The sequence below is a fragment of the Aequorivita sinensis genome, from assembly GCF_006346335.1.
GTDB lineage: Bacteria > Bacteroidota > Bacteroidia > Flavobacteriales > Flavobacteriaceae > Aequorivita > Aequorivita sinensis.
In genome coordinates this window covers 1-115,343 of the sequence record NZ_VDMC01000003.1, presented here as the reverse complement: position 1 = coordinate 115,343, position 115,343 = coordinate 1, and the positions used below count along the sequence as shown (strand labels likewise).

109 protein-coding genes, 1 tRNA gene and 1 pseudogene (1 of these 111 running past the window's edge) are annotated in these 115,343 nt (G+C 34.3%); 52 read left to right on the top strand and 59 right to left on the bottom strand.

What is annotated here, in order from left to right:
• The 7 genes in view from FHP04_RS06240 to miaA are tightly spaced (at most 46 nt apart) and all read left to right on the top strand, a layout consistent with a single transcriptional unit that may run on beyond the window.
• Positions 1-591 carry the 3' portion of a Gfo/Idh/MocA family protein gene (locus FHP04_RS06240; protein WP_139855142.1) on the top strand. It extends 378 nt beyond the left edge of the window, so the window shows 591 of its 969 coding nt (coding positions 379-969); its start codon lies beyond the left edge, outside the window; it ends in the stop codon at positions 589-591.
• Positions 592-634: 43 nt separating this feature from the next.
• Positions 635-1,525, top strand: coding sequence for a 3-hydroxybutyryl-CoA dehydrogenase (locus tag FHP04_RS06235; protein ID WP_139855141.1), 891 nt, complete (start codon positions 635-637; stop codon positions 1,523-1,525).
• A gap of 46 nt (positions 1,526-1,571) precedes the next feature.
• Positions 1,572-2,810: a DUF1015 domain-containing protein gene (locus tag FHP04_RS06230; RefSeq protein WP_139855140.1), complete on the top strand. Its 1,239-nt coding sequence runs from the start codon at positions 1,572-1,574 to the stop codon at positions 2,808-2,810.
• A gap of 44 nt (positions 2,811-2,854) precedes the next feature.
• Positions 2,855-3,508 carry a YggS family pyridoxal phosphate-dependent enzyme gene (locus FHP04_RS06225; protein ID WP_139855139.1) on the top strand — a complete coding sequence of 218 codons (654 nt, stop codon included), beginning with the start codon at positions 2,855-2,857 and terminating at the stop codon, positions 3,506-3,508.
• A 35-nt stretch (positions 3,509-3,543) separates the two neighbouring features.
• Entirely contained in the window at positions 3,544-4,926 is a 1,383-nt protein-coding gene (locus tag FHP04_RS06220) for an exonuclease domain-containing protein (RefSeq protein WP_139855138.1), read from the top strand.
• Positions 4,927-4,958: 32 nt separating this feature from the next.
• Entirely contained in the window at positions 4,959-5,813 is an 855-nt protein-coding gene (locus FHP04_RS06215; RefSeq protein ID WP_139855137.1) for an ion transporter, read from the top strand.
• Positions 5,782-6,717: a tRNA (adenosine(37)-N6)-dimethylallyltransferase MiaA gene (miaA, locus tag FHP04_RS06210; RefSeq protein WP_139855136.1), complete on the top strand. Its 936-nt coding sequence runs from the start codon at positions 5,782-5,784 to the stop codon at positions 6,715-6,717. Before FHP04_RS06215 ends, miaA begins: the two co-directional genes overlap by 32 nt.
• Before the next feature lie 37 nt (positions 6,718-6,754).
• Here the strand turns inward: miaA and FHP04_RS06205 are convergent, their stop codons facing one another.
• The 18 genes from FHP04_RS06205 to FHP04_RS06120 all read right to left on the bottom strand — a co-directional run bounded on the left by FHP04_RS06205 (position 6,755) and on the right by FHP04_RS06120 (position 28,437).
• Positions 6,755-7,471 carry a response regulator transcription factor gene (locus FHP04_RS06205; RefSeq protein ID WP_139855135.1) on the bottom strand — a complete coding sequence of 239 codons (717 nt, stop codon included), beginning with the start codon at positions 7,469-7,471 and terminating at the stop codon, positions 6,755-6,757.
• A 4-nt stretch (positions 7,472-7,475) separates the two neighbouring features.
• Positions 7,476-8,999 carry a sensor histidine kinase gene (locus FHP04_RS06200; RefSeq protein ID WP_246051399.1) on the bottom strand — a complete coding sequence of 508 codons (1,524 nt, stop codon included), beginning with the start codon at positions 8,997-8,999 and terminating at the stop codon, positions 7,476-7,478.
• A 121-nt stretch (positions 9,000-9,120) separates the two neighbouring features.
• Positions 9,121-9,696 (bottom strand): dephospho-CoA kinase, encoded by a 576-nt coding sequence (gene coaE / locus FHP04_RS06195; RefSeq protein WP_139855133.1) that lies wholly within the window; start codon positions 9,694-9,696, stop codon positions 9,121-9,123.
• 13 nt (positions 9,697-9,709) lie between these two features.
• Complete coding sequence (locus FHP04_RS06190) at positions 9,710-10,660, bottom strand: CdaR family protein (protein WP_139855132.1); 951 nt, start codon at positions 10,658-10,660, stop codon at positions 9,710-9,712.
• Between the two features lie 25 nt (positions 10,661-10,685).
• Entirely contained in the window at positions 10,686-11,687 is a 1,002-nt protein-coding gene (locus tag FHP04_RS06185) for a glycosyltransferase (RefSeq protein WP_139855131.1), read from the bottom strand.
• 75 nt (positions 11,688-11,762) lie between these two features.
• Positions 11,763-16,418 carry a GEVED domain-containing protein gene (locus FHP04_RS06180; RefSeq protein WP_139855130.1) on the bottom strand — a complete coding sequence of 1,552 codons (4,656 nt, stop codon included), beginning with the start codon at positions 16,416-16,418 and terminating at the stop codon, positions 11,763-11,765.
• Between the two features lie 149 nt (positions 16,419-16,567).
• The gene (locus tag FHP04_RS06175) at positions 16,568-17,386 is read right to left on the bottom strand and encodes an enoyl-ACP reductase FabI (RefSeq protein ID WP_139855129.1); all 819 of its coding nucleotides are present in this window, start codon (positions 17,384-17,386) and stop codon (positions 16,568-16,570) included.
• Between the two features lie 81 nt (positions 17,387-17,467).
• The gene (gene recN, locus FHP04_RS06170) at positions 17,468-19,120 is read right to left on the bottom strand and encodes a DNA repair protein RecN (protein ID WP_139855128.1); all 1,653 of its coding nucleotides are present in this window, start codon (positions 19,118-19,120) and stop codon (positions 17,468-17,470) included.
• A 104-nt stretch (positions 19,121-19,224) separates the two neighbouring features.
• Entirely contained in the window at positions 19,225-20,115 is an 891-nt protein-coding gene (gene porD / locus FHP04_RS06165; RefSeq protein ID WP_139855127.1) for a type IX secretion system protein PorD, read from the bottom strand.
• A complete protein-coding gene (gene coaBC / locus FHP04_RS06160) occupies positions 20,108-21,334 on the bottom strand; it encodes a bifunctional phosphopantothenoylcysteine decarboxylase/phosphopantothenate--cysteine ligase CoaBC (protein WP_139855126.1) in 1,227 nt (408 codons plus the stop codon). Before coaBC ends, porD begins: the two co-directional genes overlap by 8 nt.
• Positions 21,335-21,411: 77 nt before the next feature.
• Positions 21,412-21,741, bottom strand: a complete 330-nt coding sequence (locus tag FHP04_RS06155; RefSeq protein WP_139855125.1) for a DNA-directed RNA polymerase subunit omega — start codon at positions 21,739-21,741, stop codon at positions 21,412-21,414.
• 10 nt (positions 21,742-21,751) lie between these two features.
• Positions 21,752-22,561, bottom strand: a complete 810-nt coding sequence (locus FHP04_RS06150; RefSeq protein WP_139855124.1) for an outer membrane protein assembly factor BamD — start codon at positions 22,559-22,561, stop codon at positions 21,752-21,754.
• Between the two features lie 138 nt (positions 22,562-22,699).
• Positions 22,700-23,575: a 4-hydroxy-tetrahydrodipicolinate synthase gene (gene dapA / locus FHP04_RS06145; RefSeq protein ID WP_139855123.1), complete on the bottom strand. Its 876-nt coding sequence runs from the start codon at positions 23,573-23,575 to the stop codon at positions 22,700-22,702.
• 37 nt (positions 23,576-23,612) lie between these two features.
• Positions 23,613-24,152 carry a DUF6913 domain-containing protein gene (locus tag FHP04_RS06140; protein ID WP_158319121.1) on the bottom strand — a complete coding sequence of 180 codons (540 nt, stop codon included), beginning with the start codon at positions 24,150-24,152 and terminating at the stop codon, positions 23,613-23,615.
• Between the two features lie 111 nt (positions 24,153-24,263).
• On the bottom strand, positions 24,264-26,261 hold the full coding sequence (ligA, locus tag FHP04_RS06135; RefSeq protein ID WP_139855121.1) for an NAD-dependent DNA ligase LigA: 1,998 nt from the start codon (positions 26,259-26,261) through the stop codon (positions 24,264-24,266).
• A 129-nt stretch (positions 26,262-26,390) separates the two neighbouring features.
• A complete protein-coding gene (locus FHP04_RS06130) occupies positions 26,391-26,981 on the bottom strand; it encodes an LOG family protein (protein WP_139855120.1) in 591 nt (196 codons plus the stop codon).
• Between the two features lie 62 nt (positions 26,982-27,043).
• Entirely contained in the window at positions 27,044-27,901 is an 858-nt protein-coding gene (gene prmC / locus FHP04_RS06125; protein ID WP_139855119.1) for a peptide chain release factor N(5)-glutamine methyltransferase, read from the bottom strand.
• A gap of 50 nt (positions 27,902-27,951) precedes the next feature.
• Positions 27,952-28,437, bottom strand: a complete 486-nt coding sequence (locus FHP04_RS06120) for a GNAT family N-acetyltransferase (protein ID WP_139855118.1) — start codon at positions 28,435-28,437, stop codon at positions 27,952-27,954.
• Between the two features lie 28 nt (positions 28,438-28,465).
• Here FHP04_RS06120 and ribD point away from each other — a divergent pair, with 28 nt between their 5' ends.
• From ribD to FHP04_RS06085, 7 genes and pseudogenes are all read left to right on the top strand, one after another.
• Complete coding sequence (ribD, locus tag FHP04_RS06115; RefSeq protein ID WP_179951774.1) at positions 28,466-29,515, top strand: bifunctional diaminohydroxyphosphoribosylaminopyrimidine deaminase/5-amino-6-(5-phosphoribosylamino)uracil reductase RibD; 1,050 nt, start codon at positions 28,466-28,468, stop codon at positions 29,513-29,515.
• Entirely contained in the window at positions 29,512-30,384 is an 873-nt protein-coding gene (locus FHP04_RS06110; RefSeq protein ID WP_139855117.1) for a DMT family transporter, read from the top strand. Before ribD ends, FHP04_RS06110 begins: the two co-directional genes overlap by 4 nt.
• A gap of 22 nt (positions 30,385-30,406) precedes the next feature.
• Positions 30,407-31,033, top strand: coding sequence for an IMPACT family protein (locus FHP04_RS06105; protein WP_139855116.1), 627 nt, complete (start codon positions 30,407-30,409; stop codon positions 31,031-31,033).
• 696 nt (positions 31,034-31,729) lie between these two features.
• Positions 31,730-33,157: a chromosomal replication initiator protein DnaA gene (dnaA, locus tag FHP04_RS06100; protein ID WP_139855115.1), complete on the top strand. Its 1,428-nt coding sequence runs from the start codon at positions 31,730-31,732 to the stop codon at positions 33,155-33,157.
• An 88-nt stretch (positions 33,158-33,245) separates the two neighbouring features.
• Positions 33,246-33,680 (top strand): low molecular weight protein-tyrosine-phosphatase, encoded by a 435-nt coding sequence (locus tag FHP04_RS06095; RefSeq protein WP_139855288.1) that lies wholly within the window; start codon positions 33,246-33,248, stop codon positions 33,678-33,680.
• Positions 33,681-33,775: 95 nt separating this feature from the next.
• A pseudogene (locus FHP04_RS14825) lies at positions 33,776-33,877 on the top strand (hypothetical protein); the annotation flags it as partial.
• 8 nt (positions 33,878-33,885) lie between these two features.
• Positions 33,886-34,599: an SAM-dependent methyltransferase gene (locus tag FHP04_RS06085; protein ID WP_139855113.1), complete on the top strand. Its 714-nt coding sequence runs from the start codon at positions 33,886-33,888 to the stop codon at positions 34,597-34,599.
• Between the two features lie 7 nt (positions 34,600-34,606).
• On the opposite strand, the gene FHP04_RS06080 is transcribed toward FHP04_RS06085, so the two are convergent.
• The 4 genes from FHP04_RS06080 to dapF form a co-directional block, all read right to left on the bottom strand.
• Positions 34,607-35,257, bottom strand: coding sequence for a peptidoglycan-binding protein LysM (locus tag FHP04_RS06080; protein WP_139855112.1), 651 nt, complete (start codon positions 35,255-35,257; stop codon positions 34,607-34,609).
• 160 nt (positions 35,258-35,417) lie between these two features.
• Positions 35,418-36,461, bottom strand: coding sequence for an endolytic transglycosylase MltG (mltG, locus tag FHP04_RS06075; RefSeq protein ID WP_139855111.1), 1,044 nt, complete (start codon positions 36,459-36,461; stop codon positions 35,418-35,420).
• A gap of 86 nt (positions 36,462-36,547) precedes the next feature.
• Positions 36,548-37,075, bottom strand: coding sequence for a GNAT family N-acetyltransferase (locus FHP04_RS06070; protein WP_139855110.1), 528 nt, complete (start codon positions 37,073-37,075; stop codon positions 36,548-36,550).
• Entirely contained in the window at positions 37,072-37,845 is a 774-nt protein-coding gene (gene dapF / locus FHP04_RS06065; protein ID WP_139855109.1) for a diaminopimelate epimerase, read from the bottom strand. Before dapF ends, FHP04_RS06070 begins: the two co-directional genes overlap by 4 nt.
• 260 nt (positions 37,846-38,105) lie before the next feature.
• Here dapF and FHP04_RS06060 point away from each other — a divergent pair, with 260 nt between their 5' ends.
• From FHP04_RS06060 to FHP04_RS06005, 12 genes are all read left to right on the top strand, one after another.
• Complete coding sequence (locus FHP04_RS06060; protein WP_139855108.1) at positions 38,106-39,494, top strand: trypsin-like peptidase domain-containing protein; 1,389 nt, start codon at positions 38,106-38,108, stop codon at positions 39,492-39,494.
• Positions 39,495-39,715: 221 nt separating this feature from the next.
• Positions 39,716-41,164 carry a glyceraldehyde-3-phosphate dehydrogenase gene (locus FHP04_RS06055; RefSeq protein WP_139855107.1) on the top strand — a complete coding sequence of 483 codons (1,449 nt, stop codon included), beginning with the start codon at positions 39,716-39,718 and terminating at the stop codon, positions 41,162-41,164.
• A gap of 174 nt (positions 41,165-41,338) precedes the next feature.
• On the top strand, positions 41,339-42,493 hold the full coding sequence (locus tag FHP04_RS06050) for a DUF748 domain-containing protein (RefSeq protein ID WP_139855106.1): 1,155 nt from the start codon (positions 41,339-41,341) through the stop codon (positions 42,491-42,493).
• A 63-nt stretch (positions 42,494-42,556) separates the two neighbouring features.
• Positions 42,557-43,231 carry a tRNA (guanosine(37)-N1)-methyltransferase TrmD gene (trmD, locus tag FHP04_RS06045; protein WP_139855105.1) on the top strand — a complete coding sequence of 225 codons (675 nt, stop codon included), beginning with the start codon at positions 42,557-42,559 and terminating at the stop codon, positions 43,229-43,231.
• A gap of 103 nt (positions 43,232-43,334) precedes the next feature.
• Positions 43,335-43,907, top strand: a complete 573-nt coding sequence (locus tag FHP04_RS06040) for a cob(I)yrinic acid a,c-diamide adenosyltransferase (protein ID WP_139855104.1) — start codon at positions 43,335-43,337, stop codon at positions 43,905-43,907.
• Between the two features lie 195 nt (positions 43,908-44,102).
• Positions 44,103-44,324: a DUF2795 domain-containing protein gene (locus tag FHP04_RS06035; RefSeq protein WP_014782927.1), complete on the top strand. Its 222-nt coding sequence runs from the start codon at positions 44,103-44,105 to the stop codon at positions 44,322-44,324.
• A gap of 237 nt (positions 44,325-44,561) precedes the next feature.
• Positions 44,562-47,921 carry a preprotein translocase subunit SecA gene (secA, locus tag FHP04_RS06030; protein ID WP_139855103.1) on the top strand — a complete coding sequence of 1,120 codons (3,360 nt, stop codon included), beginning with the start codon at positions 44,562-44,564 and terminating at the stop codon, positions 47,919-47,921.
• A gap of 105 nt (positions 47,922-48,026) precedes the next feature.
• Complete coding sequence (locus FHP04_RS06025; RefSeq protein WP_139855102.1) at positions 48,027-48,503, top strand: DUF4199 domain-containing protein; 477 nt, start codon at positions 48,027-48,029, stop codon at positions 48,501-48,503.
• Positions 48,504-48,592: 89 nt separating this feature from the next.
• Positions 48,593-50,095 carry a helix-turn-helix domain-containing protein gene (locus FHP04_RS06020; RefSeq protein WP_158319120.1) on the top strand — a complete coding sequence of 501 codons (1,503 nt, stop codon included), beginning with the start codon at positions 48,593-48,595 and terminating at the stop codon, positions 50,093-50,095.
• Positions 50,092-51,222 carry a tetratricopeptide repeat protein gene (locus FHP04_RS06015; protein WP_139855100.1) on the top strand — a complete coding sequence of 377 codons (1,131 nt, stop codon included), beginning with the start codon at positions 50,092-50,094 and terminating at the stop codon, positions 51,220-51,222. Before FHP04_RS06020 ends, FHP04_RS06015 begins: the two co-directional genes overlap by 4 nt.
• Before the next feature lie 165 nt (positions 51,223-51,387).
• Complete coding sequence (locus FHP04_RS06010; protein ID WP_139855099.1) at positions 51,388-52,680, top strand: T9SS type A sorting domain-containing protein; 1,293 nt, start codon at positions 51,388-51,390, stop codon at positions 52,678-52,680.
• 389 nt (positions 52,681-53,069) lie between these two features.
• Entirely contained in the window at positions 53,070-53,603 is a 534-nt protein-coding gene (locus tag FHP04_RS06005) for a DUF2383 domain-containing protein (RefSeq protein WP_139855098.1), read from the top strand.
• A 51-nt stretch (positions 53,604-53,654) separates the two neighbouring features.
• On the opposite strand, the gene FHP04_RS06000 is transcribed toward FHP04_RS06005, so the two are convergent.
• Positions 53,655-54,083, bottom strand: coding sequence for an organic hydroperoxide resistance protein (locus FHP04_RS06000; RefSeq protein WP_139855097.1), 429 nt, complete (start codon positions 54,081-54,083; stop codon positions 53,655-53,657).
• 93 nt (positions 54,084-54,176) lie between these two features.
• Here FHP04_RS06000 and meaB point away from each other — a divergent pair, with 93 nt between their 5' ends.
• Positions 54,177-55,256 carry a methylmalonyl Co-A mutase-associated GTPase MeaB gene (meaB, locus tag FHP04_RS05995; protein WP_139855096.1) on the top strand — a complete coding sequence of 360 codons (1,080 nt, stop codon included), beginning with the start codon at positions 54,177-54,179 and terminating at the stop codon, positions 55,254-55,256.
• Between the two features lie 2 nt (positions 55,257-55,258).
• On the opposite strand, the gene FHP04_RS05990 is transcribed toward meaB, so the two are convergent.
• Positions 55,259-56,200 carry an NAD-dependent epimerase/dehydratase family protein gene (locus tag FHP04_RS05990; RefSeq protein ID WP_139855095.1) on the bottom strand — a complete coding sequence of 314 codons (942 nt, stop codon included), beginning with the start codon at positions 56,198-56,200 and terminating at the stop codon, positions 55,259-55,261.
• A 266-nt stretch (positions 56,201-56,466) separates the two neighbouring features.
• On the opposite strand from FHP04_RS05990, the gene FHP04_RS05985 reads away from it, so the two are divergent.
• From FHP04_RS05985 to FHP04_RS05975, 3 genes are read left to right on the top strand one after another with little or no spacing between them, the layout of a single operon-like run.
• Entirely contained in the window at positions 56,467-57,177 is a 711-nt protein-coding gene (locus FHP04_RS05985) for a glycosyltransferase family 2 protein (protein ID WP_139855094.1), read from the top strand.
• Complete coding sequence (locus FHP04_RS05980) at positions 57,174-57,806, top strand: lipid-A-disaccharide synthase N-terminal domain-containing protein (RefSeq protein WP_139855093.1); 633 nt, start codon at positions 57,174-57,176, stop codon at positions 57,804-57,806. The genes FHP04_RS05985 and FHP04_RS05980 overlap by 4 nt, the downstream gene beginning before the upstream one ends.
• The gene (locus FHP04_RS05975) at positions 57,796-59,442 is read left to right on the top strand and encodes an ArnT family glycosyltransferase (RefSeq protein WP_139855092.1); all 1,647 of its coding nucleotides are present in this window, start codon (positions 57,796-57,798) and stop codon (positions 59,440-59,442) included. Before FHP04_RS05980 ends, FHP04_RS05975 begins: the two co-directional genes overlap by 11 nt.
• A gap of 107 nt (positions 59,443-59,549) precedes the next feature.
• Here the strand turns inward: FHP04_RS05975 and FHP04_RS05970 are convergent, their stop codons facing one another.
• From FHP04_RS05970 to FHP04_RS05960, 3 genes are all read right to left on the bottom strand, one after another.
• Positions 59,550-60,116, bottom strand: a complete 567-nt coding sequence (locus FHP04_RS05970) for a phosphatase PAP2 family protein (protein WP_139855091.1) — start codon at positions 60,114-60,116, stop codon at positions 59,550-59,552.
• A 93-nt stretch (positions 60,117-60,209) separates the two neighbouring features.
• The gene (locus tag FHP04_RS05965; protein WP_139855090.1) at positions 60,210-60,440 is read right to left on the bottom strand and encodes a hypothetical protein; all 231 of its coding nucleotides are present in this window, start codon (positions 60,438-60,440) and stop codon (positions 60,210-60,212) included.
• A gap of 68 nt (positions 60,441-60,508) precedes the next feature.
• Entirely contained in the window at positions 60,509-61,888 is a 1,380-nt protein-coding gene (locus FHP04_RS05960) for an MATE family efflux transporter (RefSeq protein ID WP_139855089.1), read from the bottom strand.
• Between the two features lie 99 nt (positions 61,889-61,987).
• Here FHP04_RS05960 and FHP04_RS05955 point away from each other — a divergent pair, with 99 nt between their 5' ends.
• The 7 genes from FHP04_RS05955 (at position 61,988) to FHP04_RS05925 (ending at position 68,664) form a co-directional block, all read left to right on the top strand.
• Positions 61,988-63,826: an ABC transporter ATP-binding protein gene (locus FHP04_RS05955; protein WP_139855088.1), complete on the top strand. Its 1,839-nt coding sequence runs from the start codon at positions 61,988-61,990 to the stop codon at positions 63,824-63,826.
• 126 nt (positions 63,827-63,952) lie between these two features.
• Complete coding sequence (locus tag FHP04_RS05950) at positions 63,953-65,113, top strand: DUF3095 family protein (protein ID WP_139855087.1); 1,161 nt, start codon at positions 63,953-63,955, stop codon at positions 65,111-65,113.
• A 30-nt stretch (positions 65,114-65,143) separates the two neighbouring features.
• Entirely contained in the window at positions 65,144-65,542 is a 399-nt protein-coding gene (locus FHP04_RS05945) for a hypothetical protein (RefSeq protein WP_139855086.1), read from the top strand.
• Between the two features lie 93 nt (positions 65,543-65,635).
• Positions 65,636-66,091, top strand: a complete 456-nt coding sequence (locus tag FHP04_RS05940) for a DUF1801 domain-containing protein (protein ID WP_139855085.1) — start codon at positions 65,636-65,638, stop codon at positions 66,089-66,091.
• Between the two features lie 72 nt (positions 66,092-66,163).
• Positions 66,164-66,904 (top strand): AAA family ATPase, encoded by a 741-nt coding sequence (locus FHP04_RS05935; RefSeq protein ID WP_139855084.1) that lies wholly within the window; start codon positions 66,164-66,166, stop codon positions 66,902-66,904.
• 59 nt (positions 66,905-66,963) lie between these two features.
• The gene (rlmF, locus tag FHP04_RS05930; protein WP_139855083.1) at positions 66,964-67,809 is read left to right on the top strand and encodes a 23S rRNA (adenine(1618)-N(6))-methyltransferase RlmF; all 846 of its coding nucleotides are present in this window, start codon (positions 66,964-66,966) and stop codon (positions 67,807-67,809) included.
• 27 nt (positions 67,810-67,836) lie between these two features.
• The gene (locus tag FHP04_RS05925) at positions 67,837-68,664 is read left to right on the top strand and encodes a DUF1853 family protein (protein WP_139855082.1); all 828 of its coding nucleotides are present in this window, start codon (positions 67,837-67,839) and stop codon (positions 68,662-68,664) included.
• A 35-nt stretch (positions 68,665-68,699) separates the two neighbouring features.
• Here the strand turns inward: FHP04_RS05925 and FHP04_RS05920 are convergent, their stop codons facing one another.
• The 9 genes from FHP04_RS05920 to FHP04_RS05880 form a co-directional block, all read right to left on the bottom strand.
• A complete protein-coding gene (locus FHP04_RS05920) occupies positions 68,700-70,091 on the bottom strand; it encodes a M20/M25/M40 family metallo-hydrolase (protein ID WP_139855081.1) in 1,392 nt (463 codons plus the stop codon).
• A gap of 18 nt (positions 70,092-70,109) precedes the next feature.
• Positions 70,110-70,988, bottom strand: a complete 879-nt coding sequence (locus FHP04_RS05915; RefSeq protein WP_139855080.1) for a PPK2 family polyphosphate kinase — start codon at positions 70,986-70,988, stop codon at positions 70,110-70,112.
• 71 nt (positions 70,989-71,059) lie between these two features.
• Positions 71,060-72,223 (bottom strand): sigma-54-dependent transcriptional regulator, encoded by a 1,164-nt coding sequence (locus FHP04_RS05910; protein ID WP_139855079.1) that lies wholly within the window; start codon positions 72,221-72,223, stop codon positions 71,060-71,062.
• A gap of 2 nt (positions 72,224-72,225) precedes the next feature.
• Entirely contained in the window at positions 72,226-73,146 is a 921-nt protein-coding gene (locus FHP04_RS05905; RefSeq protein ID WP_139855078.1) for a DUF6268 family outer membrane beta-barrel protein, read from the bottom strand.
• 7 nt (positions 73,147-73,153) lie between these two features.
• A complete protein-coding gene (locus FHP04_RS05900) occupies positions 73,154-74,077 on the bottom strand; it encodes a mechanosensitive ion channel family protein (protein WP_139855077.1) in 924 nt (307 codons plus the stop codon).
• 5 nt (positions 74,078-74,082) lie between these two features.
• Complete coding sequence (locus FHP04_RS05895; RefSeq protein WP_139855076.1) at positions 74,083-75,390, bottom strand: ABC transporter permease; 1,308 nt, start codon at positions 75,388-75,390, stop codon at positions 74,083-74,085.
• The gene (locus FHP04_RS05890; protein ID WP_139855075.1) at positions 75,391-76,323 is read right to left on the bottom strand and encodes an ABC transporter ATP-binding protein; all 933 of its coding nucleotides are present in this window, start codon (positions 76,321-76,323) and stop codon (positions 75,391-75,393) included.
• Positions 76,324-76,598: 275 nt separating this feature from the next.
• Positions 76,599-77,714, bottom strand: a complete 1,116-nt coding sequence (dnaJ, locus tag FHP04_RS05885) for a molecular chaperone DnaJ (protein ID WP_139855074.1) — start codon at positions 77,712-77,714, stop codon at positions 76,599-76,601.
• 1 nt (position 77,715) lies between these two features.
• Positions 77,716-78,264, bottom strand: coding sequence for a nucleotide exchange factor GrpE (locus FHP04_RS05880; RefSeq protein ID WP_139855073.1), 549 nt, complete (start codon positions 78,262-78,264; stop codon positions 77,716-77,718).
• Between the two features lie 154 nt (positions 78,265-78,418).
• On the opposite strand from FHP04_RS05880, the gene FHP04_RS05875 reads away from it, so the two are divergent.
• Positions 78,419-79,072, top strand: coding sequence for a YceI family protein (locus FHP04_RS05875; protein ID WP_139855072.1), 654 nt, complete (start codon positions 78,419-78,421; stop codon positions 79,070-79,072).
• A 59-nt stretch (positions 79,073-79,131) separates the two neighbouring features.
• On the opposite strand, the gene FHP04_RS05870 is transcribed toward FHP04_RS05875, so the two are convergent.
• From FHP04_RS05870 to FHP04_RS05860, 3 genes are all read right to left on the bottom strand, one after another.
• A complete protein-coding gene (locus FHP04_RS05870) occupies positions 79,132-80,046 on the bottom strand; it encodes a TIGR01777 family oxidoreductase (protein ID WP_139855071.1) in 915 nt (304 codons plus the stop codon).
• A 145-nt stretch (positions 80,047-80,191) separates the two neighbouring features.
• Entirely contained in the window at positions 80,192-80,866 is a 675-nt protein-coding gene (gene mnmD / locus FHP04_RS05865) for a tRNA (5-methylaminomethyl-2-thiouridine)(34)-methyltransferase MnmD (RefSeq protein ID WP_139855070.1), read from the bottom strand.
• A gap of 4 nt (positions 80,867-80,870) precedes the next feature.
• Complete coding sequence (locus FHP04_RS05860; protein WP_139855069.1) at positions 80,871-81,386, bottom strand: DUF4920 domain-containing protein; 516 nt, start codon at positions 81,384-81,386, stop codon at positions 80,871-80,873.
• Positions 81,387-81,496: 110 nt separating this feature from the next.
• On the opposite strand from FHP04_RS05860, the gene FHP04_RS05855 reads away from it, so the two are divergent.
• Positions 81,497-82,567, top strand: coding sequence for a branched-chain amino acid aminotransferase (locus tag FHP04_RS05855; protein ID WP_139855068.1), 1,071 nt, complete (start codon positions 81,497-81,499; stop codon positions 82,565-82,567).
• 100 nt (positions 82,568-82,667) lie between these two features.
• Here FHP04_RS05855 and FHP04_RS05850 read toward each other — a convergent pair whose 3' ends face one another.
• A complete protein-coding gene (locus FHP04_RS05850; protein ID WP_139855067.1) occupies positions 82,668-83,054 on the bottom strand; it encodes a pyrophosphohydrolase domain-containing protein in 387 nt (128 codons plus the stop codon).
• A gap of 142 nt (positions 83,055-83,196) precedes the next feature.
• Between FHP04_RS05850 and FHP04_RS05845 the strand changes: the two genes are divergently transcribed.
• Positions 83,197-83,385 carry a hypothetical protein gene (locus FHP04_RS05845; RefSeq protein WP_139855066.1) on the top strand — a complete coding sequence of 63 codons (189 nt, stop codon included), beginning with the start codon at positions 83,197-83,199 and terminating at the stop codon, positions 83,383-83,385.
• A gap of 77 nt (positions 83,386-83,462) precedes the next feature.
• Here the strand turns inward: FHP04_RS05845 and FHP04_RS05840 are convergent, their stop codons facing one another.
• The gene (locus tag FHP04_RS05840; protein ID WP_139855065.1) at positions 83,463-85,502 is read right to left on the bottom strand and encodes a dipeptidyl-peptidase 3 family protein; all 2,040 of its coding nucleotides are present in this window, start codon (positions 85,500-85,502) and stop codon (positions 83,463-83,465) included.
• A gap of 152 nt (positions 85,503-85,654) precedes the next feature.
• Here FHP04_RS05840 and FHP04_RS05835 point away from each other — a divergent pair, with 152 nt between their 5' ends.
• Both FHP04_RS05835 and crcB read left to right on the top strand, forming a co-directional pair.
• A complete protein-coding gene (locus tag FHP04_RS05835; RefSeq protein WP_139855064.1) occupies positions 85,655-86,713 on the top strand; it encodes an SRPBCC family protein in 1,059 nt (352 codons plus the stop codon).
• 1 nt (position 86,714) lies between these two features.
• The gene (gene crcB, locus FHP04_RS05830; protein WP_139855063.1) at positions 86,715-87,086 is read left to right on the top strand and encodes a fluoride efflux transporter CrcB; all 372 of its coding nucleotides are present in this window, start codon (positions 86,715-86,717) and stop codon (positions 87,084-87,086) included.
• Here the strand turns inward: crcB and FHP04_RS05825 are convergent.
• The 3 genes from FHP04_RS05825 to FHP04_RS05815 form a co-directional block, all read right to left on the bottom strand.
• Entirely contained in the window at positions 87,083-87,688 is a 606-nt protein-coding gene (locus tag FHP04_RS05825; RefSeq protein WP_139855062.1) for a DUF1684 domain-containing protein, read from the bottom strand. The genes crcB and FHP04_RS05825 overlap by 4 nt on opposite strands.
• Before the next feature lie 285 nt (positions 87,689-87,973).
• On the bottom strand, positions 87,974-88,171 hold the full coding sequence (locus FHP04_RS05820) for a DUF1328 domain-containing protein (RefSeq protein WP_139855061.1): 198 nt from the start codon (positions 88,169-88,171) through the stop codon (positions 87,974-87,976).
• A gap of 94 nt (positions 88,172-88,265) precedes the next feature.
• Positions 88,266-88,709, bottom strand: a complete 444-nt coding sequence (locus FHP04_RS05815) for an Lrp/AsnC family transcriptional regulator (protein WP_139855060.1) — start codon at positions 88,707-88,709, stop codon at positions 88,266-88,268.
• Between the two features lie 117 nt (positions 88,710-88,826).
• Between FHP04_RS05815 and FHP04_RS05810 the strand changes: the two genes are divergently transcribed.
• Positions 88,827-89,222, top strand: coding sequence for a hypothetical protein (locus FHP04_RS05810; RefSeq protein WP_139855059.1), 396 nt, complete (start codon positions 88,827-88,829; stop codon positions 89,220-89,222).
• 79 nt (positions 89,223-89,301) lie between these two features.
• Entirely contained in the window at positions 89,302-89,907 is a 606-nt protein-coding gene (locus FHP04_RS05805; protein WP_139855058.1) for a hypothetical protein, read from the top strand.
• 78 nt (positions 89,908-89,985) lie between these two features.
• On the opposite strand, the gene FHP04_RS05800 is transcribed toward FHP04_RS05805, so the two are convergent.
• Complete coding sequence (locus FHP04_RS05800) at positions 89,986-93,411, bottom strand: methylmalonyl-CoA mutase family protein (protein ID WP_139855057.1); 3,426 nt, start codon at positions 93,409-93,411, stop codon at positions 89,986-89,988.
• A gap of 155 nt (positions 93,412-93,566) precedes the next feature.
• On the opposite strand from FHP04_RS05800, the gene FHP04_RS05795 reads away from it, so the two are divergent.
• The 4 genes from FHP04_RS05795 (at position 93,567) to FHP04_RS05780 (ending at position 96,693) form a co-directional block, all read left to right on the top strand.
• Complete coding sequence (locus FHP04_RS05795) at positions 93,567-94,502, top strand: T9SS type A sorting domain-containing protein (RefSeq protein ID WP_139855056.1); 936 nt, start codon at positions 93,567-93,569, stop codon at positions 94,500-94,502.
• A gap of 164 nt (positions 94,503-94,666) precedes the next feature.
• Positions 94,667-95,590: a T9SS type A sorting domain-containing protein gene (locus FHP04_RS05790; RefSeq protein WP_139855055.1), complete on the top strand. Its 924-nt coding sequence runs from the start codon at positions 94,667-94,669 to the stop codon at positions 95,588-95,590.
• A gap of 88 nt (positions 95,591-95,678) precedes the next feature.
• A complete protein-coding gene (locus FHP04_RS05785) occupies positions 95,679-96,392 on the top strand; it encodes a DUF4197 domain-containing protein (RefSeq protein WP_139855054.1) in 714 nt (237 codons plus the stop codon).
• Between the two features lie 121 nt (positions 96,393-96,513).
• The gene (locus FHP04_RS05780; RefSeq protein ID WP_139855053.1) at positions 96,514-96,693 is read left to right on the top strand and encodes a Lacal_2735 family protein; all 180 of its coding nucleotides are present in this window, start codon (positions 96,514-96,516) and stop codon (positions 96,691-96,693) included.
• A 12-nt stretch (positions 96,694-96,705) separates the two neighbouring features.
• On the opposite strand, the gene FHP04_RS05775 is transcribed toward FHP04_RS05780, so the two are convergent.
• From FHP04_RS05775 to FHP04_RS05715, 13 genes are all read right to left on the bottom strand, one after another.
• Positions 96,706-97,485: an ABC transporter substrate-binding protein gene (locus FHP04_RS05775; RefSeq protein WP_139855052.1), complete on the bottom strand. Its 780-nt coding sequence runs from the start codon at positions 97,483-97,485 to the stop codon at positions 96,706-96,708.
• A complete protein-coding gene (gene pyrF / locus FHP04_RS05770) occupies positions 97,472-98,293 on the bottom strand; it encodes an orotidine-5'-phosphate decarboxylase (protein WP_139855051.1) in 822 nt (273 codons plus the stop codon). The genes FHP04_RS05775 and pyrF overlap by 14 nt, the downstream gene beginning before the upstream one ends.
• A 128-nt stretch (positions 98,294-98,421) precedes the next feature.
• Positions 98,422-99,498, bottom strand: coding sequence for a peptide chain release factor 1 (prfA, locus tag FHP04_RS05765; protein WP_139855050.1), 1,077 nt, complete (start codon positions 99,496-99,498; stop codon positions 98,422-98,424).
• A 124-nt stretch (positions 99,499-99,622) separates the two neighbouring features.
• The gene (locus FHP04_RS05760) at positions 99,623-100,627 is read right to left on the bottom strand and encodes a DUF3078 domain-containing protein (protein ID WP_139855049.1); all 1,005 of its coding nucleotides are present in this window, start codon (positions 100,625-100,627) and stop codon (positions 99,623-99,625) included.
• A gap of 10 nt (positions 100,628-100,637) precedes the next feature.
• Positions 100,638-101,816 carry an AIR synthase related protein gene (locus tag FHP04_RS05755; protein WP_139855048.1) on the bottom strand — a complete coding sequence of 393 codons (1,179 nt, stop codon included), beginning with the start codon at positions 101,814-101,816 and terminating at the stop codon, positions 100,638-100,640.
• Positions 101,817-101,892: 76 nt separating this feature from the next.
• Positions 101,893-103,407, bottom strand: coding sequence for a carboxypeptidase regulatory-like domain-containing protein (locus FHP04_RS05750; RefSeq protein WP_139855047.1), 1,515 nt, complete (start codon positions 103,405-103,407; stop codon positions 101,893-101,895).
• A 30-nt stretch (positions 103,408-103,437) separates the two neighbouring features.
• Positions 103,438-104,883, bottom strand: a complete 1,446-nt coding sequence (locus FHP04_RS05745) for a CsgG/HfaB family protein (protein ID WP_139855046.1) — start codon at positions 104,881-104,883, stop codon at positions 103,438-103,440.
• A 7-nt stretch (positions 104,884-104,890) separates the two neighbouring features.
• Positions 104,891-105,253, bottom strand: coding sequence for a curli assembly protein CsgF (locus FHP04_RS05740; protein ID WP_246051398.1), 363 nt, complete (start codon positions 105,251-105,253; stop codon positions 104,891-104,893).
• Positions 105,254-105,376: 123 nt separating this feature from the next.
• Positions 105,377-106,168: a CsgE family curli-type amyloid fiber assembly protein gene (locus tag FHP04_RS05735; RefSeq protein WP_139855044.1), complete on the bottom strand. Its 792-nt coding sequence runs from the start codon at positions 106,166-106,168 to the stop codon at positions 105,377-105,379.
• Positions 106,169-106,172: 4 nt separating this feature from the next.
• Positions 106,173-106,685, bottom strand: a complete 513-nt coding sequence (locus FHP04_RS05730; protein WP_139855043.1) for a hypothetical protein — start codon at positions 106,683-106,685, stop codon at positions 106,173-106,175.
• Between the two features lie 187 nt (positions 106,686-106,872).
• Positions 106,873-108,150, bottom strand: coding sequence for a hypothetical protein (locus FHP04_RS05725; RefSeq protein ID WP_139855042.1), 1,278 nt, complete (start codon positions 108,148-108,150; stop codon positions 106,873-106,875).
• A 632-nt stretch (positions 108,151-108,782) separates the two neighbouring features.
• Complete coding sequence (locus FHP04_RS05720) at positions 108,783-110,969, bottom strand: glutamine synthetase III family protein (RefSeq protein WP_139855041.1); 2,187 nt, start codon at positions 110,967-110,969, stop codon at positions 108,783-108,785.
• 139 nt (positions 110,970-111,108) lie between these two features.
• Entirely contained in the window at positions 111,109-112,062 is a 954-nt protein-coding gene (locus FHP04_RS05715) for a calcium/sodium antiporter (protein WP_139855040.1), read from the bottom strand.
• Positions 112,063-112,213: 151 nt separating this feature from the next.
• Between FHP04_RS05715 and FHP04_RS05710 the strand changes: the two genes are divergently transcribed.
• The 3 genes from FHP04_RS05710 (at position 112,214) to FHP04_RS14705 (ending at position 114,501) form a co-directional block, all read left to right on the top strand.
• A complete protein-coding gene (locus tag FHP04_RS05710; RefSeq protein ID WP_139855039.1) occupies positions 112,214-112,570 on the top strand; it encodes a BlaI/MecI/CopY family transcriptional regulator in 357 nt (118 codons plus the stop codon).
• A gap of 1 nt (position 112,571) precedes the next feature.
• Positions 112,572-114,287 (top strand): M56 family metallopeptidase, encoded by a 1,716-nt coding sequence (locus FHP04_RS05705; RefSeq protein WP_139855038.1) that lies wholly within the window; start codon positions 112,572-112,574, stop codon positions 114,285-114,287.
• A 61-nt stretch (positions 114,288-114,348) separates the two neighbouring features.
• Positions 114,349-114,501 carry an SsrA-binding protein gene (locus tag FHP04_RS14705; protein WP_139855037.1) on the top strand — a complete coding sequence of 51 codons (153 nt, stop codon included), beginning with the start codon at positions 114,349-114,351 and terminating at the stop codon, positions 114,499-114,501.
• Here the strand turns inward: FHP04_RS14705 and FHP04_RS05695 are convergent.
• The gene (locus tag FHP04_RS05695) at positions 114,498-115,010 is read right to left on the bottom strand and encodes an adenine phosphoribosyltransferase (protein ID WP_139855036.1); all 513 of its coding nucleotides are present in this window, start codon (positions 115,008-115,010) and stop codon (positions 114,498-114,500) included. The genes FHP04_RS14705 and FHP04_RS05695 overlap by 4 nt on opposite strands.
• 73 nt (positions 115,011-115,083) lie before the next feature.
• Here FHP04_RS05695 and FHP04_RS05690 point away from each other — a divergent pair.
• A tRNA-Arg gene (locus FHP04_RS05690) sits at positions 115,084-115,157 on the top strand.
• Positions 115,158-115,343: the final 186 nt, after the last annotated feature.

Sequence of the window (115,343 nt, the reverse complement as noted above, 5' to 3'; positions counted from 1 at the left end):
CAAGCTATAAAAGACAACATCCACAACCCGATGTTTATTGAATCGCACAGACTGTCAGAATTTAACCCTCGCGGAACCGACGTTTCTGTAGTTTTAGACTTAATGATTCACGACATAGACGCTATTTTAAGTGTAGTAAAAAGCCCTGTTAAAACGGTAAGTGCGAGTGGAGTTTCGGTAATTAGCGAAACACCAGATATTGCAAATGCAAGAATTGAGTTTGAAAACGGTTGTGTAGCAAATTTAACAGCCAGTAGAATTTCACTCAAAAAAATGCGTAAAGCGCGATTCTTTCAGCGTGATGCATATATTTCTGTAGATTTCTTAGAAAAGAAATGTGAAGTGGTGAAAATGAAAGAAGCAGCTACAAAACCTGATGATTACGCAATGATATTGACTAATGCAGAAGGCGTAAAAAAGCAGATTTATTTTGAAAACCCTCAGGTTGAAGAAAACAATGCTATTTTAGATGAACTTGAAAGTTTTTACGATGCTATTAAAGCAGATAGAACACCTGAAGTTTCTTTAAAACAAGGTACTGAAGCATTGCGAGTAGCAATGTTGATTATAGAGAATTTCAAAAAAGTATAGATAACATAAATTGATACACGAATTATAAATTCAAGATTTTAAAATGAAAAATATAGCAGTAATAGGTGCAGGAACAATGGGTAATGGTATCGCTCACACCTTCGCACAATTCGATTACAAAGTAAACCTAATTGATATTTCACAAGAATCTCTTGATAGGGGAATAGCAACTATCACCAAAAACTTGGATAGAATGGTTGCAAAAGATAAAATTTCAGAAGAGGACAAATCACGTACGCTTAACAACATTACAACTTTTACTGATTTAGAAAAAGGTGTAAAAGCAACAGACTTGGTTGTAGAGGCTGCTACAGAAAATGTAGATTTAAAACTTAAGATTTTCCGCGATTTAGAGAATTTTTGCGACGAGAATACCATACTAGCAAGTAACACATCTTCAATCTCAATCACTCAGATTGCTGCAGTAACTAAAAGACCTGAAAAAGTAATTGGTATGCACTTTATGAATCCAGTGCCGATTATGAAGTTGGTTGAAATCATTAAAGGATACAGCACTAGCCAAGAAACCTACAAGGTTATTGAAGACCTTTCTAAAAAATTAAACAAAGTTCCTGTTGAAGTTAACGATTATCCAGGCTTTGTGGCAAACCGTATTTTAATGCCAATGATTAATGAAGCCATCGAAACGCTTTATAATGGTGTTGCAGGCGTTAAGGAAATAGATACAGTTATGATGCTAGGAATGGCGCACCCAATGGGGCCTTTAGCTTTGGCCGATTTTATTGGTCTTGATGTTTGCCTTTCAATCTTAAACGTGATGTACGACGGATTTAAAAACCCGAAATACGCGCCTTGTCCATTATTGGTGAATATGGTTATGGCTGGAAAGCTAGGAGCTAAAAGCGGAGAAGGATTTTACGACTATAGCGAAAATAGAAAAGCAGAAGTTGTTGCTGCCATGTTTTCAAAATAGCATTAAAGCGATCTGCTAATTACAATCATTCATTGAATTTTAATAAATGGCCAAAATTATTCCCTTCAAAGCTGTTCGCCCAACACGGGACAAAGTGAGTTTACTCGCCGCACGCTCGTATGAAAGCTATACAGCTTTGCAGGTAGAGTCGCGATTACGAGATAATCCATTTTCGTTTTTACATATTGTAAACCCAGGCTTTAGATATCACAAGGAGATTTCTGGAGAAGAGCGTTATGGCTTGGTGAAAAATCGCTATTTAGAATTTAAAGAAGATGGTATTTTTATGCAGGACGAAAAGCCTTCCTTTTACATTTATAAAATTGTGAATCGTGATGGCTTAGTTTTCAATGGATTTGTGGGTGCAACCAGTGTTCAAGATTATGAAAACAATATAATTAAAAAGCACGAAGACACTCTTGAATACCGAGAAGTAGCTTTTAAAGAATATTTAAAAACTGTAGGATTTAATGCTGAAGCTGTACTCCTTACCTATCCAAACAATCAGGAGTTAACAGACATTAAAAAGTTGGTGATGCAAAACAGACCCGAGTATGAGTTTACAACAACATACCGAGACACGCATTACCTGTGGAATGTAGATGATGAGGAGCTTTTGAAAAAAATTCAAGACATCTTTGAAAAAATTCCATCGTTGTATATAGCAGACGGACATCACCGTTCGGCATCTTCTTATCTTTTAGCGAAAGATTTAAAAGAAGAAAACCCGCATCACACTGGAGAGGAACCATATAATTTTTTTATGAGTTACCTCATTCCTGAAAGCGATTTAAAAATATATGAATTCAATAGGTTGGTTAAAGACTTAAATGGATTGACAAAACAAGAGTTTTTAATAAAGCTCGATGAATATTTTAGAATCGAAAATCGAGGGATGGAATACTATAAACCATCTCAGGTGAATCATTTTAGCATGTATTTAGATGGGGAGTTTTATTCACTTCATCTTCGTAAAAGCAAATATAAAATCACAAATGCTCTTGATGCTTTAGATACTCATATTTTATATGTTACAATTTTAAATCCTATTTTAGGCATTGAAGATTTACGAAAAGACAAACGCATTGAATATTCACATGGTAAAAAAGATTTAGCTTACGTTAAAACGGTTGTAGATTCAGGGGAATTTGCTGTAGGTTTTGGCGTGTTACCTGTTACCACGGAAGAAATGCGAAAAATAGCAGATGAAGGCTTAAAAATGCCCCCAAAAAGCACTTATATTGAACCTAAACTTAGAAGCGGAGTTACGGTTTATGAATTCTAATTACAATTGAAATAAAGAGGGAAAGTTTAAGAAGAAAGAGAAAAATGATTTCAGAAAATTTAAAGAATTTAAAAAGTAAGTTACCTAATGAAGTGACCTTAATTGCGGTTTCCAAAACCAAACCTGTATCAGATTTGATGCAAGCCTACAATGCAGGTCATAAAGTTTTTGGTGAAAATAAAGTTCAAGAAATGGAGTCTAAATGGCAAGAAATGCCAAAAGACATCCAATGGCATATGATTGGACATCTGCAACGCAACAAAGTGAAGTATATAGCTCCATTTGTAAGCTTAATTCACGCAGTTGACAGCCTAAGGCTTTTAAAAGAAATAAACAAACAAGCCAAAAGAAATGAAAGAGTCATTGATTGTTTGCTTCAAATAAAAATTGCCGAAGAAGACAGTAAATTTGGAATGGATATAGCCGATGCAACTGCGCTACTAAACTCTGAAGAATTACAAAATTTTAAAAATGTGAAGATTGTTGGTTTGATGGGAATGGCAACATTTACAGACGATGAAAAGCAAATTTCACAAGAGTTTCAAAGACTAAAAAAAGTCTTTGACCAATTCAAAATTGAAAAATCAGAATTAAAAATCTTGAGTATGGGAATGAGTGGTGACTACAAAATTGCAATCGAGAATGGCAGCAATATGGTGCGTATAGGCAGTGCTATATTTGGCGAAAGAAACTATTAGTACAAAATTAAATTATTGAATAGTAACTAAGGTAGATGTACGCAATTTTAGATATAGAAACGACGGGAGGAAAATACAATGAAGAGGGCATTACAGAGATTGCTATCTATAGGTTTGACGGTCATGAAATAGTCGATCAGTTTTCAAGCTTAATTAATCCTGAAAGACCCATTCAGCCATTTGTGGTTAACCTAACAGGAATTAACAATGAGATGTTACGCCAAGCACCGAAATTTTATGAAGTAGCCAAACGTATTATAGAAATTACAGACGATTGTATTTTGGTAGCGCACAATGCACTTTTCGACAATAGAATATTAACCACTGAATTTGATCGTTTAGGTTATCCTTTCGAAAAACAAACGCTTTGTACTGTTGAATTGGCAAAAAAGCTAATTCCAGATATGCCTTCCTATAGTTTAGGGAAATTAGTACGTGCATTAGGAATTCCACTTACCGACCGCCATCGCGCTCAAGGGGATGCAAAAGCAACAGTTTCACTTTTCAAAATGTTGTTAGCTAAGGACACTTCAAAGCAAATTATTAGCGAAACAGTTCGAAAAGACCCAAAGAAAAAACTAGATTCCAAATTACTCAATCTTGTAGAAAACATCCCTTCAGAAGTCGGTGTTTACTATATGCTAAATGAAGCGGGGGATGTTATTTATATAGGAAAGAGTAAAAATATCAAGAAAAGACTTAGCCAACATTTTACTAGCGAAAATCGAAAGTCGAAAAGAATTCAACAGCAAGTTAAATCGGTTAGCTTTGAAAAAACAGGAAGTGAACTAATAGCACTTTTAAAAGAATCTGAAGAAATTAAGCAAATTAAACCTATGTTTAATCGTGCCCTTCGCAGATCTTCCTATACACATCAGCTCACTTCATTTGTAGATGAAAACGGTTATATAAATTTAAGTATTGAAAAAGCAGATGGCCGTAAAAAAGCTATAATTACATTTAGCAATTTTCAACAGGCAAAATCGGAACTTTTTAAAATCACTGAAGAGTATAACCTTTGTCAAAAACTCAATGGTCTTTACGATTCTAAAAATCAATGCTTCAACTACACAATTAAGGAGTGTTATGGAGCTTGTATAAATAAAGAGCCTGCAGAAGAATACAATGCACGAGTTAAAGCATTTCTAGAAAAGAAAAGCTTTGAAAACCAAAATATGTTGATAATCGATCGCGGGCGAGATGTAGAAGAGCGTGCTGTTGTTTTAATTGAAGGTGGAAAGTACAAAGGTTATGGATTTTACAACTTAAACCATCAAATTAATAACCCAGAAATACTAAAGACTATTATTAATCCAATGCAAAACAACCGAGATGCACAACATATAATTCAGAATTATTTAAGAAGTAAAAAAGTACTTAAAACAGTGAATCTTTCAACCAACTGGATTAATAAGTAATCATTGCTTATTTTTATAGTTCAGATATTTATATGAAACCATCCAATAAAAAATCTTGGCGTTACAGGCTACACGAAATTATCTATGAGGCAGACACGCCATTGGGTAAGCTATTCGATATAGTACTACTCATTCTCATACTTCTAAGTGTATTGATTGTAATGCTAGAGAGTGTTAAATCAATAGATTTAAAGTATCACGAATTATTTTATATAATTGAGTGGACAATTACTATCTTTTTTACAATAGAATACATAGCTAGAATAATTTCAGTAAAAAAACCTAAGCACTATATATTCAGCTTTTATGGGATAATAGATTTTTTATCTACAATTCCTCTATACCTTTCATTCATTCTAGTAGGAAGTAATTATTTATTAACTGTTAGAGCTTTACGACTATTACGTGTTTTTAGAATTTTAAAAATCACCCGTTATATAGGAGAAGGAAATAAACTTAAAAAGGCTTTAATAGAGAGTAGGCCTAAAATATTTATTTTCATTTTTGCAGTTCTTATCGTGGCAATTATTACTGGAACTTTAATGTATTTAATTGAAGGAGAAGCGAGTGGTTTTGAAAATATACCCGTAAGTATTTATTGGTGTATTGTAACCTTAACTACTGTAGGCTTTGGTGATATAGCTCCAATAACACCCGCTGGAAGATTTTTAGCAACTTTAATAATGATACTTGGTTACGGTGTTATAGCTGTTCCTACAGGAATTGTAAGCGCTCAATATGTTAGAAAAATTCCGGATGATTACGTTCACGTAAATACATTATCTTGTAGAAATTGCCTCGAACAAAAGCATAGAGACGACGCAGAATTTTGCCATAAATGTGGACACAATCTAAATGAAGATCCAAATCAAATTGAAAACACATAATAATCCATTGCTTATTTGTGTAGTTGGTCCAACTGCTATCGGAAAAACCACAATGGCAATAAAGCTTGCTCAAGCTTTTTCTGCTGAAATAATTTCGGCAGATTCTCGACAGTTTTTTAAAGAAATGAACATTGGAACGGCAGTTCCTTCGCAAGAAGAATTGGCAGCTGCTACGCATCATTTTATTCAAAATAAAAGCATTTTTGAAGATTATTCCGTAGGTGATTTTGAAAGAGAAGCAATTGCTTTTTTAGACGAGTATTTCAACCGTAAGAATATTGCCATACTGGTTGGTGGCTCTGGACTATATGTAGATGCCGTAGTAAATGGTTTGGATCATTTTCCTGAAGTACCATCACAAGTAAGGGTAAAACTAAATTCTGAACTCGATGTAAAAGGCATACAACATCTTCAAAGCGAACTTAAAGAAGTAGATCCTTCCTATTATAAAAAAGTAGATATTAACAATCCGCATAGATTAATACGCGCTTTAGAAATTTATAAAGCTACGGGAAAACCATATTCTACTTTTTTAAAGAAGGATTCTATTAAAAGAAATTTCGACACGATATTTATTGGCTTAGAAGCCGAAAGAGAAATAGTTTACGACCGTATAAACTTACGTGTTGATAATATGATTTCTGAAGGTCTTATAGAAGAGGCTCAACACTTGTTTAAACACAAGGAAAGAAATGCGCTTCAAACGGTAGGGTATCGAGAGCTTTTTGAATATTTCGATAACAATATTTCTAAAGAAGAAGCTATTTCAGAAATAAAGAAAAACACACGCCGATTTGCAAAGAGACAAAACACATGGTTTAAAAAAAACAAAGATATTCATTGGTTTGATTATAAAACAGACGCTATTGAAATCATCAATTTTATAAATGAAAAAAACGCCTAATAAAGGCGTTTTTTTACACATATCTTACTCTAAAATACTAGTTATCCACTTCGCTTTTTACAACTAAACGGAATCCTTCACCGTGGATGTTAATAATTTCAACATCTTCATCTTTCCCGATGTACTTACGCAGTTTTGCAATATATACATCCATACTTCTTGATGTGAAATAATTATCATCTCTCCAGATTTTAGTAAGTGCCAATTCACGAGGCATTAAATCGTTTTTATGTAAAGCCAAAAGCCTTAATAATTCATTTTCCTTTGGAGACAATTTAATTGGAGACTCCTCTTTATAAGTTAGGAAACGCAACTTTGAATTAAGGTGGAAATTACCAATCTCAAATTCAAACTGCTTACTGTCTGCAATACTATCTGTAGCTTTTCTTTGAATAATCGCTTTTATTTTCATTAAAAGCACTTCACTATCAAATGGCTTATTTAGGTAATCGTCTGCCCCCACTTTATATCCCTTAAGCACATCCTCCTTCATAGCTTTCGCTGTTAAGAAAATGATTGGCACATCTTCGTTTTTTTCACGAATTTCTTTCGCTAATGTAAATCCGTCTTTATAAGGCATCATTACGTCAAGTATGCAGAGATCAAAATCGTCTTTTTTAAATTTTTCGAAACCTTCCATCCCGTTTTTGGCGTGAGTAACGTTATAATCATTCATTGCCAAATAGTCCTTTAATACTGTTCCAAAATTTGGATCATCTTCCACTAGAAGGATCTTTTTGTTTTCTGTTTCCATAATTCTAAGATATTAAGTGTAATTTTATTATAAATGTGCTGCCTTTTCCTTTTTCACTTTCAACATAAATTTCGGCATCGTGATCATCCAAAATTCGTTTTACGTAAGCTAGACCTAGGCCATGTCCTTTTACGTTATGTATATCGCCAGTATGTTCTCTGTAAAATTTTTCAAAGATTCTTTTTTGTACTGCTTTCGACATCCCAGTACCTTGATCACGGATTTTGAGAATCACACTGTTTTTTACGTTTTCCGAGTAAATATCAATTTTAGGTTCGTCGTCAGAGTATTTTACTGCGTTGTCTAATAGGTTTACAATAACATTTGTTAAATGCGATTCGTTAGCTAACACCGCAGATTTAAGTGCTCCATAATGTGTTTTTATATAACCTCCTCTATCTTCAACAATTAAGCTTACGTGGCTAATTGCATCCTCTACTACTTCTTGTAGATTAACACGTTCTTTTGGCAGGTCCAACTCATTCTTTTCTAGTTTTGAAATTCGAAGAACATTTTCAACTTGCGCGTGCATCCGTTTATTCTCTTCTCTTATCATTCCCAAGTAACGCTCTAAAAACTCTTTATTATCCTTTACTTTCGGGTTCTTTAGTGAGTCTAATGCAAGGTTAATTGTCGCAATTGGAGTTTTAAACTCGTGAGTCATGTTATTTATAAAATCTGTCTTAATCTGAGAGATTTGTCTTTGTTTATAAATTTGAGAAATCGCACTAGAATAAGCAAGAATAATAACTGCGGTAAAGACCAAGGAAAGGATTGCCATTCCTAAAATACTATTCCAAACAAGCTTTTCTTTACCTGAAAAGTTTACATATAACTCGTAGCTGGCTTGATTGCTATTTTCAAAGAGCGGAACCATGTAAGTGCTTTCTTCATTATACTTGAAGTTTTTAGTTCTTACTTTGGTTTCTAATTCATTACTATAAACAGCAAATTCGAATTTGGTATTTAATCCTCGTTCTTTTAATTCCTTATTTAATAAATCCTTTATTTCAGAAACACTTATTCTTTTATAAATTGGAGTAAGTGTATTAATCGTACTTACAAAATTCTCGAATTGCTTTTGTTCATAATCCTTTAATCTAGAAAAAGATTCGACACGTGTTTCCGAAACTGTATTTCCATCTATTCCAGATGATAATTTTGTTTGAGTTTTTCGATTTGTTAGCTTTCTAAACTGAATAGTATCAGAATCTAAATTCAATAGTCCTGATGAAAGCTTAAAATCTTGCTCTAATATACCATCGGTAAAAATGTATGTTTCATTGGTTGCTTTATTCTGAATCTTATAAGCCAATTCAGTAAAACTCACATTATCTGGCACTTGAATACTATCTACATAAGGCATATAAAGCTTGTAATAAGCTTCAGTTTCTTTTAGTTTAATTTCCTTAGCTACCGTCAAAAGCACTTGCTTTGCAGTAATTGTAAATTGATCAGCCTTAGTACTATATGCATTGGAAATCCAATAGCCCTGTACAAAAACTATCCCTAATAATGAAAGGCTCATAAGAGCTATGAGTAAAACAAATAGCTTTTTGTTCATAGCCCCAAAAATAAGATTTTAACATTTAGCTCTTTGTTCATTTAACCAAATGTTAACAAAAGACAAGGCGAGATTTAACGTGGGTTTAACTAAGGGAGAGATGAATTTGGTTTACTAGATTCTGAGTGTCTTCTAAATCAATGTTTTCGATAATAATATCAGCTAATTCTTTCTTTTTAGAATCAGGCCATTGATTTTTAATTCGCTCTTTTACTTGGCTTTTTGTAACACCATCGCGTTTCATAACGCGAGCAATTCTTACTTCTTCTGGGGCTGTGACTAATATTACTACATCACAATTTTTATAACTTCCATTTTCAAAAAGAATAGCAGCCTCTTTAATCACGTAATCACTTGTTTGTTGTTCTCGCCATTTTTCGAAGTGTAAGCCAACTTCAGGATGAATAATAGCATTTACTCCTTCTAACAAGTTTTTATCATTGAAAATCTTTTCCGCAACGAATTTTCGATTTAGCTTATCGTTTTGATAAGCTTCCTTCCCGAGTAATTTTATTAGCTTTTCACGGATAACGGGGGAAGAATTCGTTAGCTTTTTCGCTTCAATATCAGCGATATATACAGGAACACCTAAAGCAGCAAACATTTTTATAACAGTTGTTTTTCCACTGCCAATACCTCCAGTAAGTCCAACTACTTTCATTTGTCCTATTGTTTTATTTTACGATTAAAAGATCAATTTTTTTAGGTTCGAAAACTATATTGTAAATATTTTCAGGTTTAGATTCTAAAAATGGAATCATAAATTTTCCCTCTTTATTCATTTTTGAATAGTCGCAAACAACCCTAAAATTATCTTTAGTGAGATCGGCAAACTCATCTACAGAAACGTCAAATTTTAGTGTGATTGTAGAGGGTACTAATTTAATTTCAATATTAGGCGGTAGATTTACAATTTCTACCGGTAATGTAAATTCTCCTTGTGAAAATTCTGCTACTTTGAGATTTGCAGTAACCTCTTGAGGCTTAATAGCAATAACATCCTTTGATGGTTTACTTATAGCTACTTTTCTTGAAATATTTCTATCTACATTTTTAATTTCAATATGCTCTGTCTCAACGTATTTTATTTCACTTATAAGCTTTTTAGGTCCAGATATTAACACCGAATCGGGCGTAAATCTTAATGAATCAACGGCTTTAAATCCGTTTTTATACGAAATAGACTTTAAAGCTTTAATTGGAACGCTTTTAAGTACAATTGGGTCTAGTTGGACTTTTAAGTCTTCAATGGAGAGGTTTTTGATAGCTCTGCTACTTCCAAATTTTAATCCTATTAACCCTATGAGGTTCTTGTTAGGTATTTCGAAATTAAACTCATTGTTGTCTAGGTAATCTTCGATATTTATTTCTATTGAAGGCTTCTTAACTTTATAATACAATATTTCGAATCCATTTGCTGTAAGATCAAAATCAATATCTCGAACTGTATTTTCTGATAAAGCTGTAGTCTCTGGAATATTTGAATATTCAATTTTGGTATTTAGTGAAGCCGTAAACTCTCTGCTGAACTTTGTAAAAACCCAAAATATGGTTGCTAAGGTTAAAAAAAGTAAAAAACGCTTAACTTTTTTTTTATTAAGGTTTCTAAAAATTCCCTTGAACATATTTAGTGATTATTAATTTATAAAGTTACTTAAAAAATAAAGATGGAAATTGCTCTTGTGGATTTTTATCGAGAAGTCCAATAAAAATACTCGATTTTAAAAAAGCTAAACCATACCCAAAAAACTGAATAAAGACTGCTACTACAGATAAAACACCAATATAAACACTTTTATTTTTAATAGATGAGTCAACCAATATTAATACAAGATAACCTACTAGTGGTACACCAAGATAAGGAGATAAAAACAGCGACCCCAAGATTGACGCTATAGTAAATAACACAAATAAAGTTGGAAACCAAAAGGTGATTTTCGCCGATGAAGGATGCCACTTGCTCAGTATTGGTCTTACCATACCGAATTTCTTAACCTGAATATGAAATTTTTTCCAAGAAATCCTTCTTTTGTGATACACATATGCATTAGGAAGAAAAACAGTTTTGTAGCCAGCTTTTAAAATTCGTTGTGATAAATCAGGATCTTCACCTGGATGAATTTTACCGTACCCTCCTGTTTTCTCAAAAACCTCCTTTGAAATTCCCATATTAAAACTCCTAGGTTCAAAAGAGTTTACACTTACTTCACTACCTCTTATTCCTCCCGTTGTAAAAAAGGATGTCATGGTGTAATTAATAGCTTTTTGCAGTGGTGTAAAACTTTGGTGCGCTGCATCGGCACCCCCGAAGCAATGGTAAAATGAATTTTTTAAGAATTCATCAACGGCGGTAATGTAATGCGTCGGTAATAAACAATCGGAATCTAGTATTATAAAATAATTTCCTTTAGCTCTTTGCATACCGTAATTTCGAGATTCTCCAGGGCCAGAGTTTTCTTTAAAGTAGTATGAAATATGGAGTTTATCTGAAAACTCATCAACCACCTCTTCCGATGTTATTGTAGATCCATCTTCTACTATTACAATTTCAAAATCACCTGAGTAATCAAGTCCAACTAAACTATTCAATAGCTCTCTAACCTCCTGAGGGCGGTTAAATACAGGTATAACAAATGAGTATTTTAACAACATGTGGCAAAGTTACTCAAATAAAAAAAACCACCCGCTTTCGCAGGTGGTCTTTAAATAAAATTAAACTATTAAAACTTAATTTTTAATAACCCTGTAAGATCCAGTTTGTCCATTAGCAGTTACTCGCATAATGTACGTACCAGTACTAAGGCTTGAAACATCTAATTGTGATGTCGTAGCATTAATTTGGGCATCAATCACTCTTTGTCCTAACATATTGAAAAGAGCAACAGACTCAATGTTGTCTACGCTGTTCATATTCAATATTGTGGTAGTTGGATTCGGATAGAAAGAGAAACCTTCAATAGTATTGTCAGCAATACCTAAGTTGGTTCCATCAATTACTATATCAGTTTCAGCACCATTATTTAATACAAAAACATAGTATGCTTGACCTGCAACAGTATTAATAGATGCAGAAGTACCTGGAGCACATTGGTTAGTATTTTGGTCTACCAATGTAAGATCAGTCTCTACTGCATTTTCGTTAGGTGCAGTATAGAAGGTTACTGAGCTTGCTCCTCCTGGAGTTACGATGGTTGCAGTTGCAGTTCCATCTCCAGTTGGCACAAAGTTATACCATACACCGTTTGCTCCTGTAAGATCACATCCATTAGGATTACCATCCTCTGTTGTAGCTGCAGGCATATTAACCTGAGGATCTGTATAAGGGAATCCTATTTCATCTACATCAATAGAGTTAGCAATCTTATCGTTTGGTGGTGGAACTGGTGCACATGTAATATCAGCTTCCCATCCTGAATACGCAAATGACCCATCACTCATAAATACGAAGGTAAGAGCTCCACTTGGATGTGTAGATGTGAATGGTCCTGGAATAGTACTACCCCAATATCCTCCTGGAGGGAATCCACCTGTTGTACCAGGATTTCCACTAGAAATAATAGGAGCAGTTGCATCAGGTCCATCATAAACATATAATGCATCCCAATTAGCTTCTGTTTCAAAAGATAAGAAAGTTACAGTAACAACATCACCAGAAACATCAGGTACTATTGTAGTTGTAATATTTGCAGAGTTGCTATAATCTCCATTTGGACCTCCATCATCGTAGAATTTATCTCCACAAGCTGGTGGGGTTGCAAATGTAACAGGTCCTGCATGAGTACTCAAGCCATCTACGGTTCCACAGTCTGCAACAACGTAGAAGTCATAATTCATTCCACTAGTTAAACCTGTAGCAGTTGCAGAAGTTGTCCCTGAAGGAGTAGTACCTGTAACCACTGGTGTATCTGTAGTTGGATTTGCTCCAGCATCAAAAATGTACCAGATATAACCATTACTAGCATTTGGTTCGCCAGTCCAAGATAAATCTACAGACGTTGGAGTAATGTTAGTTACTGTAAGGAATGTTGGTTCAGGACAAGTAGGTGGATCTAAAGTCTCTCCTACAGATGCCCAAGCAACTTGAGTAGTAGCTGCAGTAGTTACGATAGGACCAATTAAAGTTGTCATACCTGTACTTAAATCTACTGAACGCCATTCTGCTTGAAATGTATCACCATTAAAAGCAGCCATATAAACTGTGTCAGTTGTAGGATCCCATGCCATACCTTGTCCAAAATTCGCAACAAACCCAATATTACCAATCGGTGTTGATGCTGCAGTTGCAAGGTCTACTGAGTGGAAAGTATCAGTAACTAGATCATACGTGTACCCTACTCCATTACCGTCAATTGCAAGAGCAATCGGAAGGTCTGCAGCTGGCATATTCATAGCTCCAACCAATGTAGCGGTAACTGCTACTGGGTCTACAGTATAAAGGCTATTTCCTGCAAGCGCATAGAGGATTCCAGAAGTTTGGTCGAATTCCATTCCAACCCAGTCTCCAGGAATATTACCTAGCGCAGTATAAATACCTGTAACAACATCGAAAGAGAAGAAATCACCTCCGTTGTCTAGTACGTATCCTGTTGTTGGATTTGCAGGATCGATTGCACCCGCATTTTCAAAATTAACTGTTACTGGAGATGACCCAAAAACTTCAGTATTCTGAGGCGTCGCTACTCCAAAACCTATTAATTCTAGGTTTCCATTATTAATACCGTATACGGTAGTTAATGGACCTGGTCCACCACCGCCACCAATTGGCTCACAAGTACCCTCAAAGCTATATACACCTTCTAGTGTTGAATCAATTACAAATCCTCCACCTAGACCATCGTCATAAGCTTCTCCATATCCAATAACTCCAGCAGTAGAATTTTCCCAAAAAGTATTACTTCCGTCTGTTGGCTCAAGGGATAAACCTATCCAATAAGTAGTATCTGCACCATTTTGTCCAGGTAAATCAACATCAGCTATATCAAGTACTACACTCCAAGCATCAAATCCAAAGTTACTTCCAATAACTGTTTGGGAATCTGGAACTAAGTTTGTTTGCGAAGTAATTAATGCTCCAGGAGCGCCAGAACCATCGTCTGCGTAAATAAACACATCAACATTATCAGCATTAACACCAGAACCTTGAGCTCCAATAAATGCTGTTATTGTAATTGACTCTAAAGTCATATTCTCACCATCAGCAACAGTTAAGTCATTAGCCGCAATTCTGCCTAAGTTTTTCAGGAAACTCTTACCATTTTCAAGACCATTACTCGGACCTGTAGTAACACAAGGACCTCCTGTTCCGCCGCCGCCAATTGGCTCACAAGTACCATCGAAGGTATATACACCTTCTAATGTTGAATCAATTACATATCCTCCACCTAGACCATCGTCATAAGCTTCCCCATATCCAATAACTCCAGCAGTAGAATTTTCCCAAAAAGTATTACTCCCGTCTGTTGGCTCAAGGGATAAACCTATCCAATAAGTAGTATCTGCACCATTTTGTCCAGGCAGATCAACATCAGCTATATCAAGTACCACACTCCAAGCATCAAATCCAAAGTTACTTCCAATAACTGTTTGTGAATCTGGAACTAAGTTTGTTTGCGAAGTAATTAATGCTCCAGGAGCGCCAGAACCATCGTCTGCGTAAATAAATACATCAACATTATCAGCATTAACTCCAGAACCTTGAGCTCCAATAAATGCTGTTATTGTAATTGACTCTAAAGTCATATTCTCACCGTCAACGACAGTTAAGTCATGAGCAACAATACGTCCTAAATTTTTAAGGAAACTCTTTCCGTTTTCAAAACCGTTACTCGGGCCTGTAGTAGCACAAGGACCTCCTGTTCCACCACCACCTGCAGCAGTTACATTAATAGTATAGTCTTCGGCTTGTCCATAGCTTGAACCTGGATCACATGAATCTGGTGCATAACTAGGTAAGAATTTCTTTATAACTCGCATTCTAGTTGGACCTTCAAGAACCCCAGCTGGCACATCAATAGTCCCTGTGGCTTGTTGTCCGTCTGTACCATTAGAACCAACTATAGTCCCTATTTCATATCTTTCACTGGCATTATCCAAAATGCCGTCTTGATTCCAATCTATAAATACAGTAAAACTATTTGTAAAACTTCCACCTGTATTACCTTCTAAGGCAATTGGATAAGACATTCCTTCTTCCATATCACCGCTAATTGCAGTAAAATCTTCATGTGCAGGAGATCCATCAATCGTAGCATCGGAAACATTACTAATTCCTGCTACCTCGACTAAGGTAATAGGCTCTACACCATTGTTAAATTCTAATGGTCCACAATATGGAGCAGGAAAAGATCCTCCTCCTCCACCAGAAAGAACTTCAACTTCCCATCCACAAGTATTTACTACTGAAGTGGCATAAAACTCAAAAGTTAAAGCACCAGTTGTAGATGTAAATACAGCTGATCCATTTGCAGCTATCATCCCTGCAAGCTCATCTGTATCGCTATTTAAGTTGCTATCGTAAATTTGAGGTGAACTTGTGTCTGGACCATCATAAATATTTAAGTAATCAAAATTTCCAAATACTCTAAACGATAAAAATTCTACAGAAAGATCAGCACCTGTCAATGTAGTAACTGTAGCACAACCACAGTTAGGATAATCACCAGGATCTCCTGAGGAGGTAGTAGAACAATCACCACCCGGTCCTCCAGTCGTACCATCAGATGGGTCATAAAAGAAATCCCCTGGTACTACTGCAAAAGTTTCAGTTGCACCTGCAGTAGGTACAATTTGAGATAAAACTCTGTTTTGAGTCGCTTGATTTTGAACGTTAAAATTAGGAGTACTTCTTTGCTGTGCAGCAGCTTCAGCAGCTAAGATCTCTGCTTGCTCTAAAGATGTAAGGCCAATAGCGTTTTGATATCTCGGATTATTGCCAACATAGCCATTTGCAATGGCCTGTTCTGAAAGTGTAAGTGGCGCATCCGATATTCTTGCAGAATTACCGTTATTAGAAGATCTTTGGTAAAATGGATTCGTGTTTACCGTACCATTTAATCTTGATAATTCTAAAAGACTATTCGGTGCATCAGAACTGATATTTGAGTTTACACCTCTTACACTATTTGTAGTGCTATTTTGAGCTTTAAAATAGGAACGCAACATTTGCTGCTCCTCTGTCGTAAAATGATCGGAAATAGAACCATTATACTTCCCGACATTATTATACCTTACCAACAAATCCTGTATGGAGGAGTTGGATTTTTTCTGGACTTCTGTCTTCGTGGTACCGGTAACGGTCGTCGAAGTAGAAGGCTGAGTAACCTGGGCATTCATCGTAAGCGCAAGCAAGCCGATGAAGCACCCAATGAGAGTACTTTTCTTCATAATTTGATAAGTATTTAGTTAATAATACTTTAAATGTATTTAAAATATTGTTAACAAACAAAAGATACAATAACAAATTTGATGACAAAAAGAATATCCTGTACAGTAAATTGCACAGGATTGATGATTTCGTTAAAAATTTAGAATTTTTATTTCTCTTCAACAAAAGCTTCCATTACGGCATCGCTTACTCCCATATTAGAGAAACCACCATCGTTATACAAGTTCTGTAAGGTTACTCTTTTAGTAAGATCGCTAAACATTGCTACCGTATAATTTGCACAGTCAAGAGCAGTTGCATTTCCTAATGGCGACATTTTATCAGCATAGCTCATAAAGCCATCAAAACCTTTTACTCCCTGTCCAGCTGTAGTTGGAGTAGGAGATTGAGAAATTGTGTTTACACGCACCTTTTTATCACGCCCAAAGAAATACCCAAAACTACGCGCAATACTCTCTAAATACGCTTTATTGTCGGCCATATCATTATAGTCTGGAAACACACGCTGGGATGCCATATAGGTTAGCGCAATAATACTACCCCACTCATTCATAGCATCTTTCTGATATAACACTTGCATAGTTTTATGAAATGAACCGGCCGAAATATCCCATCCTTTATGCGTAAAGTCGTAATTCTGATTTGTATAATGGTTACCTTTTCGAACGTTTACCGACATCCCTATTGAATGCAATACGAAATCTAATTTACCGCCTAAAATTTCAGTTGCCTTAGTAACTAGATTCTCAAGGTCTTCCAAGTTTGTTGCATCTGCTGGAATAACCTCAGAATTTGTTTTTTCAGCAAGTTCTTTTATTTGGCCCATACGCAGAGCGATAGGCGCGTTAGTAAGCACAAAGCTCCCACCTTCTTCATGTACGCGCTCAGCAGTTTTCCATGCTATAGAATTTTCGTCAAGAGCTCCAAAGATGATTCCACGCTTTCCTTTAAGTAAATTATAAGACATATTTTAAATGTTAATAGTTATCAATATATAATAGTGTAATGCTAATATAAAAGTACACACTTTGAATCGTAAAGATACATTTTAATTCAATAATTCTTTGGCATTAGCCATCGCTGCTTCGGTTACTTTTTTGCCACCAAGCATTTGGGCAATTTCTACAATTCGTTCATCTGTATTTAATACCTTAAGATGAGTAGTTGTTATATTTTTTACATCTTCCTTGTAAATCTTAATATGCTGTTCACCTTTTGCTGCTATTTGCGGTAAATGCGTAATACTAATCAACTGCATTTTATCACCCATATTTCGCATTATAACTGCCATTTTATTAGCTACTTCTCCCGAAACTCCAGTATCTATCTCATCAAAAACAATGGTTGGCAGTTTTTTATATGATGCTAGTACTGCTTTTATTGCAAGCATTATTCTACTCATTTCACCACCTGAAGCAACTTTTCTCAAGGGGCCAAATGCTAAACCTTTATTTGCAGTAAACAACAACTGTAATGAATCGGTCCCACTCCCTTTAAAAGTTTCTGAAGCCACAAGCTCAAATTTAAATTGTGCATTCGGCAAACCTAAAGGAACTAGTGTTTCTTCAAGCTTTTTCTTTAAAACCGGAATAGCCTTTTCTCTTTTACTATGGAGCGAATTTGCAGTTTGTAAAGCTTTAGATCGAAGCGTAGATATTTGCTTTTCTAAGTCTTCAATTTCAGCATCTAATCCTAAAGTCGTATTTACTTTTTCTTCAAGATTTTTTTCTATCACAATTAATTCTGCGACCGTAGCAACAGCGTGTTTTTGCTGAAGTTTATATAGTGTTTGTAATTTTTCATTTATCCTAAAAAGTTCTTCAGGATTAGCTTCAATTTTTTCTGAAGTATTTGCTGCTTCAGCTCCTATATCTTCAAGTTCGAGAATAACGCTGTTTAAACGCTCCCATAAACTTTCAAATGATGTTGAATACTCTTTAATTTTTCCTAATACTACTCGAGCTTCTTTAGCTGTAGAAATTGAACCAATTTGCTCTTGGTCTAACAACTGATTAACAGTAATAAACGCTTCTTGAATAGATTCGGCATTATTAAGAGTTTCGTACTCTTCTTCCAATTCTGCTTGATCGATTTTATCAAGCCCTGCTTGCTGTAATTCGTTATAGAGAAAACTATTGTAATCTAATTCTTTAGCAGCTTCTTCCTTTTGGTGTTTTAGCACCGTTAGTTTTTCTGAAACTTTTTTATAGTCTGAAAACTGTGATTGGTAAGTGTTTAATAATTCATCATTTCCAGCCAAAGCATCTATCACCTCCATCTGAAAACTTTCAGAAACCACTTCTAAAGTTTCGTGTTGACTATGAATATCTATTAAATATGGTGATAAGGCCTGAAGTTGAGATAAAGCCACTGGAGTATCATTGACAAATGCTCTTGATTTACCACTAGGCAAAATCTCTCTTCGAATAATAGTATGAGAGTCGTAATCTAAATCATTTTCTTCAAAAATGGATTGTAAGTCATAATTTTCAACTGAAAAATGACCTTCAATTATACATTTTTTTGAAGAATCTTTTATGTTGCTTAAATCTGCTCTTTTACCAAGAAGCATGGCTAAAGCACCTAGAAGTATCGACTTTCCTGCTCCAGTTTCACCAGTTATAATAGTTAATCCCTTTTGAAGATCTACACGTATATCTTCAATAAGCGCATAGTTTTTTATGGCAAGGGTAGTTAACATATTTTAAATGTATGACATTAAAATTAAGTAGTGAGAAGTTAAGAGGTTAGATTAAGTAAGAACTAATATTCTCGCGTTTAACCGTATGTAGTTTAACGTTGAAGTTAATACTTAATCTCAGACCAATTGCTGCGTTTTGTAGGGGCAAGTCTATTTAAGTTTTCTACTAGTTTAGTAATATCAACTTTTGGACCTCCACTGAAAACAGCTTGAATTTCATCGGTTTTTGCATCAAAGAAAGTACGAACTAAATACGAATTTGGACGTCTATCGCTAATTCCTTTTAATCTATTAATAGCATCGGCTATAACTTTTTTCCCTTCTAATTGATTAGACTCCATTTTATCCATTCCTTCACGGTGATACATATACATTGCATCGTGAAAATCTTTATAAACAGAAGATAATAAAGCATCGTTATAACTATATCTTGTTTGGTTACCATCAGTAGCTTTCCATCCAGAATAACTACTAGAAGCTGCAGTACTCGTTATTTGTTTAGCGATTTCAAAATAAGGCTTTCCTCCTTCAGGGCTAAACGTATCGGCATCAAGCCCGATTACTGTATAAACGTGAAATGCAATAACCGAAATAAGGTTAGAATCGAATGAGTTAAGATTAAGCGCTAATGGTTCAAATTCCTTATATCTAAAAGAAACCTGCTTGTCGTAATAGTTGTAAACAGGACTGTCATAAGTAGATCCATAAACAGGTCTTGAAGATTGTATTTGAAGTGTTCCACTAAAAGTCTCACCTTCGTAACTATTGATCACCAAGGTCATATTACAATCAATTCTTTCTTGGTTTTTATAAACTTTATCTGTCCATTTTGTATTGTTTATAAACTCAAGTAATTGACTCTGTAGTGTGCTAAAAACCTGAAGGTTTGGTTGTCCTGTTTTTTCAGCATCAACAGTTACCGTACAATTTAATTCTTGCGCAGTTGCAGGAACTATAATTGCGGTGCATAGTATAAAAAATAATAGTTTACGCATGGATGTTTTCTATAATATATTCTAAAATATCTTTAGCTACTTCTTTTTTAGGTTTAACAGGGAAAGGCAACATTTTATTGTCTTTAGCTATTAAAGTAACTTTATTGGTGTCCGATTTAAAACCAGCACCTTTATCTCGTAGCGAATTTAGCACAATTAAATCTAAATTCTTTTTTTTGAGTTTCGATTTTGCATTTTCTTCTTCGTTTTGAGTTTCCAATGCAAATCCAACTAGAAATTGCTTTTTCTTAATCGCACCAAGTGAAGCAAGTATGTCTTTTGTTTTTGTAAGTTCTATTGTAAGATTATCCGTTTTCTTTTTAATCTTTTCTGAAGAAACTTCTGCGGGTCTGTAATCTGCAACTGCTGCACTTAGTATTGCGATATCACTTGTATCAAAATATTTGTGAGCCGCTTGATACATTTCTTCTGCCGAAGTAATACGAATTAATTTTACAAAATCATTCTCCAGCTTTAATGCAGATGGTCCAGAAATCAGAACAACCTCAGCACCTAATTCCGCTGCTGTTTCGGCAATGGAATACCCCATTTTCCCGCTAGAGTGATTTCCTATAAATCGAACAGGATCAATAGCTTCATAGGTTGGACCTGCAGTGATTAAAATGTTCTTACCCCGAAGTGGAAGCTTTCCAAGAATATCATTTTCTAAGAAAGAAACAATGTCTTCAGGCTCTGCCATTCTTCCTTGACCTACTAACCCACTCGCAAGTTCACCAAAAGCCGCAGGAATCTGAATATTCCCAAAACTTTCTAATTTTTCAAAAGTTTGATTTGTAGTTGGATGCTGATACATATCCAAATCCATTGCCGGAGCGTAATAGACAGGACATTTTGCAGAAAGATAGCAAGCGAGTAACAAATTATCGCAGCCTCCATTTGCCATTTTAGAAAGTGTATTTGCAGTAGCTGGTGCAATCAACATCAAGTCTGCCCAAAGTGCTAACTCAACGTGGTTATTCCACTGTGCTTCACGATTGCTTTCGGTGTCAGTTTCTTCATTTGTAAAAGAAGAAAACACTTCGTTTTTAGAAAGCGTGGCAAGCGTTAAAGGTGTAACAAATTCTTTTGCAGAAGAAGTCATTACTACTTTTACGTTAGCTCCCTTTTTCACAAGAAGCCTAACTAAAAAAGCTGCTTTGTACGCGGCAATCCCGCCGGTAATGCCAAGCAAGATATTTTTCCGGTTCAAAACAGACATTATCTAATTTTTCAGATTATAAATATATAGCTCAAAGCTAAAATAATTTTCAACTTTGAGCTATTTCTTTTACACTTTTACTCTACTACTTCATCAGCAGTATTTCTGTAGTAAATTTTATTTTCTAACCATTCCTGCACTGCTAAAGCGTGTGGTTTTGGCAATCTTTCGTAGAATTTTGAAACCTCTATTTGTTCTTTGTTTTCAAAAATCTCCTCTAAACTATCGTTATAAGTTGCAAACTCATCTAGTTTTTCTAAAAGCTCTTTCTTAATATCGCCGTTTATTTGCGTAGCTCTTTTCGAAATAATAGAAATAGCTTCGTAAATGTTGTTTGTTGGAGCATCAATTAAGTTTTTGTCTAAAGTGACAGTGTTAACAGGTGCTTCTGAGTTTTTAATATCCATAGTAAATTAATTAAATAGTAGGTGTTGTTTCTTCGGTTACAGTTCTGCGCTCTATATCTTCATATATTTCAACAGCTTCAGAGGCTAAATCTGTATCCTTGTAATATTTCATAAAATTTTTATAGTGCCCTTTTGCAATATCTAATCGCTCTTGTACCAAACTTGGAATACTATTTATTGCAAGTTTATAAGCTGAAACGAAACGATTAAAAAATGCTTCTCTTCTATAAATAGATCCAGGATTATCTGTTATAAAGTTATCGAAAGCTTCAATTGCAGACTTGTAATCCTCTACATGTAGATATTGTGCTGCAGTTTTGAATTCTTTTTTCTCAAGTTTTTCACGCAATTCGGCAACAAGTTCGTTAGCCTCCATTCTCTTATCAGAGTTTGGATATGTGTTTATAAACTCCTGAAGTTTTTCCAACCCTTTATGAGTGTCTCTTTGGTCTAATGAAAACCTAGGTGAAAGTTCGTAAAAACTTTTTGCCGATTTAAACGATGCAACCTCAACACTATCACTTTGTGGATAAGCTTGGGTAAAACGCTCAAACTGATAACCAGCAAGGTAATAATCTTCTAAGTTGTAATACGTATTTGCATAGATAAACATTAGTTTTTCACCTTGTGGTTTACCTCTATATAACGGAACAATTTGTTCCATCAATTTTAAACCTTTACGGTATTTACCCATTTGATAGAGCGAATCTGCAAAAGCGTATTTCTTACCAATATCATCCTTACGCAACACCTCTTGGTATTGGCTACAAGATGAAAGTAAAATTGTAAGACAAAGTATTATAAAAAAAGGTAATCTCATGGGCTTAAAAAACATCGTGCAAAAATAGGCAATTAAACGGGATTCAACAAAACTTATTATTACGCTAAATTATTGCCCTAAAAGCTATTATTTGCACACCTTTTGAAAAATTTAACGCAATACCGAATTCTTAGAGTACTAGAAATCCTGAACGAAAGAATCTATTTTGGCTCTCAATCCATCACTTACACCAACTAGGGGTAGCCTTACAGTATCATTACAAATTCCTAATTTTTGGAATACAGCTTTAATTCCAGCTGGGTTTCCTTCTGCAAAAATATAATCGATTGCAGGAGTAATTTTATAGTGAATTTCATAAGCTTCATCTACTTTTTTATCAAGACCAAGCTTCACCATTTTTGAAAATTCTTTTGGAAATCCTTCTCCTATAACCGATATAACTCCAGCACCACCAGCAAGCACCATAGGCAAGGTAATCATATCGTCGCCAGAAATAACTAAGAAATCTTTTGGGCAGCCAGAAATCAATTTCATAGCCTGAACAATATCTCCCGCAGCTTCTTTAATCGCCACAATTTTATCAAAATCATTCGCCAAACGAACTACAGTCTCAGGCAACATATTTGATGCTGTTCTACCAGGAACATTATATAAAATCACAGGAAGTGGAGCTTCTTTTGCTATGGCAGCAAAATGCTGATAAATTCCTTCCTGCGTTGGTTTGTTGTAAAAAGGAGACACTGAAAGTATTGCAGTAAAAGCAGAAAGATCACGTTTATTCATTTCAGCAATAACCTCTTTAGTGTTGTTACCTCCAATGCCTATTACCAAAGGAAGTCTTCCGTTATTTATAGAAACTACGGTATCAATAACCAACTGCTTCTCTTCTTTAGACAAGGTCGCACTTTCTGCTGTAGTTCCAAGAACTACTAAGTAATCGATACCATTATCAATATTGAAGTTTACTACATTTTTAAGTCCTTCTACATCAACCGAAAAATCACTCTTAAATGGGGTGATTAACGCAACTCCAGTCCCTATTAATTCTTTCATTTTAGTGTTTTATTATTTATTAAGATTACAGTGCAACCTATATTTTTTTTAAGATTTTTAAATATTTAGTTACCTCAGCTTTAAAGTCAGCTTTATTTTTCGGATCTACAGCCAACATCAAGTCAAAAAGTCTTTCATCTGCTCCATTAAATCCTATTTTAAATTTTGCTTTGCTTTGTGCAATTAAGGCATCTAAAAAATCATTTTCCGTATTTGTAAACCCAATTAATACATCAAAATCGAAATCGAGAAATTCTCTAGCTATTTGATTATTAATATCACCTCTCCAGTTAAACTCTTTATTCGTAATTTGGTTTTGCCTTAATGTAGGTAGCTTTTTTCGGGTCTCCATAAAAGTAAAGACCCTAATATCTTTTCTTTGCAAACCAAGGGAGACTCCAAGATCATAAAATCTTTCAAAGTCGTCAAAATAAGACTCATCAACCAGAAAACCTAAAGACTTTAAAGGCGTATTTCTTTGAGAAAAATCGCGTGATTCTAAGCTTTTTGCAGTTTGATTTTTTAAAGATTTAAGTTTGATTTTTTTCAGCATTGAAAGCATAATTTTGCCTCTCAAAAATAATATATTTAAGGATTATTAGACCTTCAAATTGAAATTCATTTTTGAAGTTTTTAATTCCAATTTTAACATGGTTTATTTATGAAAACTTTTAATCTATATTTCCTACTAAAAGCCAATCATTTCAAGAAAATTGTCTTCAGAGATAATTGCCACACCTAAGCTTTCAGCTTTGGTTCTTTTACTAGGTCCCATATTGTCTCCTGCTACTACAAAATTTGTTTTAGAAGAGATAGAACTTGAAATTTTCCCTCCATTATCTTCAATTAGCTTTTTGAGCTCATTACGAGAAACCTTTGTAAAGACGCCAGAAACCACAAAAACCTGTCCGTTTAAAGTGTCTGTTTGATTGGCAAGTTCGTCGGCAGAAATCTCTAGCTGAACGCCGTAGCTTTTCAATCTTTCAATGATAGTAAGGTTTTCTTCTGAAGCGAAAAACGACACTACACTTTGAGCAATACGCTCTCCAATTTCATCTACAGTAACTAAATCTGTTTCCGAAGCATTAATTAGAGCATCAATCGTTTTGTAGTGTTTTGCTAGTTTTTTAGCCACTGTTTCTCCAACGTAACGAATTCCTAAGCCAAAAAGAACCCTTTCAAAAGGTATTTGTTTTGAAGCTTCAATCCCGTTTACAATATTCTCGGCACTTTTTTGCGCCATTCGCTCTAACGGAATAATTTGTTCAGATTTTAAAAGATATAGATCGGCGTAGTTATTTATCAATCCATTGTTTACCAACAATGCAACCGTTTCGCCTCCTAATCCTTCTATATCCATCGCTTTTCGCGAGATAAAATGTTGAATTCTACCAATAATTTGAGGCGGGCAACCTTCAGCATTAGGACAATAATGTTGCGCCTCACCTTCTGTACGCACTAACGGTGTACTACATTCTGGACACTCACTTATATATTGAGTGGGCTGCGAATTAGGGTCTCTTTGCGTAAAATCTACTCCAATAATCTTCGGAATAATCTCTCCTCCTTTTTCTACAAAAACCGTATCGCGCTCTCGAACATCGAGTTTTTCAATCTGATCTGCATTGTGAAGCGAAGCTCTTTTTACAATAGTTCCAGCCAATTCAACCGCCTCTAAGTTTGCAACTGGAGTAATTGCTCCCGTTCGCCCAACTTGATAGGTGATTTGATTTAAAACCGTGGAAACCTGCTCTGCTTTAAATTTATAAGCCATTGCCCAACGTGGAGATTTTGCTGTATAACCCAGCTCTTCTTGTTGTTGAAGGTTGTTAACTTTTACAACAACCCCATCTGTTTCATAAGGTAATTCGTGGCGATGGATATCCCAATAATTAACAAAAGCCAAGACCTCATCCAAACTTTTTGCCAGTTTGGCTTCAGTTGGCACTTTAAAACCCCACTGTCTTGCTTTTTCTAAACTCTCAAATTGGGTTTTTATAGGAAGCCTTACCCCCACTAAACTATACAACAAACATTCTAACGGACGTTTTGCCACTTCGGCACTATCTTGAAGTTTTAAACTACCCGATGCGGTGTTTCGTGGATTTCTATAAGGTTCTTCTCCTGCTTCTACTCTTTCGGCATTCATCTTTGTAAAACCTTCAAAAGGCAAAACAATTTCACCTCGAATATCAAATAATGGCGGATAATCTCCTTTTAATTGTAAAGGAACAGAACGTATGGTTTTTACATTTGCCGTAACATCATCCCCCTGAAAACCATCACCACGAGTAACAGCTTTTACAAGCTTACCATCTTCATAAGTAAGACTTATTGAAGCTCCATCGTACTTTAGCTCACAAGTGAATTCCACATTGCCATCCACCATTTTTTCAATACGCTTTTCCCAATCCTCTAAATCTTCTTTTGAATAAGAATTATCCAAAGAATACATTCTGAAAGTATGCGGAATGGTTTTAAAATTTTTAGTGATTTCACCACCAACTCTTAATGTTGGCGAATTTGGATCGTGAAATTCTGGATGTGCTTTTTCTAAATCTTGAAGTTGTTTCAGTTTTTGATCAAATTCAAAATCGGTAATAGTTGGATTATCAAGCACGTAGTAGTTGTAGTTATGCTCTCTTAACTCGTTTCGAAGCGATGTAATTTGCTGTTCAATATTCATAGAACAAATATAAAACTAAAGCACTATTATAAAAGAGAAGAGACCTATTTTACACATCGAAAAAAGCAAAACTCTTCTAATTCATTCATAAAACCTTAAATTAAAGAACAACTTTGATATAGACAATCCCTACGTTCTATCTTCATTCAACCATTTTGGCTGATCTGTAGGCTTAAATTTCTCCATTTTATTAAGAAGTTGCTGAGGATTAGAATCTACTAAAAGCAAATTGTAATTATCCATAGAAAGGAATCCTTTACGCACCATGGTTTCCAGCATTTTTACAAGATCGTTGTAAAAACCATTGACATTTAATAACCCAATTGGTTTTGAATGCAAACCAAGCTGAAGCCAAGTAATAATTTCAAAAAGCTCTTCTAAAGTTCCCATTCCTCCAGGTAGTGCAATAAAACCATCGCTATTTTCCTGCATTTTTAATTTGCGTTGATGCATATTATCGGTAGTTATGAGCTCAGTAAGTCCTAGGTGAACAACTTCCTTTTTCTTTAAAAAGTTTGGAATTATCCCCATTACCTTTCCTTTGTTATCCAAAACGCTTTTTGCTATAACTCCCATCACGCCAATCTTCGCAGCTCCATATACCAATGTTATATTTCTTTCAACGAATATTTTTCCTAGTTTTTCAGCAGCAGCAGTTATTGCAAGATCATTACCTTCACTGCTTCCACAGAAAACACATATTTTTTCAAGTTTATTCATAATCAAATCTCTTTGCTCGGTTATAATGGCTTTTTGCGCTAAAGCATCGAATTCTAAGTAGACTACTTAAAACACTTCATCATGCGATCTTTCCCAAAAATGTCCTTTTTCACCTCTATTTTTTTAAATCCTTCATCCTTTAAAAGCTGTATCATTTCATCAGCAAGGTACTCATTAATCTCGAAAAATAGTTTTCCGCCAGGCTTTAAATGTATTTTTGCTAAGCGTGAAATTGATCTATAAAACAGCAATGGATCACTGTTAGTCACATATAACGCAGAATCCGGCTCATGCCTTAAAACATTTTCCTGCATCATTTCTTTTTCCAATTCCCGCACATAAGGTGGATTGGAAACTATAATATCGTAATGTTCTGGAAGTGCTGTTACTTTTATAATATCGGTTTGAAAAAAATCAACCTTTACATTATTAATTTCTGCATTCTCAGTTGCGACCTGTATTGCCTTTTCTGAAATATCCAAAGCAGACACTTTAGCATTTGAAAGGTTTTTAGCCAAAGAAACAGCAATACAACCACTCCCTGTGCCTATGTCAAGTATAGAAGTGGGTTCAGAATGCTGAGTGGTGGTTTTATGATTAGAAATTATATAATCTATTAACTCCTCTGTTTCTGGACGGGGAATTAATGTATATTTATTCACTTTAAATGGAAGTCCATAAAATTCTGTTTCTCCTATTATATATTGAATAGGCTCGTGATTATTAAGTTTAAAAAGCGCAATTTGAAACTTATCATAATCGTTTGCTGAGACTTCTGTTTCGGGATTTAAAGCAATATTAACCCGAGAAAGATTAAGGTATTCTTCAGAAAGTATATAAAAAAAAGATTGAATTTCTTCCGAAGGATAAAGTCCTGAAAGTTGTTCGTGAAAGTAATTTTTTAATTCTGAAATTTTCAAAAGCTGTCTTAATTTTTACTTGAAATTGAATTTTGATAATTATATGGAATTTACAACGATTTCAACATATGTACTTGACAAGAATAATGTCCCGTATCCCCCATTCTAGCCTCAATATATTCAAATCCCGATTGTTTGTAAAGTTTCTGAGCTTGGGTCATATATTCCATAGTTTCGAGATATATTTCCTCATAACCAAAATCCCGCGCTTTTGACAAACATACTTCCATCATTTGCTTCCCAATACCTCTTCCTCTTGCTTCGGGTAAAAAATACATTTTTTGAAGTTCACAAACGTTTCCGTCAAAATTATCCAATTTAGCAATTCCCGCGCCTCCAATTACTTTATTATTTACTTCAACTACAAAATATGCAGTTTTGGGTTTGTTATAGGTTTCATACATACAATCTAAAGCAGTATCAGCATAGGCGGTACCAACTTTTGGCACGTTGAAATCCTCCAAAATAGCACGTATTACTTTGGCAATTTGAAGATTATCACTCTTTTTAATAAGTCGGATAATTGGTGTGTTCATTCTAATTAAAACCTTGTATTTTTACGCTGTGAAGATACACGAAAAATATATGTTGCGATGTATACAACTCGCTAAAAACGGACTAGGAACCACCTATCCAAATCCGTTAGTGGGAAGCGTTGTTGTACACAATAATAAGATTATTGGCGAAGGCTGGCATTATCAAGCAGGACAACCACACGCTGAAGTTAACGCCTTAAAAAGCATAGAAAATCGAGAATTCTTAAAAGATGCTACAATATATGTAAGTCTAGAGCCTTGCAGTCATTTTGGAAAAACTCCACCCTGCGCCAATCTAATAATTGAATCTGGGATTAAAAAAGTTGTAATTGGGAGCTTAGACCCTAACCCTCAAGTTGCCGGCCGTGGAATTAAAAGACTTATAGAAGCTGGATGCGAAGTGATTGTTGGAATTTTAGACAAGGAATGTAACGAACTTAACAAGCGGTTTTTTACGTTTCACACCAAAAAAAGACCTTATATTTTCTTGAAGTGGGCGCAAACAACGGATGGCTTTATCGCCCCAAAGAGCGAAACACGAAATGAAAAAAAACCAGTCTGGATTACAAATAAATTTTCACGACAAATTGTGCATAAAATGCGAGCTGAAGAACAGGCAATTTTAGTCGGCACTAATACTGTTTTAGAAGACAATCCAACACTCACAGTAAGAGATTGGCATGGCAAAAATCCAGTGCGAGTTATTATCGATAGAACCTTAAAAATTTCGCCAGATGTTTCAGTTTTTGATGCGAATGTAAAAACTATTGTTTTTAACAATAAAGAGAGCAAAATTTCAGATAATATTGAATTTGAGAAATTAGATTTCAAAAAGAATATCCCACAACAAATCTGTAATGTTCTTTTCAGAAACAATATTCAATCTGTAATCATTGAAGGAGGTTCAAATACCTTACAAGCATTCATCGACGCGTCACTTTGGGATGAAGCGTATGTTTTTACAGGAAACAACACTTTTAGCGAAGGAATAAAGGCCCCTCTTTTTAAAGGTGATATTTCTTCGGAAAAAATGATAAAGGAAGATACATTAAGAATATTTAAAAACCCTAGCATTTGATAGCGCTTCTCTTTAGCATACTTTCTTCCACAATGATTTTTGTGGTTTTTAAGCTTTTTTCACGTTTTAAAATCAATACTTTTCAAGCCCTTACGTTTAATTATGTTACTGCTTGTATCTGCGGAATTATCCTTCAAAAAAATTCAATAAAATTTTCTGAAGTACCACAATTTGAATGGTTTCCATTTGCCCTTGGTTTAGGTGGATTATTTATTTTGGTTTTCAACCTAATGGCGATAACAACACAACGCAGTGGACTTTCGGTGGTTTCAGTAGCTACAAAAATGAGTGTAGTTATCCCAATTCTATTCGGGTTATTATATTATAAAGAAAGTCTTGGGTTTTTTAAAATTATTGGAATTATCCTCGCTTTAGTTGCTGTGTACCTAGCTTCTATTAAAACTAAAGATGGAATTAAAATAAAATTATCAAATTTTATTTTTCCTGTTCTGGTATTTTTAGGGAGTGGCACCATAGACACAACTATCAAATATTTAGAAGGCGAGTTTATTGCTAAAAACGATATCCCAATATTTTCAGCAACAATTTATGCCATGGCAGGCCTTATTGGATTTGCAATACTAATATTTCAATTAGTTAAAGGAAGTTTTAAGTTTGAATTTAAAAACCTATTTGGTGGAATTGCTTTAGGTATTCCAAACTACTTTTCCGTTTACTTTCTAGTTGAAGCACTACGCAGCAATATACTTGAAAGCTCTGGAGTTTTTACTGTAAATAACGTTGCGATTGTAATGACTTCAACAATGTTAGGTATTTTACTTTTTAAGGAAAAGTTATTGAGAAAAAACTGGATTGGAATTGGGTTGGCTGTGCTAAGTATATTATTTATAGCTTTGGAAAAATGGTAGTTTAAAAATTAAAAACACACTTTTGGAAACGGAAAAAGACACATATAAAACCATTTTAAAACCATCGGAAGAAGTTCTTTACAAAGAGAAAGGAAGTAAGTTTTTTGGCTATGCTTTTCCTGTTACTTCAGAAGAAATAATTAAAGAGCATTTAGAAGATCTTAAAAAGCAACACTACAGTGCACGACATTGGTGTTATGCTTGGCAGTTAGGCAAAAGCTACGAACATTATCGCGCAAATGATGATGGGGAACCTTCAAATAGCGCTGGAATGCCAATATACGGTCAATTGCAATCTTTTGATGTTACTAATATATTGGTGGTAGTTGTGCGCTATTTTGGCGGAACAAAGCTTGGGGTGGGCGGATTAATACAAGCGTATAAAACTACTGCGCAAATGGCATTAGAAACTTGCCGAATTCACACTAAAACTATAGACGAAATCTTTTTTGTACAATGTGAATATCCTGAAATGAATACTGTAATGCGAATTTTAAAAGACGAAAACATCAAAATCGTAAATCAGAAACTTGAACTGAATTGTGAGTTCGAAATTTCTGTTAGAAAAAAAGATGCAGATAGAATTTTTGAACTTTTTGAAAATACATACAAAGTAAAAATCATCAAGGAAGAAGATAAACAAGAATAGTATCAGAAAAACTAATATCTGATATTACATTTGATGATTTTTAAATTAAGGCGTCTTAAAATAACCGATAAAATTATTGCACTTTTCAACAACCTTTATCAACAATTTAAAGTTTAAACATCCAATTGTAGATTTCAAAAACCTGCTTAAATTTTAATGCTTCTTTTTTTAAAATCACGAATTAAATTTATCAATTTTAAAACAGTTTAGATTGATTATAAATTTCAAAAATTAATTGAAAACAGAAACTTTATTTTTTCAGGAAAAAGAAATTAATTTCGAATAATTTTTCCGCAAAATATGTTTAACAATTGCCTGAAAAACATAAACAGTTATCGCGCTTATAACCAGCAATTTAAAACAAATCCCACTGCTTATAAGTCTTTCCGTTTAGTTCTATTAAAACCTAAAACTTATCTAAGTAAAATAAAACAAGCAACTAATTAATTTTTTAATAGCGCTTTCTTATTTTTACAACTGCCTTCTTGCAAATATGTGAGTGTTTGATAAAAGTTTTTTGTAGCTTTATCGAAAGTGGAGTATGACGAAAAAAATTGAATATTTCAACCCCAAAGTGGTTTTTTTTATAACTATTTTGTTCACATATTTGCACTGTTAGGAAATAGGTCGGAAACTCTCCATCCGTTATTTTTTAGCCACATCTAAAATTAAAAATAAATTATTCAAGATTAAATTATGAGCAAGACTGCGGAATCGGTTTGGAATAACTGCTTGGCTTTTATAGAAGACAACATTTCTTCTCAAGCATATAAAACATGGTTCGAACCAATTAAAGCCGTTAAATTAGCTGACTGCTCTCTCAGCATACAAGTGCCAAGTAAGTTTTTTTACGAATGGCTAGAAGAGCACTATGTGAAAATTTTAAAAGTTGCTCTTACCAAAGAATTAGGTAAGAACGCCAAGTTGGTTTATATAATCCGTATGGAAAATACATATGGCAATAAGCAACCCTTTACTGAAAAAATTCCTAGTGCCAACCGCAGCAATTTACGATCACAAGAAATTGATGTACCATTAAAAAATAAAAGTCCTGAATTAAAAAATCCATTTGTAATTCCTGGAATTAGAAATGTTAAGATTGAATCTCAATTAAATCCTAATTACAACTTTGAAAACTTCCTAGAAGGAGAGTCTAATCGTTTGGCACGCTCTGCAGGTTTAGCAGTAGCAAACAAACCAGGAGGAACATCGTTTAACCCACTGTTGATATTTGGAGGGGTAGGTTTAGGAAAAACTCACTTAGCACACGCTATTGGTGTTGACATAAAAGATAAATATCCAGAAAAAACTGTTCTGTATATATCTGCTGAAAAATTCACACAACAATATATAGAATCTGTTACTAAAAATAATAGAAACGACTTTATTCACTTCTATCAAATAATAGATGTATTAATAGTTGACGACATTCAACTGCTTTCGGGTAAAGCTGGAACTCAAGATGTTTTCTTCCATATTTTCAATCATTTACACCAAAATGGAAAGCAGGTTATTTTAACAAGTGATAAGGCACCTGTAGATATGATTGATATCGAACAGCGATTACTATCACGCTTTAAGTGGGGATTATCTGCAGAATTAAATCACCCAGATTACGCCACAAGAATTGCAATTATAAAGAGTAAATTATACCGTGATGGTGTTGATATGCCTGAAGACATTATAGAGTTTTTGGCAAACAACATTAAAACCAACATACGTGAACTTGAAGGGGCTATTATTTCTTTAATTGCTCATTCATCATTCAACAAAAAAGAAATTACAATTGATCTTGCTCGTAAGATTGTTGACAACTATGTGAAACACACCAAGCGTGAAGTTTCTATAGAGTACATTCAAAAAGTAGTTAGTGATTATTTCCAAATGGATGTAAGCACGCTTCAGTCTAAAACACGAAAAAGACATATTGTACAAGCTAGACAATTAGCGATGTTCTTTGCTAAAAAACTAACCAAAGCATCACTAGCTTCTATCGGCTCACAAATAGGTCAGCGAGATCACGCAACTGTATTACACGCATGTAAAACTGTTGATAATCTTTCTAGCACCGATAAGCAGTTCCGTAAGTATGTTGAAGATCTAAACAAAAAGTTGACTTTATAATTTAGTTCTCATTTAGAATTAAGCAAATAATCGTTTACTTTATTTTACAAATCTTTAAATTTTCATTTTGGCAAAAACAAAAGTTTTAATGGTATGTCTAGGCAATATTTGCCGGTCTCCTTTAGCCGAAGGCATTTTAAAATCTAAAGTTGATTCGTCAAAGGTAATTGTAGACTCAGCAGGTACTGGTAGCTGGCATGTAGGTAGTAAACCAGACAGCAGAAGTATTGCAGTTGCTAAAAAAAATAATTTAGACATAACCGATCAACGCGGAAGACAATTCAGCCTTAATGATTTTGATGAGTTTGACCACATATACGTTATGGATAATTCCAACAAAGAAAACGTGTTGGATCTTGCGAAAAATGTCGAGCATAGAAGTAAGGTAAAACTTATTTTAAACGAAATATTCCCTGGAGAAAATGTAGATGTTCCAGATCCCTATTACGGAGGAGATTCAGGCTTTGATAATGTTTACAAAATGCTAGATGAAGCTTGCGAAGTAATTGCTAATAAACTTTAATAGACGCTTCAAGCCTCTTAGTAGTTATTAATATTTAACGATAATAATTAATAACACTCAATCTTACCTAATTTGAAGAAAACGTACTTTCTGACAATAAGAAAATGAACATATCAAGTTTGAATTCTGGCATATACCTCAGGAAAATAACTTCTGAAAAAGAACAAGCTGTTGTCATAAAATTAATAACTCAATAATAACAATAATGAGGCCCGAAAAAGGAAAACTTTACCTTATACCCTGCCCTTTAGGCGACGTACCACCTTTAGCTGTGCTTCCAGCATCAGTACAAACTACTATTGAAAAAATAGACCATTATATTGTAGAGCATCAAAAAAATGCTAGGAGGTTTATAAAAAGTATTTCCCCAGAGAAAGAACAATCTTCATTAAAGCTTCAAGAAATAAACAAATTCACTCAGCCTGAAGAAATTCCCGCTATGCTGAATCCCTGTTTAGAAGGATTTGATGTGGGAGTTATAAGCGATGCTGGTTGTCCTGGTATTGCCGATCCTGGTGCAAGAGCGGTTCATTACGCTCACGAGAATGGTATAAAAGTAGTGCCTCTTGTAGGACCATCTTCCATTTTACTTGCAATGATGGCAAGTGGTTTTAACGGACAAAACTTCACCTTCAATGGATATTTGCCTATCGAAAAAAGTGAAAGAAAATCTGAATTAAAACGTCTAGAAAAGCTATCTAAAGACTTCGATCAATCACAGCTTTTTATTGAAACGCCATATCGTAACAACCAGATGCTTCAAAGCTTGATAGACATCTTAAATCCACAAACTAGAATATGTGTTGCTTGTGACATTACTTTGCCTTCGGAGTACATTAAAACAGCTCCAGCGAGTGTTTGGAAAAAAATAAAGGTGGACCTTCATAAAAGACCCACCCTATTTATCATTCACGGATAGTGTTTAATTACATTATCCTTGGTTTTCTATTAGGCACAATATGTGAAGTATCATAGCCTGAAAACTTTCGCAAGTAGTAACGGATGGAAGTGCCATTAGCATCTTCAAAACCATCTGCACCGCCACTTCTAAGGAACTTCTTTACATTTCCAGCACCTGCTAAATGCGCTGCCGCTAAGATACCAGATTCTGTAACTTTAACCCCTCCTACTACTTTGCCAACAGTTCGTTTAATATCTTTACGTAAAATCCACTTGTTTAAAGAAGTGTAAGCCATAAAAGCTGCTTCTTGTTGACGAGTGTTATAAAGAAAGTTATCAGCATCTCTAAGTCCCATCATTTTCAGGGTGTTTTTTGAAAACTGATACTTTCCCATATACCCATAAGGGTTAACTACATGATAATCTCCTCTTGATTCTTTAAAACCAAGAGCTTCTTTAAATCCTAAATAAGATTTTCCTAAGAATAAATAATACTTAGGTTTCAGAGGAGCGTCTAACGGAATTAGCTCGTCTTCTGTGGGCACATTGTAGTTCAACTCCATACCTTCAGTACTAAAAACTGAAAAATCGTAGTTGCTTTCATTTGCATTAAAACCTGTCCCTACTATTACGGTAACAACAAGTAAAGTGATAATAAAATAATATCTTTTTTTCATTCATTCTAAAATTCGGGTGTATTGCTACACCTTCTTTTGAGGGCGCAAAGATAAGACTTTTTTTAAAAACCTGATTTACAAGATGTTAATTAATTGTGAAAGAAAGATAAACCTCTATTTCTAGAGGGTTAAGAAGGCAAATAAATTTAAACGTGAATAATTAACGATTTAGACCTTGACTATTTACCCAACGAACATATTGTGCTTTATTCGCATTGTGTTGGGCTAGATTTTTTGCAAACTTATGATAGCCAAAATTAGTAACATCGGCCACAAAGTAATAATAATCGTGTTGCTCCGGATTTAAAACAGCATCAATCGAAGAAATATCAGGCATTGCAATAGGACCTGGCGGAACTCCTGCATATTTATAGGTGTTATATGGCGAATCAAGTTCTAAATCTTTATACAGCACACGTTTAATCACTTGATCATAATCATTTGTCTCCCGTTTTAAAGCATATATAACCGTAGGATCCGCTTGAAGTAACATCCCCACTTTTAATCGATTAAGATAAACCCCTGCCACTCTAGGGCGTTCATCTACTTTTGCAGTTTCTTTTTGAACAATTGCTGCCAAAGACATTACCTGCTCCTTTGTGAGGTTTTGTTTTTTAGCCTTTTCAATTCGTGAATCACTCCAAAAACGTTCGTATTCTTTTTTCATTCGTTCGCGAAAAGTCTCTGCTGAAGTGTTCCAGTAAAATTCATAGGTATTAGGAATATAAAGCGAAAGCGCTGTATCATCATTTAATCCAACTTCTTTTAAAAATTCAGGATCACGCATAGCCGTAATAAGTGAAGTGCTATCCGCTTCAATTTGTCTAGAAATGTGTCCTGCCAAATTTTCCAATCGTTCCTGGTTATTGAATTTTATATTTATAGGAATATTTTTACTTCTAAGAGTATTTACAATATCGTTATTGCTCATTCCTTTTCTAATAATAAAATGACCAGCTTTAATACTAGAAGAATATTGTTTTCTATCTGCTATAGCTAAAAACGAATCTGGATTATCTATTAGCGGTTCTAATTCATCAATTACATCATGAATAGTAGCATTGGTTGGAATATATACGTGAGCTTCATTATTGTTGAATGCTGTATTTGGAGTAAAAGCTGTATTGTAAACATACCAAGCAAATCCGCCCATGGCAACGGCACCTAATAATACTATAGCTATTAATATTTTTTTAATGTACATTTTATTTGATTATGGATTGACTAGTTATAATTGTTTAATTGGGCAAGTAGGTTTAGTAAACCTCAATTGGCAGTGCCTAACGAAAGTTAATCTTGAATGCGTTGATAAATATATTCACTTTTGAATTTCCTGTCGGAATAAATCCAATCTTTTTTAATTCCGTTTTGTAAGAAACCTGCTTTTTCAAAAAGTTTCATACTCCCTATATTATCTTCAGTAATTCCTGCGTGAATTTGATGAAGATTTAAATGCTTAAAAGCATAATTACAGGTTAGCTCTAACGCTTCATAAGCAAAACCTTTTCGTTTATTTTCATCTGAAAATATAACAATCCCCACTCCTGCTCTTTGATGTTTGGGATCAAAATCGAAAAGATCTATAAAGCCGATAATGGATTCATCATCAGTTTTACAAATTGTTAAACGCAATTGCTTTACATCGTAAATGTCGCGATGACTGTTTTGTAAATATTGTTGTAGAATAAATCTAGAAAAAGGTGTAGTAGTATTACTAACCTCCCAAAGCGACTCAGTGTTTTCTAAAATATAGAGAAAATCTATATCGGAAGGTTCTAAAGCACGTAAATATAAATTCTCTCCTATTAGTGTCTTCATTTCCAAATTCCTTTAAAAACTTGAGTTGCTGGCCCTTCTAAATATACATTCTCATAACCCTTAGCAGTTTTTTCAAAACTAACTTGAAGGTTTCCTCCTGGGGTGATTAATGAAATATTGTTATTGGATGTCTTTCCAGTTTCAAACATTGCAATTGCTACAGCTGTAACTCCTGTTCCACAAGACAGTGTTTCATCTTCTACACCGCGCTCAAAAGTTCTAACTGAAAAAGTGTCAGGATTTTCTTGTTCAACAAAATTTACGTTTGAACCTTCTTTACCATAAATATTATTGCGGATTTCTTTTCCTTGTGCAAAAACATTGAATGCCTTAAGGTTGGAAACCAATTGAACGTGATGTGGCGATCCCGTATTTAAGAAGGTATAATTTTCTGAAGTATTTATTGATTCAATATCATTCATCTTCAAAGAAACCCAATCATCTTCAACTGTTGCTTCATGCAAACCATCTACAGCTTCAAAAGTTGTGTTTTTTGAAATAATCCCTAAAAACTTTGCAAAGTGCACTATGCATCTTCCTCCGTTACCACACATTGTACTTAAGTTTCCATCACTATTATAGTACACCATTGTAAAATCTGCCGATGGATTGTTTTCTAATAATAATAAGCCGTCTGCACCAACGCCGAAACGACGGTCACAAATTTTTGCTACAAGAGCTGTATCTTCTTTCGGGAAAAACAAATCGCGATTATCTATAATCACAAAATCATTTCCTGTTCCTTGGTATTTGTAAAAGGTGAATTCCATATCCGCGCAAAGATATAAAAAGCCACTACGAGTTGGAGGATAGTAATTGAGTTAAATACAAGTTAAAAGAGGTTTTATGGCACACTATTTTCAGGCTATGCATGTTAAATTTGTTAAGCTGTGATAAAATTCGTTAGCAAAATGATTTTTCAATATATCTTACTCTTAGACAAGAAACATCTGAATTGCCGAATGATACAGCGAAAATCAAAATCTCATTTGATTTAAAAAATTAGTATTAATTAAAAAAATGTTATACAATGAAACAAACATTCCGTTTATTTCTAGTAGCGCTATTTGCGGGCGCCATTACACTAGGAGGCTATAAGTATCTAGAAGACGAAGAGCGTATTTCATTTGCTCCGCAAGAAACATCAAAATTTATCCCTACTACCTATCTAGGAACTGCAGCTGAAATGAGTACCGATTTTACCGAAGCTGCCGAAAAAACAGTTCACGCAGTAGTTCACGTAAAAAACATAACAGTAAGTAGACAACCTACCAATATATTCGAGTTTTTTCAAGGTGGTGGTCAGCCACGAGCTATGGTAGGTAGTGGTAGCGGAGTGATTATCTCGCCTGATGGATATATTATTACCAACAACCACGTAATTGCCAATGCTTCAAATCTAGAGGTTACTTTAAATAACAATAAGGTGTATAAAGCAAAACTAATAGGTACAGACCCTTCAACAGATATTGCGCTTTTAAAAATTGATGATGATGAAAAACTTCCTTTTATCCCCTTTGGAGATTCAAACAATATAAAGATTGGCGAATGGGTTCTTGCAGTAGGAAATCCATTTAATCTTACTTCAACAGTAACAGCTGGAATTATTAGTGCTAAAGCACGTGATTTAAATCAATTTGACGGGAATCCACAATCGTTCATTCAAACTGATGCTGCTGTAAATCGCGGAAATAGTGGTGGTGCTTTGGTGAATACAAGAGGTGAATTAATTGGAATAAACACCGCAATAACTTCAGAAACTGGAAGTTTTGTTGGATACTCCTTTGCTGTACCTTCAAACAATGCACGAAAAGTAATTGAAGATATTCTTGAATATGGAAATGTACAACGCGGAATTTTGGGAATCCAAGTTGGCAACATAAATCCTCAAATCGCAGAAGAATATGGAATAAACGATACAGAAGGAGTATTTGTTGGAGGCATAGAAAAAGGAAGCGGTGCAGACAAAGCTGGAATAAAAGAAGGTGATGTTATTAAGCGATTAGATGGTTTTAAAGTTTCAAAATTTGCAGATCTTTCAGGGTATTTAGGTTCTAAAAGACCTAACGATGTGGTTGAAGTTACTGTACTTCGCAACGGAAATGAAAAAACTCTAGCAGTTAAACTAATAAAGCTAGAAACATTTTCAATGGATGATTTAGGATTAGAAGTAAAGAATATTACTGCTGAAGAATTAAAAGAACGCGGACTTAAAAACGGAGTAATTGTAACTCGTGCACTTACCCCTGAAATCGCTCAATACAAGCTTGAAGGCATAATAATTACAAAAATCAACGATGAAACCGTAAAAGACATTGATGATGTAAAGCGAATTATGATGAATCGCAACACCCGTACCCCTATAAAAATGACTTTCATGGATACAGCGGGAAGTATTAACACCTTTATATTTAGATAGATTGTTTTCTGAGAAAAATTAAATCAACTAAATGAAAAAATTGTAGTTGGTTGAACGCAGTCGAGAACGTATAAGTTGTATTTAACTTTTAGTTCTCGACTGTTCTTTTATAGTCTTTTAAATACTTTTCAAGTCACAGGTTTTTATTTACTGTTTATATTTCTTCAAAATGATGAAAAAGAGTACTTTTGCAACAAATTTAAACCCTTAAATCCTTCCTTATGAGTTTTGATGACGTTTATGAAAAAGAACTGTCTTTTCAAACTGATCGCCGAAAAGCTTCAGTAGAATTTATTAAAATCATTAGCGACCTTTGGTACGATAAATCCATTGAATTGGTGCTTTTCCGCAACCAACTTATAGACCGCAATGTGAGCGAAATATTAAACCTTCACGAATATGCGGGTGAATTTGTACAAAAGCCAATTTCAATTTTTGACTCTGTTGAAATTGCTCAAGCAATAAAAACGTTAGACCTTCCACCAGCTAAATTAGACATTGGAAAACTTACTTACGAATTCCACTTGGAGGACGACAAGTATTCAAACGCTCTTGCGTTTGTATCAGCAAAACTAAAAGATGCAAAAGAAGCTAAAACTGTTGTTCCTAAAGACGTAGTGCTTTATGGATTTGGTCGTATTGGTCGTTTATTAGCTCGTGAGCTTATGGGTCGTACTGGTCAAGGTAACCAACTTCGCCTTCGTGCAATTGTAGTTCGCGGAAACGTAGATCAAACTGTATTAGACAAGAGAGCTTCATTACTTCAAAACGACTCTGTTCACGGTGAATTCCCAGGAACTGTTCGTACAGATCTTGAAAACAGCGCGTTAATCATTAACGGTACTACAGTTCATATCATTTCAGCAAATAACCCTGAAGATATCGACTACACTAAATACGGAATTGAAGACGCCTTAATTATTGATAACACAGGAGCTTTCCGTGATAAAGAAGCTTTAGGCCGTCACTTAAAAGCTAAAGGTGCTTCAAAAGTATTGTTAACTGCTCCAGGGAAAGGAGTTCCAAATATCGTTCACGGTGTAAACCAAAACGAACACGATCCTAATACAACTGATATATTCTCAGCTGCTTCTTGTACTACAAACGCTATTACGCCTATTCTAAAAGCGGTAGAAGATTCTTTCGGTGTAGTTCGTGGTCACTTAGAAACTATTCACGCATACACAAACGACCAGAATCTTGTAGATAATATGCACAAAAAATACCGTCGTGGTCGTGCTGCTGCATTAAACATGGTTATTACTGAAACTGGTGCTGGAAGTGCTGTTGCTAAAGCATTACCAGAATTAGCTGGTAAACTTACAAGTAACGCTATTCGTGTTCCTGTTCCAAATGGTTCACTTGTAGTATTAAACCTTGAGCTTGCTAAGCCAACTTCAGTTGAAGATATTAATTCTGTAATGAAGAAATACGCTTTAGAAGGTGATTTAGTTGAGCAAATTAAATACTCATTAAACAATGAGTTAGTGTCTAGCGACATTGTTGGCTCTTCTGCCCCTGCTATTTACGATAGCAATGCAACTATCGCTACTGAAGATGGTAAAAACGTTGTACTATACATTTGGTATGACAACGAATACGGTTATAGCCACCAAGTAATTCGCCTAGCGAAATACATCGCTCAAGTAAGAAGATTTACTTATTACTAGTAGCTAAATACAAGGGTAAATTTTAAATTCCCTTAGTTTATATCTTTGCGTCCTCACTGATTCTGTGATAAATCATTATCTCGAAATCATTAGGACGCAAAGTTTTTTATGAGTTCATTAACTGAGAATTATTAGGCTTTCTCTCAAATTTGTTTGATTTATATTTAGACTTTCATGTCACTAGAGAAAAAGCGATCTTACTTCAAAAAAAAGCGATTCATAATTCCATTAGCATTTTTAATTCTAATTTTCGCTTTTCGCTTATACCTTCCTTTTTTCTTAAAAAATCATTTAAATAAAACTCTCAATAATATTTCAGGGTATTACGGTGAAGTGGTGGATGTCGATGTTTTTATATTTCGCGGGGCTTACACTATAAAAGGACTACACTTAAATAAAAACACTACAAAATCTCAAAAGCCCCTTCTTAGCATACCTAAAACTGATATTTCTATTGAATGGAAGACGCTGTTTAAAACCAAGTTAGTAAGTGATGTTGTTCTGACTAATCCAGAAGTCGCTTTTTCTTTAAAAGAAAATGAAACAAATGGAATAAACGTAAATGATTGGCCAAAAATCTTTAAAGAGCTCATAATGATAGACATTAACCGTCTTGAAGTTAAACAGGGAAAATTGACTTTCTTGGAAGATTATGAGCAACCCAACATATTTTTTGAAATTAACGATATAGCTCTTTACACCGACAATTTGAGTAATGTTGTTGAAAAGAAAAGACTACTAAACTCCCCTATCCGAGCATCAGGTTTCACCCCTAGCAATGCAAAGGTATTTTTGGAAGGTTATATGAATTTTTCAAAAAAAATCCCTGACATGGATTTGTTTTTCACAGTAGGCAACACAGAAACAAGCAATTTAAATAACTTCACAAATCACTACACAGGTTTAGAATTTAAGCAAGGTAATTTCAGTGTAAAAAGTGAGATAACTGTTATAAACGAAAACATAATAGGTTATGTTAAGCCAATATTTTCAAATACGCAATTAACGGGAAACGCAGAAAACTTTACAGTTGAAATCTGGGATGGATATTCTGAGTTTTTTAATTTTATTTTAAAGAATCAGAACCTTGAAACATTCGAACTAAAAGTGTTTTTTGAAGGAAGTTTAAAAAATGAAAATTCTGATGCTTGGTCAAGTTTTGAAGACATTTTTAAAAATGCGTGGTTAAAAACTTTTTCTAAAACCAACCATGAAATTAAAGATAAACCTATGAAACTCACGCCACAACAAAAACGTGAGTTACGTAAAAAAGCGCGAGATGAAGAACGCGCTAGACGTAAGAAGGAACGAGAAATCAAGAATGGTTGATTTTAAGAGCCAATTCCTTACTTTTACCCTAATTAAAATCACATATCATTTAAGATCATCCCAATGCGAATCGATATAATTACCGTCCTACCTGAATTACTTCAAAGTCCGTTTGAGGCATCTATTTTAAAACGTGCTATAGAAAAAGGATTAGTGGAAGTTCACACCCACAATCTACGCGACTGGTCTACTAATGCCTATAAACAAATAGACGATTATCAATTTGGTGGTGGTGCAGGAATGGTAATGATGATTGAACCTATTGATAAATGTATATCTGAATTAAAAGCAGAAAGAGATTACGACGAAATAATCTATATGACGCCAGATGGGAAAACTTTTAACCAACAAGTTGCCAATGAGCTTTCGCTAAAAGGAAACATTATTATCCTTTGCGGTCACTACAAAGGTGTAGATCAACGTGTTCGCGATCATTTAATCACTAGAGAAATCTCTGTGGGCGATTTTGTGTTAAGCGGTGGCGAACTTGCAGCAGCCTTAGTTTGTGATGCAGTTATCAGATTGCTTCCTGGGGTATTAGGTGATGAAACTAGTGCATTGACAGATTCTTTTCAAGATAATTTATTAGCACCGCCAATCTATACCCGTCCAGCAGAATACAAAGGCTGGACTGTGCCAGAAGTTCTTACTAGTGGTCATGCTGCAAAAATTGAAGAATGGCGTGAAGAACAAGCTTATAAACGCACAAAAGAACGCAGGCCAGATTTATTAGATTAACCTTTTATACAATTACACACTAATTTGTTTCTTACACCAAAGCACTTACTATTTAGTATAGTATTTTGTAAATTTGGTAATCACTAACAAGATTACAATTAAAATGAAAATATATACAAAAACTGGTGATGCAGGTACTACCGCTCTTTTTGGTGGCACACGCGTTCCCAAGCACAATATTAGAATTGAAAGCTACGGAACTGTAGATGAACTAAATTCGTATTTAGGGTTAATTCGCACACAAGATATCGATTCTCGTAGTAAAGAAATTCTCACATTTATTCAAGATAGATTATTTACACTTGGAGCAATTTTAGCTACTGATCCTGCAAAAGCTACTTTAAAAAGTGGAAAAGAGCGGTTAAACATCCCTAAAATTGAAGAAGAAGACATAGTGCTATTGGAAACAGAAATGGACAAAATGAATGATGTACTACCCCCTATGACGCATTTCATCTTGCCAGGTGGCAACACTACAGTGTCATATTGTCACATTGCCCGTACGGTATGCCGTCGAGCTGAACGTCGAGCAACGCTTTTAAATGAAAATGAACCTGTTGACGACCGTGTGCTTATGTATTTAAACCGACTATCTGACTACCTATTTGTACTGGCACGAAAGTTGTCTAAGGATAGCAACGCGGAAGAAACTAAGTGGATTCCGGAAAAATTATAATAGAATTAATTAAAAACTAGAAAAAGCAGAACAACAGCATTTTAGCAAAAATAACTTATTAACAATGCTATATGCAACTGCCTGATAATCAAAGTTTAAAAAACGTTCTTTAAAATATTGTAGAAATAATTTAGTTTTTACTTGACTTTCTAAACTAAAAAATTATTTTTGCAGAAAACTAAAACCTAAAGTGCTATGTACTGGACATTAGAATTAGCATCATATTTAAGCGATGCACCCTGGCCCGCAACCAAAGATGAATTGATTGATTACGCGATCAGGACTGGTGCTCCACTAGAAGTAGTGGAAAACCTTCAGGCAATTGAAGACGAAGGCGACTCTTACGACTCTATTGAAGAGATTTGGGCGGATTATCCTACCGACGACGATTACCTTTGGAACGAGGATGAGTATTAATACCCAAAACATTTTGGGAAACATTAAAAAATAATATAAAAAGTCTCTTCAAAGGGGCTTTTTTTTTATTCAAAATTTATTGAAAATAAACCACTATTTACGAATTCAAAATATAGTATTCGTGTATTTTTGGTGAAAAATTAATTATTGCAGATTCACAAATGTAGGATTCTAAAATAATTCAACATTGACGAAATAGTGCTCTGCATCTGCATCACTTCAAAATAAATTAATATCATGGGAATATTAGATAATGTATTAAAAATATTTGTTGGCGATAAGTCTAAAAAAGACATCGGCCAAATACAACCGTTGGTGAACGAAGTAAAAAAACACGAAGCAGCCCTTGAAAAATTATCCCACGATGAGCTACGCGCAAAATCAGAGTTCTTCAAAAAAGAAATAAAAGACGCTCAAGCCGATATTCAAAAGCAAATTGATGATCTTGAAAAAGCGTCTGAAAACGAAGAAGACATCAATAAAAAAGAAGAAATCTATAATCAAATTGATAAACTTAAAGACGATCGCTACGAGGTAGAAAAAGCGACTCTTACCAAAATTCTTCCTGAAGCTTTTGCTGTTATGAAAGAAACCGCAAAACGCTTTAAAAACAACGAAACAATTACAGTTACCGCTTCACCTTTCGACCGCGAGCTTTCAGCAAGTAAAGACTATGTAACACTTGATGGCGATAAGGCTATTTGGAAAAACTCTTGGGATGCTGCCGGAAAACCTATTACCTGGGATATGGTGCATTACGATGTTCAGCTAATTGGTGGTATTGCACTTCACGAAGGAAAAGTTGCAGAAATGCAAACTGGGGAAGGTAAAACATTAGTTGCTACCCTACCTATGTACCTAAATGCACTTGCCGGAAATGGAGTTCACCTTGTAACCGTAAACGATTATCTTGCAAAACGTGATAGCGCGTGGATGGCACCTTTATTTAATTTCCACGGAATGACAGTGGATTGTATTGACTATCACCGCCCAAACTCTGAAGAAAGAAGAAAAGCATATTTAGCCGATATTACGTACGGAACAAACAACGAGTTTGGTTTCGATTATCTACGTGATAACATGGCTCACTCACCAAACGATCTTGTTCAACGCCCACATCACTACGCAATTGTCGATGAGGTGGATTCTGTATTAATTGACGATGCTCGTACACCACTTATTATTTCAGGACCAGTTCCAGAAGGTGATCGTCACGAATTCAACGAACTTAAACCACAGATTAATAATATCGTTGAGGTTCAGAAAAAATACTTAACAGGTGTTTTAGCCGAAGCGAAAAAACTTATTAAAGAAGGAAACGAAAAAGAAGGTGGTTTCCAATTACTACGTGTTTATCGTGGTTTACCAAAAAACAAGGCACTTATTAAATACCTTTCAGAAGAAGGTGTTAAGCAAATTCTTCAGAAAACGGAGAATCATTATATGAGTGACAACAATCGCGAAATGCCGAAGGTAGATGCCGAGCTTTATTTCGTAATTGATGAGAAAAACAATCAGATAGAACTTACCGACAAAGGTGTAGACTACCTATCAGGCGAAGGAGATTCTAATTTCTTCGTAATGCCAGAAATAGGATTAGAGATAGCTCAAATTGAAGCTAAAGGTCTTTCAAAAGAAGAAGAAGTAGCAGCAAAAGAAGAGCTTTTCCGCGAATTTTCTGTTAAGAGTGAGCGTATCCATACTATGAATCAGCTTTTAAAAGCTTATACGCTTTTTGAAAAAGACGATCAATATGTTGTGATGGATAATAAAGTTATGATTGTAGACGAACAGACCGGTCGTATAATGGATGGTCGTCGTTACAGTGATGGACTTCACCAAGCAATTGAAGCGAAAGAAGATGTGAAAATTGAAGCAATGACTCAAACATTTGCGACAGTTACACTTCAGAATTATTTCCGTATGTATCGCAAACTGTCAGGAATGACGGGTACAGCTGTTACAGAAGCAGGAGAACTTTGGGAAATCTACAAACTTGATGTGGTAGAAATTCCAACCAACCGCCCAATTGCACGTTTTGACCGCGAGGATAAAATTTATAAAACTAAACGTGAAAAATACAACGCTGTTGCCGAAGAGGTTACTGCACTTTCACAAGCAGGGCGTCCTGTACTAATTGGTACTACTTCCGTAGAAATTTCAGAATTATTAAGTAGAATGTTGAGTATTCGTAATATTCCTCATAACGTACTTAACGCGAAACTTCACAAACGTGAAGCAGATATCGTTGCTGAAGCTGGTAAAGCTGGTATTGTAACTATTGCTACAAACATGGCAGGTCGTGGTACCGATATTAAGTTAAGCAAAGAAGTAAAAGATGCCGGTGGACTAGCAATTATAGGTACCGAGCGTCACGATTCACGTCGAGTTGATAGACAGCTACGTGGTCGTAGTGGTCGTCAGGGAGACCCAGGAAGTTCACAATTCTACGTTTCGTTGGAAGACAACCTAATGCGATTATTCGGAAGCGAGCGTATTGCGAAGATGATGGATAGAATGGGCCTGAAAGAAGGCGAAGTTATTCAGCATAAAATGATTTCAAAATCTATTGAACGTGCTCAGAAAAAAGTAGAAGAAAACAACTTTGGTGTTCGTAAAAGACTACTTGAATATGATGATGTAATGAATGCTCAACGTGAAGTTGTTTACAAACGTCGTTACAACGCATTATTCGGAAACAGACTTCGAGTAGATATCGCAAATATGATTTTCGATACTTCTGAAGTGATCACTGAGTCTAACAAACTGGCTCAAGATTTCAAGAATTTTGAGTTCGAACTTATTCGCTACTTCTCAATGAGTTCTCCAATAACTGAAAAGGAATTTGAGAAAATGGATAGTAAGACAATTGCAGGTAAAGTTTACAAAGCTGCTTATGTTCACTATCAAGATAAAATGGCTCGTAACGCTGAAATGGCTTACCCAGTAATTAAGAATGTTTACGAAACTCAAAAAGATATATACAAGCGAATTTTAGTGCCATTTACAGATGGCGTAAAAACACTAAATGTTGCTACAGATCTTGAGAAAGCATATGAAACTGAAGGAAAGCAATTAGTTCACGATTTTGAGAAAAACATCACCCTTGCTATTATAGACGATGCTTGGAAAACACATCTACGTAAAATGGATGAACTTAAGCAATCGGTACAACTTGCGGTTCACGAGCAAAAAGATCCTTTATTAATTTATAAGTTTGAAGCTTTTGAATTGTTTAAGGAGATGATTGAGAAAGTAAATAAAGATGTTATTTCTTTCTTATTCAAAGGTGAGCTACCACAAGAAAACCAACAGCAAATTCAAGAGGCACGTGAAGTTAGACGTAAAGAAAAACTAAGCGAACAGAAAGACGAAATCCCAAATATGGACGAGCGTGCTGCTCAATCTCGTGCGGCCGGAAATACGCAATCACAACAGCAGCAGGTAACTGAAACTATTGTACGCGAACGCCCAAAAATCAATCGTAACGACAAAGTAACCATCAAACACGTTATGAGCGGCGAAAACAAGACCCTGAAATACAAACAAGCCATACCAATGCTTGATAAGGGTGATTGGGTATTGGTAAATGAATAATCGATATTAATTTCTTATAAAATATTAAATCCCGAAACTATTCTTTTCGGGATTTTTTATGTTTAAAAAAGCTATCTTTAGTTGAATTTTCTCAAAATAAGAGCGATGAAAAAAATTTATATAGAAATAAAATGGGCTTTTATTTATAGCATTACACTTTTAGCTTGGATGCTTTTAGAAAATACACTTGGATGGCATCAAGAAAGAATTGCAGATCAGTGGTGGTTGACATTATTATTTAGTCCTTTCGCAGTTTTTATTTATTTACTAGCAATAAGAGAAAAACGAAGAAGAGTTTACGACAGAAAAATGACTTGGCCTCAAGCATTTCTTTCAGGAGCAATTTTGAGTGTTTTTATAGCCCTCCTCACTCCTATTAGCAGTTATATTATAAATAATTATATTACTCCTGAGTTATTTTTTAATGCTATGGATTACTCCACAAAAAATGCAGGTATGACGCAATCGGATGCAAATGAGTACGTTTTGCTTACTACTTATCTATGGCAGTCTCCCATTGGAGCTCTAATTTTTGGGTTAGTAACTGCAGCAATTGTAGCGTTTTTTGTTAGAAAGAAGTAAAAGCCATTGTTTTTGAAAATGGTAACTTTGAGGTAAACTAGTACTAATAGGCTATTTTCTATTTTATGCGATTTTTATTCACTTTTTTAATGGCTTTTTTTATTTCTGCTGCGACCCATGCTCAGGAAAATATTGCCATTAATGATCTGTTAAATGAAGCAAATGCTTCTACGTATTCTCATCCTGAACAGGCAGGAAAAATTGCTTCGTATATAGTTTCCCAAAATGAAAGCGATAAAATTCACGCACAAGCTAAATTAATACTTGCTAAGAGCTATTACGTTCGTGGAATCTACAACACAGCAATAAAAAATGCTTTGGAAGCTAAAGTTCTTGCTCAAAAGACTAACGATGAGGCTATAAAGTTTGAAAACCTAGTTTTCGCCATAAAATTGCTGCGAATCCTAGATTTAGAAACTGTAGCTAAAAAATATGCAAACGAACTAATTTCCTTAAAAAAGCAAACAAAAGATAATGAACTTATCTTAAAAATTGATGGAAAGTTAAAACAAGACGATGCTCTTGTACTTCTAAAAAGTGGCAAGTATTTGGAAGCTGATAAAAGCTTAAAAAACGCAGCGTCTTTAATTTATAAAACTGAAGATAGTATATCAAAAAATGAAATTAAAATTGCAAAGTTTGATTTGCTGCTAAAAAGTGAAAAACTACAGCCAAATGATATAGCTTTAAAAGATTTTGAATCAATAAGCACTTCCGATTTTGAAAAGATACAAGTATTAGATATTATTGGAAGACAATATTTTCACGACAAGGAATACCAAAAAGCTATTTCAAGTTTTGAAGATGCTTTAGCGCTTTCTATTAACCTCCCTAATATTCAATTCAAAAATAAAAGCTTAGAAGGCTTATCTCTAAGCTATTTAGCTCTGGAAGACACTGATAGCTTCTTTAAATACAAACAGCAATCAAATTTGGTTTCAACACAAATTGTAACCGATAAAAATCTAGCTACAAATACAGTCTTTAATTTCATTAATTCATATTTAAATGAAATTTCAGAAAGTAAAGTTCATGAATCTTATACTTCAATTTACGTTTTAGCTGGTTTATTAATTCTACTGATTTTAATCGGTGTTAGTATAAATTATATGTACACCTCAAAAGCGAAAGAATATTTAACGATTTATAAATATATTTCTCCTAAACAAACTGATGAAAAACATCAACCTAAAGTTGAGAACATTGATAAAAGTTCTATTATCCCAGTAGAAACAGAGCAAATGCTTCTTCAAAAGCTCTCTAAGTTTGAAATGGGGAAAAAGTTTACTAAACAAGACATGAGTATTGCATTATTAGCTTCTCAATTTGATACAAATACTAAATATCTCTCAGAAGTAATTAATAGGCATAAAGGAAAAAACTTTAATGGATACATCAACGAACTGCGCATCAACTACATCATAGAAAAGCTTAAAACAGATCCCATTTATTTCAACTATAAAATAAGCTATCTAGCCGAAGAATGTGGCTTTTCATCACACAGCAGTTTTACTACGGTTTTTAAATCGGTTACCGGTATTTCTCCTACCAAGTTCATGAATTACCTACAACATCAAAAAGAATCGGCATGAGAATAGAAGGTTTTTTAAAAGTCGTTTTGTATTTTCTTCTGTTGTTATCAGGAATGAATTCTGTTGCTCAAAAAGAGTTAGATAGTAGTATAACTGCCTCAAAGAATAAAATATTTGAAGATCCAAATAAGGCTATTTCAATTGGGAATGAAATATATCTAAAAGCAACACAGCCAGAAACTAAGGTTAACGCTTTAATGCTTATAAGCAACGCTTACCTTTCTAAAAGAGATAATTTAAAATCGCTTGAATACGCTTTAAAATCCCGTGAATTTTTAAATGAAATAAGCAGTATAAGAACTCGTATAAACGTGTTGAATACAATAGGGATGCAACATCAGCAACTTCGAATATACGACAAGTCTATTGAGTATTTAGATGAGGCACTACAATTGTCTAAACAAATTACTAATCCAGATAGCCTTGCTTCTTTATTGGGATACAACTACACTATTCGCGGCTTTATTTATCGTGAGCAGATGAGTTGCGAAATTGCTTTAAACTATTTTGAAAAAGCTTTTAATGAGTTCGAAAAAAAATCTGAAGACAAAACAATGATTGCTAACTTGAGTACAATCACTTACAACAAAGGCAATTGTTTTCTTCAGCTTTCACAAGTTGATTCGGCTCGAGTTAATTTCAATAAATCAATAATCTACGCAGAAGAGGTTGGCGCAAAAAGTTTATATGCTTTTGCTAAAAAAGGTTTAAGTGAAGTTTATACAATTGAGGGAAAATATACCAAAGCCATAAAAGAATTAAAGGAAGCTGAGGAAGCTTCAAGTAATGTTGGCGATTTAATTTTAAATCAAGGTATCTATAAAAACTTATCCGATAATTATCTCGCAATAAACGATCATAAATTTTACAATTTATATTTCAAAAAATATTCAGAAGTCCAAAAGCGAATTAGTGAAAAAGAGCAAACAACTATTAACTCTTCAATAAATAATCTAATTGAAGAAAGTTACTCATCCACTGAAAAAACACTATCAAATTTAAATATTGTTTGGTGGGTACTAATAGTATTAATATTAACTTCAATTATAATTTTTGGAAGTCTCAGTATTAAAAATCATAAAAAATACAAAGAAGCCAAGGAAAAATTAGAAACTTTGAAGGCATAGTCTATCAAATCCTCTTTTGACGTTTAACACCTGTAAATTAGTTTGTTGAAAGGATTTTATCCTTTCAAATTTCGTGAATTTAAAAAGGACTACCTTTTTATTAAAGAAAAATATAGCCTACATTCGACATCGTTAAACTCAATTTAATTTATCTAAAATTTAAGAATGAAAAAAAATACTTTTTTAATCAAAAGTTTGTTTTTAGGAGCTGCACTTTTTTTTGCCTCTAATACGCAAGCGCAAGTAGAATTAAAAATACTTACCGAAATGGGTACTCGTTTTAACGATGTTAACGATAGCGGGACAGGAATAACGCAAGACCAATATTATGATTTTGGAACAGATGCATTGACCGATATTGAACCGGAAGCCACCGGGCTTAACGCCATAAACAATAATGGCGAGGTATCGGGCTCCATGTATTATGACGAACCTAATTTTATCCTTCAGCCCGCAGTAAAGAAAGACAACGTTTGGGTACCCATTGGTTGGTTTCCCGATTCAAATCCTTCGGAATCTTCATTTAGCACCTATGGCATTTCTCCCAATGGAAAATACGTTACAGGGCAAATGAGCAAAGGGTGTTGTGATTTCGGAACGTTTTTGTACGATACCGAAACCCAGGAACTTTTTGAAATATTCGATCCAAATGGCGAGGCATTGGCAGGCTATACCGTGAATAACGACGGTATTGTTGGCGGTTGGTTGGACCAACCCAACAGTGGCGGAACCTTGCGCGTTCCTGCATATTTTAATAAAGATGGGGAAATTAATTTGATTCCCGACGGCCAATCGCCAACCATACAAGTTAATGCAATAAACGATATAAATTCCTCAAATATCATGGTGGGCGATTTTGATGGCCAGCCTTTTATATTTGATTTGGCAACGGAGACCTTTACAACTTTTGCAGCCCCAAGCGGTAATTCGGCAACTTTCACCAGTATTTCTGACAATGGCATTGCCGTGGGTTATGACGACGTGGATTTTCAGGTAAGGGAAGCCATTATTTACCATCCCAATTTAGGAAGCCAACCAGTATATTTGAAAGACGTGCTATCAGATTTGGGCGTGTCCATTAATACTCACGATGGAATGATGGGTACCGCCATTGCAGTTTCCCCAAACGGAAATTATGTGGTAGGTTGGGTAAACGGACCTCCAATGTTTGCAGAGGGATGGATTGTAAATCTTGACGACTTAATACTAGGAACAACTACATTAGAAACTACAATTGTTTCTTACTACCCTAATCCTGTGAAAGATGTACTAAACTTAAATACTAAAGAAACGATTAACTCGGTTGCTGTTTACAATGTAACAGGTCAAAAAGTTGCTAACGTAAGTATAAGCGAAAACAATACTCAAGTAGATTTCTCAAATCTTGCATCTGGTGTTTACTTCGTAGAAGTAAAAAGCAATGGAAGTGTAGAAAACTTAAAAGTAGTTAAAGAATAATTAGACTCCCCCTCTAGTTTTTATTAACCATAAGCCTCTTTTTAAATTTTAAAAAGAGGCTTATTTATTCTCCTTTTATAAGACGCTCTTATAGGAATAAAAACTTCCTATAAATGACATCTTTTTTGGTATAGATAAATCAATAAAAAGCCATTAGCAGATGATCTTTGAAATAGCAATAAATCGAATATTTTATTTTTTTTGAAAAATTTTAAATCAAAAATTTACACAAAAAACAGGAACCTCTTAATACCTCTAACAGATACTCATAAAAAACGTTAAAATAATTGAATTTTTTATAATAAAAATAAGATAATATTACAAAACATTTAAGATATAAAATTTCAAATACCGCTTATTTATATTAACTTTGATAAAATCGAAAAAATATGAAACAGAAATACGCAGACTTCGATAAACTTAACCGTTTACTGGTGGCATGTTTTGAAGCAGAAAAGTTGTATTACAATGCTGCTCAAGATGCTCAAACTACGGAATTAAAGCGGTTTTTGAACTATATGGCTGTTGAGAGAAACAGGATGAGTCATGATATCAGCAACGAACTTCACTCCCGTGATATCGAACCTTTGAAAGAAGATTCTAACAAGGGTAATTTAGACCGTACTTGGCAAGAAATAAAAGAAGCTTTAGAAAATTTTCACGCTGAATCAATTGTAAACTCTTGTATTAGCCGAGATCGTAATAACATTAAACGATACGACGAACTTTTAGAGCGAAGAGAATTACCAGATGGTATTCTTGAGTTACTTGAAAAACACAAGTATCAGTTAGAATGGTATATAAAACAAGCTAAACAACACACAAAGAAATGTCCATTTATTGAAGGCAAAAAAGAAGAACAGCCTCAAGACGAGAATAAAGGAAAAAATGATGGCAAAGTCATTAATCTTAAAGCAATGTAATAAAAAAAGCCCTGAAAATCAGGGCTTTTTTTTATTGCTAAAATTTTATTCTTATTCGTCTAACAACAAATTCAAAGTTACAGTAATATTATCACGGGTTGCTCTAGAATAAGGACATACTTCGTGAGCTTTATTCACTAAGTCTTCTCCTGTCTTAACATCCACTCCTGGTATATAACAATCTAAAGTAGCCTTTAGCTGAAGGTTGTTTTCTTTTGTCATACCAATTTCAATATTTGCAGTTACGCTCACATCTCCATCAAGTTCAACTTTTTCTCTCTCAGCTACTAATTGTAGTGCTCCACCAAAGCAAGCTGCATAAGCACTTCCAAATAGCTGCTCAGGGTTAGTTCCTTTTCCACCGTCGCCACCTAGACCTTTAGGAGTTGAAAGTTCTAAATCTATCTTTTTATCTTCTGAGGACACATGACCTTTTCTTCCTCCTACTGCTGTAGATGAGGCTTCATATAACTTTTTCATTTCTTTGAATTTTTATTAATATTAAATTCCAATATACTACGTTAAACCCGTTTTTAAAAAAACATATTCATAAATTTGTCCTAAATTCACAGTGTGGCTAAAAAGATAAAAAATACAAGTGCTTTAAAAGAGAAAAAAGGCGTTCCACAACCTAATACATTGAATATGGAGGTTGTAAATAAACTTCGTGCTCGAAAAAAGAAAGAATTAACAGTTGAGGGTTTGGTTTCAGGAATTTTAAATGGAAATCAAACTGCCTTAAGCCAAGGAATTACTATAATTGAAAGCAAGGCTGAAAAACACCAACTCCTAGCTAAAACGCTAATTGAAAAGTCTTTGCCTCACGCAAATAAATCAATCCGTGTTGGAATTACAGGAGTTCCAGGGGTTGGAAAAAGCACATTTATTGAAAGTTTCGGAAAGTTATTAATTTCCAAAGGCAAAAGAGTTGCAGCACTTACGGTAGATCCTAGTAGTAGTATTAGCAAAGGAAGTATTCTAGGTGATAAAACCCGAATGGAAGAATTGGTTAAAGAGCCTAATGCGTTTATTCGACCTTCGGCAAGTGGAAGCACTTTAGGCGGCGTAGCGAGAAAAACGCGAGAAACAATTATTTTATGTGAAGCTGCAGGTTTTGATGTTATTTTAATTGAAACTGTTGGTGTTGGACAAAGTGAAACAGCAGTTCACTCTATGACCGATTTCTTCTTACTACTAAAACTCGCTGGTGCAGGTGATGAATTACAAGGAATTAAACGCGGTATTATGGAAATGGCAGATTCTATTGTGATTAATAAAGCTGATGGGGAAAATCTCAAGGCCGCCAAGATGGCTAAAAATGAATTTAACCGCGCCCTACACCTCTACCCTCCCAAAGAAAGTGGATGGAATCCAAAAACTCTTTTGTCTAGCGCATTGAATAACGAAGGCATTGAGGAAATCTGGGAAGTTGTTTCTAACTATTTCGAAAAAACTCAGGAAAACGGATATTTTCAACATAAAAGAAAAGAACAGAACAAATTCTGGCTTATGCAAACTATTGAAAGTAGGTTGAAAAGTGATTTTTATGCTAGACCTTCAATTAAAATTGAATTAGAAAAGCAATTAATCGCTATTGATGAAAATAGAACAACCCCTTTTGAAGCTGCTGAAAAGTTACTAAATCTAAAATAATCTTACTTAAAATTCTTTTTAAACCATTCAACTTGAGCTTCTAAGCCTTTGCGTAAATCTGTTTTTGGATTGTAATCTAAAAGATTTCTTGCCTTATCGATATTAGCCTTAGTTCTCGATTGATCCCCTGTACGAGGTGGTTTCTTTTCAAAATTTATTTTTTCTTGAAGAATATCTTCAACCGTCGAAATTCCATCAGCAGTTGTACTTTCTGTTTCAGTTCCTAAATTGAAAACCTCCCCATTGCAAACATCTTCTTTACCGATAACGCTTATAATTCCGTCAACAATGTCTTGCACATAAGTAAAACTACGAAGGTGTTTTTCACTCCCATCAAATAGAGGAAACGGTTTTTTATTTAAAGCACAATCTATTAACCTTGTGTAAAGTTTATCAGGTCTTTCGCGAGGTCCATATACCGAAAATAATCTTAGAGAAGTTGCTTGTAACTTCTTTTCACGGCTTTTTGCCAAAGCTAATTGCTCCGCAGCTAATTTTGTAACACCATACCAAGATGCAGGTTTTGCTGTAGTTGTTTCAGGAAAGGTAGCTTCAAGTCCGTATATTGATGAAGTAGCAATATTTACAAAAAAAGGTTTTTGTGGTAAACTTTCAGTAAATTCTAATAAGCGCTGAGTTGCTAAAATATTATTACTAAAATAATCTTCGAAAGTGGATGTATTTGATATGCCTGGATGTGCAGCAAAATGAAATATATAATCTAAGTTTTCAGGGATTTTACTGCTTAAATCATCAGTTCGTAGGTCTAGTTTTAGAACTTCAATATTTTTTCCCGCTAAGGCTTTTGCATTTAACTCTTTTAACTGCGTATCGTAATAAGGTGAAAAATTATCAACTCCAATTACATCATGACCCACAGCCTTCAATCTTTCTGCAGTATGTGAACCTATAAACCCGGCAGCTCCCGTAACAAGTATTTTCATTTATTTAATTTTCAATCAAGACTGAAGAAAATCACAAACCACAACAAGTAAAATATTTAAATCTCTTTTTACTACTTTAAAGGCTTGTTTACACTTTTCTTTTCCTTGCAAAATAACATCTTTTTAAACAAACACTTTTACCTTTCGCAACTTTACTTTCATTAAACAAAGTAATATTTTGACTATACTTGGTATTCATCAACTAATAAACCTATAAACTTCTCAACTAAAAACTTACATTTGCAGAAATCTTTTCAATTTATTGCATGTACGAATTCACAATCATTGTACCCGTTTATAACGAGGAAGAAAACTTAGAGAGAGTTGAAAAGGAACTATTAGCATATACCAAAATCGCTTCTAAAAAAACATCCATACTGTTTGTCAACGATGGTTCAAGTGATAATAGTCAAACTTTAATTGAAGCTATATGTAAAAGAAATGAAGCTTTTAATTTTATTTCTTTTAAAGATAATCGAGGGTTAAGCGCAGCAATTAAAGCTGGATTTGACACTGTTGAAAGTCCGTTAGTGGGTTATATTGACAGTGATTTACAAACCGACCCAGAAGATTTCAACCTACTTTTAAAACACATTGATGAGTACGATCTTGTTACTGGGGTTCGTGCCGATAGAAAAGACAAGTTTGTAAAAAACATGTCGTCTAAAATTGCAAACGGTATCCGCCGCACATTTACTCACGATGGAATGGACGATACAGGATGTCCTTTAAAAGTTATAAAAACAGACTACGCCAAACGTATTCCTATGTTTAAAGGGCTTCATCGTTTTTTACCTGCAATGATTTTATTACAAAACGGAAAAATTATCCAAGTACCTGTTAAGCATTTTCCTAGAACGGCGGGTACAGCTAAATTCGGGCTATGGAATCGTTTGATTGGGCCTTTAATGGATTGTTTTGCGTACTTATGGATGAAAAAAAAGTACATCAATTACGAGGTTAAAAGTAAAGGATGAGTAGCTGGCTTATTTATAGCATTGGTTTTTTAGCTCAAATTCTTTTTAGCGGAAGACTATTACTTCAATGGATTCTTTCTGAAAAAAGCAAACGAATTATAACTCCTTCCACATTTTGGAAACTAAGTTTATTCGCTTCATTTTTACTTTTTGTTTACGGATATCTAAGAGACGACTTTGCAATAATGCTAGGGCAAGCGCTCACTTATTACATCTATATTCGAAATTTACAACTACAAGGGGAATGGCAGAAATCTCCTAAATTACTGCAAATATTTCTAATTATATTTCCGGTGCTTATTGTAATATTCGCTTATAACAACGGCCAATACGACCTCAATAAGCTTTTTAACAATCAAAATATTCCGTTTTGGTTACTATTACTTGGTATTGTTTCGCAGGTTTTGTTCACCCTAAGGTTTATATATCAATGGATAGTATCAGAAAAAACAAAAAAATCTCAACTTCCAGTTGGATTTTGGAGAATGAGCGTAATCGGAGCTTCACTAATTTTAATCTATGCCATTTTTAGAAAAGATCCTGTGTTATTTGTTGGGCATATAGCTGGATTGGTAATTTATATTCGAAATATTTTCATTTGGAAAAAACAAGTTGATAATGAAAATTGAAAGAAATTATTTAGTGCTTCTTATAATTACTTGCGCAGCCATTTTCTTTGTGAATTTAGGCTCTTTGCCTGTAAATATAATGGAAGCTCGCAATTTCATTACGGCACGTGAAATGCTTACCGATGGCAATTGGCTGCTAACCACAATAAACGGAGAACCACGTTATCAAAAACCTCCATTACCTACTTGGTTAACTGCTTTTTCTGCAGCGATTTTCGGAATAAAATCAGTTTGGGCTTTACGTCTTCCCGCAGCCATAATGTCGCTTATTTTAGTCTTAATCTCATACAAATTTGCACAAAAACTTACATCCGAAAAGCTGTATTCTTTTATCAGCTCGCTTGTTATGGCGACTTCATTTTATATAGTGGCATCTGCACGCGACGGCCAATGGGATATTTACACCCATGGATTTATGATGTTGTGTATTTATATGCTGTATCACTTTTTTACTGAAGACTTAACTAGACATAGTGTAGGAAATCACAAATATCGAAATGCACTTTTAGCAGGACTGTTTTTCGGATTTTCGTTTTTAAGCAAAGGCCCCGTTTCATTTTATGCGTTACTTCTACCCTTTCTAATTTCGTTTGGGATAGTTTATAAGTTTAGAGATTTAAAATCAAGATGGATTCCTTTATTACTTTTTATTGTAGTTGCAGCTATTGTTTCTAGTTGGTGGCATTGGTACACCCTTACTTTTGATCCTGTGGCAATAGAAATCACCAAAAAAGAAACTACCAACTGGATTAGTTACGAAATAAAACCGTTTTATTACTATTGGAGCTTTTTTACACAAAGTGGAGTTTGGACTATCCCAGCGTTTGTAGCATTACTATATCCTTATTTAAAAAATCGCGTATTCAATAAAAAAGCTTATCTCTTTACTTTTCTGTGGACAATAATTTCAGTTGTCTTACTTTCTTTAATACCAGAAAAAAAATCGAGATACTTATTACCCGTTCTTATTCCAATGGCGCTAAACACTGGATTTTATATTGAATATCTTTTCAGAAGGTTTAAAGAATTAACTGACAAAAAAGAAACAATTCCAGTTTATTTTAACTTCGGACTTATTGCCTTAATAGGAATAATTTTTCCTATTGGCGGATATATTTTTCTGAAAGATGGTCTTGAAGGGAATTGGCTTTGGTTTGTGCTTCTTTCAATAACGCTTTTGATAATTGGAGTTTTTATGTTCAGAAACCTCTTCAGAAGAAAAATTTCAAATGTATTCTATTTAACAATTGCATTTATTGTTACTGTTATTTGGTTTGGACTACCGCTAAGTAATGCTATTACAAACAATCCTGAATACAAATCGTTTTCTGAATTAAATGCTTTTGGTAAAACTGAAGGATTAAGTATTTATGAGTTTTCTGATATGACTCCGGAGCTTATTTGGGATTACGGTGAAAAGATGACGATTTTAAAAAAAGATAATAATGTTGTGATTCCAGAAGAAAGCAAGTTTGGTGTTATGGTTTCTGAAAACAATCTAGAAAACTTCAATAATACTTTTGCCGATTATCACAAAGAACTTGTGGAGCGATACGACATGAATCCAAAAGGTTCCGACAGCCGCACTCACAAAAATAGATTGTATAGAGATTTATTTATTGTATCGAAAAAATGACGAATTCAAACCTGACAGGTTTTAAAAACCTGTCAGGTTTACAGAAAGTCAAGAATTAAATTTTCGTTGTAAAAAAGAGGTTCCGACTACGCTCAACCTGACATCTTTTAGGTATTGAACTTACGTTGTCCCCATTGCTGCAACAAATAAAAGCCCCAGCCTAATAGACCACCAATGGCCATTCCTGTAATAACATCTAAAGGATAGTGAACGCCTAGGTAAATTCGGCTGTATCCTGTCATAATTGCCCATATTAAAAGAAGAAAAGGCAAGTATTTGTACCATTTTTGCAGACTCAATCCTAGAAATACGGCTGCTGCCATTGAACTAGCTGCGTGTGCTGAAAAGTATCCATATCTTCCACAACCATCCGCAACGTAGCGCATAGTTTCTTTAAGCTCGGCTACTTGGCAAGGTCTTGGACGTTTAATTCCGTATTTAAAAAGATTGGCTAGTTGGTCTGTTGCAGTAATCATTAAGGCTACACTTACTATAATTACAAGCATTCCCTTTAATCCGTAATGTTTATGTATTAAATAAAGTAAGACGGCGTATAAAGGAATAGATGACCACTTTTCAGTTACAAAACGCCAAAACCCATCCCAAGAGGTATTTCCTAGGTTATTTAGAAATAAAAATAGTTCGGTGTCGTATTCTAATAATTGGTCGAGCATTTTTTTTTAATTCTTTTGTAAAAATTCAGCTATTCGCTTTCACCACGGATGAAATAACAGTTTAATATTTTCGTGTGCCGTTGTAATCGCTAATTAATCTTCTTCGTACAAGGCAATCTCACGATCGTAAAAATCGGTAGCGCCTTGGATTAAGTTTTCTGCTTCAGCTTCTAATTCTTTTTGATCTTCCTTGTCAAAATCTTCCAGCCATTCTACTTCATCATTTTCAAGGTTTATGATAAAACGAGGAAATTCTGTGTGAATCACAAAAATTGCGTTGGGGTAATCGCTATTGTCGCCTAGTAAGTATTTTGGGAAATCCATTTTTAGATATAAGTTTAGAGTTATGGTTTTTTTTAATTAGGATTCAGTTAAACATTTTCCTACCATTATTATTTTGCAGCCAACCTAATTAATTTCTTCGAAAGATAGTTAAATCTGATGAATAACATAATTCCACTAGCGCTTAGACCAGCTAGTAGCCCTATCCAAATTCCCATACTTTCTAAGGAAGTGTGCATACTTAAGTAATACGAAACTGGGAATCCAATAATCCAATAAGATATAAAGGTTAACACTGTAGGAATTTTCACATCTTGCATTCCGCGTAACGCTCCTAGAGCAACCACTTGTAGCGCATCTGTAAATTGGAAAATAGCAGCAATTATCAACAACTGTGAAGCTAATATTACTACTTCATTGTTATCGGCAAACTGTGCTAAATTATCGTAATCAAGGAATATTTTTGGTAAATCACCATTAAAAATTATAAAACCAGCTACGAAAACTAATGATAAAATAGACGTTAAAAGGAAGATAGAAATGGCTACTCGACGTAACTCCACATAGTTTTTTAAACCTTTCTGATTACCCACTCGAATCATTGCGGCTACACTAAATCCCATTGCCACCATAAAGGTCATAGATGCAAGATTTAGTGCAATCTGATTGGCAGCCTGTGGGTTTTTACCCAATATTCCCGAAAGCCAAACAGCAGAAGTAAAAATCCCGACCTCAAAAAACATTTGCATAGCCGAAGGAAAACCAAGGTTTAAAAGTTTCTTAAGCATTGCTTTACTAAGGGTGAAAATCTTAATTTCGGTAACAAAGAAGCGCGACTTTTCTTTTCGACTTAGCAAATACCATAAAGAACCTACCAACACAACACGCGATGCCAAGGTGCCAATTGCAGCACCAACAACACCTAGCTCTGGTGCACCAAACTTTCCAAAAATGAACATATAGTTTAGTAAAATGTTTACCAAGTTTGCTATTATTGTAGCGTACATAGGAAGTCGTGTCATCGACATTCCATCACTAAACTGTTTAAAAGCTTGAAATATAATCATTGGAACCAATGATGCAGCAACCAAAGTAAGATACGGCATAGCTAAGTCCACAACCTCTGGGGGTTGTTTCATCATATACATCAAAGGTTTTGAGAACATCACTAAGGCAAATAAGGCAATCCCTAAAGCAATACACAAAAATAGTCCGTGCTTAAACGAGGATTTCCCTTTCTCTCTATTCCCTTCTCCATCAGCTTCAGCAACCAAAGGCGTTATGGCTGTAGAAAACCCAATGCCTAAGGACATTGCTACAAACATAAAACTATTTCCAAGGGAAACAGCAGCAAGTTCGGCACTCCCCAACTGCCCAACCATAATATTATCTACCAAGGCTACCACCTGATGTCCCAGCATACCCAAAATAACTGGGGTTGCCAGTTTGGTGTTGTATTTGAATTCGCGAGTATAATCTGAAAGCGCCAAAATTTAAATTTTGCGCAAAGATAGTAGTTGTATAATTTAGAATAGCTTTGTATTTTAAAAATTATGAATTCATACTTCTTAATTCAGAATTAAAAATAAATGGCAAGACGAATCCCAAAATCTATAACCGATAAGAAAGAAAAAACTAGCGTTAAAGACTCCTTCAAAGCACTAAAAACGATTCCTAGATTTTTTAGAGAAATATTTAAAAGTAGTCCGAAACTTTTCTTACTTAATATCTTCAGTAGGTTAATTAATGCTTTTACTCCTGTTGTAATTCTTTGGGTAGGTAAAATGATTATTGATGAAATCATACTTCAAGTTTCGTTAGAGGATAAAGATTTTACTCAATTATGGAATTTGGTGCTTATTGAATTTGCCGTGGTAGTGCTTTCAGATTTGTTGGGTAGGTTGATAAATCTAACCGATGGACTTTTAGGAGACCTCTACTCCAACGATTCTTCCGAAAAGATAATCCGAAAAACTGCCGAACTAACTATTGCCCAACTAGAAGACCCTGAGTTTTACGACAAGCTAGAACGTGCTAGAACCCAAACCAACAGCAGAGTTGAATTAATGAGTAACGCTTTAGGACAGGCTGAAAGTGTAATTTCAATATTTTCATTAATAGCAGGATTGGTATATTTTGAACCTATATTAATTCTAATTCTTATACTTAGTATTATTCCATCTTTTATTAACGAAGCCAAATTTAGCAGTACCCGCTATTCACTTGCTAGAAGTTGGACCGCAGAAAGAAGAGAATTAGACTATTTACGATTTATTGGAGCTAACAATCAAACTGCTAAGGAGGTTAAACTTTTTGGACTTACTGATTTTATTGCTGAGCGATTTAAAGATCTTTCCAATGAATATTATCACCTCAATAAAAAACTTTCGTTGAAACAAAGTTTATACGGTTCTCTGTTCAACATTCTAGGGATATTGAGTTATTATGGCGCCTATGTTTATATTATTTTAAGAGTACTTACTGGAGTTATTTCAATCGGGGAACTTACTTTCCTTTCTGGATCATTCAACAGACTACGCAACAACCTACAAGGCTTTTTCTCACGATTTACTCGTATTTCGGAAAGCGCGTTATACCTTCAGGATTATTTCGATTTCTTAGATTTAAAAATCGAACAAACTTCCGAAGCCAAAACACCTATTCCCGAAACCATTACACAAGGTTTTCAAATAAACGATTTACATTTTGCTTATCCTGGCAGTAAAACTGAAGTGCTAAAAGGTGTTACTTTTACTATGAAGGCAGGAGAAAAAATGGCTTTTGTAGGGCAAAATGGAGCTGGTAAAACAACACTTATAAAACTTTTTCTACGTTTTTATGAACCTACAAAAGGTGAAATATTATTAGATGGAATAAACATCAATAAGTTTGATGTTGACGAATACCGAAATCGATTTGGAGTGATTTTTCAGGATTTCTTTAAATATGAATTTACCCTTCGTGAAAACATTGCTGTAGGGAACATTTCTGAAATCGATAATGATGAAACCATTGGTTACGCCGCCAGTAAAAGTTTAGCAGAACAAGTTGTAAGCGAAATGGAAGACGGTTTAGAACAACGCCTTGGAAGACGTTTCTATCAAGGGCAAGAACTGAGCGGCGGACAATGGCAAAAAGTAGCCCTCGCTCGCGCCTATATGAAAGACGCCGATATTATGGTACTTGACGAACCCACTAGTGCTCTTGATGCACAAGCAGAATACGATGTTTTTGAACGATTTATAGCACTTACCAAAGGAAAAACTAGCATTATTATCAGCCATCGGTTTAGCACAGTACGTATGGCAGACCGAATTTTGGTGTTGCAAAACGGCCAAGTATTAGAGCTAGGCACTCACGAGGAGTTAATGGCAAACCCTAAATTGTACTCGGAGTTGTTTAAGTTGCAGGCAGCGGGGTATCAGTAGGGTTTGAGAACGAAATTGAAATTGAAATTGAAAACGAAGATGAATATGAAGATGAAGATGAAGTTTGAAAGTATAAAATGAACCAAAAATAGTAATTAGCCACCTTAACATAACCCCAAAGACTAAATGAACGATTTAAAATTCTATGCAAGATTAAAAAGTTCTAATGAATCGCTTATAGAGCTATTGGCTAGTGAATCTAGTTTTTCTAATGTTCCTAGCAATTGGCAGGTGGTGGTTGTAGACATCCAAAATTCTACCCATGCTGTTAAGGAAGGCAAACACCATCAAATAAACTTGACCGCAACTGGAGCAATAATTTCAGTTTTGAACACGATTAGAAAAGAGGGAAAGAATGTAGAAATCCCATATTTTTTTGGAGGTGATGGCTCCACTTTTATTGTCCCCAAAGCACTTCTATCTAAAGTTACCTCTGTTTTAGAAAATTACAGACTACATATTAAACGCAAAACCAAGCTAATCCTTAGAGTTGGGTATATTTCAGTGGAAGAGTTAAACGATCAAAAAACTACAATAAAAATAGCCAAACACCGACTTACTGAACAATTAACAATTCCCATTGTTTTAGGAAACGGTTTAAAAAAAGCTGAGGAAATCATTAAAGCTAATTTTATAGAAAATAATGCTACAAGTTTTAAAAAAGACCTTCTCAATTTAGAAGGAATGGAATGCAGGTGGAAGGAAATTAATCCGTCACAAACTAAAAATAAAGTTATTTGTTTACTGTTGGATGCCACAGACGAAGCTATTCAAATTGAAGTCTATAGTGAAGTTCTATCCAAAATAGACTCGCTTTTTGGCACATTTAAAAACAGACAACCTATAAAATCTCAAAATCTTAAATTGAATTATAGTATTTACAATATTTGGGAAGAAATGAAAATTAGTCTCGTCAATAAAAGTTGGATCTACTTATTTAAAAATTGGTTTTCAACACTTATAGGAACACTATATTTAAGAATAACTTCCACTGGAAAACAATATTTACAACAAATAAGTCAGTTGTCACACACATTTATGCTCGACGGTAAGGTTAATACAATTTTTACTGGGGAACAAAGTAAAATAGACGCGTTTTTAGAATACTTAAATCAACTAGAAAAAGAAAAGAAAATCATATTTGGCATTCATATTACCCACGCTTCCGTAATGTCTTGTTATGTCCTAGATAGAAAAACAAAGCATTCTCATTTTGTTGATGGCACGGAAGGTGGTTACACCTCAGCGGCCAAAATGTTCAAAATGAAATTGAAGGGTTTAAAATGATTTTATAAATGAAACGTAAAAGCAGTGCAAATGAAACAGCTCCCAAAAGTCACTACTGCAATAAGCTTCCTAATATTTTTAGCAGTTGTTTTTGCTTTATTTCAGGGTAGAAAAAGTGAATGGATAAGATTACAAAACATCGATAATTTTCTGCCAGAATTTTATTCTCATATTTCAAATTTCTGTTTAAGCTATATTCTTTATTCGGGGATTGGATATTTTTGGATTATGGCGGGTGTAAAATTTAAATATATAGTAGGCTTAGGAATCGTAATATTAGCAAGCAATTTTATATTTGAACTTTTTATAAATGTTTTAAATACTCCAGACATTATAGACGCATATTACGGAGTTACAGGAACTTTATTCGCCTTATTATTTCTTTTTATTAGTTATAAATTTGGGTTTAAAGCCATTAAGCCAGAATAAATCTATAAATTTATTTATAGAATACAATAGAATTAAATTACAATTCTTCTGTAAAAACTTTAATTTTAGCCCAACACAATCAAAACTCTCATTATGCAATCTAAAGCTACTACAGCAGACCAATATATTTCTGAACTTCCTGAAGTCCGTCAGGAGGTAATGAAAAAACTTAGAGAAACTGTAAAGTCTAATCTCCCTAAAGGTTTTGAAGAAACTATGCAATACGGAATGATTAGTTATGTTGTTCCGCATAGTATTTATCCAGATGGATATCACTGTAAACCTACAGATGCGTTGCCTTTTTTAAGTATTGCTTCTCAAAAAAATCACATCGCATTTTACCATTCGGGAGTCTATGCAGATCCTGAGCTTTTAGATTGGTTTGTTAATGAATATCCAAATCACGCCACAGGAAAATTAGACATGGGCAAAAGCTGTGTTCGATTTAAAAATCCTAAGAACATTCCTTTTGACCTCTTAGGTGAGCTTAGCTCGAAAATTACTGTTGAGCAATGGATTGAAAAATATGAGAGTGTTTTAAAGAGGTAGAAATTACTTCTTCGCAATCTGACGCTCATTTCAAAACCTTCGCTATTTTTGCATTCTCAAATAAAGAGGCAAATGGCAATATCAGACTATATTCTCAACTCAGATGAAACTACTATTGGATTAGATGAAATCCATTTGAGTGATTCTAATAAAAATGCTTTAAATCAGTTATTAAAAGAATTTAAGCATTTGGAGATTTTAAGCAAGTATAAACTTCCTGTTGATAATAAGATATTTCTTTTTGGTCATACAGGTTGTGGTAAAACGACTACTGCCAAAGCCATTGCACAAGCTTTAGGCAAAAAAATAATCATCTTAAACCTTGGAACTGTTGTCTCTTCCCGTTTGGGCGAAACTGCCAAAAACATTACAGATGTTTTTAAAAAAGCTATGCGCGAAAAAGCGGTGTTGTTTTTAGATGAATTTGATTCCATCGGAAAACTTCGAGATCACGACGACAAGGATTCTTCAGAAATGAAACGCCTTGTGAATACCGTAATTCAGTTAATTGATGAAATGCCTAATGAAACCTTATTAATTGCTGCAACAAACCATCCTAAGGTGATTGATTCTGCTTTGCTAAGAAGGTTTCAATTAAGACTGGAGTATGTTTTGCCAACCAGCAAACAACTAGATAACTATTACGACACGCTGTTAAAACCTTTCCCTGAAGAATTTAGAAATATTAAACGCAGCTATAACATTTCGTATGCTGAAGCAAAGGACATAACCTTCAGCGCAGTAAAAAATGCAATTATAGCAAGTGAAGAGGCTAAGGAAAAAGCAGGGATTCGTGAAAATATAGAACAATAGGCTAAGTAACGAGAGAACAGTGATGATTGTAGTATCTTTACAGTTCTAAAAAACTACTCGTGCATCTAAAGAACCCATTCAACAAAGACTATAAGTTCAATAATCTTATAGCTAAACATCCCCCATTAAAGTCTTTCGTATTTGAAAACGAATACGGAAATCAAACAATTAAATTTGCAGACAGCCAAGCTGTAAAAGCACTAAACACTGCCCTACTTAAGGAACATTTTGGTGTAAACTATTGGAATATTCCTGAAAATAATCTCTGTCCTCCAATTCCTGGGAGATTAGATTACCTATTGCACGTTGCAGATTTAGTATCAGAAAAAGACATTCATCTATTGGATATTGGTACTGGAGCAAACCTTATTTACCCTATTCTTGCAAGTACTCATTTTAATTGGAAATGTACAGCTAGCGAAGTGAACACAGATTCATTAAGCAATGCACAGGAAATAATTGATGAAAACGAAGCTTTAAAAAACATTGTACTTCGACACCAACAGTTCAAAAGCAATATTTTAGAACATATAATTCTGCCTACCGACGCTTTTGATGTTGTAGTTTGTAACCCACCTTTTTTCAAAAACCGAACAGATGCCGAAAAGAGCAACTTAAGAAAATTTGAAAATTTAAAACTCAGTGAGGATAAAACTCAAAATTTTGGGGGATTGAGTAACGAACTTTGGTACAAAGGTGGCGAAGAAGCATTTATTAAAAAAATGGCTGAAGAAAGTGTTCAGTTTAAAGATCAAGTACGTTGGTTTACCTCTATTGTTTCACAAAAAGAAAACCTAAAAAACATAAAACGCGCCATCAATAAAACGAAACCAACTGAAGTGAAAATTATAGAGATGGAGCAAGGCAATAAACAAAGCCGCTTCGTTGCTTGGACATTTAAATAAATTACTTTTTTAAAATACTTTTATCTTTTGAATCCAAAAGTGCCAAATATTTTAAACTTATTCCTTAAAGCTCCCGTTTTAAAAATTACCACGGAACAGTATCCTTTTTCTAATTTTGAGTTATTAGAGGAAAAAATTTCTGATAGTGAATTCAGTTTTCCAACAAATCTAGTTCTCGGTATGCAAGCCGAAGCTTGTTTTGAAGCAATTTTAAAGATGTCTAAAAAACATGAATTGCTGCTTGCAAACCTTCAAATTCATGCTTCGAATACTGTCAATAACCAAAAAGAAACTTTAGGCGAACTAGATTATATCGTTAAGGATTTAATTACAAAGGAAGTTAGTCATATAGAATTAGCCTGCAAGTTCTATTTATACGATAAAAACAACAGCACTTCAGAAGAAGAAAAATGGATTGGTCCGAATAGAAAAGATACACTTTACGACAAACTGGAAAAGGTAAAATTTAAGCAATTCCCGTTACTTCATAATCCTGAAACCATTCAAAGGTTAGAAGACCTAAATGTTGAATTTCCTACTTCCCAGAAATTATGCATAAAAGCATTTCTATTTCTTCCCAAGGAAATTAGCAGTGACTCATTCCCTAAAAATTACACTAGCTGTCTTGTTGGGCATTGGATAAAGCATCAGGATTTTAATAAGGAGGATAAAACTGCCAAGTACGCCATCCCAACAAAAAAAGAATGGCTCTTACCAATTGAAACTATTGAAGAATGGCATACGTTTTCAGAAATTGAGAAGCTGATAAATGAACAGGTTCAAAATAAAAAGTCACCTTTAATCTATAAAAAAACGCCCCATACAATGGAGCGTTTCTTTGTGGTTTGGTGGTAGCTATTTTTTAGTCATCACTACCAACTAAATTAAGTTTATTTAGCTCCGTAAGTATCCATTAGATACATCAAGCTTGCCATAGTTGCAGCACCGAGCTCTAGCTCCCGCTTATTAATTTTATCGAAAGTGTCATTTTCGGAATGGTGAATGTCGAAATATCTTTGCGAGTCTGGTTGTAGTCCAGCAAGAACATCTATATTTCCTTTCATTGGGCGAATATCTGCACCACTATAACCTTCGGTAAATAAATGAATAAAATAGGGTTCAAATAAAGGTGCCCAAGAGCGAATTTGTGCAACGTTAGCCGCATCAGTTTCAAGAGAAAAACCTCTTGGTGTAAACCCACCGCTATCACTTTCTATGGCAAAAACGTGTTTTTCATTTTTACTTTTAATTTCCTCAGCATATTTTTTACCTCCGCGTAAGCCATTTTCCTCATTCATAAACAACACAACGCGAATAGTATGTCTTGGTTTGTAGTTAAGCTTTTTAAACAAGCGTAACACTTCCATACTTTGCGTCACTCCTGCCCCATCATCGTGGGAGCCATCGCCATTATCCCAACTATCTAAATGTCCGCCCACAACCATATATCGATCTGGGTAAACACTACCTTTAATTTCACCAATTACGTTGTACGACAAAACATCGTCCCAAATCTTACAGTTTTGTTTAAAGTAAAATTTCAAATTTGGATCAAGTTTTAATAAACTGCTAAGTAATTCTGCTCCGTTTGTACTAATGGCAGCCGCTGGAATATATTTAGACTCAGGGGTCTTTCCATAGCTCATAGCACCAGTGTGAGGCGCGTCGTCCATTTTATGTGAAAGGGAACGAACAATTACCCCTACAGCTCCGTATTTTGCCGCGTGTTCGGCACCAGAAAAACGTTGATCTGATGCTCCACCATAAGCATAACCAGTATGGATAAACTCAGGATTCATCGGCCTATTAAAAAATACAATTTTCCCTTCGACCTTTTCTTTTCCCAAAGCTGCCAATTCGTCGAAGCTATGTACTTCAATAACTTCAGCTTTTAAACCTAGGTTTGGTGTTGGTATGGAGCCACCTAAAGCACTAATATGTGTTTCAGTTTTAATACCTGAACTTCCTTCAATATATGCGTATTCTTTAAAACCGCGAGTCCATTTTGGGACCATTACAGGCTGTAGCCAAACTTTGTCTAAACCAAGTTCGTTAAGTTGAGCTTCGGTGTATTTTACAGCGTATTCTGCTTCAACTGAACCAGAAAGTCTTCCACCAATTTCGTTGGACAAATAATCTAACCAATCGTAAGCTTTTCCGTCGGTTAAGGCAGTATTATACAGCTTCTTCAACATAATTGAATCCTTAGTAGGATTTTGTGAAATTGCTATAAATGAAAAAAGAAATGTAAGAATTAAAGTGGGGATAAAATTTATTTTCATTGTATTTTGTTGAGAGTATTAATCATTTTTAAGCCTTTCACGATATTCTGAAATTTTCGCCTTTATGTCATCATCCAATTCAGGCTCTTTAATATCAGTGTATTTTTGTAATTCTTGAAGCATTATTTCTGCAACAATATATCGTGCAGCTTTTTTATCATCTGAAGGAATTATATACCAAGGTGCTTTAGGTTTTGAAGTGCGATTAATCGCTTCTTCGTAATACTTTTGGTATTCATTCCAAAGTTCGCGCTCATCTAAATCACCTGGAGAGAACTTCCAGTTTTTATTAGGCTTGTTTAAACGACGTAATAGGCGATATTTTTGTTCTTCTTTTGAAAGATTTAAAAAGAATTTAAAAATAATAGTGCCATTTTCCTGAATGGTTTTTTCAAAATCATTTATTTGCTGAAAACGTTTGTCCCAAAACTCATCGGTGATATCATCCAAGCTATTTACATCTGGTAAATTTTCACCTAGAATATATTCTGGATGTACCCGTGTAACCAAAACGTTTTCGTAGTGGGTACGATTAAACACACCAAACTTTCCTCGTTCTGGTAGCGCTATATAATGACGCCATAAATAATCGTGGCGTTTCTCTAAAGAAGTAGGTGTCTTGAAACTGTGAACTACTACTCCACGAGCATTAAAATCTTTGAAAACCTCACGAATTAAGCTGTCTTTTCCAGCAGTATCCATTCCTTGAATACACACTAAAACACCATATTTCCCGTGAGCATAAAGTGTATCTTGAAGATCTCCAAGCTCCTTTCGAGTTTTTTTCAATGCTTTCTTTAACTTCTTTTCTGAAGCATCTAAATCTACTTTTGTTTTTGTGTCTTTTATATGTATACTTTCAGAAACCTTAAAGTCTTCGATTTTTATGTCTTTCATATCTAATATTTTTAAAGAGAAGGACCTCAACCCTTCTACAATTACTATTTAAACACCGCTGTTAGCACTTCTTATTTACTAGCAAATAACTTTACATCCTCTTCGCTTATTTCTTTGCCACCAAGGATAATCAAACGCTCTACTACATTTCGTAACTCACGAATATTTCCTGTCCAATCAAATTCTTGTAATAACTCAATAGCTTTTTTTGAAAATTTTTTTTGAGCCGTTCCGTGATCTGTTGATATTTTTTCTGAAAAATACTCAACTAATAATGGAATATCGTCTCTTCTATCGTTTAATGAAGGAACTTTTATTAGAATAACCGCTAATCTGTGATATAAATCTTCACGAAAATTGCCTTCAGCTATTTCCTTTTTTAAGTCTTTATTGGTAGCAGCAATAACACGAACATCTACTTTTATATCTTTATCACTTCCCACTCTTTGAACTTTATTTTCTTGTAAAGCTCTTAGTACTTTAGCTTGGGCAGATAAACTCATATCTCCAACTTCATCTAGGAAAATAGTTCCTTTATTAGCAGCTTCAAATTTTCCTGCTCGATCTTTATTTGCAGATGTAAAAGCACCTTTAACGTGACCGAACAGCTCACTTTCTATCAATTCACTTGGAATGGCAGCACAGTTTACTTCTATCATTGGACCTTTATTTCTGTCGCTTTTTTGATGAAGCCAATGCGCAACAAGTTCTTTACCTGTTCCGTTGGGGCCTGTGATTAAAACGCGGGCTTCCGTTGGAGCCACTTTTTCAATCATATCCTTTATCTTCTCAATTTCTGGAGAATCCCCAACCATTTGATAGTTTTTAGACACCTTCTTTTTAAGACGAGTATTTTCAACTACCAACTCTTTTCGATCAAGAGCTATTCGTACAGTATTTAGTAAACGGTTTAAATCTGGTGGTTTTGAAATATAATCGAAAGCTCCTAATCGCATGGTATTAACAGCTGTATCAAGATCACCGTGTCCAGATATCATTACCATTGGTATTTCAGGCTTTATCTTTTTTACAGCTTCCAAAACCTCAACACCATCCATTTTTGGCATTTTGATATCACACAGCACAAGATCAAAATCTTCTTTTTTAATAATCTCCATTCCTGCAAGACCGTCTTCAGCTTCAAAAACTTCATAATCTTTATTCTCTTCAGTAAGAATTTTAACTAAAACTCTTCTGATTGCTGCTTCGTCTTCTATAATGAGTATTCTTGGCATTTTTAATATTTAAATTTTATTCCAGCCCTAAAATAAGGCGATTTTTCTGAATTAATCTGATATATCTTATCTCCATCACCATCTTCCAGTCTAAAGTTGTTATAAACCGAATGCGCGGCGTAAGTATAAAACACTAAGTGTTCTGTAAAAAAATGTTCGTAACCCAATCCTGTTAAAACTATAGTTGTTTGAATACTTTCTGCAACTTTTGTTCCTGAGCTTTGTATAGAAATGGGCACAAAATTCTGTTGTAAATTGGCATAATCGTTATCTAAAGTTGCAAACGCTTGAATTGCATCTTTATGACTATCATTTAAATAATGCCTGATATTTGTTTTAGGCACACCGATTGTAAAAGTCCAATTAGGATGAAATTCTTCATAATAATTCAAAATTGGCAGTGGCAACCATCTCCCTGGTGTCGTTGAATAAGTAAGTCCAGCAATTAATCTATATGGGTTTTTACCCTCTGGCACATCTTTTCGTTTATCATTTATAGCGTAAACTCCAACTTCATACGTAAAATCATCTGCTATTAAACTACCTTCAACGTCACTCTGAACTTTAGCCCCAACCTTCATTCCTAAGCGCCATTCGTCACTATACTTCCAAGTATATCCTAAGTAAAGATCCATACGTTTTACAGAACTAACTTGATTTGATCCAAATGCAAGTTTATCATTGTCATCCTTAATATTTACATCAAGATAACGATACTCTGCACCAACAACAAAAAAATCACTTCTACCCTTTTTCAAAGGAATTGGAGATTGTAACAAAACTCTATACCTCTGAATAGAATTATTCGATTTTGAAAGTGGTAAATTCAAAAACTCAACTCTAGCCAAATCGGTAGTTTGAGCTTTCACTCCCAAACCGATTAGTCCGATGAAGACAATTAACAAATTGAGCCTATAATTCATAAATGATTTATTCTTCTGAAGAAATCTTTAAATCTGTATTACTACTTGTTGTTCTTGCGAACATATGTATGTCACTTTGGGGATAAGGTATTGCAATCTTATTTTCTCTAAGCTTAGCGTCGATTTTAAATCGTAATTCGCTTTTTATTCTAGGTTCGGAAAAACTATCGTTAATAAAGAAATATACACCAAACTCAAGAGCCCATTCCCCAAAATCATTAAAAAAAACAAATGGTTTTGGATTCTTCAGAACTCCTTTTTGAGTAGACACTGCTTCAATTAATATTCGCTCAACTAATCTTGTGTCACTTCCAAAGGGAATTCTCACTTTAATAAACTCCCGCGTTGTTGTATGATTTTGAGTATAATTCTTAAAAGTATTAATTAAGAACTTGTGATTAGGAATAATTAATATTTTATCATCACGTGTTATAGCTCTGGTACTACGAAGTTTTATTTCTATAATCCTACAAACCTTATCTTCAACTTTAATAATGTCGCCAATTAAAAGCGACTTATCCATAATGATATAAATTCCTCCTATTATATCTTGAAAAAGCTCCTTTAAAGCTAACCCTAAACCAACTAATAAAGCAGCAGAAGCAGCGAGTATAGGAGTTATATTAAAGTTTGCTAAACTTAAAACCGTAAAAAAAACTATAATATATACGGCTGCTTTAAAATATTTAAACAAGCTGATAAATTTTTGCTTATCAGCTGAGTCCATTTGCCTAGTTATAAGCGAACGTGTAAATTTTAAAGCAAAATGAGTAGCTATATATGAAACTATAAGTAATAGCAATAATCCAATGGTGACTCCCACTTGGTTATCACCCTCACCAAAGTAGAATCCTAGATCCAAAAATCTCTTTATTGTACCTAGAACATCTTCTTTAACTACAGTTTCTATTTTAGTTACTTTGTTATTCACATCTATTAATACTTAAGCCATTTAAAAATTTCTTTATACGATGGTTTCTTTCCATACATCAAAATTCCTACGCGGTAAATTTTTGCAGCAAACCAAACCATCCCTATGAAAGTACCAAATAAAATTAATACTGAAACAACTTGTTGCCAAATTGGTACACCAAAAGGTATACGCATTAGCATCACTACAGGAGATGTAAAAGGAATATAAGAAAAAACTTGTGATACTGTACCATGTGGATTATCTATCACTGTAAAGAAACCTACGTAAACTGCTAAAATAAGAGGCATTAAAATAGGCATCATAAATTGTTGTGTATCGGTTTCGCTATCAACAGCAGCTCCAACAGCAGCGTATAATGAAGCATACAATAAGTAACCTCCAACAAAAAACAGAACAAACATTATAATAAGGTTTGTAATTGGCAGATTATTAATTTCTATTAAAATATCGTTTAAAACCTGCTGAGTCCCTCCGTCTATAGTACTTTCTATTGCTTGCTGAGAAGGTGAGCCAGCTGAAGGGTCTATTCCGAAAACTGATGTCACTACAGTCATTAATACCAAGATTAAAATCACCCAAATTAAAAACTGAGTAATTCCTGCAAGCGTGGTTCCAAATATCTTTCCTAACAATAATAAACGAGGTTTTACCGATGAAATTATAACTTCTATAACCCTACTTGTTTTTTCTTCAATAACACTTCGCATTATCATATTACCATAAATAATGATAAACATAAATAGCAGATAACCTGCCGCTCCACCGAAGATTAATTTTAAGCCTGAGCCAAGTTTTGACGTCTCCTCACCTTTAAAAGTTTCTTGATTTGCATTAATGTTAATACGAAGGTCTTTTATAACATCAGAATCCATTCCGGCTTCTTTTAACTTCAGCGTATTCACTTTACTTTCAAGCATTTTATTAATACTATTCATAAAAGGGAGTGACGGTGATTCTTCTGAAAAAAATGTAATTCCTTTTGAAATAGACTCTAAACTTTCTGAATCGGGAATATATAAAAGCCCATAAGTTTCATCGGTTTGAGCATCTTTTTTAGCTTCATCTAATGAAATATTTGGCAGTAATATATAATGCGTTTGTGCTGTGCTTTTAAATTCAGTTAAGAACAATCCACTCTCGTCCAAAACTGAAATCTTGCGAACTGTGTCATTATTTAAATTAGACAAATAAGCAACTAGTGCAAAAATCCCAACAAATATAATGGGACTTAAAAAAGTCATAATAACAAACGACTTATTGCGGACCTTGGTAAGGTATTCTCTTTTTATTATTAATGGAAGATGATTCATCTATAATTGGTTGTTTTGGATGGTTTCAATAAAAATGTCGCTCGCTGAAGGAATTACCTCAACAAAGTGAGTTAATTGCCCTTGAGATGTAAGATAGTTCACAAACTCATTAGTAGATACCGAATCTGGCAACTTCACTTTATATTTAAGTTCCTCGTTTATACTTTTGAAGGTTGTTGGGAAAATTTCAAACTTCTCTTTTAAGGAAGCTGTTGTTGCTGCGTGATTAGGAGTTATTAATCCAATTTCAAAAATGTTGTTTTTATATTGTCTTTTAATATCCACTAGCTTTCCATCTAGAATTTTATTGGATTTATTAATTAACGCGATATGATCACACATTTCTTCTACCGATTCCATTCGGTGTGTAGAAAAAATTACAGTTGCTCCGTCATCGCGTAATTTTAATATTTCATCTTTAATTAGATTGGCGTTAATAGGATCAAAACCACTAAAAGGCTCATCAAATATCAACAATTTTGGGTTGTGTAAAACGGTAACCACAAATTGAATTTTTTGCGCCATACCTTTTGAAAGTTCTTGGATTTTTTTATCCCACCAATCACCGATATCTAGTCTATCAAACCAATATTTAAGTCTTTGTTTCGCTTCTTGTTTTGAAAGCCCTTTTAGTTGAGCCAAATACAATGCTTGCTCTCCTACTTTCATAGTTTTATACAAACCTCGTTCTTCAGGCAAATATCCTATATATCTTACATGGTCTGGTTTAAGTGGTTCGCCATCTAAAATTACCGAACCAGTATCTGGCATTGTAATTTGATTGATAATTCGAATTAAAGTTGTTTTTCCAGCTCCATTTGGCCCTAACAACCCAAAGATGCTTCCTTTTTCTACCTCAATAGACACATCGTTTAGCGCTGTGTAATCTCCGTAGTTTTTGGAAACATTATTAACTACTAAAAGTTTTTCCATAAAATTTATTTGTAAGGTGTAAATATATTGATTTGAGAGTCTAAGAGCACTTTTTGAAGCTAACTTTTAAGAAATTTTTAGACTCTAGTTTAATAGCAATTTTTGTAGACTAGTTTATACAATTATCTAGAAAACAATAATGCCCTAAATGCAAAACCCACCCAAAAACCTAAGCTTTTGGGTGGGAAAAAAATTGCTATGAAAAAGAAAAATTGCCGCCTCTTAGACGAAGCGACAATTCAAATATATACAAATTATTTTAATTTAACGTTTGTTTAAGAAAACATGTCTTTAACTTTTTCAAAAAATGACTTGTCTTCCTTTTCTGGGTTTGGTTCAAAATGTTGATCGTTAGCCATTTTTTCAAAAAATTCTCTTTGCTCTTTCGAAAGAGATTTTGGTGTCCAAACATTAACGTGAACTAGCAAATCACCAGTACCATAACCATTTATACTTGGTATACCTTTACTGCGGAGTCTTAAAATTTTTCCACTTTGTGTACCCGCTTCAATTTTAATTCTAACTTTTCCTGTTACAGTTTCTATTTCTTTAGAAGTTCCTAAAGCTGCATCAGAAAAACTTATATATAAATCGAAATGTAAGTTGTCTCCTTCACGTTGTAAGCTTGGATGAGGTTTTTCTTCAATAGCAACCAATAGATCGCCAGGAACTCCATTCCCCGGAGCATCGTTACCTTTTCCAGAAACTTTTAATTGCATTCCATCTACAACACCAGCTGGAATTTTAATTGAAACTGTTTCCTCGGTGACTAACATTCCGTCAGCATCTGAATTTGCAGGTTTCGAATCTACAATTTGCCCTAATCCTCCACAAGCACTACAAGGAGCTGAAGTTTGCATACGCCCCAAAATTGTATTTTGGATACGGGTAACTTGCCCTTGTCCATTACAAGTAGGACAAGTTTTATAAGTTGTTCCTTGTGCTAGTTTCTTGCGTTTTACTTTAATTTTCTTTTCTACACCAGTAGCAATCTCTTCTAAGGTAAGTTGTACACGAATACGTAAATTACTCCCTTTTACAGTTCTACGTCCGCCGCCACCAAAGCCACCGCCTCCGAAGCCACCTCCGAATGCGCCGCCAAAGATATCGCCAAACTGGCTGAATATGTCATCCATATTCATACCACCGCCACCGAAGCCACCACCGCCTTCAAAGGCTTGATGACCAAATTGGTCGTAACGTGAACGTTTGTTCGGGTCGCTAAGCACTTCGTAAGCTTCTGCAGATTTTTTAAACATTGCTTCCGCTTCATCATCCCCAGGATTTTTATCAGGGTGATATTGAATTGCTTTTTTACGATATGCCTTTTTTATTTCGGCAGTCGTTGCATTTTTTGAGATTCCTAATATTTCGTAATAATCTTCCTTCATATTATTGTCCTATAACCACTTTTGGGTAGCGGATAATTTTCTCACCTAAAGTGTATCCCTTTTCTACCACATCAATTATTTTTCCTTTTAATTTTTTGTCTGGAGCTGGAATCTGAGTAATTGCTTCGTGTGCTTCAGAATCAAAAGTGTCGCCCTGTTTAACCTCCATCATCTCTAATCCTTTAGAACGAAGAGTTTCACGCAGTTTATTATTGATAAGTTCTACACCCTTAAAGTGATCGTCTCCTATTTTTTCAATTTCTTTTAGCGCTCTTTCAAAATCGTCTAAAACCGGTAATAATGATATTATAACATCTTCACCTGCTGTTTTAAACATTTCTATGCGTTCGCGAGAGGTACGCTTTTTATAATTTTCAAATTCTGCGAAAAGACGCAAGTAGCGATCTTTTTCATTTTGAAGTTGATCTTGCAATTCGGCTAAAGGATCTGTTTCGTTTTCTTCAGCAATCTCCTGCTCATTATTCATTTGTTCATCTAAACCTACTTCTTCCTGAAATTCGGTTTCTTTGTTTTTATCATTTTTGCTCATAGCGAGAATTCTTTCAGTTTTTCAAGAGGGAGCAAAAGTACTGCCAATTGTTGTAAAATGTCAAAATGTCACAGCTTTTAATTTAATATTAATTTAAGATATTATGTTTCAATTAATATTACTTTTGCGCTCCAATAAATATTTAAAATAAACTATGAAATCAACAACCTTAAAAATTACATTACTAGCCTTTTTGGCAGCAGCAACATTTTCTTGTAAAAATGCTGAAAAAGAAACTGAAGTTGCAGTAGAAACTCCAGCAGAAGCAACTGAAGCAGCAGTAGAATACAACGTAGACCCAGCAGCTTCTGAAATTAAGTGGGAAGGTGAAAAGCCTACTACAAAACACTTCGGAACTATTTCACTTAACTCTGGTGTATTCCATTTAAACAATGGAGTTGTAGAAGCTGGAAAATTTGAAATAGACATGAACTCAATTAATGTTCAAGACTTAGAAGGTGAATACAAAGATAATTTAGAAGCTCACTTAAAAGGAACAGTTGAAGGTAAAGAAGGAGACTTTTTCAATATTAAAGAATATCCAACTGCTAAATTTGAGTTGACTGGTATCGAAAACAACGTAGTGAAAGGTAACTTAACTATTAAAGGTAAAACTAACGCTATTGAGTTTCCTGCAACTGTAACTACTGAAGGTGATAAAATGACGTTAAAGAGTGATGCTATTGAATTAGACAGAACAAAGTGGGGTATCAACTTTGGTTCTAAGTCTATTTTCGACAACCTAGGAGACAAATTTATTAGTGACATTATGAAAATTGAAGTTTCTTTGGTAGCTAATAAAGCTTAATCAAAAAAATTGTCATAAAACTAAAAAGAGGCCATTTTGGCCTCTTTTTTTATTTCGTATTATTCTTTCAAAACATCTTCTAGCGCATTGTCTAGATTATAATATTTAAATTGATATCCTAGCTTTTCTAATTTCTTAGAACTAACAAGCTGCCCTTCTAAAACTAATACAGACATTTCCCCCAGAACTAATTTCAACACAAATGCCGGTATGTTTGGCAACCAAAGAGGACTGTCAAGTTTTGAAGCTATCATTCTTGTCATTTTTTTATTCTGAACGGGATTTGGGGCTACAGCATTAAACTTTCCTTCTAACTGATTATTGAGTAAGAAAAGATAAATTGCTGCAATATCTTCTATATGTATCCAAGACTGCCATTGCTCGCCACTGCCTAATGGAGCACCAACACCTAATTTAATAGGTTTTATAATTTGGGGTAATGCACCTGCTCCTTTTGCCAAAACCATCCCTGTACGAACTTTGGTAACCTCCATCCCGGCATTTTTAAATTTTGCTGTGGCAGCTTCCCAAGAAGAAACAACATTTGCTAAAAATGAATCATCGGTAGCTTTATCTTCTTCAGTGTAAAGTTTTGTTTTGGAATTGGGGTAGATATTTATTCCACTAGCTGAAATAAAGTGGACTATATTGTGATCTATCTTTTGAAGTGTGTCATAAAGTAAGTTAATAGACGTTACCCTACTGTCGATAATAGTTTTTTTATAACTATCTGTCCACCTTTTTGCAATAGTTGCTCCTGCTAAATTTATTATAGCAGTAACACCTTCAAAAACTTTAGCATCTATTTCACCTTTTTTTGGGTTCCAATAAAACCCTTTGTAATTATCGGTATTTTCAATTTTTTCTTTACTTGTAGTAAGATAATGAACAGCGATCCCATTTTTGTGACATTGATTTACCAATTCACTTCCCACAAGTCCTGTAGCTCCAGTTATCAACACTTTCTTCTTCATAATTTTAAATTTATAAATTCAAAAAGAAACTACAAAGTGTCTTAACGGAAGATTGTGAAATAAGCATCGTAATGTGATTAATTGAAGTTCCTCAACTACTTTTTAATGATAAAAACAAAAATGCAGATTAGGAATTTTCTGACTTTCAAAGTTCCAGTTTTGTCGCTCTCATCATTTCTTTTTTTCCTGGAGGACCGGGAATTCGTTCAACAGAAAACCCAACAGCTTGCATTGCACGACGGGCATTTCCGTTTGCGGCATAAGTTACTAATACTCCGTTTGGCTTTAAAGCATTGTACATCAGTTGAAAAATTTCTTCAGTCCATAAATCTGCTTGCACTCGAATTCCAAAAGCGTCGAAATAAATTAAGTCTATGTTGCTTTCAAGAGTAATTTCTGAGAAGAACATTTTATTTTTTAGAAGGTGAAAATTATCTGAAATTGATGATTTTTTTTCCCAAGAAGTATTGTGCAGTGTTAAAAACCCTTCTTCTGAAGCATTTAACAGTTCTGGGTAATTTAAGGTTTCAATTTCAGAAACTTCTAAAGGATAAGCTTCAACGCCAGTGTAAGTAATATTGAAGTTGTGCTTTTCTGTTTCTAATAAAGTGAGAAATGCATTTAACCCTGTGCCAAAACCAATCTCTAATATAGAAATATCTTTAGATGAATTATTGTCAGTCCAATAATAAAGTCCTTCTTTTATAAAAACGTGAAGCGCTTCGGCTATGGCCCCATGCTTAGAATGGTATTGTTCATTCCATTCTGCTATATGCAAAGTGTAAGAGCCATCGCCTGTTTTAAGAATTGAACGTTTCAAAATACTATTCCTTTTCTACTTCTGGAATAAGTACACCATCAGCTTCAAAGGCTAGTGTTCTTTTTACTTCGGTAATGGCTGCTATTTCTTCTTTTGATTTCCCACCATCTTCTGCGTAGTGACGCTGGTCTTCAATACTCATCTCCTCTATATAAGCTTTTCCATTAACAATGATTTCTTGTCCTGTAATATCTTTCGGCATGAAAAAACCATAATCTTTAAAACGAACCATAGCTTCATCATTACCTAAGTCAAGATTCATCCAACATCCTTTTTTCTGGCATACATCGTTTACAGTTGTAGTAAATTTCACATTTACAGTATCTCCAGGTTTTAAAGCGTTGTATTTTTCAATCATTTCAGTCTTTGTCAATACACCTTCATCTGTGATTTCATCTCCAAAAGACTGATAATTTATCGCTACCTCTTCCACTTGAGAATTAGATGACTCCTCTTTTTGCTCATTTTTACAGCTAAAAACTGCAAATGAAATTGCGAGTACTAATAATATTTTTTTCATTTTTAAATAATTATTATATTATTGATTGTTATTGTATTGCAATTTTAAGGATTTTTTAAATTTTTAATGGTCTAAATTTTACCTATTTTTACCGAATAAATGAAAATTAAATGAATTCTTCTATTACTCCAAAATTAAACATACTTAAAACAGAAACTTCTAGAGTTAAAGAAGTTGATTTTGACAACCTTGTTTTTGGAAGCACATTTACCGATCACATGTTCGAATGCGATTTTAAAAACGGCGAATGGCAAAATCCAACAATTAGACCGTACGGTAATTTATCAATCTCACCTGGTGCCAAAGTCTTTCATTATGGCCAAGCCGTTTTTGAAGGAATGAAAGCCTATAAAGATGAAGATGGTAAAGTTTGGTTATTTAGACCACAACAAAATTTCGAGCGAATTAATAAATCGGCTAAGAGATTAGCGATTCCTGAATTTCCTCGTGATATTTTCTTTGAAGCTTTGACCACCCTTGTACGTATGGATAAAGAATGGATTCAACCAGGACTTGGAAACTCATTGTACATTCGTCCATTTGTAATGGCGACTCAAGTTGGAGTTTCTGCTTCACCATCAACCGAATATAAGTTTATGATTCTAGCAGCTCCCGCTCAAGCATATTATACTGGTGATGTAAGAGTTGTTATCGCCGACCATTATAGTCGTGCTGCAAACGGAGGTGTAGGTGCTGCAAAAGCTGCTGGAAACTACGGGGCACAATTTTACCCAACAAACCTGGCACGCGAAAAAGGATTCCACCAAGTAATTTGGACGGACGATAGTGAACATAAATATCTAGAAGAGGCAGGTACAATGAATGTTTTCTTTAGAGTGAATGACACCTTAATTACCGCTCCTGTAAGTGATAGAATTTTGGATGGAGTAACCCGAAAAAGTGTTATTGATATTGCAAAACACAATAATATAGATGTAGAAGTACGTCCTGTTCTAGTATCGGAAATTGTTGAAGCTGCAAAAGACGGAAGTTTAAAAGAAATTTTTGGCGCGGGAACTGCAGCAGTTATAAGCCCTGTAAGTGCTATTGGCCATAAAGAGAATGTTTACGAACTCACTAAACCTGAAGACAGCTACTCTGCTCGATTTAAGAAAGACTTAATGAGTATCCAACACAATATTACTGAAGATCCATTTGGCTGGAGGTTTGAGGTAAAGTAAAAAGAAACAAGAAATTAAAAGTGCCGGCTAGGTACTTAAATATAAAATCCAAATTCCAAAGGTTCTAACCATCTGGAATTTGGATTTTTCTTTTTATAATTTATTTTTCAAGTATCTCTTTAATTTTTGGCTGAAAATAACTCGGGCCTTTTAAAACCTTTCCATCTTCTCGGTAAATAGGTTTGCCATCTGCTCCTAACTTACTCATATTACTTCGTTGAATTTCGTCAAAAACCTCTTCAATTTTATGTTGCATACCATGCTCAATTATGGTTCCACATAAAATGTATAGCATATCGCCCAAGGCATCTGCAACCTCAACTAAATCGTTATTATTTGCAGCTTCAAGGTACTCTTCATTTTCTTCTCGCATTAATTTGTAACGCAACAGATTTTTATTAATTCCAAGTTCAGCAGTTGGAGCGTCTTTCATACCAAGACCAAATGCTTTGTGAAATTCTGCTACTGCAGCTATTTTGTTTTTCATTGTATTTTTTTGAGGTTAGACTTCTTCAATTATTGAAAAAAGAATTAAAATACAGGTTTTCAGAATTTACATTGATTCTTGTGAATCCTGAATCTTGTTTGCACTTTAATCCTTACTTTTACAGCCATAAAACTACAAATTTATGTTCACAACTGGTCAATGGGTTTTTACTGCTTTGTTTTTTATTGTTTTCGTGATTATCATAGCTTTTAGCTATCGAAGCGATAAAAAACTTCATAAAAAATACTACAAAGGAAGTATTTGGGTGTTGATTGGTTTTATAGCTTTTGTATTACTCTTGGTTATGGTTAAAACATATTTTAAACCTTAAATTGAATTCAATTTATTTTAAAACAAAAAGCGCTTCGGGAATTCCGAAGCGCTTTTTTTATAAGTTGAAAACTAAAATTAGTTTACAGCAGGCAAATTACTATAGTTTTTTCCATAGTACAACATCTGCTCAGCAAATGTTTTTGGCTGCTCAATTGTAAAGCTTTCAATTTCGCCATTATCATTCATTTTTGGAACAATTACAGGATTTACAAAACCGCTATATGGCGCAGATGTAAACTGCTTGTTACGCTCTAAAATTTCTTTATGAAGGTCGTAATCTACTTTTACACCGTAAGTTTCAACAAGTTTTTCTACAGCTGCATAATCTCCTTCACTCTTAATTCTTTGAGTTTCTCTTAATAACTGACCGAATAAATCGTGTAATTTATCATAGTCGTTAATATTGTAATAAGTTTTGCCATCACGAGTAACTTTTTCAATTACATTGTCAGCTTTTCCTTTTTCGTAAACCCAAGAAGACACCCACTGACGGTTACGCATATGTGCTTGTACAACATCATCACCAAGGTTAAGACGAATTAACTGCGTCATCAAACCATTTCTGATATAGCCATCATAAGCAGCCATTCCCACTTTTTTCCAATCATCAACTAATCCTAACTCTTGTAATTTTGGAGTGTATAAATAGTATAATCCTACTAAATCCGCACGACCTTCTTCTAAAGTTGAAGCGTAATTCTTAAGTGTTTCTTTTGTTTCACCTACACCAGGATTTAATTGTCCTGAAGCGTGACCAATTACTTCGTGAAGTGCTGTGTGAAGTTTGTCAGCTACTTGTCCGTATTCTTTTTCTAATGCTAGCTCTTCGTCATCGTGAACAAATTCTTTTAATCTTCCTGAACTACCAGCGTTATTGTATGCTTCAATAATGTTACCCAATGAAACCGACTTACTTCCTACTGCTGCACGAATCCAGTTAGCATTTGGAAGGTTTACTCCAATTGGTGTACTTGGAGAAGCATCACCAGCTTCGCCTGCTACGTTTACTACTTTATAAGTAACACCTACAACATTTTTCTTTTTGTGCTCTTCCATCAATGTTGAGTTATCTTCAAACCATTGTGCGTTTTCAGAAAGTACAGCCATTTTTTCAGACATATCAAAATCTTTAATCTGTACAATGCTTTCGAAAGTACCTTTATACCCTACAGGATCCTGATAAACTTCAATAAAACTGTTGATGTAATCAATATTTCCTTCCGTAGCAGCTGTCCAAGCAACGTTGTAATCGTCCCAAGTTTGAAGGTCTCCTGTTTTGTAATATTCTATTAACAAACCAATAGCATCACCTTGAGCTTTATTTTCAGCTACACCTTGAGCCTTTTCAAGCCACTCGATAATTCTATCAATTGCCTCGCCATAAAGTCCGCCCGACTTATACACCAATTCTTTTACCTCACCATTCTCTTTAACTAGTTTTGAGTTAAGACCAAAAGACAATGGCTTTTGTGGATCTGGCGACTGCTTTTTTGAATAGAAATTTTCTACATCTTTAGTAGTAATATCAGCTCCGTAAAAGTTTACAGCGCTTTTAGCTACGTTATCAATTCCTTTAGACTGATCAACTTTTGTAGCGTCTTTATCATCAAAGATTACATCAAATGCTTCACCTTCTAAAGTAGTGTTTGTATCACTTAATAACTGCTTAAGATAATCTGAAGAGAATTCAGGCTTAATCTTGTTACTTGCATAATGATGATGAATACCATTACTAAACCAAATTCTTTTTAAGTAGGTTTCAAAATTATTCCAGTCAGTAGAAGACTTATCACCCTCATAATTTTGATACACATTTTCTAATGCCTTTCTGATAGTAAGGTTGTGTCTATAATTCTGATCCCAGATTATATCTCTTCCCTCTAATCCTGCTTGAGTAAGGTAATAAACTAGTTTTTGTTCTTTCAAAGAAAGTTTTTCCCATCCTGGAATTTGGTAACGCAAAACTTTGATATCTGCAAATTGCTCTACTGAATAGTCAAAATCTTTATTTTCTTCAGTTTCTACTTGTGCAGTTGGTTTTTCATCTTTTTTCTCATTACAAGAAAAAAACAACAAACCACTCATTGCCATTGCAATAAATAAGGTTTTCTTCATTTTATTTAAATTTGTATTAAACGCAAATGTAATAAAATATTGGTCTCTATATTAATTGGTTTATCACGAATGAAATAGCAGACGTCTATATATAAAAGCTTAGATGAAATTTCCGTATCTTAGCACCTACAACCAACACCAACCTCAAAAACATGAAAATAATTAAGTATTTACTTTTTCTTATTCTCCTGATAGTAATTGGCGGTGCCATTTATTTTGGAACACAGGACGGCTCTTACGACATTAAAGATTCAATGGTTATTAAGGCTCCTCCAGAAGTAGTATTTAATAAAGTAAATGATTATAGAAATTGGGAAACTTGGGGGCCTTGGAAAAAAGAAGATCCTACCATTAGGTTTACTTATGCCGAAAAAACTGCAGGCGAAGGTGCTTCCTACTCTTGGGATGGTGAAATTAATGGTTCAATGAAAACTACCAAGGTTATCCCTAATAAAGAGATCGAACAAGATTTAACGTTAGAAACTCCAGGAGGAGCGCGTCACCCTAAAGTATTTTGGAGTTTTGAAGAAGTTCCTGAAGGAACCAATATTACTTGGAGAATGAAAGGAGAACACACGCTACTTGATAAGTTCTTTTTCTCGATAAGTGGAACCGATTTTAAAGCTCAAGTTCACGAAATGAATATTACTGGTTTGGAAGGAATTGCCAAGGAGGTAGTGGAGGATATGAAGAAATATTCAATAAATGTAGATGGACTTACACAATACGGCGGTGGATATTATATTTACACAACTTCCGTAGCTAGAATGCAAGAACTAGGTGATAAAATGGAACCAATGATGACACAGGTATTAGACTTTGTTTCTAATAATAATTTAAATATGTCGGGGAAACCTTTTACCTTATACAATCAAGTTGACGAAGCAAACAATACTGTTATTTTCTCAACAGGAGTTCCAGTAAGAGAAAAAGTAATTACTCCTGAAGGAAGTCCAGTAGTTTGTGGATTTATGGAGCCTATTTCTGCGGTTAAAATTTCTCTAAAAGGAAACTATAACCACTTGCCAGAAGCTTATACTAAAGGTAATGAATACATTAAAAAGAACGGTTTAGAAATAGACCCTGAGGGTAAAAAATTCGAAGTTTACATTACAGATCCAAATGAAACTGCCAACCCTGCTAATTGGGTAACAGAAGTTTACATTCCAATTATAACGACGCCAAAACCTGATTTAGAAGAAGGTATTTAAAATGAAGCAACTCGTACTAGTTTTTATTGGTGGGGGTTTAGGAAGTACATTGCGCTATGGACTTTCTAAGTTTCTAAACAATGCTGAAACAGGAATACCTTACGGAACATTTGCCACCAATATTCTTGGAAGTTTATTAATTGGAATAATACTAGGACTCGCTTTAAAAAACCAAACTCTTTCTCAGAATACAGTTTTATTTTTAGCTACCGGGTTTTGTGGTGGATTTACTACATTTTCAACCTTTGCTTATGAGAATCACTTATTCTTAAAAAGCGGGGATTTTATGTCATTCGCTTTATATACTATCGCAAGTTTTATAGTTGCATTTGCAATGGTTTTTATCGGAATGTGGGCTGTGAAGTTTTTTTAATGTTTTCCAAAATTCTTAACCCCAGCTTCAATTCGAATTAACAAATCGTTTTCTTTAGGAGGTATAGGACAAGAATATTTTGGGTTATATGCACAATAAGGATTATAGGCTTTATTAAAGTCGATAACAAAAGTATCTCCTTCAGGAATTCGCTGGTCTAAATACCTTCCCCCTCCATAGGAACCGTCTCCACTTGTTAAATCGGTAAACGGCAAAAATAGATAATCCTCATATCCAGGTTCATTATAGGGCTGTGTGTTTTTGAAGAGACTTAAAACAAAACCCTTTCCATCTATACTAAAATGGGCTTCTCCATATTTTACATATTCTGGAGTTCTAGTTGTAGTGGTTGGCATTAAAAATGGTTTTTCGTCTGGGGTACGCACAAACCTAGCATTCACAATATATTTTTCATCAATTGGATAAAAATCTAATTCTTTAAAAGTTCGAAAATCTTCGGGAGTGAGAATTGTTGTTTCGGGATTAGCGAATTCACTATTTAATTTTACCTGTGCTTTTAGACTTTCTAAAACTAATGCTTCACTTTGAGTAAAACCTAAGGATGTGATTAGTAAAAATGAAAAGAGTAATAAATTCTTCATAAAAAGTTTTTAGTAAAAATAGAAAAGAATTTTAAAATTCGTAATTATTTATCGATCAGACGAAAAAATATTTAATATTTAAACTTCTCACCAATTAATTTCTTCTATTACCGCAAAATTTACACAGAATTAATTTGTACAGTATTCAGCTACAAGAAGATGAAGAAAAGCGCTATTGGCCAAATGTGGAAAAGGCTAGAGCTTGGAAATAGGAATACAAGGGAAATATAGCTTTACTTTAAGCTTATATAATTCATTTAAAATAAAAAAAGGCGAATACTAATCTTAAGATTGTGACTCTTTTTTAAGCCTTTTATTTTTACGACTAACAATTACTGCATCTAAACAAGAAATCATCAAGGCAATTCCCGCAAACAAACAAATTATTCGAACCAACTTATCACCAGGAAACTCTAATCCTGTAAAACCCAATAGTGCTGTAACAATAGTTATAATCAAAAAATGAATCGTATAGTTTTTCATGGTATATGTTTTAATTAGAGAATCAAAAATACTTCATACATAGCTCCACAAGTCTTAACAAGATTCTAATTGTAACAATTTTAACATCAGCTAGCTACTTCACAGGTTTTAGTGCATTGTTTTTTACAACATGTGAAAGTACTATCTGAGTTTTAGTTTCACCATAAAAAATAAGTTGGTCTATAAAAGACTCTAAATGTTTTTGATTTTTTAAAACAACTTCCATTACAATATTTTCATTTCCTGTAATGCGATAGCAGTTTATAACCTCATCGTATGTTTTTACTATTTCAAGAAAAGGTTTCAATTTACCCATAAAAGCGCGAAGTGTGATAATGGCTTTAAATTGATACCCCGCTTCCATAGGAGAAACATCTGTAAAATAACCAGTTATAATATTAGAGTCTTCCATTTTTTTAATACGTTCAGAAACTGCAGGAGAACTAATACCTACCTCCCTCCCGATTTCGGTGTTTGGCTGACGTGCATTTCTTTGAAGACACTTCAGTATTTTCCAGTTTAAAGAATCTATACTCATATTAAAGTTTTAATCAATTTTTACTTAATATTTAAAGCAAATATACATTTTTACTTTAATATCAATTATGAATTAAAGTTTCTTGTCGCTAAATTTGATACACTTTAAAATTATAAAATGTCAGCTCATACTTACGGAAATAATAAACATTCAGCGATGTACCTAAAAGCAATGGAAATTTTTTCATTAGCTCGTAACATCTCTACATACCTAAGTTATGATTTAGCAGGAATTCAGAAAAACGGAAAAGAAGATCCTAATATTTATTTCAGTGGCGATATTGTTCAACAATCAGTATCACTTGGACCTAAAATTTTAAAAGCAGAAAGTCAACCTTTTTCTGAAGAAAAACACAAGCATGCAGCTTCTGTGATTCACTTATCTAATTTGTTATACAAAAACTGCGAACGCTTAGAGAAAGTTAATAGCAATGGTAAAGATTTTCTTCCGTTACTAAGGAAAGAAATCAAGAAATTTCGCAAACTTCAACATACCTGGCAATTAACTCTTTAACATTTAGAGTTCTACTTTTCATTTTCTATATCAGAAACCTATCGTTACCTTTGTAAAAGGAATGTATTAATGCCTTATTATGTTTGAAGACGACGATTTTGATTCTATGGAGCACCACAACCACGTGAGGCAAATGCCTATTTATATAAAAGCCGAGGAAATTTCAAACCTTGTCTATCACCTTGTAAAATCTGTAGAAAACACCGATATAAAGTATAAACGCAAAGGCGAAAAGAAATTAATGGAGTATAATTTGAGTTATATGATGGAAAACTCACTTATTATTCCAACCAAAATTATGGGTGCAGAAAGCGTTGATGCTTACGACCTTAAAATGGAAAATGCCACCATAATTCGTAAATCAGCTCGCGAAATTATCAACGACCTTCAAGGAATTGAAATGTTAGGCTTTGATGAAATTGAATACCTTGATTTACTTCGAAAAGAAGTTGAAACCTTCCGTGTTCTTTTTGCTGAATGGGTGAAGACCTTTGATCCTTGGGATTACACTATAGATCGTTGGGGGCTTTTTAATCCGCCAGGTATAAATTACGACGACCACAGCCCTGAAGATGACATCCCTTTTGATTCAGAAAATATTTTTGAAGATTTTTTTGATGATTATGAAGATGAGGATTGGGAAGATCTAGAAGATGAAGATAGTGAAACTGAGGAAGAAGAATAACAACAATTTTTAATTTTAAAATATAAACCCCGACAATCTAATTAGAATGTCGGGGTTTATTATTATTAATTATTATTTCTACATATTACGTCTATACTGCCCACCTACTTTAAATAAGGCTTCGGTAATTTGCCCTAACGAACAAACCTTTGTTGCTTCCATAAGTTCTTCAAATATGTTTTTATTGTGAATTGCTGCAGTCTGCACTTTTTCAATTGCATCCGTTGCTTTTCCATCATACATTTTATGAAGACTTTGAAGTGTTTTAATTTGAACCTGCTTCTCTTCCTCGGTTGCGCGAATTACTTCAGCAGGAAGAACGGTTGGCGAACCTTTACTACTTAAAAAAGTATTTACTCCAATAATCGGGAATTCACCATTGTGCTTTAAAGTTTCATAATACAAACTCTCTTCTTGAATTTTGCTGCGTTGGTACATAGTTTCCATTGCACCAAGAACTCCTCCACGCTCAGTAATACTATCAAATTCTTTTAATACAGCTTCTTCTACTAAATCGGTTAACTCTTCAATAATGAAAGATCCTTGAATTGGGTTTTCATTTTTAGCAAGCCCTAATTCCTTATTGATAATTAACTGAATTGCCATTGCACGACGTACACTTTCTTCTGTAGGTGTTGTAATAGCCTCATCGTAAGCATTTGTATGCAGTGAATTACAGTTATCATAAATAGCGTAAAGCGCTTGTAATGTAGTACGAATATCATTAAAGTCTATTTCCTGCGCGTGTAATGAACGTCCAGAAGTTTGAATGTGATACTTCAGCATTTGAGCTCTTGGGTTTGCACCATACTTCTCTTTTAATGCTTTTGCCCAAATCTTTCTAGCTACTCGACCAATAACTGCATATTCAGGGTCGATACCATTACTAAAGAAAAATGAAAGGTTTGGACCAAACTCGTTGATGTCCATCCCACGGCTCAAGTAATATTCTACATAAGTAAAACCATTTGCTAGAGTAAATGCCAACTGAGTAATTGGGTTAGCTCCTGCTTCGGCAATGTGGTAACCACTAATAGAAACAGAATAGAAGTTTCTTACTTTCTTTTCGATAAAATACTCCTGAACATCCCCCATCAATCTAAGGGCAAATTCTGTAGAGAATATACAAGTATTTTGCGCTTGATCTTCTTTTAAAATATCTGCTTGAACGGTACCGCGAACCTGTTGTAGTGTTTCGTATTTAATTTTGTTGTAAACATCAGCATCTAATACTTGATCTCCCGTTAAACCGAGTAGCATCAATCCTAAACCGTTATTTCCTTCTGGTAACTCTCCATGGTATTTAGGACGTTCAATACCTTTATCCTTGTAAATTTTATTGATTTTCTTTTCAACATCTGCCTCGAGACCGTTTTCAACAATGTACTTCTCACAATTCTGATCGATAGCTGCATTCATGAAGAACCCTAAAAGCATAGGTGCAGGACCATTAATCGTCATACTCACAGATGTCATTGCGTGACTTAAATCAAAACCAGAGTAAAGTTTCTTGGCGTCGTCTAAACAGCAAATAGAAACTCCCGCGTTACCGATTTTCCCATAAATATCCGGTCTTAAATCAGGGTCATTACCATATAAGGTAACACTATCAAAAGCAGTAGAAAGCCTTTTTGCAGGCAATCCCATACTTACGTAGTGAAAACGTCTATTTGTACGCTCTGGTCCACCCTCACCTGCGAACATTCTTGCAGGATCCTCACCAGTTCTTTTAAAAGGATATAAACCAGAAGTATAAGGGAATTCTCCTGGAACATTTTCTTGAAGTACCCATCTTAAAATATCGCCCCAAGCTTGATATTTTGGCAAAGCAACTTTTGGGATTTGTGAATGTGAAAGCGACTCGGTATGTGTTTCAATCTTAATTTCTTTGTCGCGAACTTTAAAACTATAGATTGGATTTTTATATTTATTTACTTTTTCATTCCAACCGGTGATAACCTCCCAGTTGTAGGGGTCTAAATTCAACTTTTCACGATCAAATTCAGCAAGTAATAATTTTAATAGATCTTTATTGGCTTCCGAATCGTCAATAAATTCAGAAACTATCCCAGCTTTATCCAATTCTGGTGTTTTTCCAGAAATCGATTCTATAGCTTTATAGATTCCATAAAGTTTTTGGGCAACTTCAGATTGCTCTGAAGCTTTTTTGTCGTAAGCTCTGTTGTTTTCAGCAATTTCAGATAAGTATCGCGTTCTTGATGGTGGGATCACAAAAACCTTCTCATCCATTTCTTCTGGAACTTGAAAATCACTTTTAAGATCTCCCTCAGTTTTTTCTGAAATAGTTTCCATAATTGCTTTATACAGCGTGTTCATTCCAGGATCGTTAAACTGGGACGCTATTGTTCCATAAACAGGGAGCTCGTCTTGTGGAGTTTCCCATAGGTGATGGTTACGTACATATTGTTTTTTAACATCGCGTAGTGCATCTAAAGAACCGCGCTTGTCAAACTTGTTAATTGCCACTAAGTCGGCAAAATCTAACATATCAATTTTCTCAAGCTGAGTTGCCGCACCAAATTCAGGAGTCATTACATATAATGAAACATCACTGTGCTCTAATATTTCGGTGTCGCTCTGCCCAATACCTGAAGTTTCAAGTATGATTAAATCGAAATTAGCAGCTTTTAAAACCTGAATGGCCTCAGCTACGTATTTAGACAATGCAAGATTACTTTGTCTTGTAGCCAAACTACGCATATATACTCTTGGAGAGTTAATAGCGTTCATACGAATTCGGTCTCCTAATAAAGCCCCACCCGTTTTTCTCTTTGATGGATCTACAGAAACAATTCCAATAGTTTTTTCAGGGAAATCAATTAGAAATCTTCTTACTAATTCATCAACTAATGAAGATTTACCCGCTCCTCCTGTTCCAGTAATACCTAATACAGGAGTTGTATTTTTTTCGTTTATTTCGTGAATTTTATCAAGCGCATCTTTTGCGATTTCTGGGAAATTTTCAGCAGCAGAAATTAAGCGAGCAATAGAACCGATTTCCTTATTTGGAAGATTCTCTAGTTCATTATTAAGTTTATCACCAATAGCAAAGTCTGATTGTTTAACTAAATCGTTAATCATTCCCTGCAACCCCATTTCTCTACCATCATCAGGCGCATAAATACGAGTGATACCGTAATCCATCAATTCTTTTATCTCTGATGGAAGAATAACACCACCACCACCACCAAATATCTTAATATGACTCGCCCCTTTTTCCTTTAGAAGGTCGTACATATATTTAAAGTATTCGTTGTGCCCTCCCTGGTAGGAAGTCATAGCTATAGCATTCGCATCTTCTTGGATTGCCGTATTTACCACTTCTTCTACACTGCGGTCGTGACCTATGTGTATAACCTCAACACCAGTGGACTGAATAATTCGTCTCATTATATTAATAGCGGCATCATGTCCATCAAAAAGAGATGCTGCAGTTACAATACGTACTTTATGTTCAGGGGTATATGGCTTAATGTTTTGCATAATAATTTCTACTTGTAAATTAATAGGCAAATTTAATTAAAACCATACGAACTAAACAGCTATATGTAATAATGATAATTTTAAAAAATATTATGACAATAAATCATTTTATCGTATCTTAGAGTATTAATTTCTTAATCTAAATATAAAATATTATGAAAAAAATCTACTTATTAGCATTTGCTTTAGGAGCATTTGCTTTTTCTACTCAAGCTCAAGTAGAATTAACCGACGATTTCGAATCTTATACGGTGGGCGATGTATCACCACAAGCAGATCATTGGCGTACTTGGTCTGGTAATAGTGGAGGTGCTGAAGATGCCGACGTAACAGACGATGAAGCCTTGTCCGGAATCAAATCATTACATATTGACGGATCTGGAATTACAGATATGATTCTGTTAACTCCTACGGCCCCTATGTTTGGAACATATACAATTCAATGGTACTCATATATTCCTGCTGGAGCTTCTGGTTATTTTAACATGCAGGCAGCATTGAGCGCAAGTGGTTCGGCATGGACACAAGCTCTTATGGGAGGAAACGTTTATTTTAATTGTAGTGGTTCAGAAGCTGGACAAGGAGGAGTAACTGGACAAACAGATTGCTCTACCTATGACCAAGTTTTTACTTTTCCAGAAGACCAATGGTTTAAAACAACCTGTGTTTATGATTTAGATAACCAGGTTTGGGACATGTTTATAGATGGACAACAAGTGATTTTCGCACAAGTATTTGAATTTGGAGGTCAAGTATTTACAGAATTAGCTGGAATTGACTTCTATTCCGCCAGCCCAAACAACGATATGTATATAGATGATATAATTATGGCTTCTGGGATTTTAAGTACAGAAAATTTTACTGAAGATAAATTCTCTGTATATCCTAACCCTGTAAAAGACATACTAAACATAGAATCTGCAGCTTCAGTAGATAAAATAACTGTTTATGATGTTTTAGGAAAAGTTGTGCTTCAAGAGAAGCCAGGAAAAATTTCTCCTACAGTTAATATGGGCAGCTTTTCTTCAGGAACATATATGGTTAAAGTAACTATCGGAAACAACTCAAAAATTGTAAAAATCGTAAAATAAAAAAGAGTTTTAAATGTTTAATTTTAAAAAGGTCCTTAAGTTTTAAGGGCTTTTTTTATTTCATAAAACTTATTTTTTTTCAATAAAAACATCAAAACATCTTTTTTTTAAATCATTTTATTATATATTAGACCCTCATAAAATCAAACAAACTATAAAATATTATGAAAAAAATTTACTTATTAGCATTTACCTTAGGAGCATTTAGTTTATCTACATCTTATGGTCAAATTGACCAACAAGATGATCTTGAAAGCTATTCTCCTGGTCCTATTTCATCTCAAGCTGACTATTGGAAAACTTGGTCTGGAGAGGAAGGTGGCCCAGAAGATGGTATCGTTGCCTTAGACCAATCTAACTCAGGTTCACAGTCTTTATTAATTGATGAAGTTGGGGCTCCTGCTGGTAAAGACCAATTGTATCTTATCGATAGCCAACCAGACACCGATATCTATACTGTAAGATTTAGCATGTACATTCCATCTGGAAAAGAAGGATATTTCAACTTACAAGGAGAAACACCTGCAGGTAGCCAAGGTGATGGTTCATTCTTAAGCCCTGATATTTATTTTAATCCAGACAATATGACTCCAGGTCAAGGTCAAGTTGCTGATGGATCTGCTACTTGGGCTTTCCCTCATGACGCATGGTTTCCAGTAGAATTAATTTTAGATCTTGACAATAAAACACTTCAAATGAATGTAGATGGTTTACCAGCTATTTTAGAAGGAACTCCATTTAACGATATGGCAGTACCTTATTTTGGAGCTATTGACTTTTACGCACCTAGCGAGTTTACAACTTACTACATTGATGATGTAGTTACAGCTTTTGGCTTACTAAGTACTGAAGATTTTAAAGCTGATAAATTCTCTGTATACCCTAACCCAGTGAAAGACTTCTTAAATATAGAAACTGTTAATGCTGTAGACCAAGTAGTTATTTACGATGTATTAGGAAAAGTTGTACTTCAAGAAAACCCAAGCACAATTTCTCCAAGAATTAACATGAGTAACCTTCCAACTGGTGCTTATTTAGTTAAAGTAAAAATTGGAAACAGCTCTAAAACTGTAAAAGTTCTTAAATAAGAATTTTAAAATAAGTTTATAATTAAAAGACCCTTCACATTGAAGGGTCTTTTTTTATCTTTGAGGTTTCTATAAAAACACAATCAAGATGTATTTAAAAAAATTTATTCTTTTTATTAGTGTATTCACGCTAGTTTCATGCGCTGAACTACAGCAAGTAGTAAACACCCTACCAACTGACACAGGTATAGGTATGGACCCTCAACTAATAGGAAATGGTCTTAGAGAAGCTTTAGATAAAGGAATAGATAAACAAGTAACAAAGCTAACAAACAAGGATGGCTTTTATAAAAATCAACTCGTGAAGATTATGTTGCCTTCAGAGTTGCAGAAGGTAGATCAAACCCTACGCGATATAGGCCTTGGAAGTCTTGCCGATGAAGGGATTAAAGCATTAAACCGCGCTGCTGAAGATGCTGTAAAAGAAGCTACTCCTATATTTGTAAGCGCAGTAATGCAAATTACCTTTACGGATGCAAAAAACATTCTTCTAGGCCCAGATAATGCAGCCACTAATTATTTAGAACAACGCACTAACACTGCTTTATATTCAAAATTTAATCCTGTAATAAAAAACTCTTTTGCTAAAGTTGGAGCAGATCAAATTTGGACAAATATTATTACAAGATACAATTCAGTTCCTTTTGTTACTAAAGTAAATCCAGATTTAACCGACTATGTAACCAACGAAGCTTTAAAAGGTGTTTATACGATGATTAGTGTAGAGGAAAAAGATATTAGAAACAATATCGGTGCAAGAACCACAAAATTACTCAGACAGGTATTTGCTATGCAGGATTAATATCCTTAATTAATTAACAGTATAAATCACTAAGCAACTTTATTTTAGGAGACTATTAACCAAGCCTTTGTAACATTTTGGCTTTATACAAATTATCTTTGCATTTGTAAAAAATGCGGCAATGACTAATTTGTTTAGAAAAAAATCGAAGCTTGAAAAACTAGAAGAAAAATACACTCTTTTAATGAAGAAATCTTTTGAAACTTCTCTAAAAGATGTCGATAAAAGTGAATTATTTCAAAGTCAAGCCGATAAAATTAAAAGTGAAATACAAAGGCTTTCATTGAACAGCCATTCTTAATTGATTCACATATTAGCTTTCGTGCAGTCTTTTAAAGTACTCAAACGCTTTTGTCATTCTACTACCATACCAACTAAAGAATTCTCCATCTACTAATTTAACTTCAGCTTTAAATTCTTTTTGAAATTCTGAAACGTGTTTTTGTTTAAAAGGAAATGGTTCTGTGGAAAGTAAAATGGTTTCAGCCTGCCGTAATAATTCTTCTCGAACTTCAGGATAACGTGAGTTTTCATCAGTAAAGAGATTATCAAACCTATTTAATTCTAGCAATTCATTGATGAATGTATCTCTTCCTGCAGCCATATACGGATCTTTCCATATTAGGTAAACTACTTTTTTTATAGGAAGTTTCTCAGAAAATGCTCTGAAGGCCTTCAATTCGGATAAAATTTTTGAACTTATTTCTAATGCAGATTGCGAGACTTCAAACACCTCCCCTAACCTATTTATCATCTCAATACATTCAGAAATATTTGAGATATCACTTACCCAAACTGGAGCTATTTTCTCTAACTCAATTACTATTTCTTCAGTATTTTCTTCTTTATTACAAATTACAATGTCTGGATTAAGAGCTTTCACCTTCTCGAAGTGTACATTTTTTGTACCTCCAACAATTGACTTTTCCTTCCGAAGCTTATTAGGGTGCACACAAAACTTGGTTACCCCAACTATATTGTCGCGTAAACCTAAATCTACCAATAATTCGGTTTGCGAAGGCACCAAGGAAACAATTCGAGTGGGAGTTTTGCTAAGTTTTACAACTCTATTTAACTGATCAATGAATTCCATCTAAAATGGTTTTCATTTCAGTTTGCATTTTCATTGCTACTTCAGCAGCAGCATCGGCAAAATCAATTTTATTTGAAGCGTAAATTATACCTCTTGAAGAGTTTATTAATAAACCAATGTTTTCAGACATTCCATATTTACAAACATCTTGTAGATTTCCGCCTTGAGCTCCTACACCAGGAACCAATAAAAAGCTATTAGGCACAATTTTGCGAATGTCTGCTAAGTACTCTGCTTTAGTTGCTCCAACTACGTACATTAAGTTTTCACTATTGCCCCAAGCTTTAGAAGTTTCCAAAACCTCTTTATAGAGTTCTTGTTGCCCAACATTTTTTGTTTGAAAATCAAAAGCACCTTCATTTGAAGTAAGTGCAAGTAAAATTGTATGCTTGTCTTTAAAATCTAGAAAAGGTTCTACAGAGTCTTTACCCATATAGGGAGCAACAGTAATCGAATCGAATCCCAAGTCTTCAAAGAAAGCTTTTGCATACCTTGAAGATGTATTGCCTATATCACCGCGTTTTGCATCTGCAATGGTAAAGATTTCTGGATAATTTTTATTTAAATAAGAAATCGTCTTTTCCAGGGATTTCCATCCTTTTAAACCATAAGCCTCATAAAAAGCAGTATTTGGCTTATACGCCACTGCATATTGATGTGTAGCATCTATAATAGCTTTATTAAATGCAAAAATCGGGTCTTCTTCCTTTAAAAGAAATTCCGGAATTTTATCAAGATCTACATCAAGTCCAACGCAAAGAAAAGATTTCTTCCTTTTTATTTCTGAAATTAATTGTTGGGTAGTCATTAGGGTTAATTTAAATCTGATGAAAGTTTATGGTAAAGTATCGGTAAATTAAATAGAAGTGAAATTAACCAACTACGATTAATAGTTGGTTAATCCCTACTTTATAAGACTTGTAACGCTAAACTGTTTTAAAATGTTTCGCCTGTTTCTTTTAGTTTTTCTGTATTACTCACCAATTGCAATTCGTCTATTATTTCTTGGATATCTCCATTCATAATATTACCCAAGTTGTAAAGAGTAAGGTTTATTCTATGGTCGGTTACACGTCCTTGTGAGTAGTTATATGTTCTAATTTTAGCACTACGATCTCCACTTGTTACCATAGAACCTCTTTTAAGAGCATCTTCAGCTTGTTTTTTAGCCAATTCCATATCATACAAACGTGAACGAAGTACTCTAAAGGCTTTTTCCTTGTTTTTGTGCTGCGATTTTTGATCTTGACACTGGGCAACCAATCCTGTTGGAACGTGAGTTAAACGCACAGCAGAATAGGTAGTGTTAACAGACTGCCCACCTGGTCCAGAAGAACAGAAGAAATCTACCCTTACATCTTTTGGGTTTATTTCAATATCAAATTCTTCAGCTTCTGGAAACACCATAACCGTAGCAGCACTTGTATGTACACGTCCTTGAGTTTCGGTTTGTGGTACTCGTTGTACACGGTGTACCCCAGCTTCAAACTTTAGAGTGCCATAAACATCATCACCTTCAATTTCAAACTGAATTTCTTTAAAACCTCCGCTAGTACCTTCACTTAAATCTATAACGTTTGTCTTCCAACCTTTACCTTCACAATACTTTGTGTACATTCTGAAAAGGTCTCCTGCAAATATACTTGCTTCATCACCACCCGTACCCGCGCGAATTTCCATAACGGCGTTCTTAGAGTCTTCAGGATCTTTAGGCACTAAAAGGAATTTAATTTCCTCTTCTAATTGAGGCAAACGAGTTGACGCTTCGTCTAGTTGCAACTTTGCCATTTCAACCATTTCCGCATCACTTCCATCTGAAATGATTTCTTGAGCTTCATTAATATTATCAGTAAGTTCAAGATATTCTGATCTTTTATCCATCAAAACTCTTAAGTCTTTATACTCTTTATTCAATTGAATATACCTCTTTTGGTCACTGATTATATCTGGTTGAATGATAAGGTCACTCACCTCATCGAAACGCTGTTTTATTATTTGAAGCCTGTCTAACATATATTTTTATAATGAATGGCAAATTTACAATTTTTTAGTCGAAATTATTTCGATTGAAAAAATGAAATTATTTCTTGAAGAAACCTGAAGTTTCTAAATCTATTTTGTGGTGTTTTAGAGCAAATTACGAGGTTTCTTTCGATTTAGATAACTTATCAAAATCGATAACCACTCCTACGCCAAGTATTTGTTTCCACTGCACACTTGGGCCTTCAAGAATGATTTCTTCGTTTGTGATTTCATTTCTTTTGGACTCTACTTTAATATCATTATCATATCTGAGGTGAGATCCTAAAGTTGCTTTAACAAACTTGTTTACTTTCATATCTATATTCACCTCCCAATCAATATCAATATTGCCAAAACTATTGACATAATCGGTATATAATCTTAAATGACTATTCAATTTAATATTTTCGAAAATATTCTCTTCGTATTTATTGGTTAACAGTATACCTACTTCTTGCTTTATATTATTACCCTTACTCAACATATTTCCATCCATGTCGTAAATAGCTGGATTTACACCAAAAGCTCCTCTATTTGCCAGATGATCATCCATTACAAAAGTGGTTTTTAAAGTAAAAGGAGAAGCATAAAATGATAAATGTTCAATTTTTCTACCGTATTCCATCCCAACACCAAAAAACATATAACCAGGCGCTAAAAACCTAGATATAGCTTCATCCTTATTAGGGTATTTATAACCATTAGAAAACTGAGTGTTAAAGCTAAATCTTGCAGAATAAAACCAATTGCTTATAGAATCGGTTTGCAGCACTACGTTGGAATTTAAATCTATAACATCTTCGGTTTTTTTTACACCATTATCTTGTTGCTTATTTAAACCGTATTTGAGGTTTAATTCAGAGTTCCAAAACCATTTTTCTTGCTTATATTTTGCTATAGACTTAGTAGAAACAATACCTGAAATAGAATTTGTTCCTCCAGAATTCCAATTAGTAAAAGATACTTGATTTAGTAATAAGCCAACCTCATTTTTGGTTCTCCAACCTAAGTCGACAGTATCCTTTTTTTTTGTTTTTACCTTTAATGAATCTGTATGCGCTTTTAAATTATAAGAGTTAAGAATCAGTAAAGGAAAAATTAACCAAAGAGTATATTTCATTATAATCTATTTAATAAGTAAACGTGCCGTTTTCACCAGTTATTGTAAGCTTCTTTGTTTCTGAAGCCTCAACTCTACCCACTATTTGGGCGTCTACATTAAATGACTTTGAAATTTTTATGATCTTCTCAGCAATTTCTTCTGGAACGTATAACTCCATTCTATGCCCCATATTAAAAACCTTATACATCTCTTTCCAATCGGTCTTACTTTCAGCCTGAATTAGTTTGAAAAGTGGTGGAACATCAAAAAGATTATCTTTTATAATATGAAGGTTTTCTACAAAATGAAGAATTTTGGTTTGTGCCCCTCCACTACAGTGTACCATCCCATGAATTTCTTTCTTGGTAAACTGCGATAAAATTTCTTTAATTATTGGCGCGTAGGTACGAGTTGGAGACAAAACTAATTTTCCAGCATTTAGGGGACTGTTTTCAACAGTATCCTGTAGTTTTTTAGAGCCAGAATAAACTAACTCAGACGGCACTGACGAATCAAAGCTTTCAGGGTATTTATCACTTAGGTATTTTTCAAATACATCATGTCTAGCTGAAGTAAGACCATTACTTCCCATACCTCCATTGTATTCTTTCTCGTAAGTTGCTTGACCAAAAGAAGCCAAACCAACAATTACATCTCCTGGTTTTATATTTGCATTATCAACTACATCGCTACGTTTCATTCTTGCAGTTACGGTAGAATCTACAATGATAGTTCGTACTAAATCGCCCACATCGGCTGTTTCACCACCAGTTGAATAAATGTTTACACCAAATTGTTTTAATTCGGAAATCAATTCTTCTGTACCATTTATTATTGCAGAAATAACTTCACCTGGAACTAAGTTTTTATTTCTTCCTATGGTTGAAGAAAGCATAATATTATCTACAGACCCCACACAAAGTAGGTCGTCTATATTCATAATAAGCGCGTCTTGAGCAATCCCTTTCCAAACAGATAAATCTCCCGTTTCTTTCCAATACGCATATGCAAGTGAAGATTTTGTCCCAGCACCATCGGCGTGCATAATCAAACAATAGTCTTTATCACCCGTAAGATAATCGGGGACTATTTTACAAAAGGCTTTAGGAAATAAACCTTTATCGACATTTTTGATGGCGTTGTGTACATCTTCTTTACCGGCCGAAACACCTCTTTGTGCGTACCTATCTGAATTTTGTGAGCTCATTTAATAAAATTTACGGCAAAAATACGCATTAAAAAAAGCCCAGCAAAGTGGGCTTTTTGAAATATGGTTAATTAGTTTACTCCCAATCAGGCATAAATGCATTTTCAAATAGAAGAGTTCTACTTTCGCTATCACCTATTTCTAATTGATAAACATCTTTTTGAGAAATACCATCGTTAGAGGTATTTGTAAATATTACAAAGGCTTCATTTGGTGAGAATATAGGTTCTAAATCATTAGTACCATTAGGTTTTTCACCAGAAATATCTGTGGTTGTATTTGTAACTATATCGTATAGGAATATTCTAGAATTCAATCTTCTATAATCTAATGGCTCAAAGCCATCCACATCATAGGAGTATACGATTTTGGAATTTGTTACAGAAATATCCAATCCTCCTGCACCACCAGGAAGTCCCGTTATAAGAGTATCTAACACTGTTCCACTAAAATCTATAGTAAAAATTGAAATATCATATCCACTTAAATTATTTGTTTTCAACACTATTAGATCGCTATTTTCACTAACAGCAATTTCAGAAATTAAAGAACCATCGGTAGTTTGATATACTAGTTCCAGGTCTTGTCCGCTTGATCGAATTCGATATAATTTATCCAATACTGGGAAGTATATACGATCACTCGTTGGAGGCCAAGATATATTTATTTCATTCAAATTAAAACCATTAGGCTTTACGTTTGAGGTAACTTTAACCTTATCGGTACCATCGCGGTTCATAGTATATATGTCGGCTTGGGCACCAGTTGTTTGCAGGTAAGCAATTCTATTTGCAGCAACATTTCTACGTGGCCTGTAACTATTTGTGTTTTCGGAAGTTAACTGAAATTCATTACCTTCTTCATCAGCTGAAAATATCACATTATTCCCATTGATATTTCTGACGAATAGAAATCTATTTTCTATGGGTGCTGGTTTCACCTTAAAAGTTCCAACAGGGCTTAATACAGGTGGATTATACTCATCTGCGGCTGTTACTTGCCAAAAATATTGTGCCCCAAGTATTAACTCTGGATATAAATATATAGTATCATTTAAATCGTCAAACCTTTCTACCACATCATTTTGGTCGTTTCGCAATTCTAATTCGAATGTTATTGGATCGCCTTCTGGATCTATTGAACTCCATTGAAATAGTGCTTCTACACCATCAATAACTTCATTTTCTGCTGGCATAAGTAATTCAGGTGCAGAAGGCGGTCTATTGTTTGCAGTGGAAACCTCCATATCGAAGATTACATTTACTGTTTTATTTGCTATAACAGTTGCTGGCTCATAACGGGCTAGATATCCATCTAAACGAGCTAAAACCGAATATTCACCCGCGGGTACGTTTTCTAAAATAAAATACCCAGCATTATCTGTAAACACCGTGCTAGTAACTGGACTTGTAGATATTCTTACATTTTGCAGTGGTTCGTTTGTTCCTTCGATTACAGCCTTCCCGATAATTTTACCGTAGGCGTTTTCGTCAATTCGGTCTTCGTTACAGCTAACCAAAACGACAAATAACAAGCATAAGAACTTTATATATGTAAAACTTCTTCTCATCTGTATGTTATATTTGTTCATTAATGTTATTTTCTTAAAACCACCCGATTATTAATTATTTAGCGGTGATATTTCAAGTTGATCCCCTTCATTATATATTTTCTTTTTTGATCTAGAAGAACCAAAGTTATAACTCAAACCTAAACTCATTGTATAGTAAAAGTCGTCCCGCCTTCCGTGAGGTAAATTGTCTATTTTATCTGAGAATGTAACATCCCACTCTCCATTAAGCACAAACGACACTCTTGGTGAAACATGATATTCCAATCCCGCTCCAAATTTTAAATTAAAGAAGCTATCCCAACGTTGAAGGTGGCCTATAGGACTATCATCTGCAAACAGCAAAATTCCTGGACCTGCGTAGAAAATAGGACTTAACCTATCATTTGGCAACATATTATACTCAACATTAAAGCCTTGAGTAAGCCACCAATGATTTATTTCTGGAGTAGAATTGAGCCTAAAGAATTGGAAGTCTGCCGCCACTCTTAATTCTGGAATTATAGAATATTTATACATGAGCCCAAATTTGTAATCTAATATTCCAGTTGAATAATCGCCATCAACTAAAGCCATTCCAGCATTAAAGTTAAACTGACTATTATAATTATTCTCTAAATACCTTCTTTCGTATAAACCCGTTGATTCTTCAACTTCTTTTTCAAGTAAATATTCATCTACTATCTCTTTATTTTTCTCACTTCCTTCTTTTGTAGACCACAATTTATCTTTGATACCTTCAATGATTAACATTTCAACCGACTTCTCAATAGCTTCTTGAACTGCCATCTGTGCTGGTTCATTTTTGGTAAAACCAGTTTCAACTTCAAGTAATCGCTGAAAATTTACGTATTTGAAAAGACTAACATCCACAGCCTGTGATAAGACTGTTTTAGACACATATACTGTTTTCAGCACTTCCCCAGTATTTGTAGATACGGCACGTAAGTAAACCGTAATCCTATCTTGTCTATATTGTGTAGAACCTCCTACACCAAAATATTTTGCACCAGCACCACCAGTTAGGATATTGGAATCATAGGACACCACTCCACCTTCTAATAAAACACCAGCAAATAAAAGTGGAGGTAATCGTGTAGGAGAATTATCGTTAACCCTTCTGTGTTCCTCACGGGTGGATCGTATAATCTGACGTTCATTTAAAAGGTTACTAATATTTTCACGTTCTATAGGTCTAAACCACTTTGAATCCTCTAAAGCCTTAATTAAAATAGTTGTTGCGCCTTGTGTAATTGCCGTACTAAATGTACTTCCATTTTCTATATTCTTATATTGTCCGGTTTGGTCTTTAAAATTATAAACACCAGCAATTATCGCTTCTTCTGGCTCGGGAAGAGTATAAAGGGTTTTCGTTTGCTTGGTAATTTCACCAATACGTGCTTCTTGTGGACCTAAGGGTTGGTTAAAATATGCGCCACAACCCCAAAATAAGAGTGAGAGAGCTACAATACAAAGCTTTGTAAGTGTATTCTTCATATAAACTTTAATTTGGTATGATTATTTGGGTTGCTTCACCTGTAATAATATTTAATACGTTTATCACTAATCCCCCCGATGAATCAAATACTTCATACTGGTAATCACCACTAATACTGGTCCCTTCAGGTGGAACATTGTCTTTGGTAAACTGATTCCCGCCGAATCCCCCGAAGCCCCCTAACCGATCAAAAGCATCAAACTGAGAATCGTCCTTAAATGAGTTTTGAGCATTTGCTGAATTAAGCAACCATGCTCCATTAAAGGAATCTCCCCCTACAAAAGAAGGATTTATAGGCTTATACACTAACTGTTGCCCAAAGCTTACAGTAGAAAAAGTAATAAATAAGAAAAAAATAAAGTATTTCATCTTCATTCGTATTAGTTAATTTGTGTGAGATATTAAATCGCCAGTTTATTAAGGAAAAGATAAGTAATTTTTATTGAATTTTAACTAAAAAGATTGAAAATCGCATTAAAAAATTAAAATTTTCTAGTAATATTTTTGAGTGTGTTTTCTCTCTTTGTATTGGTGTAAAAACCAATAAACTCTCCTTACCGCAATGTCGGCCATCTGTTTTAAATACTCAGTTTGAGGTCTAACAAAAAATTCCAAAACTTTTTCATTTGCAACTAAAACTTCTATTTTAGTGTTATTGTTTAACGACAAAACCTCTTTAATAGTTACAATTTCTGACCCGTTTATATTATTCAATCTGTAATTTTGATCAAACATTTTATAAAAATCCCTACCTGGTTTAGTTTTGGTATCTTCGGTAACAATTCCGCCAATCATAATACCATCCACAGGCTTTATACTAACATCAGGCGAAGGATTTACCGCCCTTTCTCTTTCAATACTATCGTTTTTTTGCAAGGCCAAATCCTCTTCTGTCGGATTAATTACTTTACGATCCATACCCAATGGTGTATCTTCGTCGTCATAAATTAATAGCAATACAATTACCCGTTGGTTTTCGCTCACATTTATAGAAGTGGTAGAAAGATTTTTTTTCTCCCCGATTTCAAGCACAAATCTGCCTCTTTGATCGTTTTTTGATGTATTTGAATTATTTTCTTGATTTTTAATTACAGAAAGAGTATAATGTAAACTCTGGTTTGATACAGTTTTATTTACAGCCAAACCAGTAATGTTATATGTATTTCCATACTGCTGTATATTAATTTCAGCTTCAATTTGGGAATTATACATTTGCGAGTGAGCAATGCTAGAGAAAAACAGCAACAAGCATATAAGTAGGCTATATTGTATATTTTTATACAAAATTTTAATTTTTTAAATTCCGAATAATTACTGTCTGATTTCTACCTTTCATAGTAACCATCATTTTATCGGACATTGAATTTTGGCTGCCAAGCCGAATTAAGTTTTGGTTTGCTCCAAATTGCACAACGTTTGCAGCATGTAAACCATTTTTATTGCCACTAATATCTGTAAAGCTATGATTATCACCTATTTGAAGAACTTCTTCGGAGATTTTATCTGCAGACACAAAAACACCTATATCATTTCGGTTACCAATTTGAAACAATCGCACATCACTTTGGTTTGATTTTGTAATAGAAAATGCTGTATTATCATTCCCAATTTGTTGAACAAAAACACTTTTACTAATATTACTTACAGGAAGATTTTGGGATGCTACGACATTATAAAGCGAAGGTTTAGCTTGAATTTTTTCTAAAGCTTTATTGTCCTTGTCTTTATATGTTTGAGCAGAAGACACATTTACAAAACAAAAATGAGCTAAGACTATAATTATAATATTGAAAGTTTTCATCTTTATATTTTTTAATGGTCTTGTTGAAGATATTGATTTTTTTGAAAATTAACAACTAGAACAAATCCTTATTAATTTTAATTTTTATAATCCCTTTTTAAAATAAGTATAAGAGCATTGTTTAGATGCTCTTATACCATTTTTATTATAACTGATAATATATGAGCTTATTAACTCGATAAATTATTTAGTTCTGAAAAGTAACATCAACGTTACCATTACCAATTTGATCTACATGACTCCAGTTTCCTAGACCTACTTGACCTACAAGGCTAAAGTTACTATTTCCATATTGATGGTTGTAACTTGTATGACCGAAACCAGCCTGTCCAACTAAACTTATGTTGTCATTACCAGATTGTAACACATCAGAATAATTAAACAAACCTACTTGAGCAACAATACTTGTATTATCATCACCAAATTGATTCACCATAGATGTATTAAATGCGCCAGCTTGTCCTACATAGCTATAGTTGTCATTTCCAATTTGAAAAACATCAGAGTCATTAAAGAAACCTACCTGACGCGTTGTACTTTCGTTATCATCACCTAACTGAATAGTCAAAGCATTGTTATCATTACCTAACTGATAAGTAGTAGATTCATTATCGTTTCCATATTGACCTGTACCAGCCCAGTTATCGTTACCGATTTGATCAACATCACTATCATTAAGATCTCCAATTTGCTCAACGATAGAAGTATTGTCATCACCTATTTGATCAACATCACTAGTATTGGCAATACCATCCTGATAAACCATTGAGCTATTGTCATCACCTAATTGATAAACATCACTACTATTAAGGATACCATATTGTTCAACTTGTGAATCATTATCATCACCAATTTGAACTACATCGCTATCGTTAAACCAACCATCCTGCATTACTGAAGAAGTGTTGTCGTTACCACCTTGAAATACATCAGAGTCGTTAGCCCATCCGTCTTGCATTACAGAAGAAGTATTGTCATCACCCCACTGCTCTACTGTCGAGCTATTGGAAAGACCAATTTGCAATACTGAACTCACGTTATCGTCACCCCACTGATCTACATAAGAGTCGTTATCAATTCCATATTGTTCAGTTGTACTTAGGTTATCATCACCATCTTGCCAAGTATATGCATCATTATCACTCCCAACTTGTAAGGTACCAGCGGTGTTGCGATCACCTTGTTGTAGCGTTCTAGCATCGTTATCGATTCCTAATTGTGCAGTACCTGCAACATTCAAATCACCTTCTTGATCTGTATCAGAATCGTTAAATGCCCCTAATTGTAATGTAAGGTTAGCATTAAGATCGCCTGTTTGGTCCACATCTGATGTGTTTAACAGCCCAACTTGAAAAGTTCCATTTGCATTTAAGTTTCCTGTTTGAGTAACAGTACTTGTGTTAAATTGAGCAAACATCGCTGTTCCACCCATTAGCGCCATTGCGCATAAGACTACTTTTTTCATAATTTAAAGATTTAAAGATTATTAATAATTGGTTAAAAATTCTTTTTCTTGCAAGGAAAAATTTCCTTGAGGTTTTTCAGGAACACGTGAAAGCATTCCATCAAAATTAAATTATGGGGATGGATGTAAAAATGAACTTAGTAAAAGAACATTTTAAAAAGTAGGGATTTTTTCTAATTTACAAAACGCTGGGGACAGGTTTGTTTTTTTTGAGGAGGAATTGCAGCTCGAGAAAACTTATCTCCTTTTGAACTACACAACAAATATGCAATAAATATTATTAAAAAACAAACAAATTTAATCTTTTTATGCAAATAGGGGGAAACAACTATTTTTAACAAATAAAGCCCTATTTCAATAATTATCTATTAATAAAACCCACAGCACCTAGCGTCCAATTAAATCTTAATTTTCTACGCTAAACAAAAGAAATTTAAAAAAGGTTTAAACTTAAAATAACCTTAGACCTAATTAAGCAATCTTTAATACGAATATATTTCTTAGATTCATCGCTTTAAAAGTACACACAAGTAAATACCATTAACTGCGTAATAAAATACCAATTTTTTAAAATAAAAAACCGCTCAACAAAAGTTAAGCGGTTTAGAATGATCCTTATATAATAAGGTATGTTATTTTGTAAATAATAACTCTCTGTATTTAGTTAATGGCCAAAGCTCATCGTCTACTAAAAGCTCTAGTTTATCACAGTGATACCTTATAATTTGGAAATAAGGTTTTACTTCGTGACAATATGAAAGGGCACGTTTTTCGGCGTTTTCAATTTTATTAGCTTTTTTACGCTCTTCAATCATATCGGTAATACCTTTATTAATTTTAGCAAGGTGCTCACTTATTTGTTCAATAAGGTGCATTTGCTCTGTAGCAAACTTTTTGAAATCGGTGCCGTATATGTTTTTTAACCCTTGAACATTTTCTATCAATATGTTTTGATATTGAATAGCTGTAGGAATAATATGGTTTCTAGCAATATCACCAAGTACACGTCCTTCAATTTGAATACGCATAGTGTATTCTTCCATTTCAATTTCATAACGAGCCTCCATTTCCACTTTGCTCATAATCCCTAAACTTTCAAAAAGATCAATGCTTTTCTTAGAGATTTTCGCCTTTAATGCTTCCGGAGTTGTTTTGTGATTGCTAAGTCCACGTTTTTTTGCTTCCTTCTCCCAGGCTTCACCATAACCATCACCTTCAAAACGAATTCTTTTTGAGTCTTTAATATACTCTCTAAGCACATTGAAGATGGCGTCGTCCTTCTTCATCTTTTTGCTCTTTATCAATCCGTCAACTTTTGCTTTGAAGTCGATAAGTTGTTTAGCAACAATCGCATTCAACACAGTCATAGGGTTTGCACAGTTAGCTGTTGAACCTACTGCACGAAATTCAAACTTATTACCTGTAAACGCAAAGGCTGAAGTACGGTTACGGTCGGTATTATCTAGTAAAATTTCTGGAATTTTACCTACAACATTTAACTTAAGCTCTGTTTTTTCTTGTGGCGAAAGTTTCCCGTTAGTTACTTTTTCAAGCTCATCAAGAACCTCAGTTAATTGCGAACCAATAAAGGCCGAAATAATTGCTGGCGGCGCTTCGTTAGCCCCTAATCTATGATCGTTACTTGCACTTGCAATAGAGGCTCTAAGCAATTCTTCGTGATCGTTTACGGCTTTAAGCGTATTGATAAAAAAAGTTAAGAACTGAAGATTTTTCATTGGAGTACTTCCAGGTCCTAAAAGGTTTACTCCTGTATCTGTAGCTAACGACCAGTTATTGTGTTTTCCACTTCCATTTACATTTGCAAAAGGCTTCTCGTGAAACAACACCTTAAAATTATGCTTTTCGGCAATTTTATGCATCAAATCCATCAATAAGGAGTTGTGATCTACCGCAAGGTTTGTTTCTTCAAATATAGGAGCCAGCTCAAATTGATTTGGGGCAACTTCATTATGACGTGTTTTTACTGGAATACCCAATAACATACATTCAGTTTCCAAGTGTCTAATAAAGTTTAAAACACGTGCAGGAATTGAACCAAAGTAATGATCGTCTAATTGCTGTCCTTTGGCAGAAGAATGCCCAAGTAGCGTTCTTCCCGCCAATGAAATATCAGGACGAGAAGCTGCTAAAGCGCTATCTACTAAAAAGTATTCTTGCTCCCAACCTAGAGTGGCATTTACTTTAGTTACATTTTTATCAAAATATTTTGCCACTGCAGTAGCAGCATTATCAATAGAAAGTAATGCTTTAAGCAAAGGAGTTTTATAATCTAATGCTTCACCCGTATACGACACAAAAACTGTTGGTATACACAATGTCGTTCCGTAAATAAATGCAGGAGATGTTGGATCCCACGCGGTGTATCCACGAGCTTCAAATGTATTTCTAATCCCACCATTAGGGAAACTTGAAGCATCTGGTTCCTGCTGTACTAATTGACCGCCACCAAATTTTTCGATAGCGTGACCATCTTCCATTGTTTCAAAAAACGCATCGTGCTTTTCAGCAGTTGCGCCAGTTAAAGGTTGAAACCAATGAGTATAATGTGTAGCACCTTTAGCAATTGCCCATTCTTTCATACCTGTAGAGATATGATCGGCAATGTTTCTTTCTATTTTAGCGCCAGTATTAATAGCTGCCATAACACTATTAAATGAATCTTTGGTAAGATATTGACGCATAGCATCTCTATTGAAAACATTTTTCCCAAAAATTTCGGAACGCCTTGCTGGTTCTGTTACAGGAACTGGAACTCTATCGAAGGTCTTTTTTAGTGCGTGAAATCGCAATGTTGGCATCTTGTAGTTTTTTTTTAGTTTGACATTGCAAAAATAAAAAAAACCAAGGCACACCCCTTCATTTTTAGATTTTTTTTTGAAAAAAAATATGTTTCCCTGTGAAGACCCCCTAAAAAATAGGGGTTGAACCAGGAAAAGACTACTTTAAAATTGTTAAAGCAATAAAAACAGCATAAGCCGATAAAAGTAAAATCCCTCTTTTACGGCCAAGTTCGTAAGCTTTTGGAAGGAATGCTAAAGGCAAAAGTATCCCCGCAAAACCGATCATCCAGAATATGTCGTTTGTAAGCACCTCTTCGCTCATAACTGCTATAGGTTGAATAATAGCAGTAATTCCTAAAACTGAAGCAATATTAAATATGTTAGAACCTATAAGATTCCCAAGCGATAAAGCCTTTTCTTTTTTAAGTGCTGCAATTACAGAAGCAGCCAGCTCTGGGATACTTGTACCTACAGCTATCATCGTAACCGCGATTACTCGTTCTGTAACTCCAAAACTTTGTGCTAAAGAAACCGCTCCGTTTACCAACAATTCACTTCCGCCATATAATGCTACACCACCAATAACAAGCCAAAGAATAATCTTAAAATTAGATGTGGTTGCAAGACTTTCATCAACTTCTTCATCAACTTGCACTACCCCTCTATCCTTTCGAGCTTTTCGTATTAAAATCCACAGATAAACTACTAACATTAGTAGTAATGCAACCCCCTCGGAACGGGAGATTATATCTCCACTCTTTAGTATAAAATACAGCCCAATTGAAAGTATCATCATTACAGGCCAATTAAGCTTATAGAAATCTTTATCTATGGCCAAAGGTGAAATTATTGCCGTTATACCTAAAACAAGTCCAATATTTGCAATATTTGAACCGATTACATTTCCTAAAGAGATATCAGAAAACCCATTTAAAGCGGCTTGTAAACTCACTAACAATTCTGGAGCTGAGGTAGCAAATGAAACTACCGTTAGTCCTATAACCATTTTTGACAAATTCAATTTAAAGGAAAGCGCCACGGAAGACCGCACCAAAAATTCTCCTCCAATTACTAATAGTGTTAAGCCGATAAATACAAATAAATAATCCATAAACCTTATTGAGTTCGCGAAGATACTAATTATGAAAAAAGCACAAGTTTTGATAGTATTTTTTTTAACGAATACAATAAACAACTAAAAAAGAAGTTATATAACTACAAAACTAGTTGTCTAACTATAAAACTAGTTCTTATTTTTATCTATGGAAAACCTCACAAATAAAGAAGAAGAAGTAATGCAAGCCCTTTGGAAGCTTGAAAAGGCTTTTGTTAAAGAAATTTTACAGATTTTACCGAGCACTAATCATTACAACACAATATCTACTATAGTTAGAAATCTTGAAGATAAAGGCTATGTAGCTTTTAATGCTTTTGGCAAAACGCATCAGTACTATCCTATTATTTCTAAGGAAGAATACAGCAAGGGATTTATGAATCTCGCCTCTAAACGCTACTTTAATAATAGTTATAAAAACATGGTTTCATTTTTTGCTAAAGAAGAAAAAATAAGCGCGCAGGACCTTCGAGAGATATTGGAGTTAATTGAAAACAAAAAATAAAATGGAAACAATTCAATACATTTTAAAATCTGCTGGAATTCTTTCCTTATTTTATTTAGTTTATATTTTTCTATTAAAAAAAGAAACGCACTTTACGTTCAATAGGCTCTTTCTTCTTATCGGAGTCCTTGCTGCTACAATATTCCCTTTTATACAGTTTACCAAAACAATAATAATAGAAGCTCCCGCTTTAGCATCATTTCCTTCCACTGAAACGGCTTCAGAAACTTTAACTTCCGCAGCATTTAACACAAACTATTCAATTGAGAATATACTATTGTACATATATGTATTAGGAGTAATAGTATTTTCATTAAGATTCATTTATCAGCTTATTTCTCTTTTTATTTTATTAGAAAATCACCCTTACAAGTTAAGTAACAATTGTAAGATAATTGAAGTATCTGAATCAATTTCACCCTTTTCATTTTTCAATTATATCGTTTACAATCCTACTCTACATACTAACAATGAACTTGCTATGATATTAGCACACGAAAAAGCACACATAGAACAACTACACACAATTGATGTATTGGCAAGTAATCTACTTCTTATTATACAATGGTTTAATCCATTAGCATGGGGCTATAAAAGTAGCATTGTAGAAAACTTAGAGTATTTAGCAGACCGAACAACCATTACTCGTATTAATTCAAAAAAGGAATACCAATTAGCATTGCTAAACACCTCATTAGCATCGTCTTTATCTGCCCCAACAAATAATTTTTATAATTCATTCATCAAAAAACGAATCATTATGTTAAACAAAGCAAATTCAAATAGACAAAACGCCTTTAAGGCTATGGTAGTAGTTCCCTTATTAACGATATTTTTATGGGGTTTTAATGTAAACGAAGTAAAAAAATACGTCGAAATTCCTTCAGAGAATAATAAGGTAAAAACAGAAAATATTAAAGAAGAAGCTTTACAACCTGTTTTAGACAAGAAGGATATAGCTGTTATTACAGGTATTGAGCCTGTAACTGAATCTATAGCTCAGAAAACACCAAAAGCTATGACTAAAAAACAATCACCATTACAGGAAACCTACCGTGTGAAAATTGACAAGAACACAACCGATGCTTCACTTCAAGAAATTAAAGAAGAGGTTAAAAGTAAATATGGTTTAGAATTAAGCTATGCTGCCATTCGCAATAATCTCAACGAAATTACTTCACTTACTCTTACTTATACCGGAAACGGAAACAATGGAAATTACCAAGTAAGCCAGGATAAGGGTATTGATGAGTTTTTCTTTTTTATCGATAAAGATGGGAAAACAGGGTTTTGGTCTGAAGCAGTCGAAAAACGACATAAAGAACGCATGCAAAAAAGAAAATTAAAGTCGCAAGTCCGTTCCCTGGATATGAACGAACGCAAAATGGAAATGCAAGAACGCATACAAAAGAGAAAAATGGAAATTGAGAAACGCAGATCTAAAATGAAAAATACTCATCCTACTCCTTCAGCCTCTCCAAATAATGAAGCACAAGAAGTGCAGGGCCAAACGAAAGCAAAAAGACAGATAAATAAAAATAAAAAAGCAGGTAATACACTTTATTTCATCGATGGTATAGCCTCTACTAAAAAGCAAGTAGAATTATTGTTGCCAGAAAACATTGATAAAGTAAATGTTTTAAAAAGTGAAAAAGCGCTTAAGAAATATGGTGGCAAAGGAGTCAATGGCGTTATAGAAATTACCACAAAAAAATAGAAATCTTATAAATTTCATAAACCTTCTTAATAACTAGAAGGTTTTCTTATTTTTATACAATATGAAAAAGAGATTTTTTAAATTTTTAGCAAAGGTAAATAAGAAGATACTTCCTAGTTTCACCAAAAAGGGAGTGGATCTAGCTAAAGCGTCGAAGCTACAGATGGCGATTTTTGGTTTCAAACTATGGGTAACCAAAAATTCGTTAGATTAATACTTTAGTAAGGATTTTACATTTTGATTTTTTAATTTCTGTACGCCTTTTAAAAACTCTATTTCTAGTAAAAAATTACACTGCACAATTTCACCTCCAAGATTTTCGATAAGCTTACAAGCTGCTCTTGCTGTTCCACCCGTAGCTAGTACATCGTCGTGCAAGAGAACACGATCACCTTTCTTTATAGCGTCCTCGTGTATTTCGAGGGCATCCATTCCATATTCTAACTCATAAGGCTCTTTAAGAGTATTAAATGGAAGCTTCCCTGGCTTTCTTATAGGAACAAAACCAGCCTTAAGTTCTTTTGCTAGTAATGTTGCAAAGAAAAAACCACGCGACTCAATACCTACAACTTTATCTATCTTTTCACCTCCCAACAAATCTACTAACTGCTGTAAACAATAGACGGTTGCATCAGGGTTTGCTAGTAGTGGAGTTATATCTTTAAAACGCACTCCAGCTCTGGGGAAATCCTCAATATTTCGAATATATTCAGTTAAATTCATTTTTTTATTGATTTTATTTGTCTTGCAATTTAAAAATAAATATATTTGCAGCCGCTAAAAGCAACAACAAAATGGCCTTGTGGCGCAACTGAATAGCGCACCTGATTACGGCTCAGGAGGTTCCAGGTTTGAATCCTGGCAAGGTCACAAAAAAACCACACTCAATTGAGTGTGGTTTTTTCGTTTTAGGAGAAAATTTTTATATTTCACTTCTATAAATTCGGATCAAGAACAATTGTTGTGTTTATGCAAAAATCGTTGTTAATCTATACAGAAAGAATTCTACGTTTTTCACTCCTCTAAATTGTGCCCTAAATGCTTTTATCTTTGCAT

Bases quoted from the DNA above. Each gene is read 5' to 3' on its own strand.
- FHP04_RS06235 (WP_139855141.1), top strand. From the start codon at position 635: ATGAAAAATATAGCAGTAATAGGTGCAGGAACAATGGGTAATGGTATC.
- FHP04_RS06150 (WP_139855124.1), bottom strand. From the start codon at position 22,561: ATGAGATTACCTTTTTTTATAATACTTTGTCTTACAATTTTACTTTCA.
- mltG (WP_139855111.1), bottom strand. From the start codon at position 36,461: ATGTACATTAAAAAAATATTAATAGCTATAGTATTATTAGGTGCCGTT.
- FHP04_RS05910 (WP_139855079.1), bottom strand. From the start codon at position 72,223: ATGCCAAGAATACTCATTATAGAAGACGAAGCAGCAATCAGAAGAGTT.
- FHP04_RS05720 (WP_139855041.1), bottom strand. From the start codon at position 110,969: ATGCCAACATTGCGATTTCACGCACTAAAAAAGACCTTCGATAGAGTT.
- FHP04_RS06220 (WP_139855138.1), top strand. From the start codon at position 3,544: ATGTACGCAATTTTAGATATAGAAACGACGGGAGGAAAATACAATGAA.
- FHP04_RS06225 (WP_139855139.1), top strand. From the start codon at position 2,855: ATGATTTCAGAAAATTTAAAGAATTTAAAAAGTAAGTTACCTAATGAA.
- FHP04_RS05905 (WP_139855078.1), bottom strand. From the start codon at position 73,146: ATGAATTATAGGCTCAATTTGTTAATTGTCTTCATCGGACTAATCGGT.
- FHP04_RS05875 (WP_139855072.1), top strand. From the start codon at position 78,419: ATGAAATCAACAACCTTAAAAATTACATTACTAGCCTTTTTGGCAGCA.
- FHP04_RS06080 (WP_139855112.1), bottom strand. From the start codon at position 35,257: ATGAAAAAAAGATATTATTTTATTATCACTTTACTTGTTGTTACCGTA.
- FHP04_RS05845 (WP_139855066.1), top strand. From the start codon at position 83,197: ATGTTCACAACTGGTCAATGGGTTTTTACTGCTTTGTTTTTTATTGTT.
- ligA (WP_139855121.1), bottom strand. From the start codon at position 26,261: ATGAATATTGAACAGCAAATTACATCGCTTCGAAACGAGTTAAGAGAG.
- crcB (WP_139855063.1), top strand. From the start codon at position 86,715: ATGAAGCAACTCGTACTAGTTTTTATTGGTGGGGGTTTAGGAAGTACA.
- FHP04_RS06000 (WP_139855097.1), bottom strand. From the start codon at position 54,083: ATGAAAAAGTTATATGAAGCCTCATCTACAGCAGTAGGAGGAAGAAAA.
- FHP04_RS05980 (WP_139855093.1), top strand. From the start codon at position 57,174: ATGAGTAGCTGGCTTATTTATAGCATTGGTTTTTTAGCTCAAATTCTT.
- FHP04_RS05760 (WP_139855049.1), bottom strand. From the start codon at position 100,627: ATGAAATATACTCTTTGGTTAATTTTTCCTTTACTGATTCTTAACTCT.
- FHP04_RS05785 (WP_139855054.1), top strand. From the start codon at position 95,679: ATGTATTTAAAAAAATTTATTCTTTTTATTAGTGTATTCACGCTAGTT.
- FHP04_RS06190 (WP_139855132.1), bottom strand. From the start codon at position 10,660: ATGTTCAAGGGAATTTTTAGAAACCTTAATAAAAAAAAAGTTAAGCGT.
- FHP04_RS05695 (WP_139855036.1), bottom strand. From the start codon at position 115,010: ATGAATTTAACTGAATATATTCGAAATATTGAGGATTTCCCCAGAGCT.
- FHP04_RS06180 (WP_139855130.1), bottom strand. From the start codon at position 16,418: ATGAAGAAAAGTACTCTCATTGGGTGCTTCATCGGCTTGCTTGCGCTT.
- FHP04_RS06035 (WP_014782927.1), top strand. From the start codon at position 44,103: ATGTACTGGACATTAGAATTAGCATCATATTTAAGCGATGCACCCTGG.
- FHP04_RS05855 (WP_139855068.1), top strand. From the start codon at position 81,497: ATGAATTCTTCTATTACTCCAAAATTAAACATACTTAAAACAGAAACT.
- FHP04_RS05820 (WP_139855061.1), bottom strand. From the start codon at position 88,171: ATGAAAAACTATACGATTCATTTTTTGATTATAACTATTGTTACAGCA.
- FHP04_RS06095 (WP_139855288.1), top strand. From the start codon at position 33,246: ATGGTATGTCTAGGCAATATTTGCCGGTCTCCTTTAGCCGAAGGCATT.
- FHP04_RS14705 (WP_139855037.1), top strand. From the start codon at position 114,349: ATGAAAAAGAGATTTTTTAAATTTTTAGCAAAGGTAAATAAGAAGATA.
- FHP04_RS06060 (WP_139855108.1), top strand. From the start codon at position 38,106: ATGAAACAAACATTCCGTTTATTTCTAGTAGCGCTATTTGCGGGCGCC.
- pyrF (WP_139855051.1), bottom strand. From the start codon at position 98,293: ATGACTACCCAACAATTAATTTCAGAAATAAAAAGGAAGAAATCTTTT.
- FHP04_RS05840 (WP_139855065.1), bottom strand. From the start codon at position 85,502: ATGAAGAAAACCTTATTTATTGCAATGGCAATGAGTGGTTTGTTGTTT.
- FHP04_RS06175 (WP_139855129.1), bottom strand. From the start codon at position 17,386: ATGTCTTATAATTTACTTAAAGGAAAGCGTGGAATCATCTTTGGAGCT.
- FHP04_RS05950 (WP_139855087.1), top strand. From the start codon at position 63,953: ATGAACGATTTAAAATTCTATGCAAGATTAAAAAGTTCTAATGAATCG.
- FHP04_RS05850 (WP_139855067.1), bottom strand. From the start codon at position 83,054: ATGAAAAACAAAATAGCTGCAGTAGCAGAATTTCACAAAGCATTTGGT.
- FHP04_RS05755 (WP_139855048.1), bottom strand. From the start codon at position 101,816: ATGAGCTCACAAAATTCAGATAGGTACGCACAAAGAGGTGTTTCGGCC.
- porD (WP_139855127.1), bottom strand. From the start codon at position 20,115: ATGCGTAAACTATTATTTTTTATACTATGCACCGCAATTATAGTTCCT.
- coaBC (WP_139855126.1), bottom strand. From the start codon at position 21,334: ATGTCTGTTTTGAACCGGAAAAATATCTTGCTTGGCATTACCGGCGGG.
- FHP04_RS05860 (WP_139855069.1), bottom strand. From the start codon at position 81,386: ATGAAAAAAATATTATTAGTACTCGCAATTTCATTTGCAGTTTTTAGC.
- FHP04_RS06130 (WP_139855120.1), bottom strand. From the start codon at position 26,981: ATGAATAAACTTGAAAAAATATGTGTTTTCTGTGGAAGCAGTGAAGGT.
- coaE (WP_139855133.1), bottom strand. From the start codon at position 9,696: ATGAAAGTAGTTGGACTTACTGGAGGTATTGGCAGTGGAAAAACAACT.
- FHP04_RS05775 (WP_139855052.1), bottom strand. From the start codon at position 97,485: ATGGAATTCATTGATCAGTTAAATAGAGTTGTAAAACTTAGCAAAACT.
- FHP04_RS05945 (WP_139855086.1), top strand. From the start codon at position 65,144: ATGAAACAGCTCCCAAAAGTCACTACTGCAATAAGCTTCCTAATATTT.
- FHP04_RS05740 (WP_246051398.1), bottom strand. From the start codon at position 105,253: ATGAAATACTTTATTTTTTTCTTATTTATTACTTTTTCTACTGTAAGC.
- FHP04_RS05805 (WP_139855058.1), top strand. From the start codon at position 89,302: ATGTTTGAAGACGACGATTTTGATTCTATGGAGCACCACAACCACGTG.
- FHP04_RS06025 (WP_139855102.1), top strand. From the start codon at position 48,027: ATGAAAAAAATTTATATAGAAATAAAATGGGCTTTTATTTATAGCATT.
- FHP04_RS06200 (WP_246051399.1), bottom strand. From the start codon at position 8,999: ATGAGCCTTTCATTATTAGGGATAGTTTTTGTACAGGGCTATTGGATT.
- prfA (WP_139855050.1), bottom strand. From the start codon at position 99,498: ATGTTAGACAGGCTTCAAATAATAAAACAGCGTTTCGATGAGGTGAGT.
- dapA (WP_139855123.1), bottom strand. From the start codon at position 23,575: ATGAAAGAATTAATAGGGACTGGAGTTGCGTTAATCACCCCATTTAAG.
- FHP04_RS05985 (WP_139855094.1), top strand. From the start codon at position 56,467: ATGTACGAATTCACAATCATTGTACCCGTTTATAACGAGGAAGAAAAC.
- FHP04_RS05940 (WP_139855085.1), top strand. From the start codon at position 65,636: ATGCAATCTAAAGCTACTACAGCAGACCAATATATTTCTGAACTTCCT.
- FHP04_RS06040 (WP_139855104.1), top strand. From the start codon at position 43,335: ATGAAAATATATACAAAAACTGGTGATGCAGGTACTACCGCTCTTTTT.
- FHP04_RS05730 (WP_139855043.1), bottom strand. From the start codon at position 106,685: ATGAAAACTTTCAATATTATAATTATAGTCTTAGCTCATTTTTGTTTT.
- FHP04_RS05870 (WP_139855071.1), bottom strand. From the start codon at position 80,046: ATGAAGAAGAAAGTGTTGATAACTGGAGCTACAGGACTTGTGGGAAGT.
- FHP04_RS05715 (WP_139855040.1), bottom strand. From the start codon at position 112,062: ATGGATTATTTATTTGTATTTATCGGCTTAACACTATTAGTAATTGGA.
- FHP04_RS05990 (WP_139855095.1), bottom strand. From the start codon at position 56,200: ATGAAAATACTTGTTACGGGAGCTGCCGGGTTTATAGGTTCACATACT.
- FHP04_RS05725 (WP_139855042.1), bottom strand. From the start codon at position 108,150: ATGAAAAAAGTAGTCTTATGCGCAATGGCGCTAATGGGTGGAACAGCG.
- FHP04_RS06085 (WP_139855113.1), top strand. From the start codon at position 33,886: ATGAGGCCCGAAAAAGGAAAACTTTACCTTATACCCTGCCCTTTAGGC.
- FHP04_RS06050 (WP_139855106.1), top strand. From the start codon at position 41,339: ATGTCACTAGAGAAAAAGCGATCTTACTTCAAAAAAAAGCGATTCATA.
- FHP04_RS05955 (WP_139855088.1), top strand. From the start codon at position 61,988: ATGGCAAGACGAATCCCAAAATCTATAACCGATAAGAAAGAAAAAACT.
- FHP04_RS06010 (WP_139855099.1), top strand. From the start codon at position 51,388: ATGAAAAAAAATACTTTTTTAATCAAAAGTTTGTTTTTAGGAGCTGCA.
- miaA (WP_139855136.1), top strand. From the start codon at position 5,782: ATGAAGATCCAAATCAAATTGAAAACACATAATAATCCATTGCTTATT.
- FHP04_RS05705 (WP_139855038.1), top strand. From the start codon at position 112,572: ATGGAAACAATTCAATACATTTTAAAATCTGCTGGAATTCTTTCCTTA.
- FHP04_RS05890 (WP_139855075.1), bottom strand. From the start codon at position 76,323: ATGGAAAAACTTTTAGTAGTTAATAATGTTTCCAAAAACTACGGAGAT.
- FHP04_RS06155 (WP_139855125.1), bottom strand. From the start codon at position 21,741: ATGGATATTAAAAACTCAGAAGCACCTGTTAACACTGTCACTTTAGAC.
- FHP04_RS05825 (WP_139855062.1), bottom strand. From the start codon at position 87,688: ATGAAGAATTTATTACTCTTTTCATTTTTACTAATCACATCCTTAGGT.
- FHP04_RS05880 (WP_139855073.1), bottom strand. From the start codon at position 78,264: ATGAGCAAAAATGATAAAAACAAAGAAACCGAATTTCAGGAAGAAGTA.
- dapF (WP_139855109.1), bottom strand. From the start codon at position 37,845: ATGGAATTCACCTTTTACAAATACCAAGGAACAGGAAATGATTTTGTG.
- FHP04_RS05835 (WP_139855064.1), top strand. From the start codon at position 85,655: ATGAAAATAATTAAGTATTTACTTTTTCTTATTCTCCTGATAGTAATT.
- FHP04_RS05810 (WP_139855059.1), top strand. From the start codon at position 88,827: ATGTCAGCTCATACTTACGGAAATAATAAACATTCAGCGATGTACCTA.
- FHP04_RS05800 (WP_139855057.1), bottom strand. From the start codon at position 93,411: ATGCAAAACATTAAGCCATATACCCCTGAACATAAAGTACGTATTGTA.
- FHP04_RS05745 (WP_139855046.1), bottom strand. From the start codon at position 104,883: ATGAAGAATACACTTACAAAGCTTTGTATTGTAGCTCTCTCACTCTTA.
- FHP04_RS05920 (WP_139855081.1), bottom strand. From the start codon at position 70,091: ATGAAAATAAATTTTATCCCCACTTTAATTCTTACATTTCTTTTTTCA.
- FHP04_RS05965 (WP_139855090.1), bottom strand. From the start codon at position 60,440: ATGGATTTCCCAAAATACTTACTAGGCGACAATAGCGATTACCCCAAC.
- FHP04_RS05790 (WP_139855055.1), top strand. From the start codon at position 94,667: ATGAAAAAAATTTACTTATTAGCATTTACCTTAGGAGCATTTAGTTTA.
- recN (WP_139855128.1), bottom strand. From the start codon at position 19,120: ATGTTAACTACCCTTGCCATAAAAAACTATGCGCTTATTGAAGATATA.
- FHP04_RS06120 (WP_139855118.1), bottom strand. From the start codon at position 28,437: ATGAACACACCAATTATCCGACTTATTAAAAAGAGTGATAATCTTCAA.
- FHP04_RS06005 (WP_139855098.1), top strand. From the start codon at position 53,070: ATGAAACAGAAATACGCAGACTTCGATAAACTTAACCGTTTACTGGTG.
- FHP04_RS06205 (WP_139855135.1), bottom strand. From the start codon at position 7,471: ATGGAAACAGAAAACAAAAAGATCCTTCTAGTGGAAGATGATCCAAAT.
- dnaA (WP_139855115.1), top strand. From the start codon at position 31,730: ATGAGCAAGACTGCGGAATCGGTTTGGAATAACTGCTTGGCTTTTATA.
- FHP04_RS05975 (WP_139855092.1), top strand. From the start codon at position 57,796: ATGAAAATTGAAAGAAATTATTTAGTGCTTCTTATAATTACTTGCGCA.
- FHP04_RS05780 (WP_139855053.1), top strand. From the start codon at position 96,514: ATGACTAATTTGTTTAGAAAAAAATCGAAGCTTGAAAAACTAGAAGAA.
- trmD (WP_139855105.1), top strand. From the start codon at position 42,557: ATGCGAATCGATATAATTACCGTCCTACCTGAATTACTTCAAAGTCCG.
- FHP04_RS05750 (WP_139855047.1), bottom strand. From the start codon at position 103,407: ATGAACAAATATAACATACAGATGAGAAGAAGTTTTACATATATAAAG.
- FHP04_RS06020 (WP_158319120.1), top strand. From the start codon at position 48,593: ATGGCTTTTTTTATTTCTGCTGCGACCCATGCTCAGGAAAATATTGCC.
- FHP04_RS05895 (WP_139855076.1), bottom strand. From the start codon at position 75,390: ATGAATCATCTTCCATTAATAATAAAAAGAGAATACCTTACCAAGGTC.
- secA (WP_139855103.1), top strand. From the start codon at position 44,562: ATGGGAATATTAGATAATGTATTAAAAATATTTGTTGGCGATAAGTCT.
- FHP04_RS05970 (WP_139855091.1), bottom strand. From the start codon at position 60,116: ATGCTCGACCAATTATTAGAATACGACACCGAACTATTTTTATTTCTA.
- FHP04_RS05935 (WP_139855084.1), top strand. From the start codon at position 66,164: ATGGCAATATCAGACTATATTCTCAACTCAGATGAAACTACTATTGGA.
- FHP04_RS06215 (WP_139855137.1), top strand. From the start codon at position 4,959: ATGAAACCATCCAATAAAAAATCTTGGCGTTACAGGCTACACGAAATT.
- FHP04_RS06015 (WP_139855100.1), top strand. From the start codon at position 50,092: ATGAGAATAGAAGGTTTTTTAAAAGTCGTTTTGTATTTTCTTCTGTTG.
- FHP04_RS05795 (WP_139855056.1), top strand. From the start codon at position 93,567: ATGAAAAAAATCTACTTATTAGCATTTGCTTTAGGAGCATTTGCTTTT.
- FHP04_RS06185 (WP_139855131.1), bottom strand. From the start codon at position 11,687: ATGTTGTTAAAATACTCATTTGTTATACCTGTATTTAACCGCCCTCAG.
- FHP04_RS06055 (WP_139855107.1), top strand. From the start codon at position 39,716: ATGAGTTTTGATGACGTTTATGAAAAAGAACTGTCTTTTCAAACTGAT.
- FHP04_RS05815 (WP_139855060.1), bottom strand. From the start codon at position 88,709: ATGAGTATAGATTCTTTAAACTGGAAAATACTGAAGTGTCTTCAAAGA.
- FHP04_RS06230 (WP_139855140.1), top strand. From the start codon at position 1,572: ATGGCCAAAATTATTCCCTTCAAAGCTGTTCGCCCAACACGGGACAAA.
- FHP04_RS05915 (WP_139855080.1), bottom strand. From the start codon at position 70,988: ATGAAAGACATAAAAATCGAAGACTTTAAGGTTTCTGAAAGTATACAT.
- FHP04_RS05710 (WP_139855039.1), top strand. From the start codon at position 112,214: ATGGAAAACCTCACAAATAAAGAAGAAGAAGTAATGCAAGCCCTTTGG.
- dnaJ (WP_139855074.1), bottom strand. From the start codon at position 77,714: ATGAAGGAAGATTATTACGAAATATTAGGAATCTCAAAAAATGCAACG.
- FHP04_RS06070 (WP_139855110.1), bottom strand. From the start codon at position 37,075: ATGAAGACACTAATAGGAGAGAATTTATATTTACGTGCTTTAGAACCT.